This window comes from Mesorhizobium sp. BH1-1-4 (assembly GCF_020165665.1).
In the GTDB taxonomy this organism is placed as follows: domain Bacteria; phylum Pseudomonadota; class Alphaproteobacteria; order Rhizobiales; family Rhizobiaceae; genus Mesorhizobium.
Genome location: NZ_JAIUIN010000023.1, coordinates 1 through 94,981 on the forward strand (window position 1 = coordinate 1; position 94,981 = coordinate 94,981).

97 protein-coding genes and 1 pseudogene are annotated in these 94,981 nt (G+C 63.7%); 55 read left to right on the top strand and 43 right to left on the bottom strand.

The window, feature by feature from the left end:
- Positions 1-244 precede the first annotated feature (244 nt).
- Both greA and LB569_RS26470 read right to left on the bottom strand, forming a co-directional pair.
- Complete coding sequence (gene greA / locus LB569_RS26465; RefSeq protein WP_008877613.1) at positions 245-718, bottom strand: transcription elongation factor GreA; 474 nt, start codon at positions 716-718, stop codon at positions 245-247.
- A 265-nt stretch (positions 719-983) separates the two neighbouring features.
- On the bottom strand, positions 984-1,523 hold the full coding sequence (locus LB569_RS26470; RefSeq protein ID WP_140704939.1) for a tetratricopeptide repeat protein: 540 nt from the start codon (positions 1,521-1,523) through the stop codon (positions 984-986).
- Positions 1,524-1,665: 142 nt separating this feature from the next.
- Here LB569_RS26470 and LB569_RS26475 point away from each other — a divergent pair, with 142 nt between their 5' ends.
- The 3 genes from LB569_RS26475 to LB569_RS26485 all read left to right on the top strand — a co-directional run bounded on the left by LB569_RS26475 (position 1,666) and on the right by LB569_RS26485 (position 4,221).
- Positions 1,666-2,091, top strand: coding sequence for a DUF3775 domain-containing protein (locus LB569_RS26475; protein WP_140704937.1), 426 nt, complete (start codon positions 1,666-1,668; stop codon positions 2,089-2,091).
- 189 nt (positions 2,092-2,280) lie between these two features.
- Positions 2,281-3,306: an extensin family protein gene (locus tag LB569_RS26480; RefSeq protein ID WP_224694758.1), complete on the top strand. Its 1,026-nt coding sequence runs from the start codon at positions 2,281-2,283 to the stop codon at positions 3,304-3,306.
- A gap of 108 nt (positions 3,307-3,414) precedes the next feature.
- Positions 3,415-4,221: an extensin family protein gene (locus LB569_RS26485; protein ID WP_224694699.1), complete on the top strand. Its 807-nt coding sequence runs from the start codon at positions 3,415-3,417 to the stop codon at positions 4,219-4,221.
- Positions 4,222-4,228: 7 nt separating this feature from the next.
- Here the strand turns inward: LB569_RS26485 and LB569_RS26490 are convergent, their stop codons facing one another.
- Positions 4,229-4,939, bottom strand: a complete 711-nt coding sequence (locus LB569_RS26490; protein ID WP_224694700.1) for a gamma-glutamylcyclotransferase — start codon at positions 4,937-4,939, stop codon at positions 4,229-4,231.
- A 110-nt stretch (positions 4,940-5,049) separates the two neighbouring features.
- Between LB569_RS26490 and LB569_RS26495 the strand changes: the two genes are divergently transcribed.
- Entirely contained in the window at positions 5,050-5,757 is a 708-nt protein-coding gene (locus LB569_RS26495) for an LssY C-terminal domain-containing protein (protein WP_224694701.1), read from the top strand.
- Positions 5,758-5,765: 8 nt separating this feature from the next.
- Here the strand turns inward: LB569_RS26495 and LB569_RS26500 are convergent, their stop codons facing one another.
- The gene (locus tag LB569_RS26500) at positions 5,766-6,788 is read right to left on the bottom strand and encodes a zinc-dependent alcohol dehydrogenase family protein (protein WP_224694702.1); all 1,023 of its coding nucleotides are present in this window, start codon (positions 6,786-6,788) and stop codon (positions 5,766-5,768) included.
- Positions 6,789-6,902: 114 nt separating this feature from the next.
- Here LB569_RS26500 and LB569_RS26505 point away from each other — a divergent pair, with 114 nt between their 5' ends.
- Positions 6,903-7,817 (top strand): LysR family transcriptional regulator, encoded by a 915-nt coding sequence (locus tag LB569_RS26505; protein WP_224694703.1) that lies wholly within the window; start codon positions 6,903-6,905, stop codon positions 7,815-7,817.
- Positions 7,818-7,897: 80 nt separating this feature from the next.
- Positions 7,898-9,208: a hemolysin family protein gene (locus LB569_RS26510; RefSeq protein WP_140704924.1), complete on the top strand. Its 1,311-nt coding sequence runs from the start codon at positions 7,898-7,900 to the stop codon at positions 9,206-9,208.
- A 167-nt stretch (positions 9,209-9,375) separates the two neighbouring features.
- Here LB569_RS26510 and LB569_RS26515 read toward each other — a convergent pair whose 3' ends face one another.
- From LB569_RS26515 to LB569_RS26530, 4 genes and pseudogenes are all read right to left on the bottom strand, one after another.
- Positions 9,376-10,695 (bottom strand): HlyD family type I secretion periplasmic adaptor subunit, encoded by a 1,320-nt coding sequence (locus LB569_RS26515; RefSeq protein ID WP_224694704.1) that lies wholly within the window; start codon positions 10,693-10,695, stop codon positions 9,376-9,378.
- Positions 10,696-10,697: 2 nt separating this feature from the next.
- On the bottom strand, positions 10,698-12,434 hold the full coding sequence (locus LB569_RS26520; protein WP_224694705.1) for a type I secretion system permease/ATPase: 1,737 nt from the start codon (positions 12,432-12,434) through the stop codon (positions 10,698-10,700).
- A gap of 35 nt (positions 12,435-12,469) precedes the next feature.
- On the bottom strand, positions 12,470-13,948 hold the full coding sequence (locus tag LB569_RS26525) for a family 16 glycosylhydrolase (RefSeq protein WP_224542679.1): 1,479 nt from the start codon (positions 13,946-13,948) through the stop codon (positions 12,470-12,472).
- A 312-nt stretch (positions 13,949-14,260) separates the two neighbouring features.
- Positions 14,261-15,187, bottom strand: a pseudogene (locus LB569_RS26530) (DMT family transporter).
- Between the two features lie 200 nt (positions 15,188-15,387).
- Between LB569_RS26530 and LB569_RS26535 the strand changes: the two are divergent.
- Positions 15,388-15,792, top strand: a complete 405-nt coding sequence (locus LB569_RS26535) for a YciI family protein (RefSeq protein ID WP_140704916.1) — start codon at positions 15,388-15,390, stop codon at positions 15,790-15,792.
- Positions 15,789-17,030 carry an RNA polymerase sigma factor gene (locus LB569_RS26540; protein WP_224694706.1) on the top strand — a complete coding sequence of 414 codons (1,242 nt, stop codon included), beginning with the start codon at positions 15,789-15,791 and terminating at the stop codon, positions 17,028-17,030. Before LB569_RS26535 ends, LB569_RS26540 begins: the two co-directional genes overlap by 4 nt.
- 917 nt (positions 17,031-17,947) lie before the next feature.
- Here LB569_RS26540 and LB569_RS26550 read toward each other — a convergent pair.
- Positions 17,948-18,553, bottom strand: a complete 606-nt coding sequence (locus LB569_RS26550) for an NADPH-dependent FMN reductase (RefSeq protein WP_140704912.1) — start codon at positions 18,551-18,553, stop codon at positions 17,948-17,950.
- A gap of 88 nt (positions 18,554-18,641) precedes the next feature.
- Here LB569_RS26550 and LB569_RS26555 point away from each other — a divergent pair, with 88 nt between their 5' ends.
- Positions 18,642-19,010, top strand: a complete 369-nt coding sequence (locus tag LB569_RS26555) for a winged helix-turn-helix transcriptional regulator (RefSeq protein ID WP_140704910.1) — start codon at positions 18,642-18,644, stop codon at positions 19,008-19,010.
- A gap of 169 nt (positions 19,011-19,179) precedes the next feature.
- On the opposite strand, the gene LB569_RS26560 is transcribed toward LB569_RS26555, so the two are convergent.
- From LB569_RS26560 to LB569_RS26575, 4 genes are all read right to left on the bottom strand, one after another.
- The gene (locus tag LB569_RS26560; RefSeq protein ID WP_224694707.1) at positions 19,180-19,428 is read right to left on the bottom strand and encodes a hypothetical protein; all 249 of its coding nucleotides are present in this window, start codon (positions 19,426-19,428) and stop codon (positions 19,180-19,182) included.
- A gap of 71 nt (positions 19,429-19,499) precedes the next feature.
- On the bottom strand, positions 19,500-19,895 hold the full coding sequence (locus LB569_RS26565; RefSeq protein ID WP_140704906.1) for an acyl-CoA thioesterase: 396 nt from the start codon (positions 19,893-19,895) through the stop codon (positions 19,500-19,502).
- 92 nt (positions 19,896-19,987) lie between these two features.
- Positions 19,988-20,869, bottom strand: coding sequence for an alpha/beta fold hydrolase (locus tag LB569_RS26570; RefSeq protein ID WP_224694708.1), 882 nt, complete (start codon positions 20,867-20,869; stop codon positions 19,988-19,990).
- A gap of 71 nt (positions 20,870-20,940) precedes the next feature.
- Positions 20,941-21,882: a phosphoribosylaminoimidazolesuccinocarboxamide synthase gene (locus LB569_RS26575; protein ID WP_224694709.1), complete on the bottom strand. Its 942-nt coding sequence runs from the start codon at positions 21,880-21,882 to the stop codon at positions 20,941-20,943.
- Positions 21,883-22,087: 205 nt separating this feature from the next.
- On the opposite strand from LB569_RS26575, the gene LB569_RS26580 reads away from it, so the two are divergent.
- Genes LB569_RS26580 through LB569_RS26590 form a run of 3 tightly spaced genes read left to right on the top strand, consistent with a single transcriptional unit; the run spans position 22,088 to position 25,829 of the window.
- Entirely contained in the window at positions 22,088-23,704 is a 1,617-nt protein-coding gene (locus tag LB569_RS26580; RefSeq protein WP_224694710.1) for a GMC family oxidoreductase, read from the top strand.
- On the top strand, positions 23,701-24,915 hold the full coding sequence (locus LB569_RS26585) for a mandelate racemase/muconate lactonizing enzyme family protein (RefSeq protein WP_224694711.1): 1,215 nt from the start codon (positions 23,701-23,703) through the stop codon (positions 24,913-24,915). The genes LB569_RS26580 and LB569_RS26585 overlap by 4 nt, the downstream gene beginning before the upstream one ends.
- Positions 24,912-25,829: an NAD(P)-dependent oxidoreductase gene (locus LB569_RS26590; RefSeq protein WP_224694712.1), complete on the top strand. Its 918-nt coding sequence runs from the start codon at positions 24,912-24,914 to the stop codon at positions 25,827-25,829. The genes LB569_RS26585 and LB569_RS26590 overlap by 4 nt, the downstream gene beginning before the upstream one ends.
- Before the next feature lie 305 nt (positions 25,830-26,134).
- On the opposite strand, the gene LB569_RS26595 is transcribed toward LB569_RS26590, so the two are convergent.
- Positions 26,135-27,073, bottom strand: a complete 939-nt coding sequence (locus tag LB569_RS26595; protein ID WP_224694713.1) for a diacylglycerol/lipid kinase family protein — start codon at positions 27,071-27,073, stop codon at positions 26,135-26,137.
- 837 nt (positions 27,074-27,910) lie between these two features.
- On the opposite strand from LB569_RS26595, the gene LB569_RS26600 reads away from it, so the two are divergent.
- From LB569_RS26600 to LB569_RS26610, 3 genes are all read left to right on the top strand, one after another.
- The gene (locus LB569_RS26600) at positions 27,911-28,345 is read left to right on the top strand and encodes a DUF4383 domain-containing protein (RefSeq protein WP_224694714.1); all 435 of its coding nucleotides are present in this window, start codon (positions 27,911-27,913) and stop codon (positions 28,343-28,345) included.
- Positions 28,346-28,351: 6 nt separating this feature from the next.
- Positions 28,352-29,482, top strand: coding sequence for a hypothetical protein (locus tag LB569_RS26605; protein WP_224694715.1), 1,131 nt, complete (start codon positions 28,352-28,354; stop codon positions 29,480-29,482).
- A 141-nt stretch (positions 29,483-29,623) separates the two neighbouring features.
- Positions 29,624-30,145, top strand: coding sequence for a hypothetical protein (locus tag LB569_RS26610; protein WP_224694716.1), 522 nt, complete (start codon positions 29,624-29,626; stop codon positions 30,143-30,145).
- Positions 30,146-30,151: 6 nt separating this feature from the next.
- Here the strand turns inward: LB569_RS26610 and LB569_RS26615 are convergent, their stop codons facing one another.
- From LB569_RS26615 to LB569_RS26625, 3 genes are all read right to left on the bottom strand, one after another.
- Positions 30,152-30,775, bottom strand: a complete 624-nt coding sequence (locus tag LB569_RS26615) for a hypothetical protein (protein ID WP_224694717.1) — start codon at positions 30,773-30,775, stop codon at positions 30,152-30,154.
- A 74-nt stretch (positions 30,776-30,849) separates the two neighbouring features.
- Positions 30,850-32,472, bottom strand: a complete 1,623-nt coding sequence (locus LB569_RS26620; protein WP_224694718.1) for an FAD-binding protein — start codon at positions 32,470-32,472, stop codon at positions 30,850-30,852.
- 287 nt (positions 32,473-32,759) lie between these two features.
- The gene (locus tag LB569_RS26625; protein ID WP_015316128.1) at positions 32,760-33,002 is read right to left on the bottom strand and encodes a DUF1344 domain-containing protein; all 243 of its coding nucleotides are present in this window, start codon (positions 33,000-33,002) and stop codon (positions 32,760-32,762) included.
- A 188-nt stretch (positions 33,003-33,190) separates the two neighbouring features.
- Between LB569_RS26625 and LB569_RS26630 the strand changes: the two genes are divergently transcribed.
- Positions 33,191-33,931, top strand: a complete 741-nt coding sequence (locus LB569_RS26630) for a YegJ family protein (protein WP_224694719.1) — start codon at positions 33,191-33,193, stop codon at positions 33,929-33,931.
- A gap of 18 nt (positions 33,932-33,949) precedes the next feature.
- Here LB569_RS26630 and LB569_RS26635 read toward each other — a convergent pair whose 3' ends face one another.
- A complete protein-coding gene (locus LB569_RS26635; RefSeq protein WP_224694720.1) occupies positions 33,950-34,909 on the bottom strand; it encodes a DUF3137 domain-containing protein in 960 nt (319 codons plus the stop codon).
- A 91-nt stretch (positions 34,910-35,000) separates the two neighbouring features.
- Positions 35,001-36,050, bottom strand: a complete 1,050-nt coding sequence (locus tag LB569_RS26640) for a CapA family protein (RefSeq protein ID WP_224694759.1) — start codon at positions 36,048-36,050, stop codon at positions 35,001-35,003.
- Positions 36,051-36,206: 156 nt separating this feature from the next.
- Here LB569_RS26640 and LB569_RS26645 point away from each other — a divergent pair, with 156 nt between their 5' ends.
- Positions 36,207-37,472 (top strand): hypothetical protein, encoded by a 1,266-nt coding sequence (locus tag LB569_RS26645; RefSeq protein WP_224694721.1) that lies wholly within the window; start codon positions 36,207-36,209, stop codon positions 37,470-37,472.
- Positions 37,473-37,728: 256 nt separating this feature from the next.
- On the opposite strand, the gene LB569_RS26650 is transcribed toward LB569_RS26645, so the two are convergent.
- On the bottom strand, positions 37,729-38,940 hold the full coding sequence (locus tag LB569_RS26650; protein ID WP_140704884.1) for a clavaminate synthase family protein: 1,212 nt from the start codon (positions 38,938-38,940) through the stop codon (positions 37,729-37,731).
- A 98-nt stretch (positions 38,941-39,038) separates the two neighbouring features.
- Here LB569_RS26650 and LB569_RS26655 point away from each other — a divergent pair, with 98 nt between their 5' ends.
- A complete protein-coding gene (locus LB569_RS26655) occupies positions 39,039-39,965 on the top strand; it encodes a LysR substrate-binding domain-containing protein (RefSeq protein ID WP_140704882.1) in 927 nt (308 codons plus the stop codon).
- 13 nt (positions 39,966-39,978) lie between these two features.
- Here the strand turns inward: LB569_RS26655 and LB569_RS26660 are convergent, their stop codons facing one another.
- From LB569_RS26660 to LB569_RS26675, 4 genes are all read right to left on the bottom strand, one after another.
- On the bottom strand, positions 39,979-40,236 hold the full coding sequence (locus tag LB569_RS26660) for a hypothetical protein (protein WP_224694722.1): 258 nt from the start codon (positions 40,234-40,236) through the stop codon (positions 39,979-39,981).
- Between the two features lie 106 nt (positions 40,237-40,342).
- Positions 40,343-41,278, bottom strand: a complete 936-nt coding sequence (locus LB569_RS26665) for a hypothetical protein (protein ID WP_224694723.1) — start codon at positions 41,276-41,278, stop codon at positions 40,343-40,345.
- A complete protein-coding gene (locus LB569_RS26670) occupies positions 41,271-43,976 on the bottom strand; it encodes a hypothetical protein (RefSeq protein WP_224694724.1) in 2,706 nt (901 codons plus the stop codon). Before LB569_RS26670 ends, LB569_RS26665 begins: the two co-directional genes overlap by 8 nt.
- Positions 43,977-44,026: 50 nt before the next feature.
- Positions 44,027-44,896: a protein-L-isoaspartate O-methyltransferase family protein gene (locus LB569_RS26675; RefSeq protein ID WP_224694725.1), complete on the bottom strand. Its 870-nt coding sequence runs from the start codon at positions 44,894-44,896 to the stop codon at positions 44,027-44,029.
- A gap of 527 nt (positions 44,897-45,423) precedes the next feature.
- Between LB569_RS26675 and LB569_RS26680 the strand changes: the two genes are divergently transcribed.
- The 10 genes from LB569_RS26680 to LB569_RS26725 all read left to right on the top strand — a co-directional run bounded on the left by LB569_RS26680 (position 45,424) and on the right by LB569_RS26725 (position 55,508).
- The gene (locus LB569_RS26680; RefSeq protein WP_224694726.1) at positions 45,424-47,028 is read left to right on the top strand and encodes a DUF2778 domain-containing protein; all 1,605 of its coding nucleotides are present in this window, start codon (positions 45,424-45,426) and stop codon (positions 47,026-47,028) included.
- Positions 47,029-47,145: 117 nt separating this feature from the next.
- A complete protein-coding gene (gene uvrB, locus LB569_RS26685; protein WP_224694727.1) occupies positions 47,146-50,313 on the top strand; it encodes an excinuclease ABC subunit UvrB in 3,168 nt (1,055 codons plus the stop codon).
- A 62-nt stretch (positions 50,314-50,375) separates the two neighbouring features.
- Positions 50,376-50,711 carry a hypothetical protein gene (locus LB569_RS26690; protein ID WP_224694728.1) on the top strand — a complete coding sequence of 112 codons (336 nt, stop codon included), beginning with the start codon at positions 50,376-50,378 and terminating at the stop codon, positions 50,709-50,711.
- An 86-nt stretch (positions 50,712-50,797) separates the two neighbouring features.
- Positions 50,798-51,703 (top strand): DMT family transporter, encoded by a 906-nt coding sequence (locus tag LB569_RS26695; RefSeq protein WP_224694729.1) that lies wholly within the window; start codon positions 50,798-50,800, stop codon positions 51,701-51,703.
- A gap of 249 nt (positions 51,704-51,952) precedes the next feature.
- Positions 51,953-53,479: an ABC-F family ATP-binding cassette domain-containing protein gene (locus tag LB569_RS26700; protein ID WP_224694730.1), complete on the top strand. Its 1,527-nt coding sequence runs from the start codon at positions 51,953-51,955 to the stop codon at positions 53,477-53,479.
- A 100-nt stretch (positions 53,480-53,579) separates the two neighbouring features.
- Positions 53,580-53,861 carry a type II toxin-antitoxin system RelE/ParE family toxin gene (locus tag LB569_RS26705; RefSeq protein WP_224694731.1) on the top strand — a complete coding sequence of 94 codons (282 nt, stop codon included), beginning with the start codon at positions 53,580-53,582 and terminating at the stop codon, positions 53,859-53,861.
- A gap of 13 nt (positions 53,862-53,874) precedes the next feature.
- A complete protein-coding gene (locus LB569_RS26710) occupies positions 53,875-54,174 on the top strand; it encodes a HigA family addiction module antitoxin (protein ID WP_224538755.1) in 300 nt (99 codons plus the stop codon).
- A gap of 128 nt (positions 54,175-54,302) precedes the next feature.
- The gene (locus tag LB569_RS26715; protein WP_140704861.1) at positions 54,303-54,485 is read left to right on the top strand and encodes a hypothetical protein; all 183 of its coding nucleotides are present in this window, start codon (positions 54,303-54,305) and stop codon (positions 54,483-54,485) included.
- A 155-nt stretch (positions 54,486-54,640) separates the two neighbouring features.
- Positions 54,641-55,057, top strand: a complete 417-nt coding sequence (locus LB569_RS26720; RefSeq protein WP_224694732.1) for a VOC family protein — start codon at positions 54,641-54,643, stop codon at positions 55,055-55,057.
- A gap of 97 nt (positions 55,058-55,154) precedes the next feature.
- Positions 55,155-55,508 carry a DUF1428 domain-containing protein gene (locus LB569_RS26725; RefSeq protein ID WP_224694733.1) on the top strand — a complete coding sequence of 118 codons (354 nt, stop codon included), beginning with the start codon at positions 55,155-55,157 and terminating at the stop codon, positions 55,506-55,508.
- Positions 55,509-55,653: 145 nt separating this feature from the next.
- Here the strand turns inward: LB569_RS26725 and LB569_RS26730 are convergent, their stop codons facing one another.
- The gene (locus tag LB569_RS26730; RefSeq protein ID WP_224694734.1) at positions 55,654-57,288 is read right to left on the bottom strand and encodes a tetratricopeptide repeat-containing sulfotransferase family protein; all 1,635 of its coding nucleotides are present in this window, start codon (positions 57,286-57,288) and stop codon (positions 55,654-55,656) included.
- 259 nt (positions 57,289-57,547) lie between these two features.
- On the opposite strand from LB569_RS26730, the gene LB569_RS26735 reads away from it, so the two are divergent.
- Positions 57,548-58,165, top strand: coding sequence for a flavodoxin family protein (locus LB569_RS26735; protein ID WP_224694735.1), 618 nt, complete (start codon positions 57,548-57,550; stop codon positions 58,163-58,165).
- A 40-nt stretch (positions 58,166-58,205) separates the two neighbouring features.
- Here the strand turns inward: LB569_RS26735 and LB569_RS26740 are convergent, their stop codons facing one another.
- Complete coding sequence (locus LB569_RS26740; protein ID WP_224538762.1) at positions 58,206-58,631, bottom strand: Kazal-type serine protease inhibitor domain-containing protein; 426 nt, start codon at positions 58,629-58,631, stop codon at positions 58,206-58,208.
- 583 nt (positions 58,632-59,214) lie between these two features.
- Between LB569_RS26740 and LB569_RS26745 the strand changes: the two genes are divergently transcribed.
- The 3 genes from LB569_RS26745 (at position 59,215) to LB569_RS26755 (ending at position 60,590) form a co-directional block, all read left to right on the top strand.
- Complete coding sequence (locus tag LB569_RS26745; protein WP_006202520.1) at positions 59,215-59,427, top strand: cold-shock protein; 213 nt, start codon at positions 59,215-59,217, stop codon at positions 59,425-59,427.
- Between the two features lie 320 nt (positions 59,428-59,747).
- A complete protein-coding gene (locus LB569_RS26750) occupies positions 59,748-59,960 on the top strand; it encodes a cold-shock protein (RefSeq protein ID WP_008877668.1) in 213 nt (70 codons plus the stop codon).
- A gap of 189 nt (positions 59,961-60,149) precedes the next feature.
- A complete protein-coding gene (locus LB569_RS26755; RefSeq protein WP_140704849.1) occupies positions 60,150-60,590 on the top strand; it encodes a BA14K family protein in 441 nt (146 codons plus the stop codon).
- A 96-nt stretch (positions 60,591-60,686) separates the two neighbouring features.
- Here LB569_RS26755 and LB569_RS26760 read toward each other — a convergent pair whose 3' ends face one another.
- The 3 genes from LB569_RS26760 to LB569_RS26770 all read right to left on the bottom strand — a co-directional run bounded on the left by LB569_RS26760 (position 60,687) and on the right by LB569_RS26770 (position 62,819).
- Positions 60,687-61,325, bottom strand: coding sequence for an MBL fold metallo-hydrolase (locus LB569_RS26760; RefSeq protein ID WP_172735268.1), 639 nt, complete (start codon positions 61,323-61,325; stop codon positions 60,687-60,689).
- A 137-nt stretch (positions 61,326-61,462) separates the two neighbouring features.
- A complete protein-coding gene (locus LB569_RS26765; RefSeq protein WP_140704845.1) occupies positions 61,463-61,780 on the bottom strand; it encodes a hypothetical protein in 318 nt (105 codons plus the stop codon).
- 145 nt (positions 61,781-61,925) lie between these two features.
- A complete protein-coding gene (locus LB569_RS26770; protein WP_224538770.1) occupies positions 61,926-62,819 on the bottom strand; it encodes a branched-chain amino acid aminotransferase in 894 nt (297 codons plus the stop codon).
- Positions 62,820-63,080: 261 nt separating this feature from the next.
- On the opposite strand from LB569_RS26770, the gene LB569_RS26775 reads away from it, so the two are divergent.
- The 4 genes from LB569_RS26775 to LB569_RS26790 all read left to right on the top strand — a co-directional run bounded on the left by LB569_RS26775 (position 63,081) and on the right by LB569_RS26790 (position 67,187).
- Positions 63,081-63,614: a MarR family winged helix-turn-helix transcriptional regulator gene (locus tag LB569_RS26775; protein ID WP_224694736.1), complete on the top strand. Its 534-nt coding sequence runs from the start codon at positions 63,081-63,083 to the stop codon at positions 63,612-63,614.
- Positions 63,601-64,320, top strand: coding sequence for a response regulator (locus LB569_RS26780; RefSeq protein ID WP_140704842.1), 720 nt, complete (start codon positions 63,601-63,603; stop codon positions 64,318-64,320). The genes LB569_RS26775 and LB569_RS26780 overlap by 14 nt, the downstream gene beginning before the upstream one ends.
- Before the next feature lie 118 nt (positions 64,321-64,438).
- Positions 64,439-65,854: an ATP-binding protein gene (locus LB569_RS26785; protein WP_224694737.1), complete on the top strand. Its 1,416-nt coding sequence runs from the start codon at positions 64,439-64,441 to the stop codon at positions 65,852-65,854.
- Between the two features lie 310 nt (positions 65,855-66,164).
- On the top strand, positions 66,165-67,187 hold the full coding sequence (locus LB569_RS26790; RefSeq protein ID WP_224538776.1) for a glycosyltransferase family 4 protein: 1,023 nt from the start codon (positions 66,165-66,167) through the stop codon (positions 67,185-67,187).
- A gap of 50 nt (positions 67,188-67,237) precedes the next feature.
- On the opposite strand, the gene LB569_RS26795 is transcribed toward LB569_RS26790, so the two are convergent.
- The 3 genes from LB569_RS26795 to LB569_RS26805 all read right to left on the bottom strand — a co-directional run bounded on the left by LB569_RS26795 (position 67,238) and on the right by LB569_RS26805 (position 68,759).
- Entirely contained in the window at positions 67,238-67,597 is a 360-nt protein-coding gene (locus LB569_RS26795) for a tRNA-binding protein (protein ID WP_224694738.1), read from the bottom strand.
- 17 nt (positions 67,598-67,614) lie between these two features.
- Positions 67,615-68,115 (bottom strand): YbjN domain-containing protein, encoded by a 501-nt coding sequence (locus LB569_RS26800; RefSeq protein ID WP_027143347.1) that lies wholly within the window; start codon positions 68,113-68,115, stop codon positions 67,615-67,617.
- 341 nt (positions 68,116-68,456) lie between these two features.
- Positions 68,457-68,759, bottom strand: coding sequence for an accessory factor UbiK family protein (locus LB569_RS26805; RefSeq protein WP_127280606.1), 303 nt, complete (start codon positions 68,757-68,759; stop codon positions 68,457-68,459).
- Positions 68,760-68,920: 161 nt separating this feature from the next.
- Here LB569_RS26805 and LB569_RS26810 point away from each other — a divergent pair, with 161 nt between their 5' ends.
- From LB569_RS26810 to LB569_RS26855, 10 genes are all read left to right on the top strand, one after another.
- A complete protein-coding gene (locus LB569_RS26810) occupies positions 68,921-69,181 on the top strand; it encodes a type II toxin-antitoxin system ParD family antitoxin (protein WP_224538780.1) in 261 nt (86 codons plus the stop codon).
- A complete protein-coding gene (locus tag LB569_RS26815; RefSeq protein WP_318013143.1) occupies positions 69,178-69,480 on the top strand; it encodes a type II toxin-antitoxin system RelE/ParE family toxin in 303 nt (100 codons plus the stop codon). Before LB569_RS26810 ends, LB569_RS26815 begins: the two co-directional genes overlap by 4 nt.
- A gap of 161 nt (positions 69,481-69,641) precedes the next feature.
- Positions 69,642-69,884: a BrnA antitoxin family protein gene (locus LB569_RS26820; protein ID WP_224694739.1), complete on the top strand. Its 243-nt coding sequence runs from the start codon at positions 69,642-69,644 to the stop codon at positions 69,882-69,884.
- A gap of 128 nt (positions 69,885-70,012) precedes the next feature.
- Complete coding sequence (lgt, locus tag LB569_RS26825) at positions 70,013-70,873, top strand: prolipoprotein diacylglyceryl transferase (RefSeq protein ID WP_224694740.1); 861 nt, start codon at positions 70,013-70,015, stop codon at positions 70,871-70,873.
- Positions 70,870-71,958: a class I SAM-dependent methyltransferase gene (locus tag LB569_RS26830; protein ID WP_224694741.1), complete on the top strand. Its 1,089-nt coding sequence runs from the start codon at positions 70,870-70,872 to the stop codon at positions 71,956-71,958. Before lgt ends, LB569_RS26830 begins: the two co-directional genes overlap by 4 nt.
- A 102-nt stretch (positions 71,959-72,060) precedes the next feature.
- Positions 72,061-72,855 carry a peptidoglycan editing factor PgeF gene (gene pgeF / locus LB569_RS26835; protein WP_224694742.1) on the top strand — a complete coding sequence of 265 codons (795 nt, stop codon included), beginning with the start codon at positions 72,061-72,063 and terminating at the stop codon, positions 72,853-72,855.
- A complete protein-coding gene (locus tag LB569_RS26840; RefSeq protein ID WP_140704826.1) occupies positions 72,855-74,006 on the top strand; it encodes a M24 family metallopeptidase in 1,152 nt (383 codons plus the stop codon). The genes pgeF and LB569_RS26840 overlap by 1 nt, the downstream gene beginning before the upstream one ends.
- A gap of 43 nt (positions 74,007-74,049) precedes the next feature.
- On the top strand, positions 74,050-74,676 hold the full coding sequence (locus LB569_RS26845; RefSeq protein ID WP_224694743.1) for a hypothetical protein: 627 nt from the start codon (positions 74,050-74,052) through the stop codon (positions 74,674-74,676).
- A gap of 149 nt (positions 74,677-74,825) precedes the next feature.
- Positions 74,826-75,761 carry a ribose-phosphate pyrophosphokinase gene (locus tag LB569_RS26850; RefSeq protein ID WP_140704822.1) on the top strand — a complete coding sequence of 312 codons (936 nt, stop codon included), beginning with the start codon at positions 74,826-74,828 and terminating at the stop codon, positions 75,759-75,761.
- Between the two features lie 24 nt (positions 75,762-75,785).
- Positions 75,786-76,241, top strand: coding sequence for a hypothetical protein (locus tag LB569_RS26855; RefSeq protein ID WP_224694744.1), 456 nt, complete (start codon positions 75,786-75,788; stop codon positions 76,239-76,241).
- A 21-nt stretch (positions 76,242-76,262) separates the two neighbouring features.
- Here LB569_RS26855 and LB569_RS26860 read toward each other — a convergent pair whose 3' ends face one another.
- Complete coding sequence (locus LB569_RS26860; RefSeq protein WP_224694745.1) at positions 76,263-77,147, bottom strand: AraC family transcriptional regulator; 885 nt, start codon at positions 77,145-77,147, stop codon at positions 76,263-76,265.
- 150 nt (positions 77,148-77,297) lie between these two features.
- On the opposite strand from LB569_RS26860, the gene LB569_RS26865 reads away from it, so the two are divergent.
- Positions 77,298-78,539: an MFS transporter gene (locus tag LB569_RS26865; protein WP_224694746.1), complete on the top strand. Its 1,242-nt coding sequence runs from the start codon at positions 77,298-77,300 to the stop codon at positions 78,537-78,539.
- 73 nt (positions 78,540-78,612) lie between these two features.
- Here LB569_RS26865 and LB569_RS26870 read toward each other — a convergent pair whose 3' ends face one another.
- Positions 78,613-79,470 carry an alpha/beta fold hydrolase gene (locus LB569_RS26870; protein WP_224694747.1) on the bottom strand — a complete coding sequence of 286 codons (858 nt, stop codon included), beginning with the start codon at positions 79,468-79,470 and terminating at the stop codon, positions 78,613-78,615.
- 152 nt (positions 79,471-79,622) lie between these two features.
- Between LB569_RS26870 and LB569_RS26875 the strand changes: the two genes are divergently transcribed.
- The 7 genes from LB569_RS26875 to LB569_RS26905 all read left to right on the top strand — a co-directional run bounded on the left by LB569_RS26875 (position 79,623) and on the right by LB569_RS26905 (position 85,079).
- A complete protein-coding gene (locus LB569_RS26875) occupies positions 79,623-80,051 on the top strand; it encodes a MarR family winged helix-turn-helix transcriptional regulator (RefSeq protein WP_224694748.1) in 429 nt (142 codons plus the stop codon).
- Positions 80,052-80,288: 237 nt separating this feature from the next.
- Positions 80,289-80,930, top strand: a complete 642-nt coding sequence (locus tag LB569_RS26880) for a 50S ribosomal protein L25/general stress protein Ctc (protein WP_140704814.1) — start codon at positions 80,289-80,291, stop codon at positions 80,928-80,930.
- A gap of 24 nt (positions 80,931-80,954) precedes the next feature.
- Complete coding sequence (gene pth / locus LB569_RS26885; RefSeq protein WP_224694749.1) at positions 80,955-81,677, top strand: aminoacyl-tRNA hydrolase; 723 nt, start codon at positions 80,955-80,957, stop codon at positions 81,675-81,677.
- Between the two features lie 95 nt (positions 81,678-81,772).
- On the top strand, positions 81,773-82,876 hold the full coding sequence (ychF, locus tag LB569_RS26890) for a redox-regulated ATPase YchF (protein WP_140704810.1): 1,104 nt from the start codon (positions 81,773-81,775) through the stop codon (positions 82,874-82,876).
- A gap of 182 nt (positions 82,877-83,058) precedes the next feature.
- Entirely contained in the window at positions 83,059-84,033 is a 975-nt protein-coding gene (gene corA, locus LB569_RS26895) for a magnesium/cobalt transporter CorA (protein WP_224694750.1), read from the top strand.
- Positions 84,034-84,147: 114 nt separating this feature from the next.
- Positions 84,148-84,618, top strand: coding sequence for a MaoC family dehydratase (locus LB569_RS26900; protein ID WP_224694751.1), 471 nt, complete (start codon positions 84,148-84,150; stop codon positions 84,616-84,618).
- Positions 84,615-85,079 (top strand): MaoC family dehydratase, encoded by a 465-nt coding sequence (locus tag LB569_RS26905; RefSeq protein WP_224694752.1) that lies wholly within the window; start codon positions 84,615-84,617, stop codon positions 85,077-85,079. Before LB569_RS26900 ends, LB569_RS26905 begins: the two co-directional genes overlap by 4 nt.
- A gap of 30 nt (positions 85,080-85,109) precedes the next feature.
- On the opposite strand, the gene LB569_RS26910 is transcribed toward LB569_RS26905, so the two are convergent.
- The 5 genes from LB569_RS26910 to petA form a co-directional block, all read right to left on the bottom strand.
- The gene (locus LB569_RS26910; protein WP_013893474.1) at positions 85,110-85,655 is read right to left on the bottom strand and encodes an adenine phosphoribosyltransferase; all 546 of its coding nucleotides are present in this window, start codon (positions 85,653-85,655) and stop codon (positions 85,110-85,112) included.
- Between the two features lie 229 nt (positions 85,656-85,884).
- Positions 85,885-86,580, bottom strand: a complete 696-nt coding sequence (locus tag LB569_RS26915; protein ID WP_224694753.1) for an acid phosphatase — start codon at positions 86,578-86,580, stop codon at positions 85,885-85,887.
- A 283-nt stretch (positions 86,581-86,863) separates the two neighbouring features.
- A complete protein-coding gene (locus LB569_RS26920; protein ID WP_140704800.1) occupies positions 86,864-87,721 on the bottom strand; it encodes a cytochrome c1 in 858 nt (285 codons plus the stop codon).
- A gap of 27 nt (positions 87,722-87,748) precedes the next feature.
- Entirely contained in the window at positions 87,749-89,050 is a 1,302-nt protein-coding gene (locus tag LB569_RS26925; RefSeq protein ID WP_140704798.1) for a cytochrome b, read from the bottom strand.
- A gap of 16 nt (positions 89,051-89,066) precedes the next feature.
- Complete coding sequence (petA, locus tag LB569_RS26930) at positions 89,067-89,627, bottom strand: ubiquinol-cytochrome c reductase iron-sulfur subunit (protein WP_127276061.1); 561 nt, start codon at positions 89,625-89,627, stop codon at positions 89,067-89,069.
- A gap of 314 nt (positions 89,628-89,941) precedes the next feature.
- Here petA and LB569_RS26935 point away from each other — a divergent pair, with 314 nt between their 5' ends.
- Positions 89,942-90,286 carry a cupin domain-containing protein gene (locus tag LB569_RS26935; protein WP_224694754.1) on the top strand — a complete coding sequence of 115 codons (345 nt, stop codon included), beginning with the start codon at positions 89,942-89,944 and terminating at the stop codon, positions 90,284-90,286.
- A gap of 3 nt (positions 90,287-90,289) precedes the next feature.
- Here LB569_RS26935 and LB569_RS26940 read toward each other — a convergent pair whose 3' ends face one another.
- Genes LB569_RS26940 through LB569_RS26955 form a run of 4 tightly spaced genes read right to left on the bottom strand, consistent with a single transcriptional unit; the run spans position 90,290 to position 94,878 of the window.
- A complete protein-coding gene (locus LB569_RS26940; protein ID WP_140704794.1) occupies positions 90,290-90,601 on the bottom strand; it encodes a DUF6665 family protein in 312 nt (103 codons plus the stop codon).
- Positions 90,602-91,093, bottom strand: a complete 492-nt coding sequence (locus LB569_RS26945; RefSeq protein ID WP_224694755.1) for a GNAT family N-acetyltransferase — start codon at positions 91,091-91,093, stop codon at positions 90,602-90,604.
- Positions 91,094-91,097: 4 nt separating this feature from the next.
- Positions 91,098-92,981: an ABC transporter ATP-binding protein gene (locus tag LB569_RS26950; RefSeq protein ID WP_224694756.1), complete on the bottom strand. Its 1,884-nt coding sequence runs from the start codon at positions 92,979-92,981 to the stop codon at positions 91,098-91,100.
- A gap of 10 nt (positions 92,982-92,991) precedes the next feature.
- Positions 92,992-94,878, bottom strand: coding sequence for an ABC transporter ATP-binding protein (locus LB569_RS26955; RefSeq protein ID WP_224694757.1), 1,887 nt, complete (start codon positions 94,876-94,878; stop codon positions 92,992-92,994).
- Between the last annotated feature and the right edge of the window lie 103 nt (positions 94,879-94,981).

Sequence of the window (94,981 nt, forward strand, 5' to 3'; positions counted from 1 at the left end):
CGGCGAACCCATCATAAGGGGAGAAACTGTTACCTATGTATCCGGTTCAAACTGTTACCCATCTATCGGCTGGACACTGAAACACGCTGTCGGCGCCCCGTACTGACAATTGGCGAAATCATCGATGACAGCGTCTTTCTCCCCGTCTCTATACGGGGAGAAATGCCCGGCAGGGTAATGAGGGGCGGCGCCAACCTTGGTCGGAAAGCGCCTATACATGCGAAGCAGCGCCCAGCCGACGCCCTCAGATAAACTGCACCTGGACGATCTCGTACCCGCGTGCACCACCGGGCGCATTGACCTCGATGGCGTCGCCGACTTCCTTGCCGATCAGCGCACGCGCGATGGGCGAGGAGATCGAGATGCGGCCGGACTTCACGTCGGCCTCCTGGTCGCCGACGATCTGGTAGGTCTTCTTTTCCTCGGTATCCTCGTCGACCAGCACCACGGTGGCGCCGAACTTGACCTTGTCGCCGCTGAGCTTGGTGACGTCGATCACCTCGGCGCGCGCGATCAGGTCCTCGAGTTCGTTGACACGGCCCTCATTGAGGCTCTGCGCCTCCTTGGCGGCATGATATTCGGCATTTTCGGACAGGTCGCCATGCGAGCGCGCCTCGGAGATCGCCTCGATGATGCGCGGCCGCTCTTCCTGCTGGCGCCAACGCAGTTCTTCCTTCAATGACGCGAACCCCTCGCCTGTCATCGGGACCTTGTTCATAATGCCTGACCTTTCCTGCCACCGCCCCCGCGTTTCGGGGGAAGCCTTGTCGTTGGGTACAAAAAGAAAACGGTCCGACAGCCTCGGGCTAACGGAACCGTTTCACCGCAATTTGCTAAGATATAGCAATCTTTGCGGGCTTTTCACGCTCAAAAATCAGTTTTGCAAAAAACTTCCGCTGTTTTGATGGGCGGATGCGGCCGCCATGGCAAACAAAAACGGCCGCGATCGCTCGCGGCCGCTTCGAGAAACCATCGAGGCCCGATCAGCTCCTCATGAAATGTTCGATCTGCTCGGCCAGCATGCCGTATTCGCGCGAACCCTTGCCGGTGCGCTTTTCGATCTCCGCCAGCTGCTGCTGGGCGCCGGCCAGGTCGCCGATCTGCAGATGCGCCTCGCCGAGATATTCGCGCACCAGCGTGTAATTCGGGTCGATGCGCAGCGCCTCCTCGTAATAGCCGAGGCCGACGGTCACGCGGCCGGAATGGCGGTGCGAATAGCCGAGATAGTTGAGGATGCGCGGATCCTGCTTGTTGGCGGCAAGGACGAGAACCGAGATCGCCTCGTCATAGCGGCCGGCCATCGCCAGCGCATGGCCCGCGTCATAGATGCTGTCGTCATCCAGCATGCCTTCCTTGGGCGGCACGCATTTCTGCTTCTTCTTGTCCCAGACCTCCCCCTTCTTGCATTGGGTGACAGTCTGGTCGCTACCACCGCCGCTACTACCGGCGGCAAATGTCGGAACGGCAAGAAACTGCAGAGCGATAAGCGCGCTCGCCGCCTGGATCAGCACTCTTTTATGCATCGAAGCCTCCTGGAGGGTGTGACAATGCAACATTAACGCTGAGTGGCCCGGGTTTCATCCCGAAAAATCAGGCCTGGAGAACATCAGGTGACGGATGCCGCAAATCCGCTATCATCCGGCAAACGACTGACGGAGACGGCCCGTGCAGCGACGGCTTGAAAAGGACTGGGATCTCACGATCGGCCCCGATACCGTGCGGCTGTTCATTCTCAAGGCCAAGGCGCTGAGCGCGGCCGTCAACGAGGACTACGCCGACGGCGCCGAACACGAGATCGAGTTCGACGGCGACACGCATGACAACCACCACCATGACGGCCTTGCCGAGGAAAGCTCGGAAAACCTCACCGAGGAAGAGCTGCGCGAGCTGATCAACGACCTCAACGTCGATGAAGCCGCCGAGCTCATCGCGCTGGCCTGGATCGGCCGCGGCGACTATGACGCCGCGGAATGGTCCGAAGCGGTGGCGGCGGCACGGGAGCGCGCCAACAAGCGCACGGCGAAATATTTGCTCGGCATGCCGCTGCTCGCCGACTTGCTGGAGGAAGGGCTCGAAGCGATCGGTGCGTAACGTCCCGGTAACCGATTGTGATCCGTTCGCAGGGCAACCTAGGCATGCCGACGCCGTTTGCAGGCGATGGCAACGCTGAGCTTTTCCCGATTTTGCACTCTGGCGCTGCTTTTGGCGGCCGCGGTCCTGCTGGTGACGCCGGCCGACGCCAGACATCGTCACAGACACCACGGGCCGCTAAGCCCGCGCGTGGATCAGCCGCTGACGCAGCGGGCCGACCAGCCGCTGCGGCCAAGAAGCAAGCGACAGTCGAGAGCGCGGGTCAGGCAGCATATCGCGCCAAATTCGGCACCGCAAAAAACGCCGGATGCCCAGCCGTCCGCCGATGTTCCGGTGCCCGAGCCACGTCCGGCGGACGCTCCAAAGGTAGACGCTCCAAAGACGCAGGACCGGAACACCGAAGGTCCAAAGAGCGGCGGAACATCCGATCTGCTGAAGGACGAAGAGTCCCATCAGAAAAGCCCAACACCGCCCGAACCACCAGCCGAAACGGAAAGCGAGCCGGAGCCGTCCGCCGTGGTGCCAACACCGACGCCAAAGCCCGACACCACGACGCCCGAGCCTCAGCCGCGGACCGTCGCCCCCCAGCCAACGCCAAAACCGGCGGAGGCGGACGATGAGGAGAAGATGCTGCCCGATCCGCGCTCGGCCGATCTCCCCGCCGACAAGATGCCGGCTGAGGAAGTCGCCTGCCGCGAGCGCCTGAAGACGCTCGGCGTCGAATTCGAGGAGCACAAGGCCGAGAGCAACCCCGAAATCGGCTGCTCGATCCCCTACCCGATAATGCTGAAGACGCTCGGCAAATCGATCGCGATTACCCCCGGCACCGAACTCAACTGCCCGATGGCGGAGGCGGCCGTGCGTTTTGCCGCCGACGTCATCCAGCCGGCGGCGAAGGCCGAATTCGGCGCCGACCTCAAATCGATCAGCCAGGCGTCGGCCTTCGTCTGCCGCCCGCGCCACGGCACGCGCAAACTGTCGGAACACGCTTTCGGCAACGCGCTCGACATCGCCAGCTTTACGCTGTCCGACGGCAAGACGATCGAGGTCGGCCCGGCGCCGCCGGAAAAGGACGGCAAATTCCTTGACGCCGTGCGCAAGGCCGCCTGTGGGCCGTTCAAGACCGTGCTCGGACCCGGCGCCGATGCCGACCATTCCCTGCATTTCCATTTTGATCTGGAGCCACGCCGCCACGGCGGCACGTTTTGCCAGTGAGCGGAATCATCCCTGCCGCAATTCAGCCGCAGGCGTGAACGCGGGCGCTGAGTTTTCCTTTACCCTTGATCGTTAAAATGCCGGATATCCAGAAGTAGGATTCCGCCAATGGCCGGCAAAAATCGCGCCGTGTTTCTCCCCATCGCGCGCCAACTGAGATCTACGGCGCTGCTGACGACAGGCCTGGCACTGGCCGCGGTTTCGGCCTGCAACACCGGCAGCGTGCTGTCGCTGCAGCCGGCTGTCGATGTCGGCTCGCAGACCGCGGCCGTGCCGCAATATCAGGGCATGCAGAGGCTTGTCCCGTCCAATCCTTACATGACGCAGGCCGCCTATCCACGCATGGATGAACCGATGTCGCCGGTGGAGCAGATCCCGGCCAGCGAAACCGATTGCCGCCAGCAGCTGAAGCGCCTCGATGTCGCCTACACCGACCTCGCGCCGATCCACGAAGGCCAGTGCGGCATCGGTTATCCGGTCAAGGTCTCGGCCATCGGCAGCGTCCAGATGAAGCCCGCCGCGACGCTGACCTGCGACATGGCCGCCACCTTCGCCGCCTGGACGAAGAACGAACTCGTTCCCTCCGCCCGCTGGCGCTACTTCTCCGGCGTCAAGACCATTCACCAGGGCTCGAGCTATTCCTGCCGCAACATTGCCGGCGAAGGCGTGCTGTCCGAGCACGGCAAGGGCAACGCGCTCGACGTCATGAGCATCGAGCTGAACAATGGCGACGACATCGACGTGCGCAAGCCCGGCCTGTTCGCCTTCCGCACCCGCGGCTTCCTCAACAATGTGCGCGCCGACGGCTGCCAGTATTTCACCACCGTGCTCGGCCCCGGCTACAATTACGACCACCGCAACCATTTCCATTTCGACATCAAGAACCGCAAGAGCGGCTACCGCGCCTGCCGGTAGGAAAAGATCAGGCGTCGCCGGTGGACGCGATAATTCGCCGGGCCACGAGATCCTGGATGCGCCAGAGATTCTTATCGCGAATACCGCTTTCCTCCAGCTTGCTGACGGTCCGGAACAGATACTGCGCCGACGAACCCCAGTGTCCGGCGGCTCGCGCCAGCGTATCGGCAACCTGCTCCAACGGCAGCCGTCCGGCATAGGCCTTGCCATCCGGCGCGGCAACGAAAGCCAGGGCGCGCAGCGGCCCTTCCCTGGTCCTGACCTTGATCCAGCAGGGCACGTTGGTTGGCGGGTTGGCATCGATCTCGCGGCGCATCAGCTGGCCGATTTGCCCGAAATGATCTTCGTCAGGCAGCCGGTAGACGATCCCATTGCAGCTGCCGCCGCGATCGAGCGCCAGCATCAGGGCCGGCAACTGGCGCGTTCCACGCCAGCGGGTCAACTTCAGGCAGAACGAGCGGTGCCATCCGGGCGCCGTCGCCGGGCGCTGCTCGACAGGAACGAATTCGGGATTCCAGATCAACGAACCATAGGCGAAGACCCACAGCGTTTCGGGCCGATATTCGGCAAGCAGTCGAGCGACCAACTCATCGAACTCCGCGTCGGTGTGTTCGGCCGTTCCAGGCTCGGGCCCGGGATCCGGTTCGACGCGCTCGACCCTGGCGACGAGATCGGCGGTCAACGCCATCGCTCTCCGGCCCGTCGGCTTCCACTTCATTTCCGCCCCCACGAAAAAATGATGGCCGACGATAGACCGCCTGCCCGTCCCTGGCCATTGATTTCCAAGAACGGTCAGGCAACAGATACCGCACAGATCGGGCCTCCTTCATGAGTCGACGAAGCCTCCAGCGACGCATTGCGATCTGGATAGCGGCCCTGCTGGGTGCCTGGCTGGCGCTCGCCTATGTCGCGGCGCCGGAATTCTGGATATTCCGTGATCGCGGCTTTCGCGACCGGCGTTTCGAGATGGTGACGCACACGCCGCAGGGCATTCCGGGCGATCCGATCAATGTCGGCCTGGTCGGCACCGAGAAGGAACTGGTCCATGCTTTCGCCGTCGCCGGCTGGGACACCGCCGACGCCGTCACCTTGAGAACCGCCATCGATATCGGCGAAAGCGTCCTGTTTTCCCGCCCCTATCCCGATGCCCCGATGAGCCGCCTGCTGTTCGAAGGCCGCGCCCAGGAACTCGCCTTCGAGAAGCCGGTCGGCGACAGTGCCGACCGGCGCCACCACGTCCGTTTCTGGCAGACCGATACGGTCGGCGACGACGGCAGGCCGCTCTGGCTGGGGGCCGCCAGCTTCGATCGCGGCGTCGGCTTGAGCCACGACACCGGCGCCATCACCCATCATATCGGCCCCGACCTCGACGCCGAACGCAACTTCCTGATCGGCGATCTCAATGCCGCCGGGCTGCTGCTCTCGACCAGCGACATGGCGGGCATCGGCGCCACCACAACCGGCCGCAATGGCGGCGGCGACCCTTATTTCACCGATGGCAAGGCCATCGTCGGCGTGCTGAAGCAGTTGCCGTGACCGGGAGATCAGGCCGTGGCGATGACGATCTTGCCGAACGGCCCTTTCTCGAGATGCTCGAAGGCTCGCGGCACCTCGTCGAACCCAAACACCTTGTCGACGACCGGCTTGATCGCCAGCGCCTCGATCGCCTGGTTCATCCGCTCGAAGGCACGGCGGTGGCCGATCGAAATGCCCTGCACGACAATGCGGTTGCGCAGGAAGGGAACGATCGGAAAGCTGAGCTCCATGCTGCCCAACAGGCCGATGACCGACAGCCTCCCGTCGGCGGCCAGCGCATCGAGCGAGCGCCGCGCATTGTCGCCGCCGACCATTTCGAGGATATGGTTGACGCCGGCCGCGCCCGTCAACGCACGCGCCGCCTCGTCCCATGCGGGGTTGGTGCGATAATTGATCACCTGCCAGGCGCCGAGCGCCTTCGCCCGCTCGAGCTTGGCGTCGCTGCTCGACGTGACGATGGGGCGCAAGCCGAAAGCATGGGCGAATTGCAGCGCGAACAGGGAAACCCCGCCCGTGCCCTGGATAAGAATGGTCTGGCCGGGCACAGGCCTTGTCGCCTCGGCCATGGCGAACCAGGCGGTCAGTGCCGCGATCGGCAGCGTCGAGGCCTCCGCATCGCTGAGCGACGGCGGCGCCGGCACGGCGGCAGCCTCGTGCAGCAGCAGGTAGTCGCTCAACGTGCCGGGCAGTGACGACCCCAGCGTATGCTGGTGCAGCACAGGCGGCGCGTCGCCATCCGGCCAGTCGGCAATCACCTGCCCCAGCACGCGCTGGCCGGTCTTGAAGCGGCTGACGCCGCCGCCAACCGCCGTCACTTCGCCCACCGCATCGGATGTCGGCACGAACGGAAAGGCAAGGTCGGGGATCAGCACGCCATCGACGATCATCCTGTCCTTGTAGTTCAGCGATACCGCCTTGATCCGCACCAGCAGCTCATGCGGCCCGGGCTCGGGGATCTTTCCCTCGGCCAATTCCAGCCTGGGCAGGCCGAAGCCGGTCATCCGCCAGGATCTGTTGATGTCGCTCTTCATTGCGTCTGCTCCCGATTGCGTGGCTGTCGGGACGTCTACTATGGAAATTTGCGCTTCCATGCGGCATAATCGGCAACGAATTGGCTACTAGAAGTCTACAATAGGATACTCCCGATGGACTCTACTGATCTGCAAGGCATCGTCGCCTTCGTTCAAACGATCGAGGCCGGAAGCTTCACCGGCGCCGGAGAGCGGCTGCGCGTGACGAAATCGGCGGTCGGCAAATCGGTCGCGCAGCTGGAACAGCGGCTTGGCATCCGCTTGCTCAACCGCACCACGCGCAGCCTCGGCCCGACAAGCGAAGGCCTGTGCTATTACGAGGCCTGCGTCAGGGCGCTGTCCGAGATCGAAGCCGCCCAGGCGCTGCTTGCCTCGCGCCGGCAGGTGCCCTCGGGCCGGCTTCGGGTCGACCTGCCCTCGGCCTTCGGCCACCGCTGCGTGGCGCCCGTGCTGTTCGACGTTTCCAGGCGATTTCCCGATCTGGCCATGGAGATTTCCTTCAATGACCGCCGCGTCGACCTCATCGAGGAAGGCATCGACCTCGCGGTCCGCATGGGCGATCTCGACGACAGCCTGTCGCTCGCCGCGCGCCGACTCTATACCCAGCGCTCGGCCATATGCGCCGCCCCGGCCTATCTCGACAGAACCGGCAGGCCAAAAACGATCGAGGATCTCGCCGGCCATGACCTGATCGGCTACACCCGCAACGGCGTCGCCCACCCCTGGAGCATCCGGCAATCCGACGGCCATGTCGTGAAGTTCACGCCGCGGGCAAGGCTGGTGCTCGACAATGGCGAACCGATGCTGGGCGCCGTCCTTGCCGGTTGCGGCATCACCTTCCTGCCGACCTGGCTGGTGGCCGACAGCCTCAAGAGCGGCGCGTTGGAAATGGTACTGGTCGACACGCTCGTCGAAAGCATCTGCGTCCATGCCATCTGGCCGCTGACGCGAGCCTTGACGCCCAAGGTGCGGGTCGTGGTCGACGCGCTGGTCGCGCATTTCTCGTCGCCGCCCTGGGATGCTGTCTGACCGACCCGCATCCACTGTCATCTTTTTAAAATGGCCGCCGACTATTTTCGAAAGCCGTGCGGCAATGCTATTGAGCCCTCATGTTATACGTTGAAATCGCCACCGTGGTCGTCCTCATCTGCGTGAACGGCCTTCTGTCGATGTCCGAACTCGCTATCGTCTCATCGCGGCCGGCTCGCCTGAAGGCGATGATCGACCGCAACGTCAAGGGTGCCGGCCGCGCTTTGGCGCTTGGCTCCAATCCCGGCAAATTCCTGTCTTCCGTACAGATCGGCATCACGCTGGTCGGCGTGCTCTCGGGCGCCTTCTCCGGCGCCACGCTAGGTCAGAGGCTGGCGCAATATCTGGCCTCGGCGGGAATTCGCGAAAACATCGCCGATCCGCTCGGCGTCGGCATCGTCGTGGCCATCATCACCTATTTCTCGCTGATCATCGGCGAACTGGTGCCCAAGCAGATCGCGTTGCGCGATCCCGAGCGCGTCGCGGCACGAGCGGCGCCGGCGATGACGATCCTCGCCACCGTCTCGGCCCCTCTGGTCTTCCTGCTCGACATTTCGGGCCGTGCCGTGCTGTGGCTGCTCGGCCAGCGCGGCGAAAGCGAGGAAAAGGTCACCGACGAGGAAATCAAGATGCTGGTCGCCGAGGCCGAGCATCACGGCACCATCGAATCCGACGAGCGGCGCATGATCGCCGGCGTCATGCGGCTTGGCGACCGCGCCGTGCGCGCCGTGATGTCGCCGCGCACCGATGTCGACTGGATCAACCTGCAATCCGATGAAGCCACGATCCGCAAGCTGCTGATGGACACCCAGCATTCGCGCCTGCCCGCCGGCGACGGCGGGGTGGACGCCATGATTGGCGTCATCCAGACGCGCGACGTGCTGGCCGCGCTGCTCGGCGGGCGTGCGCTCGATCCGCGCAAATATGTGCGCACCGCACCCATCGTGCACGACCAGGCCGATGCGCTCGACGTGCTGCAGAAGCTGAAGGAAAGCGACGTGCCGATGGCGCTGGTGCATGACGAATACGGCCATTTCGAAGGCATCGTCACGCCGGCCGACATTCTGGAAGCCATCACCGGGGTCTTCCGCTCGGACCTCGAGGCCGGCGAGGAAGAAAACGCCGTCCAGCGCGACGACGGCTCATGGCTGCTCGCCGGCTACATGCAGGCCGACGAGATGGCCGAGGTGCTGGGCATCGACCTGCCGGAAAATCGCGACTACGAAACCGTCGCCGGCTATGTGCTGTCGCACATGCACCATCTGCCGGCGACCGGCGAATGCGTCGACGCGCAGGGCTGGCGCTTCGAGGTGGTCGACCTCGACGGCCGCCGCATCGACAAGCTGATCGCCACCCGCCTGCCCAGCGGCCACCGCGAAGTGGCGCGCTGACGGTTCAAATGCCCAGGGCCGATGGCGGTCATTAGAGCAATTCCAGGACAAGTGTGAAACGGTTTTCCGTTCGGAATTGCGTAAAAACAAAGAGTTAGAGCCCGTTCGCGATTCCGTGAAACGCGGAACGGCTCTAGCATCGCGCCGGCTGTTTGCCGGTCCGAGATCTACTGCTCCGCGAAAGCGCGCGCGAAGGAATCGAGCATCGGCCGCGCGAGATACGCAAAGAACGTCCTATCGCCGGTACTGATGAACGCCTCGACCGGTGTCCCCGGATAAAGCTGCTCGCGCCGCACGCCGGACGGCAGGTCGGGGGCAATCGTCAGCTTGGCGCGGAAATAGGGTTCGCGCGTGGCCGGGTCGGTGAGCCGATCCGCCGAAATCTGTGTCACGGTGGCTGAAACCTCGGGCGTCAGCCGCGCGTTCAAGGCGGACAATCGCAGTTTCGCCGGCTGGCCGACACGGACCTGGTCGATGTCCTTCGGCCGCAGCTTCGCATCGACGACCAGCCCCGAAGCGGTGGGCAGGATCTCCATGATCTTTTCGCCCGGAGCAATCACGCTGCCTTTGGAATTGTAGGTCGACGACACCACGATGCCCGCCGCCGGCGCCTTGATCGTCGTTCGCCGCAGCACCGCCTCCGCCGCCCTGATCTGTTCCTCGACGTCGGCCAGGTTGGAGCGGACGTCGTCCAGTTTCGTCAGCGCTTCCTCGACGCGTTGCGTGGTCAGCCGCTCGGTCTGCTGCTGGGCTTCGACGATCTGGGTGTTGGCCGCGGCGAGATTGGCCTCCAGCGCCCCCGCCTGCCCGACCAGATCGGCCTCGCTGCGCAACAGCTGCGAGTATTCGGTTCGATTGGTGAGGCCCTTATCCAGCAAGCCGGTCTTGATGCCGAGCTCCTTGTTGACGATCTCGGCCTGTTGCTGGACGGCCCTTTGCTGAGCCTGCAATCCCACCACCGACTGCCGATGCATGGCGACCCGTTGCGCCAGGATCGATTGTTCGGAGCGGAACCGGGCAAGCCTGGCGTCGAATTCCTTCCGCTGTTCTCCAACCAGGGTCTCGAAATCCTGCTGCAAGGGCGCTGGCGCCGCTTCGGTGATTGGCGCCAGCCCGTCCAACCCGTCGCGTTCCGCCTCCAGCCGTGCAGCACTTGCCCGGAGCGCGATCGACTGTCTCGTCAGCCGGTTGAGGTTGGCCTGCGCGGCTGTCGGATCCAGCACCACCAGATCCTGGTCTGGTTGGACGCGATCGCCTTCACGGACCAGCAGCGCCTGCACGATGCCGCCCTCGGGCTGCTGGATCAGGATGTTTCCGCCCGTCGCCGAGATCGTGCCTTGGGTGATCACCGCTCCCGACAAGGGCGCGCTGACGGCCCAGTAGCCGAAGCCGCCCGCCAGCAGCGCTATGGCGGCATAACCGGTGAACGCCACGCGTCTTATGTTGGTGCGTGGCTGGCTATCCCAGGCGAGGCTCTGTGTGGTCATCGCTACGATCCGAAACCGCCATGCGCGCGGATCGTCGGGACGAACGACCCGGTCACCACCGTGCCCTGCCGCGGGCCCTTGCTGCTGGCCGAGCGCCGCAGCACCTCGCCGCTTGGGCCGAAGGCTTCGATCATGCCGCCACGCAACAGCAACACGCGGTCGCAGGCGGCGGCGATCGAAGGACGATGGGTGACCACGATGACCGTGACGCCCGCCAGCCGCGCCGCCGAAACCACCGTTTCGAGCGCGGCCTCGCCGGCACCGTCGAGATGGGAACTGGGCTCGTCCAGGACCAGCAATCGTGGATTGCCGTAGAAGGCGCGCGCCAGCCCGATCCGCTGGCGTTCGCCGCCCGACAGCGCCCTGTCCGACGGGCCGACCATGGTCTGGTAGCCGTCGCGCTGCGCCAGGATCAGCTCGTGCGCCTGGGCGCGCGCCGCCGCCTCGATGATCGCGGCGTCGTCCGCTTCCGGGTCGAAGCGGGCGACGTTCTGCGCGATCGATCCTGGAAAGAGTTCCACTTCCTGAGCCAGGTAGCCGATATGCTTTCCTAGCTGGTTTTCGTCCCAGGTCCCGAGGTCGGCGCCGTCGATCCTGATCGAGCCGCCGGTGGGTTGAGCGGCTCCCACGAGCAACCGCGCCAGCGTCGATTTGCCGGCGCCGCTCGGGCCGACGATGGCCAACGCCTCGCCCGCGCCGATCGCAAAATTCAGCCGCTTGAGGATGGGCTCCGTGCCGGGTCGGGCATTCGGCGCCATGAAGAAGACGTCCTGCACGGAAATCGCCCCCGCCGGGTCGGGCAGGATCAGTTTTCGCGGCGCGGCCGGGCCTGCCGCGAGCGCCTTTTCCAGCCGTGCCCAGGCGCGCCGGGCGTCGGCGATCTGCCGCCAGGCGCCGATCAACTGGTCGAGCGGCTGCAGGGCGCGCGACGAGACCAGCGAAGAGGCGAATATCATGCCGGCCGTCATCTGCCCCTGGATCACAAGCCATGCGCCGGCGCCGAGGATCGCCAGTTGCAGCACCATGCGCAGCGCCCGCGAGGCGCCGCTGAAGATCGCATTGGCGCTGGAGGAACGGTCGTGGAAGGTGAGCGCCGCCGCCACGTGCCGTCCCCAGACCCGCGCGGCGTTCTCCACCATGCCCATGGCGCGCAACGTGTCCGCATTGCGGGCAAAGGCCTGTTCCGCTTGGCTCGCCAGAGCCGAACGCTCGGTGGACAAGGCGTCGTTCCGGCCGATGGCGAGTTGGTTGGCCACGACCAGGAAAATGAGAAGCACCGCGCCGCCGACCGTCACCCAAAACAGCACCGGATGGATGAGGTAGAGCAAGGCGAGGAAGACAGGGGCGAAGGGCAGGTCGAACAACACCGCCACGCCGCGCGACCTGATGAAGGCGCAGACCGAGGCGAGGTCACGCAGCGGCGACAGGCCGCCGGCATATTTCGCGCCAAGCGAAATGGCGAAGGTGCCGGCACCGAGCTTGCGGTCGACGGTCGCCGCGACGCGCTGGGTATAAACGGCGCGGATCGCGTCCAGCAGCCCGAGGAAAGCGAGCGCGAAGACCGCGATGCCCGAGAGATAGACGAGCGTCTCGATGCTGGAGGACGGCAGCACGCGGTCATAGACCTGCAGCAAATAGAGCGGAACGACCAGAAGCAGGACGTTGATCAGCAGCGAGAAGACGCCGACATCGGCGACGGCGCGCAGGAAGACCGGACGCAGGCCGGACGGTCCAGTCATTTCCGCATCCCCTGCCGCTGCATGATTTCGAGACCTTACGAGTGGCCCCCGAATTCGGAACCATTGTGCAGCGTGCTGCTGGCGATGCTATGCGTGGCGGTGCTGGTGGTGTGCAAAGCGCTCGCCGGCGCATTGTCCAGCGTATAGGCGCGGATATAGTCGATCTTCATCTCGGCCGGCGTCGCCAGATGGTCCGGGGGCGCGCCGGCAAAGCCGCCGACCGCGAGATCCGCCAGCATGTACATGGGCTTGTGCATGTCGGACGGCGTCGCCGCTTCCGCGACCTGCACACCGTCATAGGTCCAGACCAGCTTGTCCGGTGTCCAAAGCAGGCCATAGGTGTGGAAGCCCGCGGTATCCATCGTATTCACCGTCGACGTGACCTTGGTGTGCGTCCCCGTTGCATTCGAGTGCGCCGTCATGATCAGCGAGTTCGGGTCCTGCCCGCGCGTTTCCACCACATCGAGTTCCGGCGGCCACGAACCGTCCTCCGGCAGCAGCCAGAAGGCCGGCCAGGCGCCGGTGTTTTCGGGCAGGTCGGCGCGCATTTCGAAATAGCCGTAGGTCTGCGAGAACGTGTCATGCGTCGTGATGATGCCTGACGTGTATTCGTAGTTGTTGATCAGCGGCTTGATGTCGGCCGGCGCCTGCGCCGCGGTGATGGTGAGCACGCCGTTCCCCACGCTGAACGGATGGACTGAACTCGTCGGCGCGTAATTTGCGTCGATGTACCATTGCAGTTCGCCATTGCTGGTCAAGGTGCTGCCGTTCGGAGCGCCCCACGAGAAATTGGTATCCCATGTGCCGCCCTGGGCGTTATGAAGATTGAGCGCGTTGAAATCGTCGCTGAAGGACAGCTTCATCGTGGACATGTCGATCGGCAATTTGAACTGGCCGGGCTGCAGCTTGTCGATGGTCGTGTCCTTGAACTCGAGGATCTCGCCGGATCCCAAATTCAACAGCACGTTCGAACCCGCCTGGATCATGTTCGAGTGGATGGCGTCGAACGACGTGAACCCGTAGCCATTGAGACGGACGGTGTCGGTGGCGGCGAAATTCGCGATCAGGTCGCTGCCATTGCCCTTCGAGATGACGAACGTGTCATAACCGCCGCCGCCATCGATGAGCACATCGTTTCCCGCGCCGCCATCGATCGTCTGGTGTCCGGCCTGGGCTGTGATGATGTTGTCCAACGTATTTCCGAAGGCATAGTTGTTCGGGTTCGTAACGATGAGGTTCTCGACATTGTCGGGGAGCTTGTAGCTCATCCATGTACTGATCGTGTCGATGCCCGCGCCAGCGCCTTCGGCCACCTTGTTACCCGCCCCATAGAGGTAATAGATGTCGTCGCCCGTGCCACCATGCATGGTGACGTTGGCGCCGCCTGCTCCGTAGAAAGAGTCGTTCCCGGTGCTGCCGTACAGGTCCGGCCCGGCTCCTGCCGCCGAGTACCAATGGTTGGAAGCGCCGCTATAGGGAAGAGGGACGCCGAGTGCGTTGACGAAGAAGCTCATCGGATAAATCCTCCTCGCGATGCCTGGCCGTCTCGAACCGTTCGCTTACGATGGCCACATCGGATCAATGCTGAAAGGAACGGTTTCGTTCCGGGGAATCATTAGCGTTCCAGCATAACATCGATCTTTCAGAAGACATATACTTATCGTTCGGAAAAAAGCACCGCTTAAGCCAAGGTATTTAGTAAAATGGTGTATAAATTAGAAATTGCAAAGGATCTACTTAGATGAACAATCTACTTAGATGATGGCCATCCTCCTACGAGCCCGTCAGCCTCCCTTCTCGGTGCCTGGCGTACGGCAAGCGCGCCTTCAGACGGCGGCTTCGATCGGCTCGGCAAGTCTGGGATTTGACCGCGCCGCGATCAGGCAGCTGGCCACGATGAGCCCCGCACCCGCCAGCGTCGTCCAGGTTACCGCCTCGTCGAAGAAGAACCAGCCAAGCGCGATCGCCCAGATGAAGGCCGAGTATTCCGTCGGGATCAGATATTGCGCTTCGGCGCGCGCATAGGCCCAGCTCATCAGGAACTGGCCGGCGAGCGACAGCGCCGTCACTCCGGCAAGCGGAAGCCAGAACTCCCTCGGCAGGGAAATGGCGAGCCAGGGCGCCGCAAGACCGAGCATGATTGCCACGCAAAGGTTCTAGAACAGCATGATCTCGATCGGTTTGGCCACCTGCGCCTGCTGCCGGGCGAGGATCAGATTGTAGGCGTAGAACGCTGTCGATACCAGCACCGCCGCCGTGCCGAGCAAGGCATCCCTGGCGTGGTTTGCCTGACCGAACTGACCGCCAACGATGATTGCTACACCCGCTATGCCGGCCAGCGAGGCCCAGACCGCCTGACGCTGTATGCGTTCGCCGAGCAGCAGCGCGGCGAGCAGCAAGGCAAACAAAGGTGCGACGAAACTGAGCCCGATCGCCTCCGCCAGCGGCAGCCTGGCGAGCCCCCAGAAGAAGGACAGCAGGACGACGCCAACGACCGCGGCACGCAGCGCATGCAGCTTCAGTACCGAGGGAGCGGGTAATTTGCGTGGCCCCATCGACCAGCCCGTTGCGGCGACCACGGTTGCCAGCATGCTGCGCCACAGCATCGTGTTGTAGACGCCGACCGCCAGGACCAGCACCTTCATCGCCGCGTCCATTCCCGACAGTAGGAAGATGCCGAGCGCGCAGACAAGCACCGGAACCATGGGAGAAACGGCGCCTGCCAGGCTGGATGACTTCACGAGGCCCCTCATGTGATGGATCGCAGCCGGATATATCAGGGCGGACCAGCGGGACCAGATGGCAGCCCCGCCGATATGGCGGTCCAACCATGCCGGCATGTGGCATGACCGGGGAGCCGAGCCACTGGGTCCAAATTTTTTCGCCGCACGTGTGTCGATTTCTCCGTCGCCGGTTCGTCATATGATTGAACCAACCCCACAAGGAGAAGACCATGCGGTTCATGATGCTGATGATCCCCGGCGGCTACGCTACGGCCGCACCCGATGTCATGCCCAGCGCCGAGGCGGTGGAAGGGATGATGAAATACAATCACGAACTGAAGAAAGCCGGCGTGTTGCTGACGCTCGACGGCCTGCATCCGCCGTCCTCAGGAGCGCGGGTCACCTTCAAGGGCGGCAAGCCCGTGGTCGTCGACGGCCCCTTCGCCGAGGTCAAGGAAGTGCTGGGCGGCTATTGGGTGATCGACGTGCGCTCGCGCGACGAGGCCATCGAATGGGCCCGTCGCTGCCCCGCAGGCGAGAACGACACGATTGAAATCCGCCAGGTCTTCGAAATGAGCGAATTTCCCGAGGACGTCCAGAAGGTGGCGGACCGCCTCGGCAGGATCAAGGATTGATCGCCCATAGAACCATCGAAGCCGTCTGGCGGATCGAGCAGCCGAAGCTCACCGCCAGACTGGCGCGCATCCTCGGGGATGTCGGACTGGCCGAGGAAATCGCGCAGGACGCCTTCGTGCTGGCGCTGGAGCGCTGGCCTCGCGACGGCATCCCGCGCAACCCGGCCGCCTGGTTGACCGAGGTCGCCAGGAACCGCGCGCTCGACCGGCTGCGCCGCACCACCATGATCGACGGCAAGCATCGCGAACTCGCCATCGACCTCACCGAGCTGGAGCGCGAGATGCCCGACTTCGAGGCGGCGCTCGATCGGGATATCGACGACGACCTCTTGCGGCTGATCTTCACCGCTTGCCATCCCGTGCTGCCGGCCGAGCAACGCGCCGCGCTGGCCCTGCGGCTCCTGGGCGGCCTGTCGACGCCGGAGATCGCCCGCGCCTTCCTGGTGCCCGAACCCACCGCCGCCCAGCGCATCGTGCGTGCCAAGCGGACGCTTCGCGATGCCGGCATCCGGTTCGAGACGCCGCGCGCCGAGGAACTGCGCGACCGCGTCAGTGCGGTGCTGGAGGTGGTCTATCTCATCTTCAACGAGGGCTATGTGGCGACCACAGGGCCGGACTGGCTGCGCCCCGATCTGTGCGCCGAGGCGCTGCGCCTCGGCCGCTCGCTGGCGGCGCTGTTGCCCGATGAGCCCGAGGTGCGGGGACTGGTGGCGCTGATGGAGTTCAACACATCGCGTTTCGCGGCCCGCACCGGCAAGGCGGGCGACCCGATCCTGCTGCTCGACCAGGACCGCGGCCGGTGGGACTGGTCGCTCATCCGCGGCGGCCTCGACGGCCTGAACCGCGCCATGGCGCTGACCTCGGCGCCCGGCCCCTATCTGCTGCAGGCGATGATCGCCGCCTGCCATGCCCGCGCGGTGACCGCCGAAGACACCGACTGGATCGCGATTTCGGCCTACTATCAGGCGCTTGCCTTGGCGGCCCCCTCGCCCATCGTCGAACTCAACCGCGCGGTGGCGGTCGGCATGGCGTTCGGTCCGGCGCAAGGGCTCGCCATCGTCGAGGCGCTGAAGGACGAACCGCGCCTGAAGGACTCGCATCTCCTGCCCACGGTGCGCGGCGATTTCCTGGAAAAGCTCGGCCATCAGGCGCAAGCCCGCGCCGCATTCCGCCAGGCCGCCCAATTGACCGGCAACGACAGGGAGCGCGCGCTGCTGCTCGCCCGCGCGGGCGATTAGGCGACTCCTCCGGCGGCGGGTTCACCCGATCGCCGCGCGACGAATGGCGGCTTGCGCCTTCGTAGCCCCGGGGCATCGGCGCCCGGCTTCCGAACAGTTCCATCGCGCCATCGACAACACGCGCCGAAACGATGTTGTTGCCGCCGAGAAAGCCCGCGACGAAGCGTGAGGCGGGCGCGCGGTATATGTCGCGCGGGGTGCCAACCTGGACGATTCCGCCATTGTGGAAGACCGCTATGCGATCCGACATGACGTAGGCTTCCTCCTGGTCATGGGTAACATAGACGAAGGTCACGCCGGTTTCCTGATGCAGCCGTTTGAGTTCGCGCCGCATGGTATCGCGCAGCGTGCGGTCGAGCGCCGACAGCGGTTCGTCGAGCAGCAGTATCTTTGCCCGAAGGCCAGCGCGTGGCCGATCCTCTCAGTTCAGCCGCGAGTACAAGCGCCTTTTTGGCGAGCCGCCGCGACGAGATGCTGAGATGGTGAAACGATTGCGAAACCGGCTTCTGACAGGTGGTGGGCGAGCGCATCGGAGCAAAAAACGACGTGCGCACTGACGGCCAAGTTGGGCCTATGTCTGGAAATAGTATGACAGTACGGGGCGCCGTGCGCGATGCCATCGGACCAGGGATACGCGTCGGCTTTGAGACGCGTGTATCGATCCTGTTTCGGGTCGACGGAGATCGGGGGCTGATCTACCCCTCCCATCCGGAGGACGACGCGGACGCCCGATCCGCGCGCGTCGGCTCTAGAGCAATTCCAGGAAAAGTGTATAACGGTTTTCCGTCCGGAATTGCGTAAAAACAAAGGGTTAGAGCGGCTCAGCGATACCACCAAACGGTGAACCGCTCTAACGAGAAAAGGGCGGCGCAAGCGCCGCCCCCAGATTCCTTGGGAGGACAATCCGATCCGGTGGATCAGGCCGCCTGGGCTTCCCCGGCGATGGCATCGGCGGCGCGAGCGGCCTTCAGCACCTTTGCCCACCAGGCGACGTCGTTGACCAGCGCGGTGGCGGCCTGGTTCAGATGTTCGAGATCCTCGAGCTTCTTCTCGCCCTGGCGCACGGCGAGGAAGTCGCCCCAGGCGATGTGGACGGCCGACTTGACCGGCGCCATCTGCAGTTCGACCGCGTGGAGACGAAGCTGTTCGACGGCGCGGGCGCCGCCGACGCTGCCATAACCGACGAAGCCGGCCGGCTTCTTGTTCCATTCGTTGGCGGCGTAGTCGATGGCGTTTTTCAGCACGGCCGTCGGGCCGTGATTGTATTCGGCGGCGGTGAAGATGAAGCCGTCGAACTCGGCGACCTTCTTCTGCCAGCGCTGCGCGACTTCGTTCTGCGACGGCGCCCAGGCGGAGGAGGCCACTTCGTCGAAGAAGGGCAGCGGGAAGTCACGCAGGTCGACGACTTCGACATCGATGTCGGCATGCGACTTGGCGATCTTGGCGATCCACTGCGTCGGCACGTCGGCGAAGCGGGCGGCGCGCGTCGAACCGACGACAATGGCGATCTTAGGCTTGGACATAAGGGGCTCTCCTTGCGGGAATTTGGTATCGTTTGGATACCGGCGCTATATGTGATACTGACAATTCGGCGCGCAAGGAGGCACGTTTTTGTTACTGAGGCACCCGCATAACACCGAGGACTGCCGGGCCGTGTCGGAAATCCTGCAGCGTGTCGGCGACAAATGGACCGTGCTCGTGGTCGGCAAGCTTGGCGGCGGACCGTTGCGTTTCAACGAGCTGCGCGCGGCTGTCGGAGGCATCTCGCAGAAGATGCTGACCACCACATTGCGCGGCCTGGAGCGCGACGGTTTCGTCACCCGCAAGGTGTTTCCGACCATCCCGCCGCGCGTCGATTACGAGCTGACCGAGCTCGGCCACGAGTTGCTGGTGCCGGTCGCGGCACTTGGCGAATGGGCGCGCAAGAACACCCAACGCGTCCAGTCGGCACGCGCGAGATTCGACGAGATGCGTGTCTGAAACCCTTGCGTGGCAAGGGCTGCGGAGTTTCGAGAGCAAGCGGCATTGCCTGACGCGGTCGAATTCGTGACTCGTTGAGCCGACCTGCAACCTGGTCTTGCGCCCGTCCGGATGACGCCCTGCGAGTTCCGCTCCGCTGACAACGGTCGGTATCCCAAAGGCGTGAAAGTCAGGCTCCTGGCGCCCCGTCCTCGCAAGCCGCCGGAGCGCACTTTGCGCACGGTGCGGCCGGCTGCTTCACGCCCGCATTGTCATGCAAGCAGGTGGTGCGTGGCCTCTCTTCTTTGACTTCGGCATAGGCGGTGATGCCGAGCAGGAAAACGAGGGCGACCATGGCTGCCACGAGCCCGCCGTTCAGCATGTGTTGACGCATTGTCTCTCCCCCAACGCCGTCAGGATCGGTGGTGAAGGCAACCATTGGATGTCGCCACGCGCATCGCCCGCGCGCGCGAAGTTACAAATGCCGCGGATTGGGAGAATCGCCTCGCGTCAGCCTTCCGGCGGAACCGCCTTCGGCTTGCCCTCGCCGTCGAGCGCTACCATGACGAAATCGGCGTGCGTCACCTTTTCCATCAGGTCGGAGAGATAGCGCTGCGCCCAGGCTTCGACCTTGAGCGTCATCGAGGTGCGGCCGACGCGTTCGACATGGGTGTAGATGCACAGCGTGTCGCCGATCTTCATCGGCTTGGCGAAGGACATCTCCTTGACCGCCGCGGTCACCACCCGGCCCCTGGCGCGCTCGGCGGCACGGATGCCGCAGGCAAGGTCCATCTGCGCCATCACCCAGCCGCCGAAAATGTCGCCGGCCGCGTTGGCGTCGGATGGCATGGCCAGCGTGCGCAGCGTCAGGTCTCCGATCGGCCGTCCATCGGCATAGTGCACCATGCGAGATCCCTCGATATCGACTGCCCTCGCTCCCGTAGCGTCAAGGCGCCCGGAGGTCAACGCGCGACCGGGTGATGTCATGGCGGAAGCAGTCAACGGGGATTGGCGGCTCGGTCAGGGGCAACGAAGGCGTTGATTTCGAAGGCCAGCATATCCGGAATTTCCTCCGCCATGTGATGGCCGCTCGGCAGTCCCTTGCCGGTGAGAGTCGAGCCTGCCCAGGGCCTCCAGATTGCCAGGATATCTCCATACAAGGCTTCGAGATCGTCTTTCAGCGACCACAACACCGCCATCGGGCACTGAATCCGGCGACCCGATCGACGATCTTCCGCATCGTGGAGATGGTCGATCGACAGGCCGGCCCGATAGTCTTCGATCATGCCATGGACGATTTCGGGATTGCGGATCGCTTCGAGATAGTCCGCATACGCCTCTTTGCCCATCTCTCCTGGCGATCCGCCGTACCATTGTTCGGGGGCAGCGCTTATGGCGCGCTCGGGCTTGTCCGGCTGCGCGAAGAAGAACCAATGCCACCATGCGGCGGCAAATCGAGCGTCGCAGCGCTCCAGTGCTTCGAGGATCGGAACCCCATCCAGGATCATCAGACGGCTGACGGCGGCCGGGTGGTCCATCGCCAGCCTGAAGGCCGTATAGCTGCCGCGATCATGCCCGACCGCCGCGAAACGGTCGAACCCCAAATAACGCATGAGTTCGATGCAATCCTGGGCCTTCGCTCGCTTCGAGGATCCGGAATGATCTATCGTGTCATCGGGAATCGAGGATTGCCCGAACCCGCGCAAGTCGGGGCAGACAACGGTATGATCCTTCACCAGGAGGTCGGCTACCTTGTGCCAGGTGACATGCGTGCGCGGATGCCCGTGCAGCAAGAGGATTGCTGGTCCGCTCCCGCCGACACGAACGCGGAGCGTCGCGCTCGTAAGGCGGACCTTCTCCAGTCGGAAACCGTCGAACATGATGTCGAAATCAACGGTGCCAGGGAAGGTTCCCAGCCCAGGTCCAAGTCTAGGCCAAGGCTGATGGGCTCCTAGAAATAACGGCCGAGGCTAGCTCGGATGCGGTCCAGCACCGTGTCGCCGGACAGGTCGGGCATAAACGTCTTGCCGGTGATCGCCTCATAGGCCCGGGCATAGATGCGCGAAGCCTGTCCGACGATCTCGACCGGTATCTCGGGGATCGGGTCCTTGTAGGGATCGCAGCGCGCCGTCACCCACGAGCGGATGAAATCCTTGTCGAAGCTCTCCGGCCGCGTGCCGTTCTCCAGCGCCTGTGCGTAGCTCGCCGCGATCCAGTAGCGGCTCGAGTCGGGCGTGTGGATTTCGTCGGCGAGAATGATCTTCCCGTCCTTGTTGGTGCCGAATTCGTATTTCGTGTCGGCAAGGATCAGGCCGCGCTCGGCGGCGCGCGCCTGGCCGCGGGCGAACAGCTTCAAGGCGTAGTCCGAGACGGTGTCCCATTGCGCCTGGGTGAGCAGGCCCTGCCCGATGATCTCGGCCCTGGACAACGGCTCGTCATGGCCGCCATCGGCCGCCTTGCTGGTCGGCGTGATGACCGGTTCGGCCAGCTTCTCGTTGTCGCGCATTCCGTCCGGCAGGCGCATTCCATACATCTCCCGCTCGCCCCGCTTGTACCGGGTCAGGATCGAGGTGCTGGTGGTCCCAGCCAGATAGCCGCGCACGACGATCTCGACCGGCAGGATGTCGAGCCTTGTGCCGACGACGACGTTGGGGTCGGGATATTCCAGCACATGGTTCGGACAGATGTCGGCGGTTTCCTCGAACCAGTAGCGCGCCGTCTGGGTGAGGATCTCGCCCTTGAACGGGATCGAGGTCAGGATGATGTCGAAGGCGCTGAGCCGGTCGGTGGCGATGATGATGCGCCTGCGGTCGGCCAGGTCGTAATTTTCGCGGACCTTGCCCCGGTAATAGCCCGGCAGTTCGGGAATGAAAGCATCCGACAGGACACGCATGGGTTCTCCTGCCTTGTGCAGAGTGGCCGATGTCACCGCATAGTCCGTCGACCCCATGCATATCAAGCACGATTGTCGGTATTCCCCGCAACTCGCCCCTACATCGCGGTCGCTTTTTTCACAACGCATGCCGGAAGGCCCGGCGACTTCTCGACACCGCCACGTCTAGGCTGCGCCCTGTTTTCAGGAGCCTCCCATTTCCATCATGCAGACCTATGACTTCATCATCGTCGGCTCCGGCTCGGCCGGCTCGGTGCTCGCCGACAAGCTCTCGGCCTCCGGCCGCTTCTCGGTGCTGGTGCTGGAGGCCGGCGGCAGCGACCGCCGCTTCTACGTGCAGATGCCGCTCGGCTACGGCAAGACCTTCTTTGATCCCCAGGTCAACTGGAACTACAAGGCCGAGCCGGACCCCGGCCTTGGCGGCAATGTCGACCACTGGCCGCGCGGCAAGCTGCTCGGCGGCTCGAGTTCGATCAACGCCATGGTCTGGATCCGAGGCGCGCGGGAGGATTTCGACGATTGGCGCGCCGCCGGCAACCCCGGCTGGGGCTATGACGATCTGCTGCCCGCCTTCAAGGCGCTCGAGGACAACGAGGCTGGCGCCGACAGATGGCGCGGCACCGGCGGGCCGCTTCACATCACCGATACGACAAGCGCCGTTCATCCGCTGACCAAGCGCTATCTCGCCGCCGGCCAGCAGGCCGGCCTGCCGCTCAATCCCGATTTCAACGGTGCCGCCCAGGAAGGCGTCGGCACCTACCAGATCTCGACCAGGAACGGCCGCCGCATGTCGGCCGCGCGCGCCTTCCTGCGCCCGGCGATGAAGCGCGCCAATGTGCGCGTCGAGACCAACGCGCTGGCCAGCCGCATCCTGTTCGAGGGCAAGCGTGCCGTGGGCATGGAGTACCTTCAGAACGGCCGGACGAAGACCGCGCGCGCCGGCCGCGAAGTGATCCTGTCCGCAGGCTCGATCAACTCGCCGCAGCTGCTGCAGCTTTCCGGCATCGGCCCTTCGGCCCTGCTCAAGGCGCTGGGCATCCCTGTCGTCCACGCCAGCGAGAATGTCGGCGCCAACCTGCAGGACCATGTCGGCATCAACTACACCTTCAAGGGCAAGCTGCCGACGCTCAACCAGATCCTGCGCCCCTGGTGGGGCAAGCTGCTCGTCGGCATGCAGTACATCCTGACGCGCTCCGGGCCGCTGTCGCTGTCGATGAACCATGGCGGCGGCTTCTTCCGCACCGATCCGGCGTTTTCGCGGCCCAACATGCAGCTCTATTTCCAGGCCTTCTCGACCCTCATCCCCAAGAACGGCGAGCGCCCGATCCTGACGCCCGATCCATGGCCGGGTTTCTCCATCGGCCTGTCCAACTGCCGGCCATCGAGCCGGGGCGAGATCATGATCCGCTCCAAGAATCCGCTGGATTATCCGAAAATCGTCGCCAACGCCTACTCGACCAATGCCGATGTCGACGAGATGCTCGCGGCGGTGAAGTTCGTGCGCAAGATCGCCTCGATGCCTGCCATGGCCGAGATCATCGCCGAAGAGGTGTTGCCCGGTCCGTCGATCCAGTCCGACGCCGACCTGATCACCGATTTCAGGAAGCGCTCCGGCACCGTCTACCACCCGGTGTCGACCTGCCGCATGGGGCCCGATCCCCAGCGCGCCGTCGTCGATCCGCGCCTGAAAGTGCACGGCCTTGAAGGGCTGCGCGTCATCGACGCCTCGATCTTTCCCGACAACATCACCGGCAATACCAACGCCGCCTCGGTCATGACCGGGTGGAAGGGCGCCGAACTGGTTCTGGAGGACCACACATGAAGATCACCGACGTCAAGACCTGGGTTGTCGGCAACCCGCCGCCCGGCATCGGCGGCAAATACTTCATCTTCGTCAAGCTGACCACCGATGGCGGCGTGGTCGGCTATGGCGAGGCCTACAACGCCACCTTCTCGGCCCACATCACGGCCAGGATGATCGAGGACATGGCCGAGCGCTACCTCGTCGGCCGTGATCCGCACGACATCGAGAACTTCTTCCGCCGCGCCTATTCCTCCGGCTTCACCCAGCGTCCCGACGTCTCCGGCATGGGCTGCTTCTCAGCACTCGAAATGGCCTGCTGGGACATCATCGGCAAGGAGGCCAACAAGCCGGTCTACAAGCTGCTCGGCGGCCAGGTGCACGAGATGCTGCGCTCCTACACCTATCTCTATCCGCACACCGGCAGCGTCCATTCCGAGGACGCGCCGGACGGCAGGAACGTCTACAACGACCCCGAGATGGCTGCGGCCTGCGCGCTCGAATATGTCGAGCAGGGTTTCAATGCCGTCAAGCTCGACCCGGCTGGTCCCTACACCGCCTTCGACGGCCACCAGCCACGCCTCGTCGACATCGATGTCTCGACCCGCATGATCAAGGCCATCCGCGAGGCGGTCGGCACCCGCGCCGACATATTGTTCGGCACGCACGGCCAGTTCACCGCATCGGGCGCGCTGCGCATGGCGCGCGCCATCGAGCCCTATGATCCCCTCTGGTTCGAGGAGCCGGTGCCGCCCGATATGCCCGAAGTGATGGCGCAGGTGGCGCGTGCGACTTCCATCCCGATCGCCACCGGCGAGCGGCTGACGACGAAGTTCGAATTCGCCCGCGTCATCGAGAACCGCGCCGCGACCATCCTGCAGCCGGACCTCGGCCGCTCCGGCGGCATTCTCGAAACCAAGAAGATCGCCGCCATGGCCGAGGCCTACCACATCCAGATCGCGCCGCATTGCTATTGCGGGCCGATCGTCGGTGCCGCCAACATCCAGCTCGCGGTGACCTTGCCCAACTTCCTGATCCTGGAATCGCTGAAGCAGTGGGACGGTTTCCACGCCACGCTGCTGAAGAAGAAAATCGAATGGCAGGACGGCAATGTCATTCCCTCGAAGGAGCCCGGCCTCGGCGTCGAACTCAACGAGGCGGTCTGCGACGCGCATCCCTACACTGGCAAGGACCTGCATCTGCAGATGATGCAGACGCCGCTGATGCCGTGAGCGAAAGCTACGCCTTCATCGGCCTTGGCCATCTCGGCGGCAACCTTGCCGCCAGCCTGATCCGCCATGGCTTTGCCGTCACCGTTGTCGACCGCGACCCCACCGCCGTCGAGCGCCTCGTCGCGCTCGGCGCTACGTCAGCGAACACCCCGGCCGAAGCCGCGGCACGGACCGGCAATGCCATAAGCTGCCTGCCCTCGCCGAAGGTCAGCGAAGCGGTGCTGGCCGGCCCGGGCGGATTGCTGGAAGGCCTGCCAAAAGGTGGCACCTGGATCGAGATGTCGACCAACGGCCGCGACGAGATTTTGCGGCTTGCCGCCCTCGCCTCGGCCAAGGGGATCGAGACACTGGAATGCCCGGTCACCGGCGGCGTGCATCTGGCGGCGGTGGGAAAGATCACCGCGCTGGTCGGCGGCGACGCCGCCCTCTACGAGCGCCACCGCAAGGCCATCGAAGCGATGTGCGCGAAATCGTTCCTGATGGGTCCGGTCGGCTCGGCGGCGGTGATCAAGGTCATCACCAACATGCTGGCCTTCATCCATCTCGTCGCCGCCGGCGAGGCGCTGATGCTGGCCAAGCAAGGCGGGCTCGACCTCGCGCAATCCTACCACGCCATCGTTGCTTCTTCCGGCAACAGCTTCGTTCACGAGACCGAAAGCCAGCTCGTGCTGAACGGCTCCTACGACATCGGCTTCACCATGGACCTGGCGCTAAAGGACCTTGGCTTCGCGCTCGCCATAGCCGAAAAATCCGGCGTGCCGCTCGAGCTTGCATCGCGCGTCAACGCAATGTTCGAGCAAGGCAAGGCAGCCTATGGCGGCGGCGCCTGGTCGACGCAGATCGTCAAATTGCTGGAAGACGCGGTCGGAACAGAGCTACGCGCGCCTGGTTTTCCGGCCAGATTGGAAATTTGATTCCGGTAGACCAGCGAATGAAATCAAGGCGTTGGGCGGGCATCTGGAATCGCAGCGATAACAACTTGAATCAGAACTGCAACAAACGCCCGACGCTTCGTCATCCACGGGCGGAGCGGGCGCGAAGCGCACGCGTAGGCCCGAGGATCCATTCCGTGACTTCAGCCGAAGAGCGCAGCGGAGCAGAATTCCGCACCGCCGCGGCGCTCGAAAGTCACGGCATGGATCCCAGGGTCTGCGCCGCGTCGCTTCGCTCCTTGCTTCGCCCAGGGATGACGACGCTTTATGATCCGCCGGGCGTGCCTTCAATATCTCAGCGCCAGCACCCCGGGCAGGATCTCGAAGGTCGCCGGTATGCGCCCGGGGGACTCGCCGTCGATGTCGACGAGCGCACCGTTCTTCTCGACGTCGCCGAGCGGTTCGACAACCACTTTCCGGCCGCGCAGGATGGTGATCGCCGGGTGGTTGCGGTGCCTGCCGCCATAGAGCAGCCTGATGTCCCAGATCAGCTTCAGCTTGCCTGCCGCGCGCAGGATGACGATGTCGAACTGTCCGTCGGCCAGCTCCGCATCCGGCGCGATCATCATGCCGCCGCCGAAGAATTTGCCGTTGGCCACCGCCACCAGCGCCATGCGTGCCTCGACCGGGGCGCCATCGTCGACGGTGATCCGTACGTCCTGAAAGCGGTAACGGGTGAACTCGACCACGGTGCGCCACAGGAACAGCGCCTTGGCCGACGTCCTGCCCTTGCGCTTGTCGGCATTGACGGCGCGGTCGGTGGCGCCCGACAGGCCAAGGCTGGCGATGTTGATGAAGTGCCGGCTGGCCAGCGCGCCATGATCGTCGATATAGCAGATGCGGCCGGCGTCGACCGCCCTGGCCTTGGCCTCGGCAATCCGCTTCAGCGTCGCGTCGATCTCGTTCGGCAGGCCGAGGCCGCGCGCGAAATCGATGCCGGTGCCGCACGGCAGGAGGCCGAGTTCGGTTGTCCTGCCGCCCTCCTCGCGCGCCTGCAACAAGCCGTCGGCCACTTCGCTCGCCGTGCCGTCGCCACCGGCCGCGATCACCAGGTCGAAGCCGTTTGCCGCCAGATCGAGCGCCAGCCGCTCGGCATCGCCCTCTGCCTGCGTCTCGCGCAATTCGAAATCGCCGAAGTGCTTTTTCAGCGCGGCCGCGACTTCGGGCCAATGCCGTTTCAGCCGGCCGCCGCCGGCAATCGGATTGAGCACCACCCCGACCTTCAAATTCTCGCCCTCCCCGGGCCGGGCATGGAGAACCCGATCCTTTGCCGGCCCCGATCCTTTGCCGGCCCCAATCCTTTGTCGGCCCCGATCCTTTGCCGGCCCCGATCCTTTGCCGGCCCCGATCCTTTGCCGGCCCCGATCCTTTGCCGGCATTGAAACCCGCGTCCGTCGGCAGGGCAAGGGCCGTGTGGGTTCGTGCGCCGAAAAAGCGGGCAGGCTGTCTACGGCGTTCGTGCTTGAATTTCCTTGGCCTCTGGCATCGGTCCCCGATAATCCCGCTATCCACAGGGGCACGGGCATTCCCCAAGACGCTTACCCTGCGTAAGTTCAACCCATCTCAGGCGGCTACCGATCGCCAAGCCGAAAGGCGAAAGTGAAAGGCGGATTTCCTGAGGCCCGTACGGCCCGAAGCGAGAGCAGGCTTGCCTGTTCGAGGGACGGAGCCGAGACCTACGGGGCCGCGGAAAGCGTGCCAACGCCGACGGCGGACCGATGCTGCCATGAAGGACGGCAAAAACCTTCGATGGCACGCAGGGCAAAGCCCGCAAGGGTGAAGACCGGCGTGGTCTGGAACGGGCATCGCCCTCGGGTGATGACTGGCAGGACCGTCAAAATCAAGGCCGGCATGGCGCGACGACTTTACGGAAGTTGCTGCCGCGACCGTGTCCTGATCTGACAGGGAGGCGCTGGGAGAAATCCCGGCGCCGACCGTCTTTTGGCCCCTCGAAGTTCTTTCCCGGCGAAGTTGCGGGCGCCGCTTCACCGCGCGTCAAAATCGGTTAGTATCGCTGCGTCGTCAGAGTCCGTCAGCAACGGCTCTTCGAAGGGGGATACTTCATGACGCTGATCCAGAAGCTTGCCGGTGCCTACGCCTTCCTGTTCTTCGCGGTCGTCGCCATCGGCTACATTCCCGCCTTCAACGATGCCAACGGCAATCTGTTCGGCCTGTTCTCCCTGCAATGGTATGACGATTTGCTGCACGCCTTTTCAGGTGTCTGGGCGCTGGCCGCGGCCTTCATCTCCCACCGCCAGGCGGTATTTTATTTCAAGCTGTTTGGCTCGGTCTATCTGTTTGACGGCGTGCTCGGGCTGATCACCGGCTCCGGCTGCCTCGATGCCGGCATCTTCATCAACGGTTTCCGCTCCCTCAACGACATCGAGTTTCCTGCCCGCTTTTTCGCCAACCTGCCGCACATCGTCATCGGCGGCTTCGCCGTCTATGTCGGCTTCTGGCTGTCAAAGCGCATCCATGACCACTTCGCCACGGCCTGACCGGCCATGGTCCTGTTCCGCTTGATAAAGCGCCTCATCAAGACGATCCTCTGGCTGATCGTCATTGTCATCCTGATCCCGATCGTCGGGCTCGCCTATGGCTTCCTGACCACCCCGTCGCTCGACAAGACGCCGCTGCCCGGCATTGCCGACGGCGCGCCGCCCAAGGCGCTGGCCGACAAGGTGCGCGCCGAAATTCCCGGCTACCAAAGGCCGGAGGAATCGACCTTCCTCACCTACCCCGAATGGGCGATCGTCTATGCCGCGCGCGAATATGCCGGTTTCGTCGCCAAGGACCAGCCGAGCGGCTTTCCCTATTGGTCCTATGTCGGCCGCTTCTGGCAGGATTACGCCACGGTGATCCGCGCCAGTTCCGCCTACAAATTCAACTACGCCAACCACCAGATGCTGGTCATCATCGGCACCAGCCATTCGATCGAGCATACCCTGCAATGGGCCTATGAGAACACCGTCGGCCGCGTCACCGAGGCGATGTCGGCCAAGCGCACCGCCGCCGACATCTACCAGGCCAAGGTGGCGGCGGACTATGCGGGCTTTCTCGACCAGGTGCCGTGGTACCAGTTCCCCTATGCCGAGAAGCGCGCCGGGCTTTTCGCGGTGCAGCCGGCGCCTGGCGACAGTTCCATCCGCACCAGCGAACGCAAGCTTGCCTTCGGCCTCGCCGACACCATCAAGCAAGGCTATGCCGACCTGATCAAGCAGGCGCTGGCCGCCACCTCCGACCCGGCCTTCCTCGATGTCCATGTCTGGGCCAGGGGACCGGTCGGCGAAGCCACGCGCAACGAGCCCGACACCTTGCTGGAGCGCGACTACGGTGCCGACGGCACCATCTTCGTCACCAAGCGCTACCAGGTGTTCACCGACATGATCCCGCGCCTGATCGACAAGGGTGTCTCCTTCGTCGAGATCGGCGGCAATGACGAGATCATGGTCACCATGCTCTCGACCGACGCGATCGCCGTCCCCGAAGGCATGCGCATCCTGTTCAGCTATCCGCTGCCGGCCGACCCCTCGACGCGCCGCACCGGCATGGTTGTTGCCGTGCGCAAGCTGCATCTGGTGCTGCCATCCCTGATGAAGGCAGGCGCGAAGCTCGAACACGTCTACGACTACTGAGGCCTTTGAGCCACGCCTGCCAAGGATCGGGCATCTCGAGCGCTCCGCCACGCTCATTTCACAATCGCGGCCAAATCCCGCCTTGTTCGCGCGCGAAGGGGACGGCTGGATTGCCGGGGGGCATCTCGAAGGGACAAGACCGTGATCAAGACCGCCCTTGTCGCCATGACCATTGTCGGCTGCGACTGCGACGCCAAGCTGTGCGAATATATCGGCGAGACGCCGGCCAAGTGGTCGACCATCGCCGATTGCGAAGCCGCAATGAAGAGCCAGATCCTGCACGAGCGCAATTTCAACTATCCGCTGGTCTCCGGCATCTGCCGCGCGAAAGGTTCGGCGTCCTCATCGCACCTGGCCGCGATCGCTTCGGGTCCGGAACTGAAGCCCACCAGCCGGACCGTCGAGCCCGAAAGCCCTTTGCCGCCGGAGCTCAGCCATCGGCCGAGCGTGCCCGTGGGATCACCGACGACGGCCATGGACGCGGCAGCGGCCCGGCCCGTCGCCTATGAACAGGTGGTCGACGGCGGAACCGGCGTGCTCTATCGCACGAAGAACGGCTATGCCGTGGTCAAGACCGATCTCGGCCGCGCCGCCTCGGCAACCGCCGACGCGGCAAAGCGCTCGGTGAACTGGCTGGCCAGCCTGGTGCCGACGGGGCTGTAGGCCCGCCTACATCTTGACCTTCAGGCTCTCCCAGAACTTGTCGATCAGCGGTTGTTCGGTGCCCAAATCCTCGCTGCCGACGCGCGTGATGAACAACAGGCCCTGATCGGCAAGACCGTAGCCGACGATTTCGAAATAGGCGGTGTCGGTGCGCGTCTTTACCTCGGCGCGGATGCCGGTCAGTTCCTTGCCGTCGGCAAGCTTGCGCGTCGTCGGCTGCTGTGTCAGCGCGGCACCCGCCTGCACCGATTCCCTGGTCATCTCCTGCAGCATCAGCTGGTTGAGCGACACCGGGTTCATCTTGCCGTATTCCTGCACGACGACGATCGTGCCGAGCGCCGAGGCCATCAGATATTGCGTGATGTTCTCGCCGAGATCGGTCTTGGTCACCGAAATGCCGCTCGGATGGTTGAAGGAGAAGCTGTCGCCGGAAAAGGTCGCGAAGTCGTTCTTGTCGAGCTTCACTTCAACCTGTGTGCCGTCCGGCAACGTCACGTGGGTGCTCTCGCCGGCGTCGATATCCAACGACTTGCCGTCGATCGTCAGCCTGAAGGCCTTGAGGTCCTCGGCTCCGGCCGATCCAGCGCACAGCGCGATGAGAGTGAGGGCCGCCGCTGACACTAGCCGCATTGACTGTTCTCCTGCTCTATTCCTGAGCAGTTCCGGACGGGAAAAACGCTTCACACTTTTCCTGGAACTGCTTCCTACACCAACCCGCTCAGCGCCTTGATGGCACGGTAGAAGGTCGAGGAAAACAGTTCCGTCGGGTCATGGTGCCGCTTTGCCGCCAGGAAGGCCGGCAGTTCGGGATAGGACGCCAGCAACTCCTTGCCCGTATAGTGCAACTGGTAAGGCAGGAAGAACCGGCCGCCATGCTTGATCGTCACGTCGATCAGCGCCCGCGTCAGCGCCCGCATTTTCGCGTTGCCCTCGGCATCGGCCGGCTGGTTGATGTAGAGCACCAGCGAATAGGCCGGCTCCGGCGCGTAGGTCAGCGCCACATCCTCCTTGTGGACGATGCGCACCGAAGCGTTGAGCACCGGCAGGTCCTGGTTGCGCAGGATGTCGCGCGCTTCCAAGATGAATGGATTATACGCGGCGCGAGGAATAAAATATTCGTGCAGTATGTCGGTCTCGTTCATCAGGTCGTTGAACAGATACGGCACCGAATCGTGCATCGGGTTGTTGCGGGTGACGAGACAGGCCTCGCCCTGGGCAAGCGCCGAGGTGCGCGCCACCGTACAGCTCTCGAATTTCGGCTCCAGCGTCTTTTCGGTGAACCATTTCAGTTCCTGGAACGCGCTGCCCCATTTGGCCATGTTCATGATCACCCGCTTCAGGCCGACCCCATCGGGCTCGCCAAGCGGCGGCTGGTCCGCCGGCGGCTCTTCGGCCACCTTGTCGTAGCGGTAGACGATCATGTCCTCGAGGAAGTTGCCCGGCGCCGTCGACAGATGGCCGTAGAACAGGCCGATATCCCTGTTCGGCTCCAGCACCTCGGCGAAGAATCTCGGGAAGTCGTCGGATCTGATGATCTCGCGCGAGGTGCGGTAGACGGCATTGTCGACGATATCGAGCGTCGCCTCCACCACCACGCCGAACAGGCCGTAGCCGCCGATGACATGGCGGAACAGTTCGTTGTTTTCGGTTGGCGAGCAAATCGTCACCGAACCGTCGGCCAGCATCACCCGCATCGAGCGGATCGAGCCGGCCACCGAGCCCGCCTGGTGGTCCATGCCATGCGCGTTCACCGACAGCGAACCGCCGACCGAAAAAATGTCGGTCGACTGCATCGCCTTCACCGCGAAGCGCGGATGCAGCATGGTCTGGATGTCGTGCCAGCGCGCGCCGGGCTGCAAGGTCATGGTCTTGGTGGCGGCGTCCACCGTGACCTTGTTGAAATTTCTCAGATCCAGGACCAGCGCATTGTCGTCGAAGGCATGGCCGCCCATTGAATGGCGGACGGCCGCCAGCGACACCTTCAATCCATTGGCGCGCGCGAAGGCCAACGCCTTGGCGACATGCTCTTCCTCGCTGACCTCGACCACGCCATAGACAGGGGTCCTCGACAGGCCGCTGGCATCGTTGATGTCGCCGCCTTTTGCCAGCCAGGGCAGCGACGGATCGAAGGCCGGCGGGCTGTCGATCGGCTTCAGCGGCAGCGCGATACCATCTATGTCGGCGATGCGTCCGGCATCCTTCGGCCCTGACGGGCCGCGCGCCAGCCGCGCCACGGTTGTGCCGCCCCACAGCACGGCGCCGCCGAAGACCGTCGCGCCGAGCAGCAAGCGCCGCGACAGAAGAAACCTTTTGCGTTCCCCGACCATGCACATCCCCCGTTGGCCAAGGGATAGCGCGGCTTTCTGGCGAAAACCATAGCGGCGCATGGCAGAGCCAAGGCGGATATTGGTGAGGTTTTCGACATCATGGGGACAAATTCGAAGGATTGCGCCGCCCCTCACCCTTACCCTCTCCCCGTGAAGGACGGGGAGAGGGGGTCGCCGGCGTCGCGAGTAGCTCCCTTCTCCCTGTCCTATACGGGGAGAAGGTGCCGGCAGGCGGATGAGGGGCAGCGCGGCGCTGGCTGTGTTCAACCAGCGCCGGATTCCATGCTCTACGAAGCCTTCTTGATCGACGTCACCATGCCGGTCTTGTCGTCGACGGTGACCGCCACCTTGGCGCCGACCTTCAATTTCCCGACCGACGCATCGGGCGACAGCTGGTAGATCTTGCCGTCGTCGAGGGTGACCGACTTGGTTGTCGGATCAACCGCCTGGATGGTGCCCTGAACGGTCGCGGCATAGGCCGTGCCGAGAAAGGCGAGCAGGGCGGCGGTGGTTGCGAGGGTCTTCTTCATGGATAGCACTCCGTGCTGTTTCGGTTTTCTGGCGCCGCTTGGGAGGGGCAGCACCGAACGGCCCGAGACTGGAGCGGAAAGCGCGCCATCGGCAAATCACGTTGGGTGTATTTTTGCAAAGGAAATCATTGGCTTAATTCCGACACAATAGGCTCCAAGCCCGCCTATGCAGACGGCTTTCCGCCCTGATGGAAAGCCTCTTCTCCGTACGAAAAGAGTCGCTTGGCGGATTGTGGCCCGCCCCGTCGGCGATCACGCGGCCGCCGCAATCCGCTCCCGGCCGCATCACGAAACAGGCCACCGATTTCTCATCGGTACACATTTTATGTCGTGGGCCGGCGCGACCCTCCCATTCGGCGGAGACGAATTTCGCGCTCAGGTTGCAAAACGGAAGCGAATGCGGGATGGTGTCGCGCAGTGACAAGGGGACTTCCATGAAAATCGCCGTCCGGACCGCCCTATCCCTGATGCTGGCGATTTTACCCGGCCTCGCTGGCGCGCAAGGCGCCGATCCGGGCGACGATAAGGCGATGATCTTTGCTCCCGGCGATCCCGACATGGCGGCGGCGACCGCGCGAGCCCTCGCCAGCCTGGATGAATTCCTGGCCTTGTCAGAAACACCTCCGTCCGGCACGGACAGGTTCAAACTGAAGGTCAAGGTGCGCGACGGCAACGTCACGGAACACTTCTGGGTCATACCGTTTCGCCGCACGGAAACCGGATTTGTCGGCATATTGGCGAACGAACCGGAAGAAGTTCACAACGTCGTGCTCGGTCAGAATATAGAATTCAGGCGCGACGACATTTCCGACTGGGGATATACCAGGGACGGCCATCAGGTCGGCAGCTTCACCGTCTGTGTGATGTTCAAGAGAATGCCCAAGGAAGAGGTCGACTATATGCGCGGCAAGTTCGGCTTCGACTGCTGACGGCGAGGCCGGTCACACTCAGTCCTTCGCGCGGACCTTGCGAACCAGCGCCGCCGTCGCCAGCATCGCACCTATGTCCGAGATCATCGGCGCGACATGGGTCTGATAGTCGAGCGGCACCGAAATAGCCGGCAGTTCAAAGAAATTCCTGTCCTGCGGCAGCAGCAAAAAGCCGTCGCCGCCGTTGAGCGCGACCCGCGCCGGGTCGTCGCGCCAGCTTTCACCCAGCCACCTCAGCGCCTGCGCCAGACGGCCGGTCACCAGCGGCCGCGCCGCCTCGACATTGTCGGTGCGGAATTCATAGGCGGCGTCGAGCAGAGGATCGCCCGATTGCAGATCCTGCATCCTGGACCCGAACACGCCGCGGAAAAAGCCGACCACCGCATTGGATCGCCGCGTCGCCACCAGGATGCCCGGAAAAGGCTCGATGGCCTCGAAGGCAACGATGACGCCCTTGAAGGCCGTCGACGAGCCCTTGCCGGTCCCTTCCCGCAGTTCCGCCTCGTAGAGTTCGAACGGAAACGCGTCATAGCGGCCGGAAATGACATCGTCGAACGATTGGCGGTTGAAAGGCCCGACCGCCTCGCGCGGCAGCCGGTCGAAGGAATTCGGCCTCTCGCCGTGCTGGTAGCTGACATCCCTGATGAAGCCGAAGATGATCGGCAGCAGCGTGTTGCGGAACGATTGCTGCAGCCGTGCTGCCGGCTTCAAAGCCTGGAAATAGAGCAGGATCGACGCAGCGAAGCCGATGACATAGAGGAACACATGCGGCGTCGAGAACCATTGCTCGTGCGGATCGGCGACCTTGTTGAACAGCCAGGCAATGAGTGCCACGAAGACGACCACCAGGCCAACGAACAAGGGGACGCGCCACTTGACCCTGCGCGCCACCGAGGCCCTTGTCGCTTCGTAGGTCTCGATATCCTTCTTGATGGCCGCGATAGCAGCCGCGCCCGGCATGAAATCCGCCGTTTCCATCGCCAATCCCCCGCCGCGGAAGTCACTTTACGCCATTATGATAGCTGCTTTCGCAGGAACGACGCCAGCCGCATAGAGCGGTGATGCCTTCTCACCTTGTGGGGGACGGGAAGATCGCCCTCCGCCGACCCTCGACCTTTCGCCGCATTCCGTCTTCCAACATCTCGACCGGCACCAGCCGTTCGTGGTCTCCCGCACGCAGGCGGACAAAAGGATGCAGCCGATAAGCCGCAACGGCCCCGCGCGTTTCCGCATCAGCGCTGACGTCGACAACGAATATCCCGCCGATGCGCCCAGGCCATGGCTGGCGGGCAAAGGCGGTGCCGAGGAAATCGCCGAGCCCATAGGCGACGATCGCCTCGCCGATCCGCTGCACCGGCTGCACGACATGGGCATGATGGCCGGCAATCAGCCCGACGCCTTGCCCGGCCAGCCGCCGCGCCAGCGCCAATGTTGCGGCACGCGGAAAATGCCGGAACTCCCAGTCCCAATGCGGCACGGCGCAGAGCAGATCGACCCCCGCGCTCGCCTCGCGCGGCCAGCGCGCCGGATCGCTTTCCATCAAGACGCGGCCGGCAAACAGGCTTTCGTCGGCGTTGCGCCAGAGCGTGAAGGCGGCGAAGCCGAGAGCGAGCGGCCCGGCCGCAAAGCGTTGGATCGGACCATCGGCGGCCAGGCCGATGGTCCGGATGCCGAGCCGCTTCAAGGCGGCCACTGTCGCGTCGAAGCCGGCGACGCCCTGGTCGAACACATGATTGTTGGCCAGCGACAGCACGAGTTTTTCGCGCCCTATCCCGACCGCCGCCAGCGCCTCCACCAGAAAACGTTCGCTCATCGCATGATGCGTGCCGAGCTTGGTTCCAAGGACCGCGCTCGGCCTGTCGACAACAGGGCTTTCGCAATTGCCGATGATCAGATCGGCCGTGTCCAGCAGTGCCTTGATCGCGGGGTCGCATTCGGGCGCGCTCCGGTTGGCCACAGCCGAGATATCGCCGACGAAGGCCAGCCGCACCGTCTGCTTCGGTGGCGGATCCATCAGCGTCCCTGCCATCGGCGCAAACCCGGTGGCGTCGCCGCCGGACGACGGCCTCAGGAAACGCGGCAGCCAGGACAGTTTGTAGGAAAGCGGATAGTTCGACACGGCTACGCCCAATCGTTTGCCTTCTGTAGACCGTCCGCCGGGCTGGTTGAAGCGCGCCTGTCGACAATCATGCAGCGATGTGGACAGCATCCCGGCCCGGCACACGCGACGTCGAAAATCCGTGTATGGTCTCGCCGGCAACATGGGAGGGAAAAGATGACACGAATAGCAAGCCTGCTGGCATCGGCTTTCATTGTGCTTCTGCCGCTGTCGTCCGCATCGGCGGCCATGCCCGAAGTGGCGACCGCTCTGTTCGAGGCAAGGACGGTGGCCGCGCGCGACAGCGCCCTTTCGACCCTGGAGGCCGCCGCGCCGAAAGATCCGGCATCGGCCTATGCCGCCGGCGCCGGCGAATTCTTCACCGCGCTGGAATTGCTGGCCAGCGGCCTGCACCGTCATGGCTTCGAAAGCCCGCAATCCTTCATGCTGCCGCTGATGCAGCTGCCGGTGCCGCCCAATCCCAACCCCCAGCCGCTGACCTACGAAGAGTTTCGCGCCATCCTCGTCGCCTTCCGCGACCGGCTGGCAAAATCCGCCGCGACACTGGGCTCGGTGCCGGCTGATGCCGATATCGGCATGGTCATCGACCTCACCCATGTCGGCATCGACCTCAACGAGGACGGCACCATCGCGCCGGATGAAAGCATGGCCGCCATCATGGCGGCGCTGTCGCGCGGCGGCATGGCAACGGATGGCGCCGCCCCTTCGCTCACCTTCCGCTTCGACCGCGCCGACGGCTACTGGCTGCAGGGCTATGCCGAGTTCCTGATGGCGCAGGCCGATTTCTGGCTGGCGCATGATTTCAGGAGCACGTTCGACGGCTCGTTCCACATGCTGTTCCCGCGCGCCAGGCTGCCGTTGCAGGATGTGCTTGTGCCGCCTCCCGGCGATATGGGCTCAAGCATCTTTTCCTCGGAATGGCGCATCGCCGATTTCATCTCGATGGTGCATCTCATCAACTGGCCGGTTATCGAGCCGGAGCGCCGCAAGGCGGCGCGCCAGGAGCTGCTCGAAATGATCCGGCTGTCGCGCGAGGACTGGAAGGCGATCCGCGCCGAAACCGACAATGACCGCGAATGGCTGCCGGGCCCGCAGCAGAAGGGCGAAAACCCGCTTACCGGGCTCGAAGTCGGCGAGGAGCAGGTGCAGGCCTGGCTCGCCACCTTGACCATGGCCGAGGACCTTCTTGAAGGCCGCAAGCTGCTGCCGCATTTCCGTGTCACCGCCAGCACCGGCCAAGGCATCAACATGAAGCGTTTCTTCGACGAGCCGAAACCCTTCGACCTCGTGCTGTCGATCACCGGCCCGGGAATCGCGCCTTACCTCGAAAGCGGCGAGATCGTGACCAGCGGCGATTTCGACCAGATCCAGCGCGAGTTCGGCGGCGGCGGGTTTTTGACCTTCGCGCTGTGGTTTAACTGAGCGGCCATCGTGGGGTGAAACCTATCGCTTCGTCATCCTATGGCGGAGCAAGGAGCGGAGCGACGCGGCGCAGACCATAGGATCCATGCCGGGACTTCAAAGCGTTGCTACGGTTCAGAATTCTGCTCCGCTGCGCTCTGCCGTTAAGGTCACGCAATGGATCCAGGGTCTCCGCGACGTCGCTTCGCGACTGCTTCGCCCTAGGATGACGAAGTTTGGCTAGGCTTCAGCCAATAGAAAACGATGGGACAGGCGCCTAGAAAATCGCCCCCTGATACAGCACCGCCTCCGCCTCATCGGGCGCGAACCGTCTGGCCAGCGAGCGGAACGCGCTGTGCACCCCGTCGCGGTCGATATTGCAGCTTCTGAGATGCCTGACCGCCAGCGAAGGGTCGAATTCCGTGCGGCCGTGCAGGACACGCTGGTTATCGAAGACCAGCACCTCGCCCGGCTGCAACTGGTGCTGGAACTGGTTTTGCGGGTCGCGGATCAGCCGCGTCAGTTCGGCAAGCGCCTCGATCAAACCGTCGATCCGGTCCACAGGCGCCCATTGCGGCGCCAGGCAGCGGTCATTGTAGCGGATGCCGGTGACCGCGCCCGCCACGTCGAGGCTGATGACATGCGCCTCGGCGCTGAAGAACACTTCGCCCTCATGCTCGCGGTGGAAGGTGACGCCGTGCCGCGTCAGCAGATCGAACAGCTCCGGCGTGCGCGCCCGCATCAGCTCGGCGACTTGAAAGCCGTCGACCATCAGCGATGTGCCGCCGCTGCCCGCGCCAGTCCTGATGGCATGGAAGAAGATGAAGCCCGGCGGCGCATAACGGAATGGCTCGTCGGTATGCGGAATCTGCGCCCGCGCCGTCTCGCCAGCAACCCGCGCATCAGGCCGCGAGATCAGGTCGAACACCTTGCCGTAGCTGGTCTCACGGATCGGCCCGTAGCGCCCGGCGACACGCGCGGTCGCCTCGGTCTCGGCGGGCACCCCGGTCAGCATGGCGATGCCCTGGTCGCGCAGCGCCTGGAGCGAAGCGAACAGCGCCTCGTCATCCGCCACCACCGCATCGAAGCCAAAGCGCCCGAGCCGCCCGGAGAGGTCGCTGTTCCAAAGGCATGGCCGGAACCGCGCCGGGCCGGAACCATCGACATGGTCCGCGAGAGCGGCTGCGTCGTAATGCGACACATGCCCATCCTGCCAGATCGCGGTGACCTGGCCGGGCTTGGAGAGGTCGAAGCTGTCGGCATGGACGGTCTTAGCGACATCGGCCGGCGTCAGCCATCGCTTGCCGGAGGCAGTGTCGCCACACACCTCGCATTCACAGGCGAGCCGAAGCCAGCGCGTCGAGAGTTCTGCCGAGCCGCCATCCCCCAGCTCGACGGCGATGCGCGTACCCTCGGCGCGCATGGCGCGGATGGGCACTGCCGGATGGGCGGCTCGTCGTTCCTGTGCGTTCTTTGGCGTGTCGAGCATCTGGCGTCCCCGCGGTTAAATTTGTTCGGAAAGCTAGGCAGCAGCAGCCCCGGATTCAAACGAGTTCCCTTCCCCAAGTTTTGAGATAAACTCAAAACATGACGCTGAGGGATTTGCCACTTTCAGGTTTACGGGCGCTGGTGGCCGCCGCCAGGACCGGCAGCCTGACGCGCGCCGCCGAGGAACTGGGCGTCACGCCGGGCGCCATCGGCCACCAGATCAGGCAATTGGAGGAACGGCTCGGCGCCAGGCTGGTCCGGCGCGAAGGCAATGGCATCGTATTGACCCGCGCCGCCGAGGCCGCCCTGCCCGACATCGATCGCGGCTTCGACGCGCTGGCCTCCGGCCTGCGCCGGCTGCGCTTCGAACGGCGGGCCGAGACCTTCACCATCTCGGCCGATCCCTCCTTCGCCTCGCTGTGGCTGGCACCGCGCCTGGCCATGGTGCGGCCCGCCCTGGGACGGCTGGAAGTCCGCATCGTCACCTCGGTCGCGTTCGACGCCATGGCGGAGGAGGGCGTCGACCTCGCCATCAGCTACCGCACGGGATCGGCATCGGACATTCAGGCGCTCGACCTCTTTACCGAGCGCGTGATCCCGGCCTGCGCGCCGGCATTGGCGCAGGGTCGTGCCAGGCCGGATGGTGCCGAAATTCTGGACAGGATGCCGCTGCTGCATATCGACCCGATGATGGGCGACGATGTCTATCCGTCATGGCGGGACTGGTTTGTCGCGGCGGCGCGGCAGAGGAAGGACATCGACCAGGGGCCGCGCTTCGGATTGACCATCGTCGCCGCGCAAGCGGCGATCGCCGGCATGGGCGCGCTTCTGGCCAGCGAACTGGTGTTGCGCCGCCACCTCGACGCGGGCCATCTCGTCGAGATTGCACGCGAGGTGCCGGCGCTGACCATCAAGCGCCGCATCGTCTGGCCCGAACACGGTCCGAAGGCCCGCCGTGCCGCCGCAGTCGCGGCGGCACTCATGGCGGCCGCCGGCGCCAGCATCGATGGTGCCCTGCCGCGATGAGGCGCGCCAACGCTCAGAAGAACCGGCGTTGCAGCCGCAACAGCCCGGCCACGACCCCCGCTATCAGGGCATTCGATATCACGCCCACCGCTCCGCCCATCCAGGCGATGTCGCCGGATTGGCCAAGGATCACGAAGGGATAGCCGACGGCGATGATGACAATTGCCACGAGCAGCCCAAGCCAGCCCGCGCCCGGCCGTTTGACCCTGAGGCTTAGGAAATACGCTGCCCCGACGAGCAGTATCCTGAGCGGATCCAGTATCTGGGGCAATGACAATAGCGGTCAGAAGCATGGCCGGGCACTAAGCTTCAAAGCCAAACCTTTCAAGTGCCCGGGCTTAAGGAATACGGCTCGGCCGGCCTGATGCCAACAGATCCTACCGCGAAAACCCGCGCAGCCGTGCCAGCAGCCACTGCAGCGGATTGTTGACGAATGCCTTGGTGACGAAGCTGTCGTGGGCGGCGTCCGAGGCGAGAAGGGCGACGGTGCCGGCTTCCAGCCGCCGCGGCTTATCGGCGCTTGCATCGATGCCCCTACCCGCCAGCAACTGCCTGATTTCGGCATTGCCAGCAGCCGAGGATTTGCCGTAGGCGCTGACGAAGAAGTTCTTCCTGTGATGCGCGATCCAAACGGCGAAGATATCAGCCTCGTCGAAGACGGCGTCGAGCAGGATGACGCCGAGCAGGCGCGTACCGACGTCGCCATTCTTGAGAATTGAGGCCGCCGGATTGTAGCCGCCGCTATAGGCAATCAGCACCACCGGCATGGCTTGGAATTTAGCGGCCTTGGCGCCGGTCAGCCTGGCAAGGCCTTGCGCCGCCTCGGCCATGAAGCCGGCAAAATAGCCCGGCGTCCAGAAATTGCCGGCGCTGGAATCCTGCGCGTCGCGGGCAAATTGCGGTGCCACCAGCACGGCGTTGAGGCCTGACGCCTCGACCTGCGCGACGACGCGCTGGCGGCCGACCACGTCGCGCTGCAAGGTCGCGCCATTGCCGTGGAAGAACACGATGATGACGGCAGGCTTGGCGGGATCGAAGCCTTTCGGCACAGCCAGCAAAGTGCCGCGGTCGGAATAGGTCTCGTCCTCCCAGTAGATGCCGCCGCGCGGCGAAGTGTGGCCGCGTCGGCCGTCCGCTCCGGTGACGTCGAGAAACGGCGCCGAACCGTCGGGCAGTCTGTCTCGATAGGGAAAGGGTGACGCCTTGAACGGCACGATGCTCGATATCGCCTTCTTCAACCCAGCGCCCTCGCTCGTGGCCGGAAATACCGCCGTGGCCAGCAGTCCGGCGACGATGGCGCGCCGGTCAGGCATGGGCGACCTGCCCGATGGGCATGGCCTTGGACGGCAAGAGCACGGCGAAGAACGCCGGTATGGCGACGAGATAGGCGATCGCTGCCCATTGCAGCACCGCGCTCAGCCCGAAACTGGTGGCGACGATCGGCACGGCGGCAGAGCCGATGACCGAGAAGCAGCCATTGATGCCCCAGGCCCAGACGAACAGATGCTCCTTGCCGAGCCGCGCCAGCCAGGTCATGGCGGTGGCCATCGGCATGCCCATCAGGAAGGCCGGCGGCGACACCAGCAGGAAGCACAGCAGCAGCCGCACCGCATAGGGATAGGCGCCGATCCAGTCGAGCACCGGCGACAGGTAGAAGCCATAGGCCAAAAGCAGCACGCAGACCGCGAGCAGCACCATCGGCAGCAGCGTCCTGGCACGGTCGAAGATACGCTCGGCGAACAGGCTGCCAAGGCCGGAAAACACCAGCATCGAGGAGATCAGCACCGAGGCTGAGACGGTCGGGTTGGCGAGCGCCACGGTGAAGCGGCTGATCAGCCCGACCTCGACCATGATGTAACCGAGGCCGAGGCAGGCGAAATAGAGGATGGTGCCGAGCTTGCCGCGCGAGCGCGAGAACACGATGCGCCAGCCGAAGAGGACCGGCAGCAGCACCAGCGACGCCGCCGTGACGCAGGCTATGCCGAGCGTTGCCCAGATCAGGAGATAGCCCCAGTCGTCCTGGAACAGGTCGAGCCGGTCGAGTGTGCGCGGCAGGTCGGCGACCTTCACATAGGCCGCGAAATAGGGCTGGTCGTTGCTCAGCGCACGCGCGTCGAAGACATAATCGCTCGCGAGCTTTTCCCAGCCGCCGGTCAGAAGCGCGTGCCATGTCATGCGCTGCAATTCCGTCGCCGGCAGCACCTGCGGACCGGCATTGCCGCCCGCATCCGCGCAGGCATCCAGCGTCGGATCGGCCGGCGCGGTCGGGTCGCAGTTGGGATTTGCGGGCGCGGTCGGGTCGGCGGGCGCCGTTGCGTCGGCGGGCTGCGTCAGCATCGCGTCCTGTCCGCTGCCGAAGATCGAGGCGCGGTAATCATCGAGTATCCTCTGCGCGCCCGAGCCGTCATAAACCATTCCTGGATAATAGACCTCCTCCCAGGACATCGATTTGGTGTAGTCGCGCAGCGTCTTGATTTCGGTTTCCGTGAAGCCGCCGCGCTTGAACAGCACGGTCGTCGTAGACAGATAGCTCGACACCGCGAAGATGTCGTTGGCGGCGCCTTGCGGATCGAATGTTTTGGCCGCCTCGGCGACGGTCGAATAGAGTTTCAGCACCGATTTCGGCGGCTCTTCCTTGTTCCACAAGGTGATCGACAGCACGCCGCCATCGGCCAGCGCGTGCATGTAGCTCAGCATCGCCTCGCGCGTGTAGGCATATTTCTCCGAAATGGCGAAGCCGCCGGGATTGGACAGGCCGACACTGTCGGCGAGGCTGAGGTCGATGACGTCGTAGCGCTCGGCCGTGTTGGCGAGGAACAGCCGCCCGTCATAGTCGATGACCTTGAGCCGTGGCTCGGCCAGTATATTGCCGGTGACATCCCTGAGCACGGGATCGCGAAACGCCCGCAACGTCATCGGATTGCTCTCGGCGACGGTCACCGAGGTCGAACCGGCGTTGAGCGCGGCTTGCGTGGAAATGCCGCCGCCGAACTGCACGACGAATGTCTTTGGCTTCTCCTTGATGACATAGGGATAGTGCATCGGCAGATAGCGGAAATAGACCTGCTCGGCCGGTGCCAGGTTGCGCATGATGCCTTCCGGCCCGTCGCCGTCGCGATACATGCCGACATAGGTGTTGGCCGGAACCTCGGGCATGCCGAAGGCGGCGTTGTCGCTCAGGCCCGGCGCGAAATGCATGTAGGAGCTGGCATAGACCTGCAGATCGCCGAACGGCGAGACGCTGCGGTAGATGCGCTTGCCGTCGGGAAAGTTGCGGGCATAGGCGACGCCCTTGTACTGAGAGACGGTGATGTCGGGTATGCCAGTCAGCCCGGGCAGCAAGAGGTAACCCGCTATCGACAGCGCCGCGACGGCGACGCCGGCGACGACGCTCTTCCAGGCGCCGAAGGCGGCGAACCACAGCAACGAACCGGCGGCCCACAAAAGCAGCGGCACGACGATGATGGTTTCAGGCGCGAACAGATAGAGCGACACCAGCACGACGAGGCCGGCAAGCCCCGAGCCGGTGAGATCGGCGAAATAGACGCGGCCGAAGGCGGTGCGGCTTTTCAGGAAGACGATGCCGAGGAAGAAGGCGCCGGCCAGGAACGGCAGGAGGTAAAGCAGGAAATTGGCCAGCAGCCGCCATTTCTGCGCGGGATCCGAGACCAGGAAGATGGCGTTGAACGGCACCGTCTGGGCGACGAGGTTGGCGCCGACGGCGAGCGGGCCGATCAAGAGCAGGGCCGCTGTCGCCGACCCTTGCCAGTGGCGGTCGAACCAGCCCTTGCCGGCGAAGATGACGACGCTGGACAGGGAGAAGCCCAGCATGGCAAGGCTGACCACCAGCGAGCCGAAATGCGACCAGCTGCCGACGGCGAACACGCGCATGACGGCGATCTGCAGCGCGATGATGGCGCCGGCGATCAGCCCGACCGCGAGATAGTGCGCAAGCCGCGGCGCCTCCAGCGAGGCCATGCCTGGTCGAGAGATCGATGCGACGGCTGCCATCCGGGCCCCTTGATGCGAATTCAGCAAGGCCGGTGCCGCGGCCCGGCAACTCAGCCGTTATGCGTGCCGACGATCTGGTCGCCTTCCAGCTTGGTGAAGGGCACGAACGGCACCACCTTGCCATTGTAGATGTCGGAGCGGACGATGTTGAACGTGCCGTCGGCAAGCTGCTGCTTGACCACCTTGAGAACATGCTGGGCGCCCGGCGGACCGACGGGGATGACCATCACGCCATTGGGCTTGAGCTGCTGCAGCAGCGATGGCGGAATGTGGTCGATGCCGCAGGTGACGATGATCTTGTCGAACGGACCGACGCTCTCCCAGCCATAATAGCCATCGGCATTGCGGCTGGTGACCGAGCCGAACTCGCTGTAGCCGCGCTCGATCAGCCCGTCATAGGTGCGCCGGGTGCGTTGCGCCAGCGGATTGATGATCTCGATCGTGTGCACCTTGTCGGTGAGGTTGGCCAGGTAGGCCGACTGATAGCCGGAGCCGGTGCCGATCTCGAGCACGGATTCGCCGAACTGCACGTCGATGGATGTCGTCATGCGCCCGACCAGATGCGGACCCGAAATCGTCACGCCATAGCCGATGTCGAGGAAGGCATGGTCATAGGCGCGCCCCAGATTCTGCGGCAGCACGAATTCTTCACGCGGCGTCAGCAGGAAAGCGCGCTTGTTGCGGTCGTCCAGCACGTCCTTGTTGTAGACCATGATCTGGAAGCGATCGAAGCGCTCGGCGAGCAACTTCGGATCTTCGCCGCGATTGGCCACCATCCAGTCGATGAACGACTTTTTGTCCTTGAACGGCACGTCCGCGTTGCGGTCGTAGGGAACCGGCACGGCAGCCTTGACGGCGGCCGGAAGAATGGAAAACGCCGCCGCACCCGCCGACAGCGTCAAGAAGTCCCGACGCTTCATGGACAAGTCTCCAAAAGTGGCCCTCGCCACCTTAAAACCAAGCACTTGACCGGATTGCACCGCCTCCCAAAACGAGTCAATCGGCCGCCGGGATGCGATCCTCCAGGCCGAAAAAATGTGGCAGGACGGCAACAGTATTTGTGGGCGCCGATGGCGTTCGCGGAGGCTCGGTCGATGCAGGTCGGCGTCCCCCGTTGCCGCGTAAAACGCCCGAAGCGCTTCTTTGCAAGGATTAGCAAAGGCTGTTTTGCTTGACTCGGCTGGCAAAAACAGGCAGCAAAACAGCCTTGGAAGGGCTGCAATACCGCGTGCATGGTCGTGGACGAGCCTTTTTCGGCACAAAGTCCACGTCTCTCGATTGGTTTTGAGAGGGATTGGTTAACCAACTTTGTCCATATTTTGAAGCAATCGGCAACTAACGACAGGCGCGGCAAACGCGTCGGGGACCACCTGGGATCACTCACAGAATGGTCGTCGCGGCTATCCCGGCCGCGGACGTGGGAGCCGATTGGAGCAAGATTGGTTGCATGGCGTTCTTGAGTCGTAAAATTGTCGGGGACAGGCGTTGCAGCGGCGAGACCGCCATCGAAGCGCCACGTGCCTCATCCTTCACCCCTGAACGGGTTGTCCGCTGGGTCGCCGTGCCGGGCGTCGGTGCCGCCGTCGGCCTATGGCTGATCGGCACCATGGCCGGCCTCAGTTCCGTCGGCGCCTCGCTCTCGGCGACGTCGGCCGGCCTGCCGCAGACGCTGTCCCTGCCCGGCTCGCTCGCTCTCGCCGATCCGTTGAAACAGCATTTCCTCAGCTCTTCGGCGCCTTTCGTGCTGGCCAACGCCCATGGTGGCGCGCAGGCGCTGCACGACCATGCCGTACAGTGCGGCGCCGACTGCTTCAAGCTGGCCGCGATAGCCCCCCAGGCGCAGAAATCCGCGCGGCTGGTGGCACGGGCCAAGCCGGCGCCCGTGGTGGCGAAGTCGAAATCGCAGCAGCGCTTCGAGCTCATGGAAGCGTCGCTGTCACCGACAAAGCTTGCCGCTGCCTTCGCCGGCGCCGAAAAGCCGGCGACCCCGGCCAACATCCGTCCCGTGATTTCCAGCGCCGCCCCACAAATCAACGAGGCGTCTCTCGTTCCCTCCGTCCAGGTGATGGCCAGCCTGTCCGACGACATGCCGGCTCCGGCGGCGGAACGCTTCGCCCGTGTCGATGCCGGCTCGGCGGTTGTCCAGACCGCGCCGGTACCACAGGGCTTTGCCCAGTCCGAGACACCTGACAACACGCAGCTGGCGCTGGCACTCGTGCAGTCGCTGCCGGTCGAGGACGAGGCCTTCGCCTCGCCGCTGCCGATGACCGAGTCCCCGGCCGACGTCGCGGTTGCGCCTGTCGAGACCCAGCAGCAACAGCCAGGCGATGCCGCCTCGCTGCCGGATGCGCTCACCGACGACGTGCCGCTGCCGACCCGCCGCCCGCAATTTGACACGCCGCAGCCCACGGTCGTGGAACAGGACAAGCCCGCCGCACAACCCAGAATCGTGCAGCAGAAGCCCGCGCCCCAGGCAAAGCCGGTCCAGGTGGCCAGGCAGCCTGCCCGGCAAGGCCGGTCAGGCGAAAACGGCGACGTGCTGGCCTATGCCAAGCCGGATACCCCTGCGGGTGGCCTCGGCCAGGCGTTCAGGAACCTTTTCAACGGACCCAGCGCCGGAAGCGGCGCCGGCCATGGCGTGGCGGTCTACGACATCAGCGCAAAGACCGTCTACATGCCGGACGGCCAGCGGCTCGAGGCCCATTCCGGCCTCGGCGCCATGGTCGACCAGCCGCGCTATGTCCACGTGAAGGACCGTGGTCCGACGCCGCCCAACACCTACAATCTGTCGCTGCGCGAATCCCGCTTCCACGGTGTCGAGGCGATCCGCCTGACACCGACGAGCGGCGGCAACAAATACAACCGCAACGGCCTCCTCGCGCATACCTACATGCTGCGCGGCGGCCGCGCCGAATCCAATGGCTGCGTCGTCTTCCGCGACTATGCCCGCTTCCTCGCCGCCTTCAAGAAGGGCAAGGTTACACGCCTCGTCGTGGTGGATCGCCTGAAGGGATCGGCGACCCGGGTCGCGTCGAATGGAAGCGGCGCTTGAGATAAGGCGAGATCCTCCGCCACCTCCTGACAGCCTTCTGTCAGGAGCATGACGCGGCCGCCGGCCTGTCCTCATAGCGCCCTTTCCATTTTGGCTGAGAAATCCCATATTTGGGGCATGGCCAAATTCCCCGACAAGAAAACGCCGCCGACGGCGAATGACGACCGCGCCGCGCCGAAGCGGCGCAGCCCGCTGACCGATTTCCTCGACGCCTCGGAGCCGCTGCACAAGGGCGGCTTCGCCGAGATGCCGCAGGCTGAGCTTTCGGGCACGCCGCTGACCGGGTCGATCGCCGATTGGGCCGAGCAGATCGAGCAGGAGGCTGAGCGCGAAGGCCGCGCCACGGGCAAGGGCGGCGGCGCCAAGGCGCCGAAGAAGATTCCGGAACGCTCGGCCGCCCCGGGCCGCACCGCGCGCGGCACCTCGATGGGCGGCGCCGCGTCGGCTCGCGAACGCACGGCGGCCGGCCTCAATCCGGTCGCCGGGCTCGACATCTCGCTGGAAGAAGCCGAGACGATGTCGTCCAGCGGCGTCACCGCCACGGTGGCCGCGCTCTCGGCGCTGATCGAATCCGGCAATCCGCTGCACAAGGACGGCGTGCTGTGGACGCCGCACCGCCCCGCCAGGCCGGAGAAATCCGAAGGCGGCATCGCCATCAAGATGGTGTCGGACTTCGAACCGGCCGGCGACCAGCCGACCGCCATCAAGGATTTGGTCGAGGGCGTCGAAAACAGCGACCGCACCCAGGTTCTGCTCGGCGTCACCGGCTCCGGCAAGACCTTCACCATGGCCAAGGTGATCGAGGAAACGCAGCGCCCCGCCTTGATCCTGGCGCCCAACAAGACACTGGCCGCGCAGCTTTATTCCGAGTTCAAGAAATTCTTCCCCGACAATGCGGTGGAGTATTTCGTCTCCTATTACGACTATTACCAGCCGGAAGCCTACGTTCCGCGCACCGACACCTTCATCGAGAAGGAATCCTCGATCAACGAGCAGATCGACCGCATGCGCCATTCGGCGACGCGTTCGCTGCTCGAGCGCGACGACGTCATCATCGTCGCCTCGGTGTCCTGCATCTACGGTATCGGCTCGGTCGAAACCTATACGGCGATGACCTTCCAGATGCAGATCGGCGACCGGCTCGACCAGCGCGCTTTGCTCGCCGACCTCGTCGCCCAGCAGTACAAGCGCCAGGACATCAATTTCGTGCGCGGCTCGTTTCGCGTGCGCGGCGACACGATCGAAATCTTCCCGGCCCACCTGGAAGACCGCGCCTGGCGCATCTCGATGTTCGGCGACGAGATCGAGGCGATCACCGAATTCGACCCGCTGACGGGCCAGAAGACCGGCGAGCTGAAGAGCGTCAAGATCTACGCCAACTCGCACTATGTGACGCCGCGCCCGACGCTCAACCAGGCGATCAAATCGATCAAGGAAGAGTTGAAGCAGCGGCTGGTGGAACTGGAACACGCCGGCCGCCTGCTCGAAGCGCAGCGGCTGGAACAGCGCTGCCGCTTCGACCTCGAAATGCTGGAAGCGACCGGCTCCTGCGCCGGCATCGAGAACTATTCGCGCTACCTCACCGGCCGCCAGCCTGGCGATCCGCCGCCGACCTTGTTCGAATACATTCCCGACAACGCGCTGGTCTTCATCGACGAAAGCCACGTCACCGTGCCGCAGATCGGCGGCATGTATCGCGGCGACTTCAGGCGCAAGGCGACGCTGGCCGAATATGGCTTCCGCTTGCCATCCTGCATGGACAACCGGCCGCTTCGCTTCGAGGAATGGGACGCCATGCGGCCGCTCTCGGTTGCCGTTTCGGCGACGCCAGGGGCCTGGGAGATGGAACAGGCCGGCGGCGTCTTCGCCGAGCAGGTCATCCGCCCGACCGGGCTGATCGATCCGCCGGTCGAGGTGCGCCCGGCGAAAAGCCAGGTCGACGATGTCGTCGGCGAAATCCGCGAAACCACGGCCGCCGGCTATCGCACGCTGGTCACCGTGCTGACCAAGCGCATGGCCGAGGACCTGACCGAGTACCTGCACGAGCAAGGCGTTCGCGTGCGCTACATGCACTCCGACATCGACACGCTGGAGCGCATCGAGATTTTGCGCGATTTGCGGCTTGGTGCTTTCGACGTGCTGGTCGGCATCAACCTGTTGCGCGAAGGCCTAGACATTCCCGAATGCGGTTTTGTTGCCATTCTCGACGCCGACAAGGAAGGCTTTTTGCGCTCCGAGACGTCGCTGATCCAGACGATCGGCCGCGCCGCCCGCAACGTCGACGGCAAGGTCATCCTCTACGCCGACCAGGTTACCGGCTCGATGGAGCGGGCGATGGCGGAGACCAACCGCCGCCGCGAAAAGCAGATGGAATGGAACGCCTCCAACGGCATCACGCCGGAATCGGTCAAGTCGCGCATCTCCGACATTCTGGATTCGGTTTACGAGAAGGACCATGTCCGCGCCGACATCTCGCAGTTCACCGACAGCGCCGGCGCCATGATGGGCAACAATTTCAAGGCCCATCTCGACGCGCTGGAGAAGCAGATGCGCGACGCCGCCGCCAATCTCGACTTCGAGAAGGCAGCCCGCATCCGCGACGAGATCAAGCGGCTGCGCGAGATGGAACTGTCGATCTCCGACGATCCGCTGGCGAAGTATGCCGATATGGAAAGCCCGGCGTCGGGTCGCGAAAAAGGCAAGCACAACAAGGGGGTCGCCAAACATCGCACCGTCGAGGAACAAGAGCGGTTCCGCAAGCTCGACGAAGCACGCGCCGCCGAAGAGGCCGCCAAGGCTGCCCGCCCCAACCTCTTCCGCAAGCCCGACCTCGACGAGATGGGCGCCGACGGCGCCGTGCCGGTGAAGAAGCCGCTGTTCGCCAAGCCGTCGCTGGACGATATGGGGCCTGGTACCGACATGCCGACGCCATCGGGCGCGGTGTCGCGCTCGCTGTTCAAGAAGCAGTCGGCCGAACAGGCGCACGGTTCCGATTTCGGCATACCGGGCGACGCCACCAAGCCGCTGTTCAAGAAGAACTCGCTCGACGAAATGACGGTACGCCGCACGGAAAAACCGGTTGAGGGAAAAGTGCCGGCGAAGCCACAGCCAATCTCCCCCCTCGTGGGGAAGATGTCCGGCAGGACAGAGGGGGGCGCGAAGGATCGCGGCGATAGCGACAAGCCAATCGTCCGCCAACGCTCTGGCATCGGCTCCTACGAGGATCCGGGCGACGCCCGCCGCGAGAAGCGCCGGCCAAGCAAGACCGGGCGGCCTGGGAAATAGTGACTGTAAGCGTCAGGTTTCGACTGGTTGCGAACCTCGAACGCGATCAATTAAAGTAGGCGATGATCTCCGTTCGCAGACTTGATGAAAAAGAGTTCAAGGCTTGCTTCGCTGAGCCGATGACGAATGTCACCGCCGGGGTGAATTCCGTCGTAGACATTTGGTCATATGTCGACGCACTGGACCTTAACGAAATCGGCGTGGCCTACGTGAACGATGTACATCACGTTTATCGGGACGCCCAAAATCGGTTTGATCAAGTTTTGATTGGCACGGGGAGGTTCAACGCTCTTCTTGTAATCGTCATTGATCTTGGCAAGAGCACGGTGTTTGGGCATTTCCTGCTCGATCTTAACAAAGAATATGGACTAAGCGCCGGTCATCTAAGACCTGTCTGATCCGCCTGGACCATGCGCCCGCCCTTGTCAGTGACTGGGTGAAGCGATACCGCCATGCAGCGTTTCCTCCAAATCAGCCAACTCCCATGAAACCCAGAGACATCGCCTCCTACGTCTTCCTGGCTGTCACCTGGGGACTGTCGTTCCTGGTGCTGCTCGAGGTGGTGCACGCCTTCGGCTGGGTCGGCGCGGTCACCTTGCGCGCGCTGATCGCCGGCATCACGCTCTTCCTGTTGGCGGCCGCGACGCGGCGGCGCCTGGATTTCAGCGCCGGCTGGCGGCATTTCGCGGTGGTCGGCGCGACGACCGTCGCGGCTCAGCTGATCGGCCTGTCCTACGCCACCCCGCGCATCGGTACGGCGATGGCCGCAATCCTGGTTGCCGCGATCCCGCTGTTCTCGATGATCCTTGGCCAGTTGTGGGGGCTTGAACGCATCTCTGTTCGCGGCCTCGCCGGATTGCTGCTCGGCGCTGCCGGCATCATCGTCCTGGTCGGCTTCCCCGCCGTTCCTGTCACCACGTCCTTCGCGCTCGGCTGCGCCGCCTCGTTGTTCAGTTCCTTCTCGGCCGCCTTCGGCAGCAACTACGCCAATCGCCATCTGCGCTCGGCCGGCTCGCTGGAACTCACCAGCGCCGCCTTCCTGTTCGGTGGCCTGATGACGCTGCCGCTGCTGTTCATCGTGCCGGTCCCGACCATGCCACGCCCCATCGATTTCCTCTATCTCGCAATTCTGGCCTGCGTGATGAGCGCGATGACCTATGTCGTCTATTTCCGGCTGGTGGCCTCGATCGGCGCAACCCGGACGATCAGCGTCGAATTCGCCGTGACCACGATCGCCGTGCTGGCCGGAACGATCCTGCTTGGCGAGGAGCTGACCATCATCCAGGGCTTCGGCGCGGTGGCAATCATCGGCGGCTGCATCCTGGTGCTGGACCCCTTCCCGCGCCGCGCGAAAGCGGCGGCCTTGCCATCAGCCCCGCCTTTGGTGTAGCCAGTCGTCACACTCGAACGTCTTGAAAGGAGGGCTCACGTGTTTACGTTTTTTCGTCACCATCGTCAGCGTGGCCCGATTTCTGCCCTGCGAGCTTGCTTGCAGGGCTGACCAGGGACGGTCCGGGTTTTTCCCGCTTCGATTTTTTGGTCTGCCCTTCGTGGTGCGCAATCCTGAGCCTGATGGCCGGCACGCGCACCGTCAAAGTGCATTGAGCCGGACTTCCCGGACAGACCAGAGAAATCGAAAATGGCCCTGATCAGCCTCAAATCCCTCGGCGTCACCATGAGTGCGCCGCTCTTTTCCAACCTCGACCTCAGCATCGGCACTGGCGACCGGCTCGGCATCGTTGCCGCCAACGGCCGCGGCAAGTCGACCTTGTTGAAATGCCTGACCGGCGAGGTCGAGCCGACAACAGGCGACATCACCCGCACGCGCGGCCTGCGTGTCGGCCATGTCGAACAGTCCGTAGCCCCTGCCCTGTTCGGCCGTACTTTTTATGAGGTGGTGGCCGACGCCTTGCCGCCGGAACAGGCCGACAGCGAGACGTGGCGCGTCGACGTGGTGCTGGATTCGCTCGACGTGCCCGTGACGATGCGCGAGCGACGGATGCAGGCGCTGAGCGGTGGCTGGCAGCGGCTGGCGCTGATCGCCCGCGTCTGGGTCACCGATCCCGATGTGCTGCTGCTCGACGAGCCGACCAACCATCTCGACCTCGCCCGCATCAGCCTGTTGGAAACCTGGCTCAACGCGCTGCCGCGCGAGGTGCCTATCGTCATCGCCAGCCACGACCGCGCCTTCCTCGACGCAACCACCAACCGCACGCTGTTCCTGCGCCCGGAACAGTCGCCGGTGTTTTCGCTGCCCTACTCGCGTGCCAGGGATGCGCTGGACGAGGTCGACGCCTCGACCGAACGAAAATTCCAGCGCGACATGAAGGTGGCGCAGCAATTGCGGCGGCAGGCCGCCAAGCTCAACAATATCGGCATCAATTCCGGCAGCGACCTCCTGACGGTCAAGACCAAGCAGCTCAACCAGCGGGCGGAAAAGCTCGAAGAGGCCGCCAATCCGGCGCATCGTGAAAGATCGGCGGGGGCGATCAAACTCGCCAATCGCGGTACGCACGCAAAGGTGCTGATCACGCTCGACGACGCGGCGGTGGAAACGCCAGACGGAACGCTGCTGTTTCGGACCGGCAAACGCCACATCTGCCAGGGCGATCGCATCGTGCTGCTCGGCCGCAACGGCGTCGGCAAGTCGCGCTTCGTCACCTTGATCCGCAACGCCATCCTCGAACCGGATACGGTGCGCAATGTGAAGGTGACGCCGTCGACCGTGCTCGGCTACAGCGACCAGGCGCTGTCCGGCATCAGCGGCGACGACACGCCGCTGGCCATGGTCTCGCACCGCTACGATGTCGGCGAACAGCGCGCCCGCTCGCTGCTCGCCGGCGCCGGCGTGGTCATCGAGATGCAGGAGAAAAAGATCGGCGTGCTGTCGGGAGGCCAGAAGGCGCGGCTGATGATGCTGGCGCTGAGGCTCGCCAATCCCAACTTCTACCTGCTCGACGAGCCGACCAACCATCTCGACATAGACGGCCAGGAAGCACTGGAGGAGGAGTTGCTGAAGCACCAGGCAAGCTGCCTGCTCGCCTCGCACGATCGCTCCTTCATCCGCGCCATCGGCAACCGTTTTTGGCTTATCGAGAAGCGCAGGCTGATCGAGGTCGAGGATCCGGAAGGCTTCTTCCGCGAGGTGGCTGAAGGAACCGGCTGAGCGGGGTGTTGCGGGGGGTCGATTCTTCGTATCATCGCATGAGACGTTCCCTTGACTCGCCGAACGTATCATGCGACGGTACGTCCGTCGGAGCCGACCGATGATACGCTCGTTCAGGGACAAGACCAGCGAAGCCGTTTCGAACGGCAAGGCTCCAAAGGGTTTCCCTTCGGACCTTGTCCGGTCAGCCCAACGGAAGCTGTACATGATCGACAATGCAGCCGAACTGTCGGACCTCAAGACGCCTCCCGGCAACAGGCTTGAGCCGTTGAAAGGCAACCGGACCGGTCAGCATTCGATCCGTATCAACAATCAGTTTCGCATCTGCTTTCGCTGGGTGGATGGGCAAGCAGAAGATGTTGAAATAACCGACTACCATTGAAGGCAGGTCCCAAATGCTTGATATCAACCCGCCAGTCCATCCCGGAGAAATTCTCCGCGAAGAGTATCTCGTCCCGCTCGGTCTGAAGCCTTACACGCTTGCCAAAAAGCTTCATGTGCCGCGCACGCGCATCGAGCGCCTGGCCAGCGAAGCGACACCGGTAACACCAGACACTGCATTGCGCCTTGCGAAGTTCTTCGGAACCACACCGCAATTCTGGATGAACATGCAGGCAAGCTATGACCTCGCCGTCGAGGGGAAGGCCAAGAGAGCCGACCTTGAAACGATCGAGCGATTGGAGACCGCTGCCTGAAGTAAGCGCGTCGCGCCGATAACAAAGGCCGATCAAAAATTCCGGGCGATCTGTCGGATCGCCCGGACCTCTCCCGTCCTTGGGATGCCGACACGATGATGCCGGCGCCAACCCAGGGAGAAGCTACCATGTCCGTCCTGTCATCCATCGGCCGCATCGCAACCCGCTATGCCGCGGCGCGCGCCCGTCATCGCAGCGAACGCATCCTGCTGGCACTGCCAGCCGAGCTGCGCAAGGATATCGGCTTTCCGGAAATCTTCGATGCCCGCGACAGCCGTCGCGCCGCCACGTCCTCGGCCAAGGTCATATGACCATAGCCAGCCAGCCCATGCATCGACCTCCAAGACCGGCCGGTTGCCCGGAGATCCGGGCCAGGCGAAAAATTCTTCCGACCCTGTAGGATTGGCGTCACCTCGTCCGTCCTATGGTTGGCAAGGCCAAACCAAACGAGAAGAGGAACACGAGAATGACCGACCAGACCCCGCCCCGCCCCAAGGTTCTCGGTGGATTGACCCCCTATTTGCAGGTGGACGGCGCCATCAAGGCCGCCGAATTCTACAAGAAGGCTTTCGCGGCCGAGGAAGTCTTTGCCTATCCGGCGGATGAAAAAGGCCGCACCATGCACATCCATCTCCACATCAATGGCTCGACGCTGATGCTGGGCGACGCCTATCCGGAACACGGCCATCCGCACCAGGCGGCGCAGGGCTATACGCTGCAGCTCCATCTCGGCAAGGATGACATCGACACCTGGTGGAAGCGCGCCGTCGACGCCGGCTGCGAGATCGCCACGCCGCTGCAGGTGATGTTCTGGGGCGACCGCTGGGGTCAGGTGAAGGACCCCTTCGGCGTTGCCTGGGCAATGAACGCACCGACTGAATAAGTTTTAGCGGCCGCGCCCTCGCCGAGGGACGCGGCCAACCGCGCCGGGTCATATCCCCGCCGGCCCGGCGCCCGTTTTCAGCGAAGAGGAGACTGCCATGTCCTATGTAGACGGTTTCGTGCTTGCCGTGCCGAAGGCCAACCTCGATGATTACAAGAAGCTGGCCAATCTCGCGGGTCCGATCTGGATGGAGCACGGCGCGCTCTCCTATGTCGAATGCATCGGCGACGACGTGCCCTATGGCGAGGTCACCTCTTTCCCGCGTGCCGTCCAGGCAAAAGACGACGAGATCGTCGTCTTCGCCTGGGTGCTCTATGAATCGAGGCAAAGCCGCGATGCGGTGATGGCCAAGGTGATGGCCGATGAGCGTATCAAGATGGACTGGTCCGCCATGCCGTTCGACGGCAAGCGCATGATCTTCGGCGGCTTCCAGCCGTTCATCCAGCTTTGAGCACCTCGGCCCCAAGCTGGGTTGAGATTGAGGTCAGGCCGAGTCGAGAATGACGGTTCCCGAGAACCGGAGCGGAGCGTACTTAAGGTACGTGAGCACCGGAAGCGCAGGGAACCACCGTTCGCAGGCCGGCCTCACCTCAATATCAGCCTAGCTTGTCCAGCAGCGGCTTCAGCCTGTCGCCATAGCGCTTCCACAAATCGACGGAGCCCTGGTACATGGGCTGGCGCACCTGCGCGGCGGATGCCGTGCGCACCGGCCGGTCGGTCTGGTGGAACGACAGCACGGCGTCGTCCCATGGCAGGCCGAGATAGTCGATCAGCGCCCGGCTCTGTCCGTCCTGATCGGCGACGAAATCCTCGTAGCGCACATCATGCACGACGCCGGGCAGCACCTTGTGCCAATGCGCCATGATGTCGGTGTAGAGATTGTGGAAATCGGCGAGCTCGCCGAGGTCATAGCCATAACGGTGGCTGTCGCCGCGGAAATGCACCTTATAGATCGACAGGCATGTCGCCGCCGCATCGCGGGCGCAGTGGATGATCCTCGCCTTCGGCAGCATCATGTGGATGAAGCCGACGAGCAGGAAGTTGCCCGGCATCTTGTCGGTGACGTGGCGCATGTGCGGATAGCGGGCATGCAGCATGTCGAGATAGGCCTGCCCCGCCTCGGCGAAATCGGTATCGTCCGTGTCGGCCACGCCCCAGGGAAAGCCGCCCGGCATGTTCGAGGGAAACTGCTTGCCGACCGCCGTCTTCAAGATGCCAAGCTCGCCCGCGCCATAGACCTGGGGGTGGCTGGCGATGATCTGCTCGACCAGCGTCGTACCCGAACGCGGCATGCCGACGACGAAGATCGGCGCGTCGTCGGTGATCGGGCTCGGCCTGTGCTTTTCGAAGAAGCCGGCATCGAACACTGCCTTCATCGCCTCGAATTCGGCGCGCGTCTTCACCGGATCATAGTCGATGCCCTTGCGCCGGATGGCATTGCCTTCGGCGAAATAGTCGAAGGCCTTGCCGTAATCCTTGAGATCGTCATTGGCCTTGCCGAGGCCAAACGAGAGCTGCATGCGTGCCAGGCTGTCCTGAGGGGCCTTGGCGTGCTGCGCCTCCATGCCGGCCAATTCGGCATCGCGCTCCTGCTGGCGCTTGACCTGCGTCAGCATCAGCCACGCGCGGGCCATGCCGGGCTGGATCGCCACCGCCTGCCGGAACAGGTCCGTCGCCTCGTCGAGCTTGCCCTTCTCCATCAGTCCGACGCCCAGCCCGTGCAGCAGGTCGGCATCCTTGGGGCGAATGGTCAGGGCCTCCTGGAAGGCGGCCAGCGCCTCGTCGAGGCGTCCGGCTTCCTGCAGGGTTTCGGCAAGCCCGATGCGGGCGCGCACGTGGAATGGATTGCGCTGCACCGTGCCGCGATAGATGTCCTCGGCCTCGTCGAAGCGGCCGACCTGCTTCAGCGACGAGCCGAGATTGTCACGTGCCGCGAGCTGTTCCGGCCGCAGATCCACCGCGCCGCGAAAGAAATCGATGGCCGCCGCGACGCGGCCGAGATCGCGCATCACCGTGCCGAAATTGTTGAGGAAGTCGGGGTTCGTCGGCTGTAGATGAACCGACTGCTCCAGGAAATCCATCCCTTCTTCGCTGCGCCCGGTCTGGTGCAGCAGCAAACCCAGGAAATGCGCGGCGGCGGCGTGTTTGGGCTGACGCGCCAGCACCTGCCGGTAGATCGCCTCGGCCTCTTGCCGGCGTCCGGCCTGGTGCAGTTGCAGCGCCTGCTGCACATACTGGTCGAGGCCCAGCGGCGGCTGTCCTCCCGCGCCAGACTTGGCCGCGCCGGACTTGGCTCCCGCACCCGCCGCTCTTCTCTGATCTCTGTTGATGGGACACCTGCCGTGTTTGTGTGCTTGCGGGACCTAAGCCATGCCGCGCGGAGATTCAAGGTGCGAGGCTGGCCGAAGGGCCGAAGGGGCCCATCGCCGCCGCGCAACCGCAAGCGCCTCGCGACGTTGAGCCTGCACCCCCAGATGCAGGAGTTCCGCAATGTCCCTTACCGCCTTTGCCCTCAACTGTTCGCTGAAAGCTTCCGGCGACAAGGAAAAATCCTCCACCGACAAGATCGTCGCCGATCTGCTCGCGGCGCTCAAACCGCATGGCGTGAAGGGCGAGGTCGTTCGTGCGCTCGATCATGACATCAAGCCCGGCGTGCTCTCTGACATGGGCAAGGGCGACGATTGGCCTGAGTTGCGCAAAAAGATCGTCGCCGCCGATATCTTCATCCTCGGTCTGCCGATCTGGTTGGGCCAGCCGTCGAGCGTCGCCAAGCGCGTCATTGAGCGGATGGACGCCTTTCTGGACGAAACCGACGACAAGGGCCGCATGCCGGCCGCCGGCAAGGTCGCGCTGGTGGCGATCGTCGGCAACGAGGACGGCGCGCATCACTGCCACGCGGAATGCTTCCAGGCGCTCAACGACGTCGGCTTCACCATCCCCGCCAATGGCGGCGTCTACTGGGTCGGTGAAGCCATGGGCGACGTCAATTATGTCGATCTGCCGAAGACCCCCGACAAGGTCGCCCAAGCCATCGAAATGGCGGCTTCAAACGCCGCCCATCTGGCCGGCCTGCTCAAGACCAAAGCCTATGTTGGCGTGGAAGAATAACTGCAATTTCAGTTTCTCCGACAAGGGAGAAGGTAAGCTCTCAGCACGGCCCGTCGCCGACGATGCGATAGTCCGATGCACGGGCCTCGCAGGCGTTGGGGAAGGTGCGCATGTCGCCATGCCGGCGGCCGCACACCGGCGCGTATTCGCGGGTGCAGAAGGTCTGCTCGCCGCCACCGCCACCGCCACCGCCACCGCCATCGCCGCCATCGCGGCAGGGACCGTCCCGCACGATGCGGTAACCGGCCCGGTCGGCCAGACAGGAATTGGCGAAGGTCTGGCGATCGCCGCCGCGCCGGGCGCAGACTGGCTCGTACTGCTTGGTGCAGAATTGCGGTTCAGGGCGCGGCGGACGCGGGCGCGGCCCCGGTCCCTCATCGACGACGACCGTACAGGCGGCAAGAATTGCCGACAGGAACAGGATGGTAAAACCCTGCCGTGAAAAGATTGCCGCAAGAAACCTCATGATCGTCTCTCCCTCGATCCCCGCCCAGGTGCGTACCGCCCAAGACTGCCAGCGGTTCGCTGAAAATGATATCGATCAAAACAAGACTTAAATCAGTCACCCTTGGCGCGATCCTCGCCATTCCACTGCCAATTGCAACCCCTGTTCGCGGCTACTGTGGGAGAACGACGCCCGGACCGGTAGCCCCCGCCGCGCGCCGCCGCCAATCATCGCTTCTGGCCCATGCATGACCGGGGCTGTGGGCCGATGACCCCTCGGGCAACGAAGCCTATTTGCGGCCGGTCGACGCTTTGATCGGTCGATTTTTGCGTCGGGATGCGCCTGCGGCGGCGGCCCGCGGCGCTATCTTGCAACCTTCACGTTTCCGTGCGATAAATTCTGTGTTCGGGCATTTGCGACCCGGAGAGCGGAACGTTTTGGACGACCTTTCCCCGATACTGTGAATCTCTGACGGCCCCGTTTTTCGGCGGGGGGTTTGACCATGCGCCAATGCATGACTGCCGAAAGCAACCACCAGGAACTGCCCTCGACGCCAGGTGGCGGGCAGGACCACCAAGACTGAACGGGTGAAGGAGTTTCCCCAATGGCCCAGACCGGCACCGTTAAATTCTTCAATGCGACCAAAGGCTTCGGTTTCATCACGCCCGACGGCGGCGCCAAGGACGTGTTCGTCCATATTTCGGCGATAGAGGCCTCGGGCCTGCGCACGCTCGTCGACGGCCAGAAGGTCACCTTCGACGTCGAGCCGGACCGCATGGGCAAGGGCCCGAAGGCGGTCAACCTGCGCGCGGCCTGAGCGATCGGCGCGCCGCGCATCCCAGGCGGATGGGCGAACGAGAAGCTTGACCAGCACCTTGGCGGGCGGACGGATTTTTGAAAGGCGCGGCGGTTTTCGTCGCGCCTTTTTCATGTCCGTGGTGCAGCATGACCTCGTCTCATCTTGAAGTTCATCCCGGTCCGGCCCAATGACACGCGTCATAACAAGCACTTAAAGCGCGACCTGCTTTAAGTGCCCGAAAAACTTTCACTTGCCGATGACGCTAAAATAAAGGACAAATTTCCACTCGGGCATTTGCCGGCCCGAGACTGGAGTTTATGGGATCAAAGGAGCTTCCCATGCCGCAGACCGGCACCGTCAAATTCTTCAACCATGCCAAGGGCTTCGGCTTCATCACACCGGATGATGGCGCGAAGGATGTCTTCGTGCATATTTCAGCCGTGCAGGCGTCGGGTCTTCCCGGTCTTGAAGATGGGCAGAAAGTGACATTCGACACGGAGCCGGACAAACGCGGCAAGGGACCCAAGGCTGTCAACCTGTCGGTCGGCTAAGCCGGCTTCGGACCGATGCCTGCCCCGGCAGAGGGGAATCCGCGCCCAGCGCGCGGGTTGGATGCCGTGAAACAGGGCGTGCGGCCAAATTTTTGTTCAGCCCCCGTTCAGCCACGGTCTCATATTAGTCATTCGTAAAGCCGGACCGCATCCCCTGCAAACTGTACGGTCCGTACGAAGGAGACCAAGATGAACCGTATTTTCAAGACAGCCGTGCTGTCCGCCGCCGTGGTCGCCACCACGCTCGCGACCTTTTCGGCGGCCAATGCCGATGACTGGCGCCGTTGGCATCATCATGGCCACGGCCATGGAAATGGCGATGCTGTCGCGGCAGGCGTTCTGGGCCTGGCCGCCGGAGCGTTGATCGGTGGCGCATTGGCCAATGACCGGCCGCCGCCCGATGCCGACCGTTATTACGATGACGGTTATTACGATCGTGATGTGCGGATACGCCCGGCCCCGGTCCGCCGCTACTACGCCGAGCCGCAGGTGGTCTACGCCGACCGCTACGCCGAACCGTGGACGCGTGGCTGGTACGAGTACTGCTCGGACCGCTACCGCACCTTCAATTCCCGCACCGGCACCTTCACCGGCAATGACGGCGAACAGCATTTCTGCACTGCCAATTGAGGCTTCCCTGCCCCAAACAAAAAGCGCTGGCTGAAAGGCCGGCGCTTTTTTATCAGCCCGTCGGGCTTTCGATCCCACGGACGGTCCAGATCCAATTCAGGTCAAAAACGGATTGGTCCGCCGTTCCTCGCCAAAACGCCCGCCCGGGCCATGGCCGCAGATAAAGCCGATGTCGTCGCCAAGCGGCAACAGCTTGTCCTTGATCGAGGCGATGAGGGCCGCATGGTCGCCGCCCGGCAGGTCGGTACGGCCGACCGAGCCGCGAAACAGGACGTCGCCGACATGGGCGAACTTGGCGGCGCGGTTGTAATAGACGACATGGCCGGGCGCGTGGCCGGGACAATGCAGCACCTCGAACACATGGCCACCGAACGACACGGTCTCGCCTTCGGCGAGGAACCGGTCGGGCACGCAATTGCGCACGCCGTCGATGCCGTAGCGCCTGCCCTGGTTCTCCAGATTGTCGAGCAGCATCTTGTCGGCTTCATGCGGGCCGATGATCTCGATGCCCAGCGCCTCCTTCAACTCCATGGCGCCGCCGGCATGGTCGATATGGCCGTGCGTGATCCAGATTGCCTCGGCCGTGATCGCATTGTCCTTCAACACCGCCAGCACCTTGTCGATGTCGCCGCCCGGATCGACGACCACGCCGCGCTTGTCGTCCATGTCGAACAGGATGGTGCAGTTCTGCTGGAACGGCGTGACCGGCACGATGCCGGCATTGAGCTGACCCATGATCGTCCTTTCGCTGTGTCAGCGTTCATGTAGAGGCATCGGTCAAAACCGTCCACAGCCGGAAGGCCAAACAGTGCGTGTCAAAAGGAAATGGGCGGCCGAAGCCGCCCATTCTGCGAAGCCCGAGATCGGCAGGCTTATTTCTTCATGGCGCCCATGACCGCGCCGATAATGCCGGTCAGGATCGCGCCACCGCCGGCGCCACCGACGATGTTCTGCAGATTGAGCGCGCTGCCGAGACCGCTCGTCGCAGCGGCAGCCGCCGCCGGATCCACCGCGCCGCCGCCGAGCAGGCTGCCCAGGATCGCCGCGCCGCCGACGCCGCCAATGGCTCCGCCCAGGATTTTGGGAAGCTGCCCCAACGCCGCCGTCTTGATCGCCGCGCCGACCGCCTGACCACCGATAATGCCTGTAATGATCTGAATGATGATCGGAAGAAGCGTGTTCATGTCCATATGATTAGTCCCTCCATAGCTGCCAGCCTCCCGGGCCGACGCCATCATGAGACGCCGAATTGGATGAAAGTCAAATGCAGAAACGCTGAAATAAAAGGGGCGGCCCTAAAACCGCCCCTGCTTGCGTGAAAAGCTGTGACTTTCGTTATTCTGCGGCGATCGCATGCTTCGGTTGAACGGCCACAGAATAGTCGTTCATGAGATTCTTGGCGATCTCGCCGACCTCGAATCGGTAAGGCCCGATCTCCGAGACCGGCGTTACTTCCGCCGCGGTCCCGGTCAGGAAGCACTGTTCGAATCCTTCCAGTTCTTCCGGCATAATGGCGCGTTCGATGATCTCCAGGCCGCGATCCCTGGCCAGGCCAATGACCGTGCGGCGGGTGATGCCGTCGAGGAAGCAGTCGGGCTTGGGCGTGTGGATCTTGCCGTCCTTGACGAAGAAGATGTTGGCGCCCGTTGCTTCCGCGACTTGCCCCCGCCAGTCAAGCATCATGGCATCGGCATAACCCTTGGCCTCGGCGGCATGCTTGGACATGGTGCAGATCATGTAGAGGCCGGCGGCCTTCGACCGCGACGGCGCCGTGCGCGGGTCGGGCCGGCGCCATTCCGCCACATCGAGACGGATGCCCTTCAGCTTCTGCGCCGGGTCGAAATAGCTCGGCCACTGCCAGATGGCGATGGCGACGTTGATGCGGTTGTTTTGCGCCGAAACGCCCATCTGCTCGCTGCCGCGCCAGGCGATCGGCCTGACATAGGCGTCCTGGAAGCCCTGCTTCTTCAGAAGCGTGGTCGAGGCGTCGTTGAGCTCGGCGACCGAATAGGGAATCTTGAAGCCGAGCAGGCGCGCCGATTCATGCAGGCGCTCGGTATGCTCGTTGAGCTTGAAGATCTCGCCGCCATAGGCGCGCTCGCCCTCGAAGACCGCGCTTGCGTAATGCAGGCCGTGGGTCAGTACATGGATCTTGGCGTCACCCCACGCGACGAACTCGCCATTCATCCAGATGAAGCCGTCCAGTTGATCGAAGGGAACGGATGCCATTGTAACCTCCCGCGGATCTCGGTCCGCCTAGCCTTGGTGTCGTTGCGTGTTCTTTTTTGGCCGCGCCATGTGATTGAAACGCCGGCCGGTGTCTCGAAGCGTAAGCGGATAATCGCGCCCTGGCAAACTCAGGAAGTTCCGGAAAAATCGGCCTGTCTTGCCTTTTCGTTCGCAATCCGCCCAAAAGCTTGTCAAAAATTACCATTGCGTGGAAATTACGTCAATAGTACTGACATAATCTCCCGTTCCCATGGAGAAATGATGCCGGATAAAAGCCCAGCCGCCGGAAAACCGATCAGGACCGCGATCACCAGCGAGGACGGCATCGACTTCGCCATCATCGAACTCTTCTTTTTCGCCTATCGCGACTTCACCTCCGATCCCGATCAGATCCTGGCCGATTACGGCTTCGGCCGCGCCCATCACCGGGTGCTGCATTTCGTCAACCGCCGGCCGGGCCTGACCGTCGCCGAACTGCTCGACGTGCTGAAGATCACCAAGCAGAGCCTGGCGCGCGTGCTCAAGCAATTGATCGACACCGATCACGTCGTCCAGTTGCAGGGCCCGCGCGACCGCCGCCAGCGCGAACTCTATCCGACAGCCAAGGGCCGTGCGCTGGCGCTGGCACTGGCGCGGCCACAGTCGCGCCGCATCCATGCTGCATTGAAAGATTCCGGCGCCACCGAACGGACCTTGGTGGAACGCTTCCTCGAAGCGATGGTCAATCCGGAACTGAGAGCTCAGATCGACGTTGGGTCCGCAAAACTGTCGGGGAAAAGCCATGGAGAGCAATGAGAGGGTCGACCAGGCGGCCGCACCGGACGACGACGCACCGCATCTGCTCGTGGTCGACGACGACACCCGCATCCGCAATCTTCTCAAGCAGTATCTGACCGAAAATGGCTTTCGCGTCACCGTCGCCGGCAATGCCGGCGAGGCCCGCCGCAAGCTCGCCGGCCTCGACTTCGACCTGCTCGTGCTCGATGTCATGATGCCGGGCGAAACCGGTGTCGACCTGACGAAGTCGCTGCGCGCCGAAAAGAACGTGCCGATCCTGATGCTGACGGCGCTGTCGGAAACCGACAGCCGCATTTCCGGGCTCGAGGCTGGCGCCGACGATTATTTGCCAAAGCCCTTCGACCCGCGCGAGCTGATCCTGCGCATCAACAATATCCTGCGCCGTGGCGGCCCGGCGGCGACGCCCAAGGTCGAACAGCTGGTCTTCGGTCCCTACACCTTCCAGATCGCCAGGCGCGAACTGAAGCGCGGCGGCGAAGCGCTGAAACTGACCGACCGCGAACAGGAGATCCTGGCGATCTTCGCCGCGCGCGCCGGCGAAACCATCCCCCGCCACGAACTGGTCGGCGACGATTCGGAAGTCGGCGAGCGCACCATCGACGTCCAGATCAACCGGCTGCGCCGCAAGATCGAGCGCGATCCGTCCAATCCGGTCTGGTTGCAGACCGTGCGCGGTATTGGGTATCGGCTCAGCGTGGAATAGAATACCGGCGGCGGTCCAAGCGCATGATCCTGAAAAACGGGAACCGGTTTTCTCGGACAAACGGTTTCCGTTTGTCCAGGGATCATGCTCCAATACCGCCGACGGATGAAAAGAGCCAATGGCGACCACGGAACTGGAACAACCGGACAATGACGGCTTGAGCGCACGCGCCACGCGCACGCTCAAGGCGGTGCCGCGCATCTGGAACCGGTTCTGGCGCCTCGTTTCGCTCTACATGCCCAAGCGCCTCTACGCGCGCTCGCTGATCATCGTCATCGCGCCGATGATCCTTTTGCAGTCGGTTGTCGCCTTCGATTTCATGGAACGTCACTGGGCAACCGTGACGCAACGCCTGTCGCAGGCAACCGTGCGCGACATCGCCGCCATCATCGACCTGATCGAGACCTACCCGCACGATGCCGACTACGCCAACATCATCCGCATCGCGCAGGACCGCATGCAGCTCAAGGTCGATCTGCTGCCGCCCGATCCGCTGCCGCCGCCCGGTCCAAAACCGTTCTTCTCGATCCTCGACGACGTTCTCTCCGCCGAAATCACCCGTCAGATCAACCGGCCCTTCTGGATCGACACGGTCGGCAATTCCAACATCGTCGAGGTGCGCGTCCAGCTCGAGAACAAGGTGCTGCGCGTCTTCGTGCGGCGCAGCCAGGCCTATGCCTCCAACACTCACATTTTCCTGATCTGGATGGTCGGCACCTCGCTGGTGCTGCTGATGATCGCCATCCCCTTCCTGCGCAACCAGATCCGGCCGATCCTGGCGCTTGCCGAGGCGGCCGAAAGTTTCGGCAAGGGCCGGCCGATGTCGCGCGATTTTCGCCCGCGTGGCGCCGAGGAGGTTCGCCGCGCCGGCTTTGCCTTTATCCAGATGCGCGAGCGCATCGAACGCCAGATCGAACAGCGCACCGCCATGCTGACCGGCGTCAGCCATGACCTCAGGACCATCCTCACCCGGTTCAAGCTCCAGCTTGCGCTGACCGCCGGCAAGCCGGAGACCAAGGCGGCGCTGGACCAGGACATCGACGACATGCAGTCGATGCTGGAAGGCTATCTCGCCTTTGCGCGCGGCGAAGCCACGGAGGACCCGGGACGCTTCGACCTCGATGCCTATTTCCAGAAGCTCGGCGAGGAAGCGGGCTTGCGCAAATGCAAGCTGTCGACGACGCTTTCCGGCGATCCGACCGTGCATGTCCGGCCGAATGCCTTCGCCAGGCTCTTGTCCAACGTCATCGGCAACGCCTTCCGCTATGCCAAGACCGTCGACGTCAATGCCAACCACAGCCGCGGCTTCCTCGTCGTCACCATCGACGACGACGGTCCTGGCATCCCGACCGACCGGCGCGAGGACGTGTTCAAGCCCTTCGTGCGGCTCGACGAGGCCCGCAACCTTGATGCCAGCGGCACCGGGCTCGGCCTGTCGATCGCCCGCGACATCGCCCGCAGCCATGGCGGCGACATCACGCTTGGCGACAGTCCGATGGGTGGCCTGCGCGCCGTGATCAAGGTTCCCGCCTGACGACGCCAGACTAAGGCTGACGGCATTCAAATAGAGCGGGTCGGCAACAGTCCCCTCTTCTTCCACGCCTTTTGTCTTGTCAGAAAGCCGGCTCTCCTTTGCCAAGATCATGGGCCGGTCTTCATCCGCCCGTCATGAAACCATGGTCAAGAGCGCGCATGAAGCGCGCGACCGCACTTGATTCGTCCTTGCCGCCTCACTTCGACCCCGTGCCCGCCAGGGTGCGCTGGAGCGAAGCGAGGGCGGCCGCATGGTCGCCCTTCCGGCATCGTTTCAAGGCAACCGTCGACCTCCGGAGCAAAGGGCCGCCATGCGCATCTTGATGGTCACCGACGCCTGGCGCCCGCAAGTCAACGGCGTCGTCCACACGCTGGAGCGGCTCACCGAGACGCTGAAATCCTTCGACGTCGCGGTCGAATTCCTGACCCCGAACATCTTTCGCACCTTGCCCTTGCCGACCTACCCCGACATCCGCCTGGCGCTGACCACGCCCGGCCATGTCGCGCGCCTGATCGACGGCTACAAGGCCGACCACATCCACATCGTCACCGAGGGCCCGCTCGGCATCATGGCTCGTCGTTATTGCCGCAATGCCGGCCGGCCGTTCACCACCAGCTATCATACCCGCTTTCCCGAATATCTCAGCGCCCGCCTGCCGGTGCCGGAGAGCTGGGCCTATCGCTGGCTGCGCGACTTCCATAATTCCGGCCAGGGCACGCTGGTCGCCACCCAGTCGCTGGCGGATGATCTTTCGGCGCGCGGCTTCAACAAGCTCAGGCCCTGGACGCGCGGCGTCGACACCGACCATTTCCGGCCCGACAAGCGCAGGGATCTCGGCTTCCCCGGCCCGGTTTTCCTCTGCGTCGGCCGCGTCGCCATCGAAAAGAACCTCTCGGCCTTCCTCGATCTCGACCTGCCCGGCAGCAAGGTGATCGTCGGCGAAGGGCCCGAGTTCGCCAAGCTCAAGGCGAAATATCCCAAGGCGCATTTCCTCGGTCATCGTCCCAATGACGAACTGGCCGAAATCTACGCCTCGGCCGATGTCTTCGTCTTCCCCAGCCGCACCGACACTTTCGGCAACGTCATCATCGAGGCGCTGGCCAGCGGCACGCCGGTCGCCGCCTATCCGGTGACCGGACCGATCGACATCGTCGGCGACGGCTTTGGCGGCGCGGTGTCGAACGATTTGCGTGAAGCCGCGCTCGCCGCCCTCAACGTCGACCGCGCCCAGGCCCGCGAACGCGCCATGCGCTACAGCTGGAAGGCTTGCGCGGAAATGTTTCTGGACACCGTGGAGGAAGCGTTGGGCAGGACGCGCAAGCTGGCGGCCTGAGCCGACAGGCCGGCGGGGCGCCAAGGACGAGGCGGTTGGCCTCGGAAAGCCTAGAATAGCCTGCCGCCATCCGGCACTCTGCGCTCGATCGCGCCGAGCACCACCGCACCCTCTTTATCGGGAAAACCGAGCGTCAGCACTTCCGACATGAACGGGCCGATCTGGCGTGGCGGGAAATTGACCACCGCGAACACCTGCCGGCCGATCAAGGTCTCGGGCGTATAATATTTGGTGATCTGCGCCGACGATTTCTTGATGCCGATATCAGGCCCGAAATCGATCCTGAGCTTGAAGGCCGGCTTGCGCGCCTCCGGAAACGGTTCGGCCTCGACGATCGTGCCGGCGCGGATGTCGACACGATCGAAGTCGGCAAAACTGATCTCGGGCTTGCGCTCGCTGCTCGAACTCATCCTTGGTCTTACCCGGATCAGGCGTTGCCGAAGGTCTCGAACAGAACGCCGGCGAGCGCGTCCTTGGCCGAGGTTCCCGACCAGACGACGAACTGGAAAGCCTGGAAATAGCATTCGCAGGCTTCCAGCGCCGAGGACAAGAGCACCTCGACCTGCTGGCTCGAGGGTTCGACCCCGCCGGCGAGCAGCAGCGACTGGCGGAACATGATCGCGCCTTCCTGCTCCCAGAGGTCGAAATGGCCGAACAGCATCTGTTCGTTGATCAGCGACAACAGCCGCATCACTTCCAGCGTGCGGGTTTCCGGCACCTTGATGTCGAAAGCGCAGGCTAGATGCAGCGCCTCGAAATCCTCCATCCACGAGAAGGAGACGTGATAGTCGGTCCAGCTGCCGGCAACCGAGATCGAGATTTCGTCGTCGCCGGCCCTTTCGAAGGACCAGTCATTGTTGTGGGCCACCTGCTCGATCACATCCACCGGATGGATTTCGCGGGAAAATTCGAGTTCGAGAAGTTCCATGGAATGCTTCCTGTGTTCAGGGGGAGCGCCACACGCTCCGCGGGGCACACACGACGAACAATCTTGTCTAGAACTCGGACGGCCAGGACTTTACTTCGCGCCAAGGACTACTTCTCAACGCAAAGACCCCAGACCGAACCCCACCGCCCGGCGGCATGACCCTGCTCCGAATCATGCAACAAATTCAGTCTATTGATCGGGAGTCGCGTGAACAGCCCAATTTTTCGCACTGCGGCATTCGCATGTGGAAAGGTGCCTGTCACAAAGAGTCACGCAATGCCGGTAAGCGATTCACGGCAAAGCGATTTTCAGGCTGGTGCTTTGTGGAAAAGTTTAACGAATTATTTTTTTGGTTTGGGCTTCGCCGGAGCCGCAGGTGTGGCCTGGCCGGTCAGTTCGGCGATCCTGGCCTCGAGCGCTTCGATGCGCTCGGCGAGCCTGCCGTTCTCTTCCCTCGCCTTGGCCGCCATCTCGCGCGCTGCCTCGAATTCCTCGCGCTGGACGACATCCATGGAGTTGAGGATACGCTCCGCCTGGCCCTTGAAGGCCGTCTCCACCTCGCGCCGCACGCCTTGGGCGGCGCCGGCGGCATCGGTCATCAGCTTGGCGAATTCATCGAGAATGCGGTTCGGTCCGGTCGACATGGCAAATCCTCGCTTGCTTGATTTGAGTTAGTGGTGCCACGCGCCGAATGCAAGAACGTTGAGGGTTGGTGCGGCATCAAGTCGATCCACCTCATCAAATCACTGGCAAGCCTGACCAATAACTATTATTATTCCGGAATGTTTTTTGCCGGAGCACCATTATGGCCATTAGCGCAGACTTGGGCGCCCGCCTCGAAGATATCGTCAACCAGCTCGTCAGCACTGGCCGCTACAATTCGAAGAGCGAAGTGCTGCGTGAGGGCGTTCGCCTCGTCGAAGAACGGGAAAAGCGGCTCGCCGCCCTCGATGTGGCCCTCGCAGAAGGCATTGCTGACGCCGATGCCGGCAGGGTCAAGCCTGGCGACGAGGTGCTGGACAGGCTCGAAGCCAAATACAAGGCGATGGCAGAGAAGAACAAGTGAGGCGGCTGGTCTTCACACGTCGGGCTGAAGCGGACCTTGCAGCCATTGGTGACTACATAGCGCTGCATAACCCATTTCGTGCGGTGACATTCATTCAGGAATTGCGCCGCGATTGCAAGGAACTGTGCACAATGCCGGAGAGATATCCGCTCTTCGAGCGGCATCGATCCTCAAGCATTCGTCGGCGCGTCCATGGCAGCTATCTAATTTTCTACCGCGTTGGCACGGAGACCTTGGAGATAGTGCACATCCTGCACGGCGCGATGGATCTTGGAACGATCTCTTTCCCAGACACCTGACGATACGATCTTATCTGATCCACCAGAATCTTCCGACCTGGTCTCGACCCGCTTTGCAAGGACTTTGAGCTACTCCTGCTTAGCGGATGGCGCCAAGTCGCCTATTGTGGCGTTTTCATCACGACGTGCGTCGAGTATGATCAACTCCAGAGGATCAACCAATGGCAACGCCCCCGCGCCGACCGACAAATCCGATGGACGCCGCCGAAGCCGTATTCAAGCCGGTCAAGAAGGCGGCCCCGCCGCCGCCACGCGAACCCTCGGCGGCTCCGAATGTCCGCGAGCTCGTCTCGATCCGGATCGACCGGGCCGTGCTCGAGCATTTCCAGGAAGATGGCCCCGGCTGGCAGGACAGGATCAACGACGCCTTGCGTGAATTGGTGGCCGCCAAGACCAGGGGTTGAGCATCGCTATCCGCGCGATGGAGGGTTGAAGCGATCCTGTTCGCGGGCCATTGACGGCCGTCAGCCTGCCTTGACCCTGCCAAAACCCTGCCGCATGGTCCGCGCCGATCGCAACCGAGAGCTTCCCGTTGAACGAATATTTCCTGCTGCCGCTGGCTTCGCTGCCGTTTCCCAACATCAACCCGATCCTCGTCCAGATCGGGCCGCTGGCGGTGCATTGGTACGGCATCGGTTACATCGTCGGCATCCTGTTTGCCTGGTGGTACGCCAAGCGGCTCGCCGCCAATCCCAAACTCTGGCCCGACGGCGTCCTGCCGATGAAGCCGGAGGATCTCGACGATTTCATCGTCTGGGCCGCCATCGGCGTGGTTCTGGGTGGCCGCACCGGCTATGTCCTGTTCTATGACCTGGCGCGCTACATCGCCCACCCGCTCGACATTTTCGCGGTCTGGCAAGGCGGCATGTCCTTCCATGGCGGCCTGCTCGGCGTCATCCTCGCCATGACGCTTTTCTCCATCAAGCGCGGCATCCGCACCTGGTCGCTGTTCGATGTCGTGGCCGCCGGCGTGCCGGTTGGGCTGGGCCTCGTGCGCGTCGCCAACTTCATCAACTCCGAGCTCTGGGGGCGGCCGAGCGATGTGCCCTGGGCGATCGAATTCCCCAATGGCGGCCCGTTCACCCGCCATCCGAGCCAGCTCTACGAGGCCCTGCTCGAAGGCTTGGTGCTGTTCGTCGTGCTGCGCATCCTCACCCATTCGCGCCTCAAGCTGAAGACGCCGCGCTTCGTTGGCGGCGCCTTCATCTGCGGCTACGGCCTGTCGCGCATCTTCGTCGAATTCTTCCGCGAGCCCGACCAGCAGCTCGGCTATCTCCTCGGCACCAACTGGCTGACCATGGGCATGATCCTGTCGACGCCGATGGTGCTGGCCGGCATCTGGGCGATGGCGACAGCCAAGCCGGTGACGCAAGCGCAGCCGCAGGCGACATGACGCGGCTGAAGGCCCGCATCGTCGACCTGATCGAAGCGGTGGGCCCGATGCCCGTCAACGAATACATGGCACTGTGCCTGTTCGATCCGCGCGACGGCTACTACACGACACGCGAACCGTTCGGCGCGGCCGGCGATTTCATCACCGCGCCGGAGATCAGCCAGATGTTCGGCGAACTCGTCGCCGTCTGGCTCTACCAGGCCTGGCAAGCCATCGGCCTGCCGCTGCCGGTGACCGTCGCCGAGATCGGCCCCGGCCGCGGCACACTGATGAAGGACATGCTGCGCACCCTGTCGCGGCTCGACCCCGCCTTGGCCAATGGCGCCGCCTTCGCCATGGTCGAGACCAGCCCGCGCCTGGCGGACGTCCAGAAGCAGACGCTCGGCGCGACACCCTTTGCCATCTCCTGGCACGAAACCATCGACACGCTGCCGCGGCAGCCGCTGCTGATCGTCGGCAACGAATTGTTCGACGCCGTGCCCATCCGCCAATTCGTCCGCGCCGGCGCCGAATGGCGCGAACGCATGGTCGGCCTGGACGACGCCGACAATCTCTGCTTCTTCGCCGGCGCCGGCTCGCTCGATCCGACGCTCTTGCCCAGGGATGCGGGCGACGCGCCTCAGGGCGCGATCGTCGAAGTCGCGCCCGCCCGCACAGCCCTGATGGCCGCGATCGCCGAGCGCATAGCCAGAGACGGCGGCGGCGGGCTGTTCCTCGACTACGGCCATCTGCTGCCCGGCATAGGCGACACGCTGCAGGCGTTGCGCCGGCACAATCACGAAGATGTGCTGGCCAATCCCGGCGAGGTTGACCTGACGTCCCATGTCGATTTCGCCGCCCTTGCGACTGTCGTGCGCGCGCATGGCCTCGACGCCCATCTGTCGACGCAGGGCAATTTCCTGCTCGGCATGGGCATTCTGGAGCGCGCCGGCCAGCTCGGCGCCAATGCCGGCCAGGCGGCGCGCGATGAGATAGCGGATGCCGTCGAGCGCCTCGCCGGCCCGCAAGCCATGGGCGAACTCTTCAAGGCGCTCGCCGTCGTTCCGCGCGGCACGGCCCTTCGGCCTTTCGCGACGGCGGATTGACTTTTCACCGGAGCCCCTCCCAATCTCCCGTCCGGCAAAAGAGCGCCGGACCGCCGGCCGCTTTTCCTTGACGAAACCGCCCACACGGACAACAACGCCCGCATGCTCAATCAGACCAAACCGGATCCCGTTCGGTCGCCGCTGCTGGACAAGGCGCAGGCGCAAGGCATCCGCCACGGCTATTTCACCCGCATCGGCGGCGTCTCCACGGGCATCTACCAGGGCCTCAACATCGGCACCGGGTCGGATGACGACCAGGCGCTGGTCGCCGAGAACCGGTCCCGCGTCGCCGCCTGGATGGGCGTGCCCGCGAGCCATCTCTTGACCGCCTGGCAGGTCCATTCGCCCGACGTCGTCATCGCCAGGGAACCGTTCGCGGGCGAACGGCCAAAGGCCGACGCCATCGTCACCGACCGGCCCGGCATCGCCATCGGCGCCTCGACCGCCGATTGCGGCCCGGTCCTGTTCGCGGATGCCGGCGCGCGCATCATCGGCGCCGCGCATGCCGGCTGGAAAGGCGCTTTCACGGGCGTGCTGGAAAACACCATTGCCGCCATGGAAAACCTCGGCGCCCGGCGCGAAAACATCGTCGCCGTGCTCGGTCCTTCGATCGGCCCCGACAATTACGAAGTCGGGCCGGAATTTGTCGCCCGCTTCGTCGAGGCCGACTGCGAAAATGCCCGCTATTTCGTGCCTTCGGCACATGCCGGCCATTCGATGTTCGACCTCGCCAGCTACACCATCGACCGTCTGGCCAGAGCCGGCGTCACGGCCGATGGCCTTGGTCGCTGCACCTATGCCGAGGAAGATCTGTTTTACTCCTACCGGCGCACCACGCACCGCAAGGAACCCGATTATGGCCGGCAGGTTTCGGCAATCGTTTTGGAGAGTGAATAATGGCGCTGCATTTTGAACGATCGGAATTCGACGCGCGGCGCGACCGGCTGATGATCGAGATGGCCGAAAAGAAGCTCGACGCCATCCTGCTGTTCGCGCAGGAAAGCATGTACTGGCTGACCGGTTACGACACGTTCGGCTTTTGCTTCTTCCAGTGCCTGGTAGTGAAGGCCGACGGCTCCATGGTGCTTCTGACCCGCTCGGCAGATTTGCGCCAGGCGCGGCACACCTCGATCATCGACAACATCGTGTTGTGGACCGACCGCGACGGCGCCAATCCGGCCGTCGATCTGCGCAACCTGCTCAACGAACTCGACCTGCTCGGCGCCCGCATCGGCGTCGAATACGACACGCACGGCCTGACCGCATACAATGGCCGCCGCTTGGACGAGCAATTGCAGACCTTCGGCCAGATCGCCGATGCCTCCGGCATCGTCGGGCGGCTGCGCCTGTTCAAGAGCCCGGCCGAGGTAGCCAAGGCGGAAAAGGCCGCCAATCTCTCCGACGACGCGCTGGACGCGGCCCTGCCGCTGATCAAGCAGGGCGGCGACGAGGCGCTCATCCTGGCCGCCATGCAAGGCGCGATCTTTGCCGGCGGCGGCGATTATCCGGCCAACGAGTTCATCATCGGCTCCGGCGTCGATGCGCTGCTGTGCCGCTACAAGGCCGGCCGCCGCAAGCTCACCAAGAACGACCAGCTGACACTCGAATGGGCCGGCGTCTTCCACCATTACCATGCGCCGATGATGCGCACGGTGCTGACCGGCAAGGTCTCCAAGCGCCATCAGGAGCTGTTCGACGCCGCGCGCGCCGCACTTCTTTCCGTCGAAAAGGCAATGACGCCGGGCAACAGCTTCGGCGACGTGTTCGACGCCCACGCCCGCACCATGGAGGCGCACGGCCTGACCAAGCACCGGCTGAACGCCTGCGGCTATTCGGTCGGCGCCCGCTTCACGCCGTCCTGGATGGACATGCCGATGTTCTACCAGGGCAATCCCGAGCCGATCGCGCCGAACATGACGCTGTTCGCCCACATGATCATCATGGATTCGGAGACCGAGACGGCGATGACGCTTGGCCGCACCTACCTGACCACCGAATCCCAGCCGAAGGCGCTGTCCCGCCATGATCTCGACTTGATCGTGCAGTGAATCCATAATGGGAGGCGTTCTTCGCCAAGGAGTTAGAAGGCAAATGAGACGATCGCATGTGACGACCGTGTCATTGCTTGTGGCATTGGCTCTGGCTGCCTGCACCAACGCAAAGGACGTTCTCGAACCTTCCGCCATTACCCCGCCGGCGGCTTCGGCACAGCCCGCACCGGCCGCGCAAGGCAGCGCCACAGTCACCGTTCCCGCCCCAGCGCCATCGACGGCCGCTTCGACCGCCACGACGACGGCGCCCGTCACCTCCGCCCAGGCCGCCGCCATCCTGTCGAAGACCCGGCTGCAGATCGCGCCGATCGTCGGCGCTTCGGTGGAAGCCGCCACGCCGCTGACGGCGGAACTGCAGACACGCGCCAAGCAGCGCGGCATCACGCTGGCCGGCAGCCAGGATCAGACCGCGACCCATGTGCTCAAGGGCTATTTCTCGGCGATGTCGGAGGGCAAGGACACCACCGTCATCTATGTCTGGGACGTCTATGACCCCTCCGGCAACCGGCTGCACCGCATCAACGGCCAGATGAAGGCGCCTTCGACCGGTTCCGGCGACAGCACGGGCGCCGACAGCTGGAAGTCGGTATCGCCGGCCACCATGCAGGCGATCGCTGACCAGACCATCGACCAGTTTGCCGCCTTTCTCAGCGGCAAGGCGAGTTGAGGTGTTGCCCGCCGCCGAACAGCTTTCTTGACCTTAGCCGGCGGATTCCCGATCTCGGCGCTTGCAATACCAGCGCGGGCCGCTAAAAGCCCGGTTAACAGGCGCAGGAGAGTCCGCCAGGCCTCTCCGTCCTCCACCAGGAACGGTGCATGAAACTCTTCGCGGGCAATTCCAACAGGGTGCTGGCCGAAGCGGTCGCCCGCTATCTCAACATCCCGCTGGGCAAGGCCAGTGTCAGGCGCTTCGCCGACCAGGAAATCTTCGTCGAAATCCAGGAGAACGTGCGCGGCGAGGATGTCTTCATCCTGCAGTCGACCTCGTTCCCGACCAACGATCATTTGATGGAACTGCTCATCATGATCGATGCCTTCATGCGCTCCTCGGCCAAGCGCATCACGGCGGTTATCCCCTATTTCGGCTATGCCAGGCAGGACCGCCGCGCTTCCGGGCGCACGCCGATCTCGGCCAAGCTGGTCGCCAACATGATCACCCGCGCCGGCGTCGACCGCGTTTTGACGCTGGATCTCCATGCCGGCCAGATCCAGGGTTTCTTCGACATACCGACCGACAATCTGTTCTCGGTGCCGGTGATGGCCCGCGACGTGAAGGCGAAATACAAGCAGCTCGGCAATGTCGTGGTCGTGTCGCCCGACATTGGCGGCGTGGTCCGCGCCCGTGCGCTGGCCAAGCGCTTCGACGCGCAGCTCGCCATCGTCGACAAGCGCCGCGAGCGCCCGGGCGAATCGGAAGTCATGAACATCATCGGCGCGGTCGCTGGCAAGGACTGCCTTTTGATCGACGACATCGTCGATTCCGGCGGCACGCTGTGCAACGCCGCCGAAGCGCTCCTGGCCAATGGCGCCACCAGCGTCACCGCCTATATCACCCACGGCGTGCTGTCGGGGGGTGCTGTTGCCCGTATCAGCGGCTCGAAGCTGCAGGAACTGGTGATCACCGATTCCATCCAGCCGACGCAAGGCGTGCTCGACGCGCCCAACATCCGCGTCATCTCGATCGCCGACCTGATGGGCGAAGCCATCTCGCGCACGGCGACCGAGGAATCGGTGTCGAGCCTGTTCGACTAAAAGGCGGTTGCAGAGCCCGAGTGGATGAGAAGCGAAATTGGACCGCTGTCGTTCAAATTCTACTTTTCGGCTTTGACTAGTTTTCAGTACTTTGTGGGCAAAATTGGCGGCATGTTGAATGCTGCAAATCATCCGGCGACCTCCCGAATTGCGCTTGGCCTTTTATACGTTCTGATATTTTCGGGCTTTGCCCTCGTGGCATTCGGCGTGTCGATAGCGCACTGGATAACCGCTATTATAGGCCTGAAATCCATGCTTGGGTGTCTTATGGCCTACATCGGTGTCATGTGCGGCTTGGTCTGGGCCATTAACAAAATAAATGCAGCTCTCCCAACATTGGACATTCCGCCTGCCAGCAACCTTCTGGGGCAGGCTTGGGGCATCGAAGAAACGGTGACCCATGATGTGGCAAGCCTGACTTCTGTCGAGAAGTCGCAGCTCAGCCAGGACTTTCACCAGGACAAGGCTCAACCAAAATAGGCGATACTCTACAAGCTCAGCCTACTGTACAGGACTTTCCAGCCGAACCGGGCCGATCAGGCGACGGGCCACCTCGACGCTTTCACGCGCGCCGCGCATATAGCCGCGCGGCGAGGAGCCGAGCATGCGCTTGAACATGGTGATGAAGGCCGGCACGCTGTCATAGCCGAGATCGAGCGCCACCCGGGTGATCGGCTCGCCATCGGCGAGCCGCGGCAAGGCCGCGAACAGGCAGGCCTGCTGGCGCCATGTCGACAGCGACAGGCCGGTCTGGCGCTGGAAGGCGCGGGTGAAGGAGCGCCGGCTCATGCCGGCGGCGTCGGCCCATTCGTCGATCGTGGCATGCGGCGAAGGTGCGGCGACGAAGCGCCGGCATAGCATCGCCAGCCGGGGGTCGGAAGGGAAAGGCAGGCCGAGCGGCCGTTCCGGCAAGGTCGGGATTTCATGCAGCAGCAGGTTCATGATCAACCCGCCGCGCCCTTCCAGCACGCCGCCCTGCGGCAGCTTTTCCGATTCCACGATCAGGCTGTGCATCAACTCGGTTACCCCGACGACGCGCAACCCTTCCGGCAGCCCGGGGATCGCGCCCGGCATGACATAGACCGAGCGCATCGAGACGTCGCCCAGCATTTCGACGGAATGTTCCGTGCCGGCCGGTATCCACATCGCATGGTCGGGCGGCACCATCCACCGCCCGTACCGCGTCGTCACCAGCACGACGCCGACCAGCGCATGCAGCAACTGGCTGCGGCTGTGGCGGTGTTGCGGCACATGGTAGCCGTCGGGATATTCGGTCGGCAGCGCGACCGCTGGTCCCGACACCTGCTCCAGCCACTGCCAGCGGCTCTCGTGCAATTGGCCGAGATCGGCACTGCCGGCGCGAAAGATTTCCCTGCCATGTGGCATCGGGTCTGGCCCACTTGCGAAACTATTGGACCAAACCACGAAAGAAGTCGCCCCGCAAGCAGCTTATAAGGCAACCGTCCTAAGGTGGTCGCAGGAGCGTCCGCCAATCTGCCCGCGGCTACGCCCGCCAAAAAGACCACGGAGCCTATCTTGACCGATACGACAGCCACCAGCGTCGCGGCACCCGCGACGGCCAGTCACGCTTCAGCCCAGGCGACGGCCTTCACCGTCATCCTGGCGGTGAGCCTCTGCCACTGCATCAACGACATCATGCAGTCGCTGCTATCGGCCATCTATCCGCTTCTGAAAGAGAATTACGGCCTCGATTTCTGGCAGATCGGCCTGTTGACCTTCACCTTCCAGGTCACGGCATCCCTGTTGCAGCCGATCATCGGCGCGGTCACCGACAAGCGGCCGATGCCTTATTCGCTGCCCTGGGGCATGGCGTCCTCGCTGATCGGCCTGGTCGTGCTGGCCTATGCCGGGCACTACTACCTGCTCCTGATCGGTGCCTCGCTGATCGGCATCGGCTCGGCGATCTTCCATCCCGAATCCTCGCGCATCGCCCGCTTCGCGTCCGGCGGCCGGTTCGGGCTGGCGCAGTCGCTGTTCCAGGTCGGCGGCAATTTCGGTCAGTCGATGGGCCCCTTGCTGGCCGCCTTCATCGTCGTGCCCTTCGGCCAGACCAGCATCGCCTGGTTCGCCGTCGGCTCGCTGATCGGCATCTTCGTCCTGTGGCAGGTCGGTGGCTGGTACAGCCGCCTGCGGGCCGCGCAAGGCAATCGCAAGACGGCAAGCTTCGTCTCGCCCTTCCCGCGCCGCAAGGTGATGTGGGCCTTGGCGGTGCTGACCTTGCTGGTGCTGACCAAGAACGCCTATATCGCCAGCCTGGCCAGCTACTACACCTTCTATTCCATGCATAAGTTCGGCGTTTCGGTGCAGATGTCGCAGGTCATGCTGTTCCTCTTCCTCGGCTCCTCAGCGCTGGGCATCCTGCTCGGCGGTCCGTTCGGCGACCGCTATGGCCAGAAGGCGATGATCTGGTTCTCGATCGTCGGGGTCCTGCCCTTCACGCTGGCGCTCCCCTACGCGAACATGGAATGGACGATGGTGCTGACCGTGCTGATCGGCCTCATCCTGTCGTCGGCCTTCTCCAACATCGTCGTCTTCGCGCAGGAACTGGTGCCGGGCCGCGTCGGCACGATCGCCGGCATCTTCTTCGGTTTCGCCTTCGGCGTCGGCGGCATCGCGGCCGCCTTGCTTGGCGTCGTCGCCGACATGAAGGGCATCGATTTCGTCTTCCAGATCTGCTCCTACCTGCCGTTCCTGGGGCTGCTGACGGTGTTCCTGCCCAACATGAAGGAAGCCCGCAAGGCGCAAGCAGCTGCTTAGAATCATCCGAGTTATGTCCAGGCAAAGGCACCCGCCACATGGCGGGTGCCTTTGCCGTTCAAGCGGGAAGGATTCAGGCCTTGAAGAAGGCCAGCAGGTCGGCGTTGATGACGTCCGCATGGGTCGTGGCCATGCCGTGCGGAAAGCCCTTGTAGACCTTGAGCTCGCCCTTCTTGAGCAGCTTGATCGCCAGCAGCGCCGAATCGGCGATCGGAACGATCTGGTCGTCGTCGCCGTGCATGACCAGCACCGGCACCTCGATCGCCTTCAGATCCTCGGTGAAATCGGTTTCCGAGAAGGCCTTGATGCAATCATAATGCGCCTTGGTGCCACCCATCATGCCCTGGCGGTACCAATTGTCGATAACGCCCTGCGAGACCGCGGCGCCCGGCCGGTTGAACCCGTAAAATGGGCCGGCGGGAACGTCCATGTAAAGCTGCGCGCGATTGCCCGCGACGCCGGAGCGGAAGCCGTCGAACACCTCGATGGGAAGGCCGCCGGGATTGGCTGCGGTCTTGAGCATGATCGGCGGCACCGCGCCGAGCAACGCGGCCTTGGCAACCCGGCCGCCCGCTCCATACCGGGCAACATAACGCGCCACTTCGCCGCCGCCGGTCGAATGGCCGACATGGATGGCGTCCTTGAGGTCGAGATGCGCGGCAAGTTCAGCCACGTCGGCGGCATAGGTGTCCATCTCGTTGCCGATATCCGTCTGCGTCGACCGGCCGTGGCCGCGCCGGTCATGGGCGATGACGCGGTAGCCCTGCGCCAGGAAGAACAGCATCTGGGCGTCCCAGTCGTCGCTACTCAGCGGCCAGCCGTGATGGAAGACGATGGGCTGACCGGTTCCCCAGTCCTTGTAATAGATCCGCGTGCCGTCCTTGGTGGTGATCGTGCCGCTGCCTGAGCCGGATTTGGTCTGCGAGGTCATCTCAATCTCCATTTGATTTGATATCGCAATAAACAATATCGCGATATTCATACCGCTAAGGCAGCTCGCTCTCCTTGTCCAGAAAAATATGTATCGCGATATCATTTTTCGTGGTACATGTCGCGAACGCTTAATCGGCAAAGGAATGCGTCGTGCCTCTTCCGCTGGACAATCAGCTCTGCTTCACCCTCTACGCCACCTCAATGGCGATCAATCGCACCTACAAGCCGATGCTGGACGAGATGGGCATCACCTATCCGCAATATCTCGTGCTCAACGCGCTGGGCGAGGCCGACGGCGTGTCGGTCGGCACGATCGCGCACAGGCTCGCCCTGGAATCGAGCACGGTCACGCCGCTGGTCAAGCGCATGGAACAGGCCGGCCTGGTGACCCGCCAGCGCAGCCAGACCGACGAGCGCCAGGTGCAGGTCGACCTGACGGCAGCCGGCCGCAAGCTGCTTGTCCAGTGCAACTGCCTGAACGAGACACTGGTCGAACGCTCGGGCATGACACTGGCCGAGCTCGACGCCCTGAACCGGCAGGTCCAGGCGCTGCGCGATGCCTTGACTGGCGAGCGGTAGTGGCGGCCCCTCCGACCGCCGCTTGCACCCTCGCCCGCCTTCCGCTATAGAGCCGCCACCCGCGTAGACACCCTTGGAGGCAACGCGGCGGAAGGCTGCCTTCCCCTTGTGATCCCGAACAAAGATCCGCTCGCTGCGGTTTCCGGCATTCGGACATCGAGGTCCGGCGGCTTTCGACGTTTACGGCCTGGCACATCACCAACCGTAGGCGCTCCATAACACGCGAAAGGAAAAACCATGAGCCACGATACTTACGAGCTCAAGGCCGAAGCGCGCGAACAGGTCGGTAAGGGGTCCGCCCGTGCAGTTCGCCGCGATGGTAAAGTGCCTGCAGTGATTTACGGCGACAAGCAGCCTCCCCTGGCGATTGCGCTGAACTACAAGGACGTCTACTACAAGATCCATGGCGGCGGGTTCCTGACCACGGTCGCCACGATCGATGTCGGCGGCAAGAAGATCCAGGTTCTGCCGAAGGATTTTCAGCTCGACCCGGTCAAGGATTTCCCTGTCCATGTCGACTTCCTGCGCATCGGCAAGGATACCGAAGTCAACGTCGATGTTCCCGTGCACTTCATCAATGAAGACAAGTCGCCCGGCATCAAGCGCGGCGGCGTGCTCAACATCGTGCGTCACGAGGTCGAGTTCCACTGCCCGGCCAATGCGATCCCGGAATTCATCACCGTCGATCTCACCGGCGCCGACATCGGCGATTCGATCCACATCTCGGCGGTCAAGCTGCCGGCCGGCGTCAAGCCGGTGATCTCCGACCGCGACTTCACCATCGCGACCGTCGCCGGTTCGTCGGCGATGAAGCCGGAGACGGAAGAGACGGTCGAGGCCGCGGCTCCTGAAGCGGCTCCCGCCGCCGAAGAGAAGTAACTCCTTTCACGCCCGGAGACGACGATGCTTGTATTTGCAGGCCTCGGCAATCCGGGCGCGAAATACGCTGAAAACCGGCACAATGTCGGCTTCATGGCGGCGGACGCTATCGCCCGCCGCCATTCCTTTTCGCCCTGGTCGAAGAAGTTCCAGGGCCTGATCGCCGAAGGCACGCTCGGCGACGAAAAGATCATCCTGATCAAGCCGCAGACCTTCATGAACCTGTCCGGCCAGTCCGTCGGCGAGGCGCTGCGCTTCTACAAGCTCGCTCCCTCCGCCCTCACCGTCTTCTATGACGAGATCGATCTCGCCGAGGGCAAATTACGCATCAAGACCGGCGGCGGTGCCGGTGGCCACAACGGCATCCGCTCGATCGATGGCCATGTCGGCAATACCTATCGCCGCGTGCGCATCGGCGTCGGCCATCCCGGCGTCAAGGAAATGGTCCAGCATCATGTGCTGGGCGATTTCGCCAAGGCCGACCGCGAATGGCTCGACCCGCTGCTCGACGCCATCGCCGACAACGCCGCGATGATCGTCAAGGGTGACGAATCCGGCTTCATGAACAAGGCCGCCCTTGCCGTGCAAGGCAAGGCCGGCGCCGAACCGGAAAAGCCGGCGCAAAAACAGGCTCCGAAACAGCAAAGCCACGTCCGTCAGGCCCGCCCCCAGCAGGCGCCCGCCAAGCTGCCCGACACCGGCCCGATGGCCGCGATGCTGAAGAAACTCTTCGGCAACAAGGACTGAGCCGCGGGACCATCGGCGTTACAGGGCTTGACGTTCCCGACCCCTATCGCCCATAGCCCTCATCAAATTTCGCTTTCCCGATAGGACCGGACACAATGGGTTTCAAATGCGGCATCGTTGGCTTGCCCAATGTCGGCAAGTCGACGCTCTTCAACGCGCTGACGAGGACGGCCGCCGCGCAGGCCGCCAACTACCCCTTCTGCACCATCGAACCGAATACAGGCGAGGTGGCGGTGCCCGATCCGCGCCTGCGGAAGATCGCCGAGATCGCCAAGTCGAAGGAGATCATCCCGACCCGCATCTCCTTCGTCGACATTGCCGGCCTGGTGCGCGGCGCCTCCAAGGGCGAAGGGCTGGGCAACCAGTTCCTCGCCAACATCCGCGAGGTCGACGCCATCGTGCATGTGCTGCGCTGCTTCGAGGATGACGACATCACCCATGTCGAGGGCCGCATCGACCCGGTCGCCGACGCCGAGACGGTCGAGACCGAGCTGATGCTCGCCGACCTCGACAGCCTCGAGCGCCGCATCGTGCAGATCCGCAAGCGCGCCGGCAGCAAGGACAAGGAAGCCACCACGGTGCTGCCGATGATGGAGGCGGCGCTCGAGCTGCTGCAGGCCGGCAAGCCGACCCGCATCCTGCTCAAGGGCATTTCGGCGGAGGACCTGCGCATCCTGCAGGGCCTGAACCTCTTGACCTCGCACCCCGTGCTCTATGTCTGCAACGTCGCCGAGGCCGATGCCGCGACCGGCAACGAGCACACCAGGGCCGTGGAAAAAATGGCAACCGCGCAGGGCGCCGGCACGGTGGTGATCTCGGCCGCGATCGAAGCCGAGGTCGCCCAGCTCTCGGACGAGGAAGAGATGGAGTTCCTGTCCTCGCTCGGCCTCGACGAGCCGGGCCTCAACAAGGTCATCCGCGCCGGCTACGACCTGTTGCATCTGATCACCTATTTCACCGCCGGTCCGAAGGAAACGCGCGCCTGGACCATCCACAGGGGCGACAAGGCCCCGCAGGCCGCCGGCGTCATCCACACCGATTTCGAGCGCGGCTTCATCCGCGCCCAGACCATCGCCTACAACGACTATGTCACGCTCGGCGGCGAAGTGGCGGCCAAGGAAGCCGGCAAGGCCCGCGACGAAGGCAAGGAATATGTCGTCCAGGACGGCGACGTGCTGTTGTTCAAGTTCAACACCTGACGGGCTCGACCCGTGATCGGCCACGCTGGCTGGCTACGGCTTTTTTGCCCTGCCTTGACCTTGTCACATCGCGGGTCTAATCGGCTGCTGCGCGCGGTCGGCGCTCTCGTCGAAAGGGCCTGCCCTGTGAAATCCGACACGATGCGTCTATCCGAGCGCAGCTTTGGCAGGGAAATCCGGCGATGATCAAAGCCTTCGTCGTCGACAATGATCGCCTGCGCCTCAGCGACGATCTCGCGGCGGATGGCGACAAGATCGTCTGGGCCGATCTCTTCAATCCAACCAAGGAGGAAGAGGCCACCATCGAAAGCTGGCTCGGCGTCGCCATCCCGACCCGCGAGGAGATGGAGGAGATCGAGATTTCCAGCCGCCTCTACATCGAGGACGGCGCCTATTTCATGACCGCCACCCTGCCCGCGCAGACCGAGGTCGACGATCCCCTGATGTCGCCGGTCACCTTCGCGCTCGCCGGCAAAAGGCTGATCACCATTCGCTATCATGAACCCAAGGCCTTCAAGACCTTCCCGCTGCGCGCCGAGAAGGTGGCGACCGGCTGCACCAGCGGCGACACCATCCTGATCGGCCTGCTGGAAGCGATCGTCGACCGCCTCGCCGACATCCTGGAACGCGCCGGCCGCGACGTGGAAGTGATTTCGCGCGATATTTTCGAAGCACGTTCGATCAAGGTGTCGAAGCGCAACCGCGACTTCCAGGAACTGCTGAAAGCGATCGGCCGCAAGGAAGACATCGCCTCCTCGATCCGCGACAGCCTGATCTCGCTGCAGCGCCTGGCGGGTTTCCTCGCCCATGTCGCCACCCAGACCAAGATGAGCAAGGATGTGCGCGCCCGCGTCAAGACGCTGTCGCGCGACGTGCTGTCGCTCGCCGACCACGCCACCTTCCTGTCGCAGAAGATCTCCTTCCTGCTCGACGCCACGCTCGGCATGATCTCGATCGAGCAGAACGCCATCATCAAGATCTTCTCGGTCGCCGCCGTCATCTTCCTGCCGCCGACGCTGGTCGCCTCGATCTACGGCATGAATTTCGACGTCATTCCCGAGCTGAAATGGGAGTTCGGCTATCCCTTCGCCATCGCCATGATGATCCTGTCGGCGATCCTGCCCTTCTGGTATTTCCGCCGCCGCGGCTGGCTCTGACCACCGCCGCCGGCGCCGGCTGCTCCAGGCTGGCTCACCAGAAAGGACTTGACCAAAACGCCGCCGGCCTGCATCCGGGTTGCCCGATCCTTGGGATTCAACCGGATTGCCGACATGACCGCAAAGACATGGGCCTATGAGGATTTCGTCCAGGGTGCCTCGTTCGACCTCGGCGTCAAACAGGTAAGCGCGGCGGAGATTATCGAATTCGCCAGCGAATTCGATGCGCAGCCGATGCATCTCGACGAGCAAGCCGGCAAGGCCAGTATCCTCGGTGGCCTCTCGGCCTCCGGCTGGCACACATGCGCCATGTTCATGCGCATGCTGTGCGATGCCTTCCTGCTGGACTCCACCTGCCAGGGCGCGCCCGGCGTCGATCAGGTCAAGTGGAAGAAGCCGGTGCTGGCCGGCGATACGCTGCGGGGCAACCTCGTGGTCCTGGCCAGGCGCCTGTCGAAATCCAAGCCCCAACTGGGCTTCGTCACCATGCGCAGCGAACTGGTCAACCAACGCGGCGAAAGCGTTTTCGAGTTGGAGAACTCCGTCATGTTCCTGACGCGCGATGCCGCGGGTAACCTGTCATGACCTTGGACGAGTTCTTCCGCATCGGCACCACGGTGACGCTGGGCTCGCACACATTCGAGGCCGACGCGATCAAGGCGTTCGCCCGCAAGTACGACCCGCAGATCTTCCACATCGATGAGGAAGCCGCCCGGAAAAGCGTGCTCGGCGGGCTTTGCGCCTCCGGCTGGCACACCGCCGCCACCTGGATGAAGCTGAACCTGGAGACCCGCCTGGACGCCGAAGGCTGGGACGGCGCGGTGCCCGAATTCGGCCCCTCGCCCGGCTTCAAGAACCTGAAGTGGCTGAAGCCCGTTTATGCCGGGCAAACCATCACTTTCATGCGCACCGCGCTTTCCCACCGCCCGATCGCGTCGCGCCCGGGCTGGCGGCTGCTGGCGCTGCTCTGCGAGGCCTCCGATTCGAACGGCGCCAAGGTGCTGGAGTTCGAAAGTGCCGTGCTGGTGAAGGTGGGTAGTGAGTGAGCGCAACGCTTATTCACTATTCACTATTCACTAATGCCCCTCGAACCCGATCAGCGTCCTCACCGGAACACCCAGCGCTTCGAGCTTGGCGCGTCCACCCAGATCCGGCAGGTCGATGACGAAGCAGGCGGCGAGGATGTCCGCGCCGATCTGGCGCAGCAGCTTGACCGCCGCTTCCGCCGTGCCGCCGGTGGCGATGAGGTCGTCGACAAGGATCACCTTCTCGCCGGGCGCGACGCCGTCCTTGTGCATCTCCATCTCGTCCAGCCCGTATTCCAGGCTGTAGGCGACGCGCACCGTCTCATAGGGCAGCTTGCCCTTCTTGCGAATCGGCACGAAGCCGGCCGAGAGCTGGTGCGCGACGGCGCCGCCAAGGATGAAGCCCCGCGCCTCGATGCCGGCGATCTTGTCGATCTTCTGCCCGGCATAGGGATGCACCAGCTCGTCGATGGCGCGGCGGAAGGCGCGCGCATTGCCGAGCAGCGTGGTGATGTCGCGAAACAGGATGCCGGGCTTGGGATAGTCCGGAATGGTGCGGATCGACGCCAGCAGCGTGTCTTCGAGAGAAGGTTTCATGAAGCGGCTCCGAATGATCCGGCTGACAAAGTAAAACGGCGCGGGCCGATCGTAACCCGGCGCGACCGACAACGGCTAGCGCGATGTGGCGGCCGAAACAAGCGCATCCGGCAAAGGATTTGATCAGGGCCCGGGAGCAGACGTCGGCGATTTTTCCTGCCGTTGGCGCAGCCACGAAAAAGGGGCGCCCGAAGGCGCCCCGCTCGAACGGATGGTTATTTGCCAAACCCTACATGCCGAGATCGGACCGAAGCTCGGCCCTGGCCACTTCGTACTCGGCCTTGAAATCCTCCCGGTTGAGCAGGACCGCGGCGATCACGCTGCCGGAAATCTTGCCCATCTCGACGTCGGACGGATAATGGATGCCGCCAACGATTCGGTTGTGGGCGAACTCGGCCGCGCGGGCCATGATCTCGGCGCGCTTTTCCGGAACCATGTCGGACAGGATGATGCCCATCATCGTGCCGACGGTCGCGTGGCCTGACGGCCAGGAACCGGAGCTCGACAGCTTGACCACCGGCTTGACGAGATCGCTGAGTTGATGCGGGCGCGGTCGCTTCCAGACATCCTTTGCCGGGTCGACGACGGCGCCTTCGGTCTCCACCACGCGATCGAAGAAGGCGCTGAATTTCGGCAGCTTGTCCTTGTTGAAATTCGGCCCCATGACATCGGCGAAACGCCAGACGTTTTCCTCGGCATCGGCGATGGCGCGAGCTTCCATTTCGGGCGTGCGCGTGACTTGCACGGTCAGCACCTCGCCAAGCTCGGCCTTGGTCTCGGCCGAATCATTGGCCGGCGGCGGCGGCAGGATCATCGTCAGGTCGACATCCTTGTTGGTGATGAACGGTTTTGCGTCTTCGGCATGGGCCGCGGAGCCGACGACAAGCAGCAGCAGGCCTGCCGCGAGCGATGCGTATCTTTTCATGGGCGTGATCCTTTGATGAGAGCGCCGCAGGATCGCGATGTGCGGTGACGGCCATGTGACACCGCAGAGGCGTGGTGGTGTAATCCACCTCAAAAGCAGAAAGGGCGCCTCTCGACGCCCCACATTGTGCATTGAACGGCCAAGGCCTTTTGAGATTCAGGTCAGGCCGAGTCGAAAACGATGGTTTCCGAGAACCGGAGCGGAGCGTACTTGAAGTACGTGAGCACCGGAAGCGCAGGAAGCCATCGTTTGCAGACCGGCCTCACCTGAAGGTCAACAGGCCTTAGTGGGCGACGGCTTCCCAGACCTTGCGCTTGGTCAGATAGACCAGGGCGCCGAACAGAAGCAGGAACACCAGCACGCGGAAGCCGGTCTTCTTGCGGGCTTCCATGTGCGGCTCGGCCGCCCAGGCCAGGAAGGTCGACACATCACGGGCGTACTGGTCGACGGTTTGCGGCGAACCGTCGTCATAGGTCACCTGGCCGTCGGAGAGCGGCTTGGGCATCTTCAGCGACACGCCCGACATGAAGTACGGGTTGTAATGCGTGCCTTCGGGAATGACCATTCCGGCCGGCGGCTTCTCGTCATAGCCGGTCAGGAGCGAATGGATGTAGTCGGGGCCACCCGCGTCGTACTGGGTGAAGATGTCGAAGACGAACTGCGGAAAACCTCGTTCCACGCCGCGCGCCTTGGCCAGCAGCGACATGTCGGGCGGTGCCGCGCCGCCATTGGAGGCAGCCGCGGCTTCCTCGTTGGCAAACGGCGCCGGGAAATGGTCCGACGGCTTGCCGGGACGGTCGAACATGTCGCCGGCATCGTTGGGACCGTCATGGATGGTGTATTCGGCCGCGAACGTCTTGACCTGGGCGTCGCTGTAGCCGAGGTCCGACAGCGTGCGGAACGCCACAAGGTTCATCGAATGGCAGGCCGAGCAGACTTCCTTGTAGACCTTCAGGCCGCGCTGCAGCTGCGCCTTGTCATAGGTGCCGAACGGGCCAGTGAAGCTCCAGCTCATTTCCTTCGGTTCGTGGATCGGGAAATGCGTCGGAGCCGCCGCGTCGTGCGCCTCTTCGGCCGCGAAGGCGGCGGTGCCGGCGGCCACGAGGCCGATCAGCGCCAGCGAGGTGAGAATCTTTTTCATGCCAAATCCCCTTAGATTCTCTACCGCTCAGCCCTTGGTCTCAGGTGCTGCCGTGGCGCCCGCCGGATGCCCGCTGCCGCCCTTGTTCTTCTCGAGCACCGCCTCGGTGATCGAGTTGGGCAGCCTGCGCGGCGTCTCGATCAGGCCGAGCACCGGCAGGACGATCAGGAAGAAGGCGAAGTAGAACAGTGTCGCCATCTGCGCCATGAACACATAGCTGCCTTCCGCCGGCTGCGAGCCCAGCCAGCCAAGCAGGATGGCATCGGCCACGAACAGCCAGAAGAACAGCTTGTACCAGGGCCTGTAGACCGCCGAGCGCACCTTCGAGGTGTCGAGCCACGGCACCAGGAACAGCATGACGATAGCGCCGAACATGCACAGCACGCCGCCGAGCTTGGAATTGATCGGCCCGATGTTGAAGGTGATGGCGCGCAGGATCGCGTAGAACGGCAGGAAGTACCATTCCGGCACGATATGGGCTGGCGTCTTCAGCGGGTTGGCGACGATGTAGTTGTCGGCGTGGCCGAGATAGTTCGGCAGGAAGAAGATGAAATAGGCGAAGATGAACAGGAACACGATCATGCCGAACGCGTCCTTGATGGTCGCGTAGGGCGTGAAGGCGACGGTGTCGGTCTTCGACTTGACCTCGATGCCGGTCGGGTTCGACTGACCCACGACATGCAGCGCCCAGACGTGCAGGACGACGACGCCGGCGATCATGAACGGCAGGAGGTAGTGCAGCGCGAAGAAGCGGTTCAGCGTCGGGTTGTCGACGGCGAAGCCGCCGAGCAGCAACTGCTGGATCCAGTCACCGACCAGCGGAATGGCGCTGAAGAAGCCGGTGATGACGGTGGCGCCCCAGAAGCTCATCTGCCCCCAAGGCAGCACGTAGCCCATGAAGCCGGTCGCCATCATCAGCAGATAGATGATGCAGCCCAGGATCCACAGCAGTTCGCGCGGTGCCTTGTAGGAGCCGTAATAAAGACCGCGGAAGATATGCAGGTAGACCGCGATGAAGAAGAACGAGGCGCCGTTGGCATGCATGTAACGCAACAGCCAGCCGGAGTTGACGTCGCGCATGATCTTCTCGACCGAATTGAAGGCGAGAGCGCTGTCCGACGTATAGTGCATCGCCAGCACGATGCCAGTCAGGATTTGCGACACCAGCATGATCGCCAGGATGCCGCCGAAGGTCCACATATAGTTCAGGTTGCGCGGCACCGGATAGGCGATGAAGCTGTCATAGACCATCCTGGGCAGCGGCATGCGGGCGTCGAACCAGCGTTCGATACCGGTCTTCGGCGTATAGGTCGAGTGTCCCTCGCTCATCGAAATATCCCCTGCCTCAACCGATAAGGAGTTTGGTATCGGAAATGAATTTGAATACCGGAATCGCCATGTTCTCCGGCGCCGGGCCTTTGCGGATGCGGCCAGCGGTATCGTATTGCGAGCCGTGGCACGGGCAGAACCAGCCGCCGAAATCGCCTTCCTGGCCGAGTGGAATGCAGCCCAGATGCGTGCAGACCTGAACCATCACCATCCAGGCTTCCTTGCCGGGCGTGGTGCGGTTGGCATCAGTCGCCGGCGCATCGGACGGCAAATTGGCGTTGCGGGCGATCGGATCCTTGAGATCGGAGAGGCTGACGGCCTCGCCGTCCTTCATTTCCTTTTCGGTGCGGTTGCGCACCACGACCGGCTTGCCGCGCCACTTGACGATCAGCGAGCTCCCAGGCGTCAGCGAGGAGACGTCGACCTCGACCGAAGCGAGCGCCAGCGTCGAGGCGTCGGGGCGCATCTGGTCGATGAACGGCCAGGCGACGGCACCGGCGCCGACCACGGCGGCCATGCCGGTGGCGACGTAGAGAAAATCTCGACGATTGGGATCGTGGATGTCGGTTGCGCTCACGGGTGCCTGATCCTTTCGCCTCTTCCGCGCCGGTGGCCGAGCCTTGTTCCCCGCTCAATCACGCCAACCCGACAGCGCATGGCGAACAGGCTAGCGAATTCCTCCGGCATTTGGACTTCGGTTTATGCGTGAAGCCCGTTTTTGTCCAGACGGGTCAAGGCACAAGGGCAGATTGTCGCGGGGACAAAATACCCTATCGCGCGACAAGGCGGCGAATGGCCGCGAAGGACGGCTAAACAACCGGGAAACAACCGCAAATCCGGCATCTCTGTTTACCTCTACACAGGATGTCGGTGTGATCTATCTTCCCCGTCATGGCGCATGTCATCGATCGCGAGGAATGGGCTGTTCGTCCCGACCGCTGGAAGGGCGAACTGCAGTGCGGCGTCTACGGTTCCAACTCCTGCCTGATCTTCAATCATCTGCCCGACACAGACGGCGGTCCGCGGCTGCATTCCCATCCCTATGCGGAGATCTTCATCATCCGCCACGGCAGCGCCCTGTTCACGGTCGGCGACCAGGAAATCGAGGCCTCCGCCGGCCAGATTGTCATCGTGCCGCCCAACACGCCGCACAAATTCACCAATCTCGGTCCCGGCCAGCTGGAAACGACCGACATCCACGAGAACGGCACGTTCATCACCGAATGGCTGGAGTGATCCCTACGTCGCTCCCAACCGGACAAGTACCGCCCTGGGGATGTTGTATTCGCGGATGACGGCATCGTGCTTTCGAAAGCCGCACAGTTCGCGCTGGATGAAATAGGCGTGGACGGCCACGGCGGCCTCCTTGAGAAGAAGGGGACGCAGGTCCTCCTCGGCATTGCTGGCCAGCCGGGCCAGCGTTTCCTCCACCTTTTGACCGGCGCGCCCGAGAGCGGCCGCTTTTTCCGCCAGGATTTCATGACCGAGCGCATCGAAGGCGGCTTCGGCAGCGGTAGCGCCGGCAAGATGAGACGGTGGACGCAAGGACATTCAGCCCCCTTTCCCGAAAATTATGCGATGGGTGACGAATTCTTCGCCTTCCACGCGTTGAAAGCCAAGCCTTTCGTAAAAACCGAAGGCTTCCGGGGGCGCGCGGGTGTTCAAGACTGAAAAATACTGACGAGCCCTGTCGGCAACGGTTTCCACCAGCATGCGGCCAAGGCCGTTGCGGCGGTGGCGCGCGCTGACGAACAGGTGACGGACCCGGCCTTGGTCCCTGCCCTCGAAATAGGGATCGATGTTCAGCCCGCACACGCCGGCGAGTTCCCGGCCATGCCATGCCCCGAACAGCGCCTCGCCCCGCTTCAGGAACTTGTTGCGGCCGCTTGCCCAGCCATCGCCCAGGCGCACCAGCATCCAGTAGCCCTCCAGCCGGCTCTCATCCTTCAACGTGTCGAAGGCCGGCGCGGTTGGCCGCAAACGCTTGAGCACATAGCCCGTCTCTGGGCCGACTCCTGGGCTGACCTCTGGCGATCCACCCATGCGCCTACTCCGCCGGCCGCGTCTCTTCGAGCACGCTTTCCTCGTGATAGAGGAAGCCGCCCGACTGGCGCTTCCACAGCCGGGCATAGAGCCCGTCGAGCGCTACCAGTTCGTCATGCGTGCCTTGCTCGACGATGCGGCCGCCATCCAGCACGACGAGGCGATCAAGCGCGGCGATCGTCGACAGCCGGTGGGCGATGGCGATCACGGTCTTGTTCTCCATCAGCCGTGTCAGGTTCTCCTGGATCGCCGCCTCGATGTCGGAATCGAGCGCCGACGTCGCCTCATCGAGGATCAGGATCGGCGCGTCCTTGAGGAAGACGCGGGCGATCGCCACGCGCTGGCGCTGGCCGCCCGACAGTTTCACGCCGCGCTCGCCGACAAAGGCCTCGTAGCCGGCGCGGTCGCGGTTGTCGCGCAAGGTCAGGATGAACTCGTGCGCCTCGGCTTTTTTCGCCGCCGCGATCACCTCGGCGTCCGTCGCGTCGGGCATGCCGAGCTTGATGTTGTCGCGCAGCGAGCGGTGGAACAGCGCGGTGTCCTGGCTAACGACGCCGATATTGGCGCGCAGCGAATTCTGCGTCACATCAGAGACGTTCTGGCCGTCGATGGTGATCTCGCCGCTTTCGAGGTCGTAGAGGCGCAGGATCAGATTGGCCAGCGTCGTCTTGCCGGCGCCTGACGGGCCGACCAGCCCGACCTTCTCACCCGGCTTGACGACGAGGTCGATGCCGTTGAGCACGCCGAACCCCTTGCCGTAGTGGAACTCGACATTCCTGACGTCGATGCGCCCGCCCGTCACGACTAGCTCTTTCGCGTCCGGCGTATCGGTCAGCCCGAGCGGCTGCGAGATCAGCGCCTTGGAGTTCTCCAATACGCCGAGATTGCGCAAGATGCCGTTCATCTGCATCATCAGCCGGCCAAGCAGCATGTTGAGCCGCAGCACCAGGCTGAGCGTGAAGGCGACGGCGCCAACGGTGATCGAGCCCTCGACCCAGAGATAGACGGCAAAGCAGCCGATCGCCGTGATCATGATGCCCGACAGCGTCGTCAGCGCCATGCGCACGCCGGTCAATCGGCGGGTGAAGGGCCGCAATGCGTCGAGATAGATGTCAAAACCGTTCCTGATGTAGCGGTCGTCGCCGTCGGCCGCGAACAGTTTCAGCGTCTGCACGTTGGAGTAGGAATCGACAATGCGGCCATTGATCATGGAACCCGCCTCCGCCGTCGCTTCGGCATGCTTGCGGATTGCCGGCAAATAGAGTTTCGCCAGAAAGCCGAAGGCGGTAATCCAGACCACCACGAGTGCCGCCAGCCTGAGGTCGAGCCCGGCGACCAGCGCCAGCGTCGTCACCGTATAGACGACCATGAACCAGACGACCTCGATGAAGCTTTCCATCAGGTCGCCGGTCGCCTGCCCCGCCTGCCAGACCTTGGTGGCGATGCGGCCGGCGAAATCGTTCTGGAAGAAGGCGTAGGACTGGCGCGAGACATGCCGGTGCGCCTGCCAGCGCACCAGATTGTAGAAGCCGGGCGTGATCGTCTGTTCGTCGACCAGGGCCGACAGGCCGACGACGATGGTGCGGATGACCAGCACCACCGCGACCATGAACACCAGTTCGGGGCCGGCGGCGGTCCACAGCGCGTGCCAGCTGCGCTCGCCGGGCAATTGATCGAGAATATCGACCAGCCGCCCGACGAAATAGAACAGGCCGGCCTCGACCAGCGGCGCGATGCCGCCGATGACCAGCATGGCGAAGAAGGCGAACTTCGCTTGCCCAACATAGTGCCAGAGGAAGCCCGTGATGCTGGCCGGTGGCCGAAGATTCGCCGGCTCCCTGAACGGGTAGACCCAGGTCTCGAACCAGCGGTAGACGGCTGTCATCATGCGGCGGCCATCATTCTGCGGCTTGCCCCTTTGCTATTGCGTCATTGGCGGCTTCGACTGGGACGTCATCGAGCAGGAACCCACCCGACTGGCGCTGCCAGAGCTGCGCGTAGAGTCCGCCTCTGGCGACCAGTTCCTCGTGCGAGCCCTCCTCGATGACGCGACCCTGGTCCATCACCACGAGCCTGTCCATCGCCGCGATGGTCGACAGCCGGTGCGCGATGGCGATGACGGTCTTGCCCTGCATGAGCTTGTAGAGATTCTCCTGGATGGCGGCTTCCGCCTCGGAATCGAGCGCCGACGTCGCCTCGTCAAGGATAAGTATGGGCGCGTCCTTCAACATAACGCGAGCAATGGCGATGCGTTGCCGTTGACCGCCGGACAGTTTGACGCCGCGGTCGCCCACATAGGCGTCGAACCCCTTGCGTCCATGATGGTCCGAAAGTCCTGATATGAAATCCATCGCCTCGGCCCGCCGCGCCGCCTCGAGCAGCATCTCGTCGGTGGCATCGGGCCGGCCATAGAGGATATTTTCGCGCACCGAACGATGCAGCAGCGAGGTATCCTGCGTGACCATCCCGATCTGCGCGCGCAGCGAATCCTGTTTCACGCCGGCGATCTCTTGGCCGTCGATCAGGATCCGGCCGCTTTCCAGGTCGTAGAAGCGCAGCAAGAGATTGACCAGCGTCGACTTGCCGGCGCCCGAGCGGCCGACAATGCCGACCTTCTCGCCCGGCTTGACCACCAGCGACAGGTTTTCGATGACACCCTTCTGCTTGCCGTAGTGGAAGCGGATGTCCTCGAAGCGGATCTCACCCTTGGAGACGCTGATCTCCTTCGCGTCAGGCCTGTCCTCGACCAGGCGCGGCAACGAGATCGAGGCAATGCCGTCCTGCACCGTGCCTATATTCTCGAACAGGCTCGACATTTCCCACATGATCCACTGCGACATGCCCCACATCCGGAGCACCAGACCGATGACCACTGCGACCGCACCGATCGTCACCACTTGCCCCATCCACAGCCACAGCGAGATGGCGGTGACCGAGAACAGCAGCAGCGCGTTCAGTATGTAGAGCGAGCCGAACAGCAGCGTCACCAGCCGCATCGACCGGTAGACCGTATCGAGGAAGCCCATCATGCCTTCCCTGGCGAAGGCGGCCTCGCGGCGTGAATGGGAAAACAGCTTGACCGTCTGGATGTTGGTGTAGCTGTCGACGACGCGGCCGGTCATGGTCGAGCGCGCATTGGCCTGCTCCTCCCCGACCTTGCCCAGTCGCGGGATGAAGAAGCGCAGCAACAGGATATATCCGACCATCCAGACGCCAAGCGGCGCCGCCAGCCGCCAGTCGGCCGAACCGACAATCAACAGCATGCCGAGGAAATAGACGACGACGTAGTTGAGGACGTCGATCACCTTGATGACGCATTCGCGCACGGCAAGCGCGGTCTGCATCAGCTTTGTGGCGATGCGGCCGGCGAACTCGTCCTGGTAGAAGCTCATCGATTGCTTGAGCAGGTAGCGGTGCACCTGCCAGCGGATGCGCATGGGGTAATTGCCCATCAGCGTCTGCTGGTTGAGCAGCGAATGCAGCCAAACCGTGCCGGGCAGCGCGAACAGCACGATGAAGGCCATGCCGGCGAGCTTCCAGCCTTCCGTCTGCAGGAAAGTCTCGCGGTTCTGGCCCGACAGCCAGTCGACGATGCGGCCGAGGAAGCCGAACATCCACACTTCCGCGATGGCGATGGCCGCGACCAGCACCGCATCGACAAGAATATAGGGCCAGGCGCCGCGCGTATAATGCAGGCAGAAGGCAACCAGCGTCCTGGGCGGCTCGACCGGCTCCGCTGCCGGAAACGGATCGAGCCTTCTTTCAAACCAACTAAACAACAACATAGGTCATGCCTGTGAAATCTGTTTCCGCTTACGCGGCTTGGCGGCGTACGAAGTCCTCGGACCGGATGGCATCGAGGGCCCCCGCGACCGCAAAAAACCGGGC

What these genes read in the sequence shown, in the direction of transcription:
- LB569_RS26910 (WP_013893474.1), bottom strand. Translation starts at nt 85,655, where the DNA reads ATGAAACCTTCTCTCGAAGACACGCTGCTGGCGTCGATCCGCACCATT.
- LB569_RS26670 (WP_224694724.1), bottom strand. Translation starts at nt 43,976, where the DNA reads ATGGCAGCCGTCGCATCGATCTCTCGACCAGGCATGGCCTCGCTGGAG.
- LB569_RS26775 (WP_224694736.1), top strand. Translation starts at nt 63,081, where the DNA reads ATGCCGGATAAAAGCCCAGCCGCCGGAAAACCGATCAGGACCGCGATC.
- LB569_RS26710 (WP_224538755.1), top strand. Translation starts at nt 53,875, where the DNA reads ATGCTTGATATCAACCCGCCAGTCCATCCCGGAGAAATTCTCCGCGAA.
- LB569_RS26580 (WP_224694710.1), top strand. Translation starts at nt 22,088, where the DNA reads ATGCAGACCTATGACTTCATCATCGTCGGCTCCGGCTCGGCCGGCTCG.
- LB569_RS26840 (WP_140704826.1), top strand. Translation starts at nt 72,855, where the DNA reads ATGGCGCTGCATTTTGAACGATCGGAATTCGACGCGCGGCGCGACCGG.
- LB569_RS26905 (WP_224694752.1), top strand. Translation starts at nt 84,615, where the DNA reads ATGACCTTGGACGAGTTCTTCCGCATCGGCACCACGGTGACGCTGGGC.
- LB569_RS26800 (WP_027143347.1), bottom strand. Translation starts at nt 68,115, where the DNA reads ATGGAACTTCTCGAACTCGAATTTTCCCGCGAAATCCATCCGGTGGAT.
- LB569_RS26785 (WP_224694737.1), top strand. Translation starts at nt 64,439, where the DNA reads ATGGCGACCACGGAACTGGAACAACCGGACAATGACGGCTTGAGCGCA.
- LB569_RS26830 (WP_224694741.1), top strand. Translation starts at nt 70,870, where the DNA reads ATGACGCGGCTGAAGGCCCGCATCGTCGACCTGATCGAAGCGGTGGGC.
- LB569_RS26780 (WP_140704842.1), top strand. Translation starts at nt 63,601, where the DNA reads ATGGAGAGCAATGAGAGGGTCGACCAGGCGGCCGCACCGGACGACGAC.
- LB569_RS26650 (WP_140704884.1), bottom strand. Translation starts at nt 38,940, where the DNA reads ATGCTCGACACGCCAAAGAACGCACAGGAACGACGAGCCGCCCATCCG.
- corA (WP_224694750.1), top strand. Translation starts at nt 83,059, where the DNA reads ATGATCAAAGCCTTCGTCGTCGACAATGATCGCCTGCGCCTCAGCGAC.
- LB569_RS26900 (WP_224694751.1), top strand. Translation starts at nt 84,148, where the DNA reads ATGACCGCAAAGACATGGGCCTATGAGGATTTCGTCCAGGGTGCCTCG.
- LB569_RS26505 (WP_224694703.1), top strand. Translation starts at nt 6,903, where the DNA reads ATGGACTCTACTGATCTGCAAGGCATCGTCGCCTTCGTTCAAACGATC.
- LB569_RS26810 (WP_224538780.1), top strand. Translation starts at nt 68,921, where the DNA reads ATGGCCATTAGCGCAGACTTGGGCGCCCGCCTCGAAGATATCGTCAAC.
- LB569_RS26470 (WP_140704939.1), bottom strand. Translation starts at nt 1,523, where the DNA reads ATGCATAAAAGAGTGCTGATCCAGGCGGCGAGCGCGCTTATCGCTCTG.
- LB569_RS26675 (WP_224694725.1), bottom strand. Translation starts at nt 44,896, where the DNA reads ATGAAGCGTCGGGACTTCTTGACGCTGTCGGCGGGTGCGGCGGCGTTT.
- LB569_RS26940 (WP_140704794.1), bottom strand. Translation starts at nt 90,601, where the DNA reads ATGTCCTTGCGTCCACCGTCTCATCTTGCCGGCGCTACCGCTGCCGAA.
- LB569_RS26925 (WP_140704798.1), bottom strand. Translation starts at nt 89,050, where the DNA reads ATGAGCGAGGGACACTCGACCTATACGCCGAAGACCGGTATCGAACGC.
- LB569_RS26945 (WP_224694755.1), bottom strand. Translation starts at nt 91,093, where the DNA reads ATGGGTGGATCGCCAGAGGTCAGCCCAGGAGTCGGCCCAGAGACGGGC.
- LB569_RS26645 (WP_224694721.1), top strand. Translation starts at nt 36,207, where the DNA reads ATGACACGAATAGCAAGCCTGCTGGCATCGGCTTTCATTGTGCTTCTG.
- LB569_RS26620 (WP_224694718.1), bottom strand. Translation starts at nt 32,472, where the DNA reads ATGGTCGGGGAACGCAAAAGGTTTCTTCTGTCGCGGCGCTTGCTGCTC.
- LB569_RS26915 (WP_224694753.1), bottom strand. Translation starts at nt 86,580, where the DNA reads ATGAAAAGATACGCATCGCTCGCGGCAGGCCTGCTGCTGCTTGTCGTC.
- LB569_RS26750 (WP_008877668.1), top strand. Translation starts at nt 59,748, where the DNA reads ATGCCGCAGACCGGCACCGTCAAATTCTTCAACCATGCCAAGGGCTTC.
- LB569_RS26535 (WP_140704916.1), top strand. Translation starts at nt 15,388, where the DNA reads ATGCGGTTCATGATGCTGATGATCCCCGGCGGCTACGCTACGGCCGCA.
- LB569_RS26570 (WP_224694708.1), bottom strand. Translation starts at nt 20,869, where the DNA reads ATGTTCGACGGTTTCCGACTGGAGAAGGTCCGCCTTACGAGCGCGACG.
- LB569_RS26805 (WP_127280606.1), bottom strand. Translation starts at nt 68,759, where the DNA reads ATGTCGACCGGACCGAACCGCATTCTCGATGAATTCGCCAAGCTGATG.
- LB569_RS26510 (WP_140704924.1), top strand. Translation starts at nt 7,898, where the DNA reads ATGTTATACGTTGAAATCGCCACCGTGGTCGTCCTCATCTGCGTGAAC.
- LB569_RS26560 (WP_224694707.1), bottom strand. Translation starts at nt 19,428, where the DNA reads ATGGTTGCCTTCACCACCGATCCTGACGGCGTTGGGGGAGAGACAATG.
- LB569_RS26615 (WP_224694717.1), bottom strand. Translation starts at nt 30,775, where the DNA reads ATGCGGCTAGTGTCAGCGGCGGCCCTCACTCTCATCGCGCTGTGCGCT.
- LB569_RS26770 (WP_224538770.1), bottom strand. Translation starts at nt 62,819, where the DNA reads ATGGCATCCGTTCCCTTCGATCAACTGGACGGCTTCATCTGGATGAAT.
- LB569_RS26955 (WP_224694757.1), bottom strand. Translation starts at nt 94,878, where the DNA reads ATGTTGTTGTTTAGTTGGTTTGAAAGAAGGCTCGATCCGTTTCCGGCA.
- LB569_RS26740 (WP_224538762.1), bottom strand. Translation starts at nt 58,631, where the DNA reads ATGAGGTTTCTTGCGGCAATCTTTTCACGGCAGGGTTTTACCATCCTG.
- LB569_RS26630 (WP_224694719.1), top strand. Translation starts at nt 33,191, where the DNA reads ATGGAAAGCCTCTTCTCCGTACGAAAAGAGTCGCTTGGCGGATTGTGG.
- LB569_RS26870 (WP_224694747.1), bottom strand. Translation starts at nt 79,470, where the DNA reads ATGACCTCGCAGACCAAATCCGGCTCAGGCAGCGGCACGATCACCACC.
- LB569_RS26525 (WP_224542679.1), bottom strand. Translation starts at nt 13,948, where the DNA reads ATGAGCTTCTTCGTCAACGCACTCGGCGTCCCTCTTCCCTATAGCGGC.
- LB569_RS26575 (WP_224694709.1), bottom strand. Translation starts at nt 21,882, where the DNA reads ATGCGTGTCCTGTCGGATGCTTTCATTCCCGAACTGCCGGGCTATTAC.
- uvrB (WP_224694727.1), top strand. Translation starts at nt 47,146, where the DNA reads ATGGCCAAATTCCCCGACAAGAAAACGCCGCCGACGGCGAATGACGAC.
- LB569_RS26665 (WP_224694723.1), bottom strand. Translation starts at nt 41,278, where the DNA reads ATGCCTGACCGGCGCGCCATCGTCGCCGGACTGCTGGCCACGGCGGTA.
- LB569_RS26735 (WP_224694735.1), top strand. Translation starts at nt 57,548, where the DNA reads ATGTCCCTTACCGCCTTTGCCCTCAACTGTTCGCTGAAAGCTTCCGGC.
- LB569_RS26550 (WP_140704912.1), bottom strand. Translation starts at nt 18,553, where the DNA reads ATGTCCAAGCCTAAGATCGCCATTGTCGTCGGTTCGACGCGCGCCGCC.
- LB569_RS26820 (WP_224694739.1), top strand. Translation starts at nt 69,642, where the DNA reads ATGGCAACGCCCCCGCGCCGACCGACAAATCCGATGGACGCCGCCGAA.
- LB569_RS26790 (WP_224538776.1), top strand. Translation starts at nt 66,165, where the DNA reads ATGCGCATCTTGATGGTCACCGACGCCTGGCGCCCGCAAGTCAACGGC.
- LB569_RS26705 (WP_224694731.1), top strand. Translation starts at nt 53,580, where the DNA reads ATGATACGCTCGTTCAGGGACAAGACCAGCGAAGCCGTTTCGAACGGC.
- LB569_RS26845 (WP_224694743.1), top strand. Translation starts at nt 74,050, where the DNA reads ATGAGACGATCGCATGTGACGACCGTGTCATTGCTTGTGGCATTGGCT.
- LB569_RS26600 (WP_224694714.1), top strand. Translation starts at nt 27,911, where the DNA reads ATGACGCTGATCCAGAAGCTTGCCGGTGCCTACGCCTTCCTGTTCTTC.
- LB569_RS26755 (WP_140704849.1), top strand. Translation starts at nt 60,150, where the DNA reads ATGAACCGTATTTTCAAGACAGCCGTGCTGTCCGCCGCCGTGGTCGCC.
- LB569_RS26715 (WP_140704861.1), top strand. Translation starts at nt 54,303, where the DNA reads ATGTCCGTCCTGTCATCCATCGGCCGCATCGCAACCCGCTATGCCGCG.
- LB569_RS26950 (WP_224694756.1), bottom strand. Translation starts at nt 92,981, where the DNA reads ATGATGACAGCCGTCTACCGCTGGTTCGAGACCTGGGTCTACCCGTTC.
- LB569_RS26490 (WP_224694700.1), bottom strand. Translation starts at nt 4,939, where the DNA reads ATGAAGTGGAAGCCGACGGGCCGGAGAGCGATGGCGTTGACCGCCGAT.
- pth (WP_224694749.1), top strand. Translation starts at nt 80,955, where the DNA reads ATGCTTGTATTTGCAGGCCTCGGCAATCCGGGCGCGAAATACGCTGAA.
- LB569_RS26635 (WP_224694720.1), bottom strand. Translation starts at nt 34,909, where the DNA reads ATGGAAACGGCGGATTTCATGCCGGGCGCGGCTGCTATCGCGGCCATC.
- LB569_RS26855 (WP_224694744.1), top strand. Translation starts at nt 75,786, where the DNA reads ATGAGAAGCGAAATTGGACCGCTGTCGTTCAAATTCTACTTTTCGGCT.
- LB569_RS26725 (WP_224694733.1), top strand. Translation starts at nt 55,155, where the DNA reads ATGTCCTATGTAGACGGTTTCGTGCTTGCCGTGCCGAAGGCCAACCTC.
- LB569_RS26690 (WP_224694728.1), top strand. Translation starts at nt 50,376, where the DNA reads ATGATCTCCGTTCGCAGACTTGATGAAAAAGAGTTCAAGGCTTGCTTC.
- LB569_RS26795 (WP_224694738.1), bottom strand. Translation starts at nt 67,597, where the DNA reads ATGAGTTCGAGCAGCGAGCGCAAGCCCGAGATCAGTTTTGCCGACTTC.
- LB569_RS26920 (WP_140704800.1), bottom strand. Translation starts at nt 87,721, where the DNA reads ATGAAAAAGATTCTCACCTCGCTGGCGCTGATCGGCCTCGTGGCCGCC.
- LB569_RS26655 (WP_140704882.1), top strand. Translation starts at nt 39,039, where the DNA reads ATGACGCTGAGGGATTTGCCACTTTCAGGTTTACGGGCGCTGGTGGCC.
- LB569_RS26765 (WP_140704845.1), bottom strand. Translation starts at nt 61,780, where the DNA reads ATGGACATGAACACGCTTCTTCCGATCATCATTCAGATCATTACAGGC.
- LB569_RS26760 (WP_172735268.1), bottom strand. Translation starts at nt 61,325, where the DNA reads ATGGGTCAGCTCAATGCCGGCATCGTGCCGGTCACGCCGTTCCAGCAG.
- greA (WP_008877613.1), bottom strand. Translation starts at nt 718, where the DNA reads ATGAACAAGGTCCCGATGACAGGCGAGGGGTTCGCGTCATTGAAGGAA.
- LB569_RS26485 (WP_224694699.1), top strand. Translation starts at nt 3,415, where the DNA reads ATGGCCGGCAAAAATCGCGCCGTGTTTCTCCCCATCGCGCGCCAACTG.
- LB569_RS26520 (WP_224694705.1), bottom strand. Translation starts at nt 12,434, where the DNA reads ATGACTGGACCGTCCGGCCTGCGTCCGGTCTTCCTGCGCGCCGTCGCC.
- LB569_RS26745 (WP_006202520.1), top strand. Translation starts at nt 59,215, where the DNA reads ATGGCCCAGACCGGCACCGTTAAATTCTTCAATGCGACCAAAGGCTTC.
- LB569_RS26495 (WP_224694701.1), top strand. Translation starts at nt 5,050, where the DNA reads ATGAGTCGACGAAGCCTCCAGCGACGCATTGCGATCTGGATAGCGGCC.
- LB569_RS26860 (WP_224694745.1), bottom strand. Translation starts at nt 77,147, where the DNA reads ATGCCACATGGCAGGGAAATCTTTCGCGCCGGCAGTGCCGATCTCGGC.
- LB569_RS26500 (WP_224694702.1), bottom strand. Translation starts at nt 6,788, where the DNA reads ATGAAGAGCGACATCAACAGATCCTGGCGGATGACCGGCTTCGGCCTG.
- LB569_RS26720 (WP_224694732.1), top strand. Translation starts at nt 54,641, where the DNA reads ATGACCGACCAGACCCCGCCCCGCCCCAAGGTTCTCGGTGGATTGACC.
- LB569_RS26585 (WP_224694711.1), top strand. Translation starts at nt 23,701, where the DNA reads ATGAAGATCACCGACGTCAAGACCTGGGTTGTCGGCAACCCGCCGCCC.
- LB569_RS26695 (WP_224694729.1), top strand. Translation starts at nt 50,798, where the DNA reads ATGAAACCCAGAGACATCGCCTCCTACGTCTTCCTGGCTGTCACCTGG.
- LB569_RS26680 (WP_224694726.1), top strand. Translation starts at nt 45,424, where the DNA reads ATGGCGTTCTTGAGTCGTAAAATTGTCGGGGACAGGCGTTGCAGCGGC.
- LB569_RS26850 (WP_140704822.1), top strand. Translation starts at nt 74,826, where the DNA reads ATGAAACTCTTCGCGGGCAATTCCAACAGGGTGCTGGCCGAAGCGGTC.
- LB569_RS26515 (WP_224694704.1), bottom strand. Translation starts at nt 10,695, where the DNA reads ATGACCACACAGAGCCTCGCCTGGGATAGCCAGCCACGCACCAACATA.
- LB569_RS26625 (WP_015316128.1), bottom strand. Translation starts at nt 33,002, where the DNA reads ATGAAGAAGACCCTCGCAACCACCGCCGCCCTGCTCGCCTTTCTCGGC.
- pgeF (WP_224694742.1), top strand. Translation starts at nt 72,061, where the DNA reads ATGCTCAATCAGACCAAACCGGATCCCGTTCGGTCGCCGCTGCTGGAC.
- LB569_RS26880 (WP_140704814.1), top strand. Translation starts at nt 80,289, where the DNA reads ATGAGCCACGATACTTACGAGCTCAAGGCCGAAGCGCGCGAACAGGTC.
- LB569_RS26935 (WP_224694754.1), top strand. Translation starts at nt 89,942, where the DNA reads ATGGCGCATGTCATCGATCGCGAGGAATGGGCTGTTCGTCCCGACCGC.
- LB569_RS26605 (WP_224694715.1), top strand. Translation starts at nt 28,352, where the DNA reads ATGGTCCTGTTCCGCTTGATAAAGCGCCTCATCAAGACGATCCTCTGG.
- LB569_RS26565 (WP_140704906.1), bottom strand. Translation starts at nt 19,895, where the DNA reads ATGGTGCACTATGCCGATGGACGGCCGATCGGAGACCTGACGCTGCGC.
- LB569_RS26700 (WP_224694730.1), top strand. Translation starts at nt 51,953, where the DNA reads ATGGCCCTGATCAGCCTCAAATCCCTCGGCGTCACCATGAGTGCGCCG.
- ychF (WP_140704810.1), top strand. Translation starts at nt 81,773, where the DNA reads ATGGGTTTCAAATGCGGCATCGTTGGCTTGCCCAATGTCGGCAAGTCG.